Annotated in this window: 100 protein-coding genes (1 of these 100 cut by a window edge); 54 read left to right on the top strand and 46 right to left on the bottom strand. The window is 54.7% G+C overall.

Annotation, left to right across the window (positions count from 1 at the left end; genetic code table 11):
* The first annotated feature begins 198 nt into the window (after positions 1-198).
* Positions 199-1,269: a DUF1559 family PulG-like putative transporter gene (locus HOV93_RS15440; protein ID WP_207397408.1), complete on the top strand. Its 1,071-nt coding sequence runs from the start codon at positions 199-201 to the stop codon at positions 1,267-1,269.
* A 78-nt stretch (positions 1,270-1,347) separates the two neighbouring features.
* A complete protein-coding gene (locus HOV93_RS15435; RefSeq protein WP_207397407.1) occupies positions 1,348-1,761 on the top strand; it encodes a hypothetical protein in 414 nt (137 codons plus the stop codon).
* Here the strand turns inward: HOV93_RS15435 and sigJ are convergent.
* Positions 1,758-2,627 carry an RNA polymerase sigma factor SigJ gene (gene sigJ / locus HOV93_RS15430; RefSeq protein ID WP_207397406.1) on the bottom strand — a complete coding sequence of 290 codons (870 nt, stop codon included), beginning with the start codon at positions 2,625-2,627 and terminating at the stop codon, positions 1,758-1,760. The two genes, HOV93_RS15435 and sigJ, sit on opposite strands and share 4 nt — an antisense overlap.
* A 58-nt stretch (positions 2,628-2,685) precedes the next feature.
* Positions 2,686-3,198: a hypothetical protein gene (locus HOV93_RS15425; protein WP_207397405.1), complete on the bottom strand. Its 513-nt coding sequence runs from the start codon at positions 3,196-3,198 to the stop codon at positions 2,686-2,688.
* 155 nt (positions 3,199-3,353) lie between these two features.
* On the opposite strand from HOV93_RS15425, the gene HOV93_RS15420 reads away from it, so the two are divergent.
* Positions 3,354-3,521 carry a hypothetical protein gene (locus HOV93_RS15420; RefSeq protein WP_207397404.1) on the top strand — a complete coding sequence of 56 codons (168 nt, stop codon included), beginning with the start codon at positions 3,354-3,356 and terminating at the stop codon, positions 3,519-3,521.
* 35 nt (positions 3,522-3,556) lie between these two features.
* On the opposite strand, the gene HOV93_RS15415 is transcribed toward HOV93_RS15420, so the two are convergent.
* Both HOV93_RS15415 and HOV93_RS15410 read right to left on the bottom strand, forming a co-directional pair.
* Positions 3,557-3,865, bottom strand: a complete 309-nt coding sequence (locus HOV93_RS15415) for a hypothetical protein (RefSeq protein ID WP_207397403.1) — start codon at positions 3,863-3,865, stop codon at positions 3,557-3,559.
* A 116-nt stretch (positions 3,866-3,981) separates the two neighbouring features.
* Positions 3,982-5,019 carry a DUF1559 domain-containing protein gene (locus HOV93_RS15410; RefSeq protein ID WP_207397402.1) on the bottom strand — a complete coding sequence of 346 codons (1,038 nt, stop codon included), beginning with the start codon at positions 5,017-5,019 and terminating at the stop codon, positions 3,982-3,984.
* Between the two features lie 377 nt (positions 5,020-5,396).
* Between HOV93_RS15410 and HOV93_RS15405 the strand changes: the two genes are divergently transcribed.
* The gene (locus HOV93_RS15405; RefSeq protein WP_207397401.1) at positions 5,397-8,771 is read left to right on the top strand and encodes a protein kinase domain-containing protein; all 3,375 of its coding nucleotides are present in this window, start codon (positions 5,397-5,399) and stop codon (positions 8,769-8,771) included.
* A gap of 6 nt (positions 8,772-8,777) precedes the next feature.
* Here HOV93_RS15405 and HOV93_RS15400 read toward each other — a convergent pair whose 3' ends face one another.
* From HOV93_RS15400 to HOV93_RS26440, 5 genes are all read right to left on the bottom strand, one after another.
* Positions 8,778-9,965, bottom strand: coding sequence for an FG-GAP repeat domain-containing protein (locus tag HOV93_RS15400; RefSeq protein WP_207397400.1), 1,188 nt, complete (start codon positions 9,963-9,965; stop codon positions 8,778-8,780).
* A gap of 115 nt (positions 9,966-10,080) precedes the next feature.
* Positions 10,081-10,503, bottom strand: coding sequence for a hypothetical protein (locus HOV93_RS15395; RefSeq protein WP_207397399.1), 423 nt, complete (start codon positions 10,501-10,503; stop codon positions 10,081-10,083).
* A gap of 34 nt (positions 10,504-10,537) precedes the next feature.
* Positions 10,538-11,587 carry a M28 family peptidase gene (locus HOV93_RS15390; RefSeq protein ID WP_315853420.1) on the bottom strand — a complete coding sequence of 350 codons (1,050 nt, stop codon included), beginning with the start codon at positions 11,585-11,587 and terminating at the stop codon, positions 10,538-10,540.
* Positions 11,588-11,601: 14 nt separating this feature from the next.
* A complete protein-coding gene (locus HOV93_RS15385; RefSeq protein WP_207397398.1) occupies positions 11,602-12,645 on the bottom strand; it encodes a glycosyltransferase family 9 protein in 1,044 nt (347 codons plus the stop codon).
* A 108-nt stretch (positions 12,646-12,753) separates the two neighbouring features.
* Positions 12,754-13,965, bottom strand: coding sequence for a PDZ domain-containing protein (locus HOV93_RS26440; RefSeq protein ID WP_207397397.1), 1,212 nt, complete (start codon positions 13,963-13,965; stop codon positions 12,754-12,756).
* On the opposite strand from HOV93_RS26440, the gene HOV93_RS15375 reads away from it, so the two are divergent.
* Together HOV93_RS15375 and HOV93_RS15370 are read left to right on the top strand one after the other, a co-directional pair.
* The gene (locus HOV93_RS15375) at positions 13,959-14,957 is read left to right on the top strand and encodes a class I SAM-dependent methyltransferase (protein ID WP_207397396.1); all 999 of its coding nucleotides are present in this window, start codon (positions 13,959-13,961) and stop codon (positions 14,955-14,957) included. The two genes, HOV93_RS26440 and HOV93_RS15375, sit on opposite strands and share 7 nt — an antisense overlap.
* A gap of 50 nt (positions 14,958-15,007) precedes the next feature.
* Positions 15,008-15,805, top strand: coding sequence for a TrmH family RNA methyltransferase (locus tag HOV93_RS15370; protein WP_207397395.1), 798 nt, complete (start codon positions 15,008-15,010; stop codon positions 15,803-15,805).
* 202 nt (positions 15,806-16,007) lie between these two features.
* On the opposite strand, the gene folD is transcribed toward HOV93_RS15370, so the two are convergent.
* Positions 16,008-16,895 carry a bifunctional methylenetetrahydrofolate dehydrogenase/methenyltetrahydrofolate cyclohydrolase FolD gene (folD, locus tag HOV93_RS15365; RefSeq protein WP_207397394.1) on the bottom strand — a complete coding sequence of 296 codons (888 nt, stop codon included), beginning with the start codon at positions 16,893-16,895 and terminating at the stop codon, positions 16,008-16,010.
* A 399-nt stretch (positions 16,896-17,294) separates the two neighbouring features.
* Between folD and HOV93_RS15360 the strand changes: the two genes are divergently transcribed.
* Positions 17,295-19,004: an NADPH-dependent assimilatory sulfite reductase hemoprotein subunit gene (locus HOV93_RS15360; RefSeq protein WP_207397393.1), complete on the top strand. Its 1,710-nt coding sequence runs from the start codon at positions 17,295-17,297 to the stop codon at positions 19,002-19,004.
* Between the two features lie 115 nt (positions 19,005-19,119).
* Here the strand turns inward: HOV93_RS15360 and HOV93_RS15355 are convergent, their stop codons facing one another.
* The gene (locus HOV93_RS15355; RefSeq protein WP_207397392.1) at positions 19,120-20,775 is read right to left on the bottom strand and encodes a formylmethanofuran dehydrogenase subunit A; all 1,656 of its coding nucleotides are present in this window, start codon (positions 20,773-20,775) and stop codon (positions 19,120-19,122) included.
* A gap of 39 nt (positions 20,776-20,814) precedes the next feature.
* Complete coding sequence (gene tatC, locus HOV93_RS15350; RefSeq protein ID WP_207397391.1) at positions 20,815-21,978, bottom strand: twin-arginine translocase subunit TatC; 1,164 nt, start codon at positions 21,976-21,978, stop codon at positions 20,815-20,817.
* 482 nt (positions 21,979-22,460) lie between these two features.
* Between tatC and HOV93_RS15345 the strand changes: the two genes are divergently transcribed.
* The 4 genes from HOV93_RS15345 to HOV93_RS15330 all read left to right on the top strand — a co-directional run bounded on the left by HOV93_RS15345 (position 22,461) and on the right by HOV93_RS15330 (position 25,750).
* Positions 22,461-23,432, top strand: a complete 972-nt coding sequence (locus tag HOV93_RS15345; RefSeq protein WP_207397390.1) for a type I phosphomannose isomerase catalytic subunit — start codon at positions 22,461-22,463, stop codon at positions 23,430-23,432.
* Positions 23,433-23,545: 113 nt separating this feature from the next.
* Positions 23,546-23,806: a hypothetical protein gene (locus tag HOV93_RS15340; RefSeq protein ID WP_207397389.1), complete on the top strand. Its 261-nt coding sequence runs from the start codon at positions 23,546-23,548 to the stop codon at positions 23,804-23,806.
* A 95-nt stretch (positions 23,807-23,901) separates the two neighbouring features.
* A complete protein-coding gene (locus HOV93_RS15335; protein ID WP_207397388.1) occupies positions 23,902-24,873 on the top strand; it encodes a pseudouridine synthase in 972 nt (323 codons plus the stop codon).
* Positions 24,874-24,898: 25 nt separating this feature from the next.
* Entirely contained in the window at positions 24,899-25,750 is an 852-nt protein-coding gene (locus tag HOV93_RS15330; protein ID WP_207397387.1) for a dihydroorotate dehydrogenase electron transfer subunit, read from the top strand.
* A 54-nt stretch (positions 25,751-25,804) separates the two neighbouring features.
* Here the strand turns inward: HOV93_RS15330 and rpsT are convergent, their stop codons facing one another.
* A complete protein-coding gene (rpsT, locus tag HOV93_RS15325; protein WP_207397386.1) occupies positions 25,805-26,083 on the bottom strand; it encodes a 30S ribosomal protein S20 in 279 nt (92 codons plus the stop codon).
* A 72-nt stretch (positions 26,084-26,155) separates the two neighbouring features.
* Positions 26,156-27,739, bottom strand: a complete 1,584-nt coding sequence (locus tag HOV93_RS15320; protein WP_207397385.1) for a tetratricopeptide repeat protein — start codon at positions 27,737-27,739, stop codon at positions 26,156-26,158.
* A gap of 28 nt (positions 27,740-27,767) precedes the next feature.
* Between HOV93_RS15320 and cobA the strand changes: the two genes are divergently transcribed.
* Positions 27,768-29,312 (top strand): uroporphyrinogen-III C-methyltransferase, encoded by a 1,545-nt coding sequence (cobA, locus tag HOV93_RS15315; RefSeq protein ID WP_207397384.1) that lies wholly within the window; start codon positions 27,768-27,770, stop codon positions 29,310-29,312.
* 245 nt (positions 29,313-29,557) lie between these two features.
* Here the strand turns inward: cobA and HOV93_RS15310 are convergent, their stop codons facing one another.
* Both HOV93_RS15310 and HOV93_RS15305 read right to left on the bottom strand, forming a co-directional pair.
* Positions 29,558-30,592 carry a prenyltransferase/squalene oxidase repeat-containing protein gene (locus HOV93_RS15310; RefSeq protein ID WP_390814344.1) on the bottom strand — a complete coding sequence of 345 codons (1,035 nt, stop codon included), beginning with the start codon at positions 30,590-30,592 and terminating at the stop codon, positions 29,558-29,560.
* 176 nt (positions 30,593-30,768) lie between these two features.
* Positions 30,769-30,951, bottom strand: a complete 183-nt coding sequence (locus HOV93_RS15305) for a hypothetical protein (protein WP_207397383.1) — start codon at positions 30,949-30,951, stop codon at positions 30,769-30,771.
* 287 nt (positions 30,952-31,238) lie between these two features.
* Between HOV93_RS15305 and HOV93_RS15300 the strand changes: the two genes are divergently transcribed.
* From HOV93_RS15300 to coaD, 3 genes are all read left to right on the top strand, one after another.
* The gene (locus tag HOV93_RS15300) at positions 31,239-32,399 is read left to right on the top strand and encodes an aminotransferase class V-fold PLP-dependent enzyme (RefSeq protein WP_207397382.1); all 1,161 of its coding nucleotides are present in this window, start codon (positions 31,239-31,241) and stop codon (positions 32,397-32,399) included.
* An 86-nt stretch (positions 32,400-32,485) separates the two neighbouring features.
* Positions 32,486-33,130, top strand: coding sequence for a hypothetical protein (locus tag HOV93_RS15295; protein ID WP_207397381.1), 645 nt, complete (start codon positions 32,486-32,488; stop codon positions 33,128-33,130).
* Positions 33,131-33,171: 41 nt separating this feature from the next.
* Positions 33,172-33,675: a pantetheine-phosphate adenylyltransferase gene (coaD, locus tag HOV93_RS15290; protein ID WP_207397380.1), complete on the top strand. Its 504-nt coding sequence runs from the start codon at positions 33,172-33,174 to the stop codon at positions 33,673-33,675.
* 205 nt (positions 33,676-33,880) lie between these two features.
* Here the strand turns inward: coaD and HOV93_RS15285 are convergent, their stop codons facing one another.
* From HOV93_RS15285 to HOV93_RS15275, 3 genes are all read right to left on the bottom strand, one after another.
* The gene (locus HOV93_RS15285) at positions 33,881-36,289 is read right to left on the bottom strand and encodes a TIM44-like domain-containing protein (protein ID WP_207397379.1); all 2,409 of its coding nucleotides are present in this window, start codon (positions 36,287-36,289) and stop codon (positions 33,881-33,883) included.
* A 71-nt stretch (positions 36,290-36,360) separates the two neighbouring features.
* Positions 36,361-37,401, bottom strand: a complete 1,041-nt coding sequence (locus HOV93_RS15280; protein WP_207397486.1) for a protein arginine kinase — start codon at positions 37,399-37,401, stop codon at positions 36,361-36,363.
* A gap of 104 nt (positions 37,402-37,505) precedes the next feature.
* Positions 37,506-38,015 carry a UvrB/UvrC motif-containing protein gene (locus HOV93_RS15275; protein WP_207397378.1) on the bottom strand — a complete coding sequence of 170 codons (510 nt, stop codon included), beginning with the start codon at positions 38,013-38,015 and terminating at the stop codon, positions 37,506-37,508.
* Between the two features lie 292 nt (positions 38,016-38,307).
* Here HOV93_RS15275 and trpE point away from each other — a divergent pair, with 292 nt between their 5' ends.
* The gene (gene trpE / locus HOV93_RS15270; protein ID WP_207397377.1) at positions 38,308-39,822 is read left to right on the top strand and encodes an anthranilate synthase component I; all 1,515 of its coding nucleotides are present in this window, start codon (positions 38,308-38,310) and stop codon (positions 39,820-39,822) included.
* A gap of 32 nt (positions 39,823-39,854) precedes the next feature.
* Entirely contained in the window at positions 39,855-40,175 is a 321-nt protein-coding gene (locus HOV93_RS15265) for a putative quinol monooxygenase (RefSeq protein WP_235990414.1), read from the top strand.
* Between the two features lie 198 nt (positions 40,176-40,373).
* Here HOV93_RS15265 and HOV93_RS15260 read toward each other — a convergent pair whose 3' ends face one another.
* The gene (locus HOV93_RS15260; RefSeq protein WP_207397376.1) at positions 40,374-41,078 is read right to left on the bottom strand and encodes a class I SAM-dependent methyltransferase; all 705 of its coding nucleotides are present in this window, start codon (positions 41,076-41,078) and stop codon (positions 40,374-40,376) included.
* Positions 41,079-41,518: 440 nt separating this feature from the next.
* On the opposite strand from HOV93_RS15260, the gene HOV93_RS15255 reads away from it, so the two are divergent.
* On the top strand, positions 41,519-42,490 hold the full coding sequence (locus HOV93_RS15255; RefSeq protein ID WP_207397375.1) for an HD-GYP domain-containing protein: 972 nt from the start codon (positions 41,519-41,521) through the stop codon (positions 42,488-42,490).
* Positions 42,463-42,927 (top strand): hypothetical protein, encoded by a 465-nt coding sequence (locus HOV93_RS15250; protein ID WP_207397374.1) that lies wholly within the window; start codon positions 42,463-42,465, stop codon positions 42,925-42,927. The genes HOV93_RS15255 and HOV93_RS15250 overlap by 28 nt, the downstream gene beginning before the upstream one ends.
* Positions 42,928-43,279: 352 nt before the next feature.
* On the opposite strand, the gene HOV93_RS15245 is transcribed toward HOV93_RS15250, so the two are convergent.
* Positions 43,280-44,131, bottom strand: coding sequence for a hypothetical protein (locus HOV93_RS15245; protein ID WP_207397373.1), 852 nt, complete (start codon positions 44,129-44,131; stop codon positions 43,280-43,282).
* A 532-nt stretch (positions 44,132-44,663) separates the two neighbouring features.
* Between HOV93_RS15245 and HOV93_RS15240 the strand changes: the two genes are divergently transcribed.
* Both HOV93_RS15240 and HOV93_RS15235 read left to right on the top strand, forming a co-directional pair.
* Positions 44,664-47,318 carry a hypothetical protein gene (locus tag HOV93_RS15240; protein ID WP_207397372.1) on the top strand — a complete coding sequence of 885 codons (2,655 nt, stop codon included), beginning with the start codon at positions 44,664-44,666 and terminating at the stop codon, positions 47,316-47,318.
* 31 nt (positions 47,319-47,349) lie between these two features.
* The gene (locus tag HOV93_RS15235) at positions 47,350-48,276 is read left to right on the top strand and encodes an ABC transporter ATP-binding protein (protein WP_207397371.1); all 927 of its coding nucleotides are present in this window, start codon (positions 47,350-47,352) and stop codon (positions 48,274-48,276) included.
* A 250-nt stretch (positions 48,277-48,526) separates the two neighbouring features.
* Here the strand turns inward: HOV93_RS15235 and HOV93_RS15230 are convergent, their stop codons facing one another.
* The 3 genes from HOV93_RS15230 to trpB all read right to left on the bottom strand — a co-directional run bounded on the left by HOV93_RS15230 (position 48,527) and on the right by trpB (position 51,766).
* Positions 48,527-49,066 carry a hypothetical protein gene (locus HOV93_RS15230; protein WP_207397370.1) on the bottom strand — a complete coding sequence of 180 codons (540 nt, stop codon included), beginning with the start codon at positions 49,064-49,066 and terminating at the stop codon, positions 48,527-48,529.
* A gap of 540 nt (positions 49,067-49,606) precedes the next feature.
* On the bottom strand, positions 49,607-50,410 hold the full coding sequence (gene trpA / locus HOV93_RS15225; RefSeq protein ID WP_207397369.1) for a tryptophan synthase subunit alpha: 804 nt from the start codon (positions 50,408-50,410) through the stop codon (positions 49,607-49,609).
* Between the two features lie 141 nt (positions 50,411-50,551).
* The gene (trpB, locus tag HOV93_RS15220) at positions 50,552-51,766 is read right to left on the bottom strand and encodes a tryptophan synthase subunit beta (protein ID WP_235990412.1); all 1,215 of its coding nucleotides are present in this window, start codon (positions 51,764-51,766) and stop codon (positions 50,552-50,554) included.
* A 169-nt stretch (positions 51,767-51,935) separates the two neighbouring features.
* Between trpB and mutM the strand changes: the two genes are divergently transcribed.
* The 3 genes from mutM (at position 51,936) to HOV93_RS26435 (ending at position 55,310) form a co-directional block, all read left to right on the top strand.
* Positions 51,936-52,775 carry a DNA-formamidopyrimidine glycosylase gene (gene mutM / locus HOV93_RS15215; RefSeq protein ID WP_207397367.1) on the top strand — a complete coding sequence of 280 codons (840 nt, stop codon included), beginning with the start codon at positions 51,936-51,938 and terminating at the stop codon, positions 52,773-52,775.
* Between the two features lie 98 nt (positions 52,776-52,873).
* Entirely contained in the window at positions 52,874-53,896 is a 1,023-nt protein-coding gene (locus HOV93_RS15210; protein ID WP_207397366.1) for a DUF3500 domain-containing protein, read from the top strand.
* Positions 53,897-53,909: 13 nt separating this feature from the next.
* Positions 53,910-55,310, top strand: coding sequence for a DUF1570 domain-containing protein (locus HOV93_RS26435; protein ID WP_207397365.1), 1,401 nt, complete (start codon positions 53,910-53,912; stop codon positions 55,308-55,310).
* Positions 55,311-55,316: 6 nt separating this feature from the next.
* Here the strand turns inward: HOV93_RS26435 and glnD are convergent, their stop codons facing one another.
* From glnD to HOV93_RS15190, 3 genes are all read right to left on the bottom strand, one after another.
* Positions 55,317-57,953: a [protein-PII] uridylyltransferase gene (gene glnD, locus HOV93_RS15200; protein ID WP_207397364.1), complete on the bottom strand. Its 2,637-nt coding sequence runs from the start codon at positions 57,951-57,953 to the stop codon at positions 55,317-55,319.
* Between the two features lie 98 nt (positions 57,954-58,051).
* Entirely contained in the window at positions 58,052-58,390 is a 339-nt protein-coding gene (locus HOV93_RS15195) for a P-II family nitrogen regulator (protein ID WP_207397363.1), read from the bottom strand.
* A 102-nt stretch (positions 58,391-58,492) separates the two neighbouring features.
* A complete protein-coding gene (locus HOV93_RS15190; protein WP_207397362.1) occupies positions 58,493-59,968 on the bottom strand; it encodes an ammonium transporter in 1,476 nt (491 codons plus the stop codon).
* Positions 59,969-60,300: 332 nt separating this feature from the next.
* On the opposite strand from HOV93_RS15190, the gene HOV93_RS15185 reads away from it, so the two are divergent.
* The gene (locus HOV93_RS15185; protein WP_207397361.1) at positions 60,301-61,392 is read left to right on the top strand and encodes a TolB family protein; all 1,092 of its coding nucleotides are present in this window, start codon (positions 60,301-60,303) and stop codon (positions 61,390-61,392) included.
* 23 nt (positions 61,393-61,415) lie between these two features.
* Positions 61,416-61,844 (top strand): bis(5'-nucleosyl)-tetraphosphatase, encoded by a 429-nt coding sequence (locus HOV93_RS15180; protein ID WP_235990410.1) that lies wholly within the window; start codon positions 61,416-61,418, stop codon positions 61,842-61,844.
* A 39-nt stretch (positions 61,845-61,883) separates the two neighbouring features.
* On the opposite strand, the gene HOV93_RS15175 is transcribed toward HOV93_RS15180, so the two are convergent.
* On the bottom strand, positions 61,884-63,404 hold the full coding sequence (locus HOV93_RS15175; RefSeq protein ID WP_207397359.1) for a transglutaminase-like domain-containing protein: 1,521 nt from the start codon (positions 63,402-63,404) through the stop codon (positions 61,884-61,886).
* Between the two features lie 560 nt (positions 63,405-63,964).
* Here HOV93_RS15175 and HOV93_RS15170 point away from each other — a divergent pair.
* Both HOV93_RS15170 and HOV93_RS15165 read left to right on the top strand, forming a co-directional pair.
* A complete protein-coding gene (locus tag HOV93_RS15170; RefSeq protein ID WP_235990409.1) occupies positions 63,965-64,609 on the top strand; it encodes a hypothetical protein in 645 nt (214 codons plus the stop codon).
* Between the two features lie 164 nt (positions 64,610-64,773).
* The gene (locus HOV93_RS15165) at positions 64,774-65,418 is read left to right on the top strand and encodes a hypothetical protein (protein ID WP_207397357.1); all 645 of its coding nucleotides are present in this window, start codon (positions 64,774-64,776) and stop codon (positions 65,416-65,418) included.
* 69 nt (positions 65,419-65,487) lie between these two features.
* On the opposite strand, the gene HOV93_RS15160 is transcribed toward HOV93_RS15165, so the two are convergent.
* The 5 genes from HOV93_RS15160 to HOV93_RS15140 all read right to left on the bottom strand — a co-directional run bounded on the left by HOV93_RS15160 (position 65,488) and on the right by HOV93_RS15140 (position 72,706).
* Positions 65,488-66,603 carry a pyridoxal phosphate-dependent aminotransferase gene (locus HOV93_RS15160; protein ID WP_207397356.1) on the bottom strand — a complete coding sequence of 372 codons (1,116 nt, stop codon included), beginning with the start codon at positions 66,601-66,603 and terminating at the stop codon, positions 65,488-65,490.
* 95 nt (positions 66,604-66,698) lie between these two features.
* The gene (rnr, locus tag HOV93_RS15155; RefSeq protein WP_207397355.1) at positions 66,699-69,047 is read right to left on the bottom strand and encodes a ribonuclease R; all 2,349 of its coding nucleotides are present in this window, start codon (positions 69,045-69,047) and stop codon (positions 66,699-66,701) included.
* Between the two features lie 74 nt (positions 69,048-69,121).
* Positions 69,122-70,210 carry a glycosyltransferase family protein gene (locus HOV93_RS15150; RefSeq protein ID WP_207397354.1) on the bottom strand — a complete coding sequence of 363 codons (1,089 nt, stop codon included), beginning with the start codon at positions 70,208-70,210 and terminating at the stop codon, positions 69,122-69,124.
* A 179-nt stretch (positions 70,211-70,389) separates the two neighbouring features.
* Positions 70,390-71,286 carry a UDP-2,3-diacylglucosamine diphosphatase gene (locus HOV93_RS15145; RefSeq protein ID WP_207397353.1) on the bottom strand — a complete coding sequence of 299 codons (897 nt, stop codon included), beginning with the start codon at positions 71,284-71,286 and terminating at the stop codon, positions 70,390-70,392.
* Positions 71,287-71,734: 448 nt separating this feature from the next.
* On the bottom strand, positions 71,735-72,706 hold the full coding sequence (locus HOV93_RS15140; RefSeq protein ID WP_207397352.1) for a 3'-5' exoribonuclease YhaM family protein: 972 nt from the start codon (positions 72,704-72,706) through the stop codon (positions 71,735-71,737).
* A 242-nt stretch (positions 72,707-72,948) separates the two neighbouring features.
* Between HOV93_RS15140 and proS the strand changes: the two genes are divergently transcribed.
* The 3 genes from proS to HOV93_RS15125 all read left to right on the top strand — a co-directional run bounded on the left by proS (position 72,949) and on the right by HOV93_RS15125 (position 75,486).
* Positions 72,949-74,469: a proline--tRNA ligase gene (proS, locus tag HOV93_RS15135; protein ID WP_207397351.1), complete on the top strand. Its 1,521-nt coding sequence runs from the start codon at positions 72,949-72,951 to the stop codon at positions 74,467-74,469.
* Between the two features lie 70 nt (positions 74,470-74,539).
* A complete protein-coding gene (locus HOV93_RS15130; RefSeq protein ID WP_207397350.1) occupies positions 74,540-74,887 on the top strand; it encodes an IS630 transposase-related protein in 348 nt (115 codons plus the stop codon).
* Positions 74,848-75,486 (top strand): IS630 family transposase, encoded by a 639-nt coding sequence (locus tag HOV93_RS15125; protein ID WP_207397349.1) that lies wholly within the window; start codon positions 74,848-74,850, stop codon positions 75,484-75,486. The genes HOV93_RS15130 and HOV93_RS15125 overlap by 40 nt, the downstream gene beginning before the upstream one ends.
* Before the next feature lie 85 nt (positions 75,487-75,571).
* On the opposite strand, the gene HOV93_RS15120 is transcribed toward HOV93_RS15125, so the two are convergent.
* Entirely contained in the window at positions 75,572-76,609 is a 1,038-nt protein-coding gene (locus HOV93_RS15120; RefSeq protein WP_207397348.1) for a DUF1559 family PulG-like putative transporter, read from the bottom strand.
* A 569-nt stretch (positions 76,610-77,178) separates the two neighbouring features.
* Here HOV93_RS15120 and HOV93_RS15115 point away from each other — a divergent pair.
* The 6 genes from HOV93_RS15115 to HOV93_RS15090 all read left to right on the top strand — a co-directional run bounded on the left by HOV93_RS15115 (position 77,179) and on the right by HOV93_RS15090 (position 85,730).
* Entirely contained in the window at positions 77,179-78,525 is a 1,347-nt protein-coding gene (locus tag HOV93_RS15115; protein ID WP_207397347.1) for an outer membrane beta-barrel protein, read from the top strand.
* Positions 78,526-78,654: 129 nt separating this feature from the next.
* Positions 78,655-79,191 carry a DUF4416 family protein gene (locus HOV93_RS15110; protein ID WP_207397346.1) on the top strand — a complete coding sequence of 179 codons (537 nt, stop codon included), beginning with the start codon at positions 78,655-78,657 and terminating at the stop codon, positions 79,189-79,191.
* A gap of 85 nt (positions 79,192-79,276) precedes the next feature.
* Positions 79,277-80,443 (top strand): MraY family glycosyltransferase, encoded by a 1,167-nt coding sequence (locus HOV93_RS15105; protein ID WP_315853419.1) that lies wholly within the window; start codon positions 79,277-79,279, stop codon positions 80,441-80,443.
* On the top strand, positions 80,444-82,708 hold the full coding sequence (locus tag HOV93_RS15100) for an O-antigen ligase family protein (RefSeq protein WP_207397345.1): 2,265 nt from the start codon (positions 80,444-80,446) through the stop codon (positions 82,706-82,708).
* A 42-nt stretch (positions 82,709-82,750) separates the two neighbouring features.
* Positions 82,751-83,929, top strand: a complete 1,179-nt coding sequence (locus HOV93_RS15095) for a DUF1573 domain-containing protein (RefSeq protein WP_207397344.1) — start codon at positions 82,751-82,753, stop codon at positions 83,927-83,929.
* Between the two features lie 91 nt (positions 83,930-84,020).
* On the top strand, positions 84,021-85,730 hold the full coding sequence (locus HOV93_RS15090; RefSeq protein ID WP_207397343.1) for a multiheme c-type cytochrome: 1,710 nt from the start codon (positions 84,021-84,023) through the stop codon (positions 85,728-85,730).
* Positions 85,731-85,745: 15 nt separating this feature from the next.
* Here the strand turns inward: HOV93_RS15090 and HOV93_RS15085 are convergent, their stop codons facing one another.
* A complete protein-coding gene (locus HOV93_RS15085; RefSeq protein WP_207397342.1) occupies positions 85,746-86,186 on the bottom strand; it encodes a hypothetical protein in 441 nt (146 codons plus the stop codon).
* Positions 86,187-86,243: 57 nt separating this feature from the next.
* A complete protein-coding gene (locus tag HOV93_RS15080; protein WP_261358610.1) occupies positions 86,244-87,221 on the bottom strand; it encodes a DUF1559 domain-containing protein in 978 nt (325 codons plus the stop codon).
* A gap of 479 nt (positions 87,222-87,700) precedes the next feature.
* Between HOV93_RS15080 and nirB the strand changes: the two genes are divergently transcribed.
* Entirely contained in the window at positions 87,701-90,715 is a 3,015-nt protein-coding gene (gene nirB, locus HOV93_RS15075; RefSeq protein ID WP_207397341.1) for a nitrite reductase large subunit NirB, read from the top strand.
* A gap of 87 nt (positions 90,716-90,802) precedes the next feature.
* On the opposite strand, the gene HOV93_RS15070 is transcribed toward nirB, so the two are convergent.
* From HOV93_RS15070 to HOV93_RS15060, 3 genes are all read right to left on the bottom strand, one after another.
* A complete protein-coding gene (locus tag HOV93_RS15070; RefSeq protein ID WP_207397340.1) occupies positions 90,803-91,528 on the bottom strand; it encodes a hypothetical protein in 726 nt (241 codons plus the stop codon).
* 116 nt (positions 91,529-91,644) lie between these two features.
* Entirely contained in the window at positions 91,645-92,634 is a 990-nt protein-coding gene (locus HOV93_RS15065) for a DHH family phosphoesterase (protein ID WP_207397339.1), read from the bottom strand.
* A gap of 27 nt (positions 92,635-92,661) precedes the next feature.
* Positions 92,662-93,612, bottom strand: a complete 951-nt coding sequence (locus tag HOV93_RS15060) for a bifunctional riboflavin kinase/FAD synthetase (RefSeq protein ID WP_207397338.1) — start codon at positions 93,610-93,612, stop codon at positions 92,662-92,664.
* A gap of 403 nt (positions 93,613-94,015) precedes the next feature.
* Here HOV93_RS15060 and HOV93_RS15055 point away from each other — a divergent pair, with 403 nt between their 5' ends.
* Positions 94,016-95,128: a hypothetical protein gene (locus HOV93_RS15055; protein ID WP_207397337.1), complete on the top strand. Its 1,113-nt coding sequence runs from the start codon at positions 94,016-94,018 to the stop codon at positions 95,126-95,128.
* A gap of 137 nt (positions 95,129-95,265) precedes the next feature.
* On the opposite strand, the gene HOV93_RS15050 is transcribed toward HOV93_RS15055, so the two are convergent.
* Positions 95,266-96,576, bottom strand: a complete 1,311-nt coding sequence (locus tag HOV93_RS15050; protein WP_207397336.1) for a Gfo/Idh/MocA family protein — start codon at positions 96,574-96,576, stop codon at positions 95,266-95,268.
* Positions 96,577-96,763: 187 nt separating this feature from the next.
* Between HOV93_RS15050 and larB the strand changes: the two genes are divergently transcribed.
* From larB to HOV93_RS15020, 6 genes are all read left to right on the top strand, one after another.
* Entirely contained in the window at positions 96,764-97,534 is a 771-nt protein-coding gene (larB, locus tag HOV93_RS15045; RefSeq protein WP_207397335.1) for a nickel pincer cofactor biosynthesis protein LarB, read from the top strand.
* Positions 97,535-97,550: 16 nt separating this feature from the next.
* Positions 97,551-98,438, top strand: a complete 888-nt coding sequence (locus HOV93_RS15040; RefSeq protein WP_207397334.1) for an NAD(P)H-hydrate dehydratase — start codon at positions 97,551-97,553, stop codon at positions 98,436-98,438.
* Between the two features lie 293 nt (positions 98,439-98,731).
* The gene (locus HOV93_RS15035) at positions 98,732-98,965 is read left to right on the top strand and encodes a hypothetical protein (RefSeq protein WP_207397333.1); all 234 of its coding nucleotides are present in this window, start codon (positions 98,732-98,734) and stop codon (positions 98,963-98,965) included.
* Positions 98,966-99,117: 152 nt separating this feature from the next.
* Complete coding sequence (locus HOV93_RS15030; RefSeq protein ID WP_207397332.1) at positions 99,118-99,900, top strand: MBL fold metallo-hydrolase; 783 nt, start codon at positions 99,118-99,120, stop codon at positions 99,898-99,900.
* Positions 99,901-100,420: 520 nt separating this feature from the next.
* Positions 100,421-101,923 (top strand): ammonium transporter, encoded by a 1,503-nt coding sequence (locus HOV93_RS15025; RefSeq protein WP_235990403.1) that lies wholly within the window; start codon positions 100,421-100,423, stop codon positions 101,921-101,923.
* A 451-nt stretch (positions 101,924-102,374) separates the two neighbouring features.
* The gene (locus HOV93_RS15020; RefSeq protein WP_207397331.1) at positions 102,375-102,722 is read left to right on the top strand and encodes a P-II family nitrogen regulator; all 348 of its coding nucleotides are present in this window, start codon (positions 102,375-102,377) and stop codon (positions 102,720-102,722) included.
* Between the two features lie 14 nt (positions 102,723-102,736).
* Here the strand turns inward: HOV93_RS15020 and HOV93_RS15015 are convergent, their stop codons facing one another.
* Positions 102,737-103,405 carry a TlpA family protein disulfide reductase gene (locus HOV93_RS15015; protein ID WP_207397330.1) on the bottom strand — a complete coding sequence of 223 codons (669 nt, stop codon included), beginning with the start codon at positions 103,403-103,405 and terminating at the stop codon, positions 102,737-102,739.
* A 270-nt stretch (positions 103,406-103,675) separates the two neighbouring features.
* Between HOV93_RS15015 and cyaB the strand changes: the two genes are divergently transcribed.
* Positions 103,676-104,227: a class IV adenylate cyclase gene (gene cyaB, locus HOV93_RS15010; protein WP_207397329.1), complete on the top strand. Its 552-nt coding sequence runs from the start codon at positions 103,676-103,678 to the stop codon at positions 104,225-104,227.
* Positions 104,228-104,477: 250 nt separating this feature from the next.
* Complete coding sequence (locus HOV93_RS15005; protein WP_207397328.1) at positions 104,478-105,860, top strand: MFS transporter; 1,383 nt, start codon at positions 104,478-104,480, stop codon at positions 105,858-105,860.
* Here HOV93_RS15005 and HOV93_RS15000 read toward each other — a convergent pair.
* Genes HOV93_RS15000 through HOV93_RS14990 form a run of 3 tightly spaced genes read right to left on the bottom strand, consistent with a single transcriptional unit; the run spans position 105,857 to position 108,612 of the window.
* A complete protein-coding gene (locus tag HOV93_RS15000; RefSeq protein WP_207397327.1) occupies positions 105,857-106,714 on the bottom strand; it encodes an ABC transporter permease in 858 nt (285 codons plus the stop codon). The genes HOV93_RS15005 and HOV93_RS15000 overlap by 4 nt on opposite strands.
* Positions 106,715-106,719: 5 nt before the next feature.
* On the bottom strand, positions 106,720-107,568 hold the full coding sequence (locus tag HOV93_RS14995; RefSeq protein WP_207397326.1) for an ABC transporter permease: 849 nt from the start codon (positions 107,566-107,568) through the stop codon (positions 106,720-106,722).
* Between the two features lie 15 nt (positions 107,569-107,583).
* On the bottom strand, positions 107,584-108,612 hold the full coding sequence (locus tag HOV93_RS14990) for an ABC transporter ATP-binding protein (RefSeq protein WP_207397325.1): 1,029 nt from the start codon (positions 108,610-108,612) through the stop codon (positions 107,584-107,586).
* Positions 108,613-108,780: 168 nt separating this feature from the next.
* On the opposite strand from HOV93_RS14990, the gene ispF reads away from it, so the two are divergent.
* The 6 genes from ispF (at position 108,781) to HOV93_RS14960 (ending at position 114,428) form a co-directional block, all read left to right on the top strand.
* On the top strand, positions 108,781-109,257 hold the full coding sequence (gene ispF, locus HOV93_RS14985; protein WP_207397324.1) for a 2-C-methyl-D-erythritol 2,4-cyclodiphosphate synthase: 477 nt from the start codon (positions 108,781-108,783) through the stop codon (positions 109,255-109,257).
* Positions 109,258-109,314: 57 nt separating this feature from the next.
* A complete protein-coding gene (cysS, locus tag HOV93_RS14980; protein WP_207397323.1) occupies positions 109,315-110,850 on the top strand; it encodes a cysteine--tRNA ligase in 1,536 nt (511 codons plus the stop codon).
* A 139-nt stretch (positions 110,851-110,989) separates the two neighbouring features.
* The gene (gene ruvC / locus HOV93_RS14975; RefSeq protein ID WP_207397322.1) at positions 110,990-111,484 is read left to right on the top strand and encodes a crossover junction endodeoxyribonuclease RuvC; all 495 of its coding nucleotides are present in this window, start codon (positions 110,990-110,992) and stop codon (positions 111,482-111,484) included.
* A 27-nt stretch (positions 111,485-111,511) separates the two neighbouring features.
* Positions 111,512-112,141, top strand: a complete 630-nt coding sequence (gene ruvA / locus HOV93_RS14970) for a Holliday junction branch migration protein RuvA (RefSeq protein ID WP_207397321.1) — start codon at positions 111,512-111,514, stop codon at positions 112,139-112,141.
* A gap of 123 nt (positions 112,142-112,264) precedes the next feature.
* Entirely contained in the window at positions 112,265-113,410 is a 1,146-nt protein-coding gene (locus HOV93_RS14965; protein WP_235990401.1) for a zinc ribbon domain-containing protein, read from the top strand.
* Positions 113,411-113,435: 25 nt separating this feature from the next.
* Entirely contained in the window at positions 113,436-114,428 is a 993-nt protein-coding gene (locus HOV93_RS14960) for a zinc ribbon domain-containing protein (protein WP_207397320.1), read from the top strand.
* Between the two features lie 9 nt (positions 114,429-114,437).
* On the opposite strand, the gene HOV93_RS26170 is transcribed toward HOV93_RS14960, so the two are convergent.
* Both HOV93_RS26170 and HOV93_RS14955 read right to left on the bottom strand, forming a co-directional pair.
* Entirely contained in the window at positions 114,438-114,560 is a 123-nt protein-coding gene (locus HOV93_RS26170) for a hypothetical protein (RefSeq protein WP_261358609.1), read from the bottom strand.
* 154 nt (positions 114,561-114,714) lie between these two features.
* Entirely contained in the window at positions 114,715-115,221 is a 507-nt protein-coding gene (locus HOV93_RS14955; protein ID WP_207397319.1) for a TspO/MBR family protein, read from the bottom strand.
* An 89-nt stretch (positions 115,222-115,310) separates the two neighbouring features.
* Between HOV93_RS14955 and ruvB the strand changes: the two genes are divergently transcribed.
* Positions 115,311-115,343, top strand: the 5' portion of a protein-coding gene (gene ruvB / locus HOV93_RS14950) for a Holliday junction branch migration DNA helicase RuvB (protein WP_449243567.1). Its footprint extends 1,014 nt past the window's final position; 33 of the gene's 1,047 nt are visible here — the first part of the coding sequence; the start codon lies at positions 115,311-115,313; its stop codon lies off the right edge, out of view.

Genomic DNA, 115,343 nt, shown 5'->3' with positions numbered 1-115,343 from the left:
TTGGGCGAAGTTATGCGGAGCAATTCTGGTCCATGTGGGTGGCATGCACTCGTCTAGTTGCTGGCTGCATACGCCCGGATTTCCATGAACGCCATAGAAATCTTCATTGACCCCGCTATTGCGGGGCGATAAAACCATTCTATGGCAGTCGTTGATTGGCATCCTTTTCTTTTAATATCTATTCTATTGAGGCGAGTCATGAGTAAACGCAATCGCAATCCAGGGGGCAATCTGGGATTCACTCTGGTGGAACTCCTAGTTGTTATAGCAATCATAGGGGTATTAATTGCCTTGTTGCTGCCTGCGGTTCAGCAAGCACGTGAAGCCGCTCGACGGATGCAGTGCAGCAACAACATGAAGCAATTGGGCCTGGGGATTCACAACTTCCATGATACCTATGGGTATGTCCCGGCTGGCGGGTCGGCGGACCAACAGCCCTTCGGAACGCATGCCACGGGATCTGGGTGGGGGAGTTCCTGGATGGTATTTCTTCTGCCCTTTATCGAGCAGAACTCGCTCTACGACCAAATGGATCTCAGCGGAGGCTCGGGGTGGAGTGGCAGTGTGGCAACCAATACGGCAGCCGCTAAAAATGTAACCTTGGATGCTTACCTTTGCCCTTCTTCTCCTTTGGAGGAATTTGCGGCTAATCCGCAATCCAACGGCCCGATCATGGCGCCAAGCTATGCCGCTATTTCTGGAGCCGTCAACGGCCTGATTCCCGGGTACACCGAGAGCCGGATTAACACACCTTCCTCGGCGACCGGTTGTTGCTCGGGAGGAATTGCCAGCGGAGGCGGAGTGATGATCCCCAGTGGAGAACTCGGGTTCGAAGCGATCACCGATGGAACTTCCAACACAGCCGTGATCGGCGAAATCAGTGACTCTTTAATTACAGCCAATGGGTCCAAGCACGATTATCGCAATGGCTATCGTCATGGTTGGATGATTGGCTGGCGATCAGCCAAATCTCCACCGAATGTCGGTAATGGAGGTGATCTGCGGACCTTCAATCAAGTAACAATTCGTTATCCCATCAACCAAAAGAAACGCCCCGGCACCGGTTGGCCCGATGGTCCAGGCAATTGCGGTTCGGACGGAATTTGTGACAACGCCAGCACCAACATGCCGCTCGTCTCGGCCCACCCAGGCGGCGTGATGACACTGATCGCCGACGGTTCTGTCCGGTTCCTGCCTGAGACCATGTCAATGGATTTACAAGGTCGTCTCGTGACACGAGATGACGGACAGGTCATCGAACTTCCGTAGTCCGCTGGCCGATTTTTCCTCGGGGCAACGCAAGAAGACGGTTGCCCTGGCTCCTTTTCCTATATCCCTTGAAACAACATGCGCAATTCATCCCAACTTATCACGGCCATGATGTTACTACTGGGAATCATTGTACTTGGCTGCAATTCCCAAGCTCCTATACCTAAGTCGTATCCCGTTCAAGGCGAAGTCACGCTCGACGGCATGCCGATGCCTTCGGGCGAAATCATTTTTGTTTCCGTGGCCGATGGAATTCGCGACACGGTAAAAGTTGCGGACGGAAAGTTCTCGGGAGAAGTCCTTCCTGGCGATCGAAAAATAGAAATCCGTTCTTATATTGCGAAGGAAGGGAACACCCAGATGTACGGAGCCGATGCAGAACCTTCGTATGTGAACATCATTCCCAAAAAGTACAACGAAGAGACCACGTTATCGGCTACAGTGACAGAGACCGCGGACAATTCGTTTTCCTTCGAGGTCACGTCCGATTAACTTGCCGAGGCTTGCTCAAAGATCGCCAGTTTGTCGGGGTTGCGATAGACATAAAGCGTCGCGATTTTGTCGTCGATCACCTCAAAGTGATAGGCGGCGATGATCTTTTCGCCCAGGTAACTGACGGCGCCTGGTGCACCATTGAACCAGGCCGGGCGATAGAGAATCGTTTGCTCGCGTTGGGCATAGCGGATAACCCGGACCATAAATGTAGTTACGGCATCGAAGCCAACGATCAAGTCTCGCGCGGCGCTGACTTTGCCTCCACCGTCGGTATGCATCACGACATCTTCCGACAAGACATCACGCAGACGATCTAAGTCCCCGGCGTTGACGGCCTGAAAAAACGCGTCGGAGATTCGCTTGATTCCGGCAGCGTCGGTCACGCTGCGTTGCTTTTCGCCACGCAGATGCCCCCGGGCTCTTTTCGCGAGTTGGCGGCAATTGTCTGCTTCCAGCCCGAGAATCTCGGCGACCTCTTGAAACTCGTAGCCAAATAAATCATGCAGAATAAACGCGGCTCGTTCGGCGGGTTTCAAGCGTTCGATCGTCAGCATAAGAGCGATTGAAATCGTTTCGTCCAACTCTGTGCGATCGGCATGATCGGCCAACATGGGCTCTGGCAGCCAAGGGCCGACGTATTTCTCGCGCTGATAGCGCACCGACTTGATACGGTCTAAACATAGCCGCGCACAAACACGCAGGTACCAACTTCGCGGCGAGTCCAACTGAGGCCGCCCGGCCTGTTCCCAGCGCAGATAAGCCTCTTGAGCAATGTCTTCCGCATCGGGAAGACTTCCCAGCATCCGATAGCAGAAACCAATCAGATTCTGCCGCAGAAGCTCGAACTGATCGCCGGTTACCATGACGTCGATTCCTTAAGATCGAAAAGGGATTGGTCCAATAAAACCAGGCGACGAAACTTTAAAAATCAAGTTTCGTCAGTTCGCAGTGATTGGCCATCCCCATCGCTCGTTTCAAAGTCGGATAGATGCGACAACCGACAATGACCACAGCCAACTCGGCAAAAGCTTCAATACCGTAATGATTGCGAATGCGTTCCATGCGGTCGGCGTCGTCGTTCTCGTTCTGTATCACGGCCATCGCATGGTCGTGAACATCGCGGAGAGGTTGTGGTAGCGACTGCGGAGCCTGGACGATCGCCTTGAGCAACTCGCGATCGACGCCTTGCTCGGCCCCCATTTTAAGGCTCAAGTTCATGCACGGGCCACAGTCTTCCGTTTTCATCACGGCAACTTTCGCCACGTAAAACGCTTCCAGCGGCAACACCTTATGAAAGTTGGGCATTGCCTGAGCGGCCGCGAAGGTTTCAAACGCTTCCGGCGAGTCCTCGAGTAACTGAATGAGGTAACCGTTATCGTAGTCAAAGTGCTGGCCAAACTGCTCCAGGCTCTCTTTCGCCTCTTGAGTATCCATGATCGTCTCCTCAGATGTCCGATTGGTATCCAACCAGGCAACGACTGCCTGCTACAGCTAATCAGACGATCGGCGTTGACTGAATGTGACAAATGCCATCGAAGAACTTTTCATGGTATTAGCGCCGGTGAAGAGGCAGCGTATGGCGTCGACGGGTGATTAGCGACGGATGTGGAACGATCAATCCAACATCAACGCTTCGCGGCAAGACAACGCCGCAGAGGTCAGCCATCGCTCAAGACGACGGCCATGTCATGGCGACCGACGGTGCCGGCGACCGCCGAAAGAACAACGGCCTGGCGGTCACCAATACACTGCGTTGACTGGCAGTTGCAATAAATCTTTTCTGACCAATGATTTACAGTTTTTCCATCATCTTTTTTGCTATCGAACGGGCTTGGTTGCCGCGAGCTTTCTCAAGTTGATTGAAATCTTCTTGCAACTCGACACCCTTGGTGGGGTCTTCTTCGTTGATCTTCTCGATGTTGGCCCGGATCGTGTCCATTTCACTCCCAACTTGGCCGGTCTCGACGATATAGCTAAGGTCCGTCTTAATCAGTTCGGCAGGCGGAGTAGGGTTCGGGGGAACGGGCGTGCTTCCCGGTCCGCAACCGAGGCACCCGACGCCAAGTGCAGACAAAATGATTACACGAAAGATTATCTGCATATATAAGTTCCTGGATGTCTTTACGATCGAAATGCCAAAGGCGGCTGAACGAACAAGCCAGCCGCCCTACAAGGAAACCTCAGGGGCAAGAAGAGGAAATATCTCAATCGTTAGAGTTACGGCAACTGAACGACCTTGCCGTCGTCGCGACCACCAAAATTTTGCCACGTCTCGAGGTCGATCGTTTCCGAAATAAACCGTGCGGACGCATCGCCCACGGTCACCAGAACGCCGCCAGGGTGACGGCTCCGCGGTGCGTAAACGCCGTCGCGATCGGAAGCGAAGCCGCTGCCGCTGTTTTGACAGTTGGGGTATTTCCAGTTGGGGGGGGCAAGCGTGTTAATTCCGGTCTGACTTGGCAACCCACAAATCCAATGTTGGCCATTGGTGCTATTGTGAGTTGTCAACCCTTCACAAGCTTGACCAAACGTATCAAGGGCAGACTGGGATGGATATGTCGTGAAAGACGCTGCGCTTCCACCTTTTCGAGGTTCTGACGAATTTCCATTCATCAAACTTGTATCGTTACGGTCACCCACCAATTGCTCGGAAGCCATCAACGTGTTACTCAGACCATCAGTGATATCCCTCATCGCGGTTTCGACTCCTGTGGTGGATCCGTTAGGTGCCGGCCCTCGAAACATGCCATTTTGCTGAGTTGGAGTGGAATATTTCGTGCTCGATCCAATGCTCACTGCGTAGTTGCAACCTGGACCATTGTCTCGATTGGTGGCAGCGGCAGGAAAGTCGCCATCTGACGGACACTTAAACGCTGCCAAGGGGGTAGCTCGGAGACTTTCCATTGGCCCATCGTACCAACGCAGCCAGAACTGCTGAGAAGTTGATGCGACTTGATCGCTCAAAGCTGACTGCTCGATGTACGGCAAAATCTGGGTAAATGCACTGTAACCGGGGTAGGGATATCCAGGATCCACGCCAGGCATATAGTTAAACGCCGGAAATGCATTGTGCGTGTCGTGATAGTTGTGCATCGCCAAGCCAAGTTGCTTGAAGTTATTCGAGCAACTCATTCGTCGTGCGGCTTCACGGGCTTGCTGAACAGCCGGCAATAGCAATGCGATGAGAACCCCAATGATGGCAATGACAACCAAGAGCTCCACGAGTGTGAATGCCGTCCGGTTCAACGTTTTCATGTTCCATTAATCCTGCATGAACAGAATAGAAAAAAAGAATGATACTAGAGACACGGGACTGGGGAAGTCTATAAGCCCAGAAACCCTACTCTATTGCTATTAATTATCCCTTGGCATTTCTACTTGTCAATGTAGCTAGGATCCCAGCAGGGTCCCCATGGCCTGATTTTTTACTTCAAAAACGCAAAATATGGCATGTAATTAGGCATTGCCAGTCCGATACGTTCCTCCCCGGTGCTTCGCAAAACCAACTTATTGAAAAGCTACCCTTATTTGGGGTAAGGTAAGAATCACTCAATTAGCAACAGTCATACTTCACGATATTAGGCGTAAGAGATCTTCCGCCGAGCGATCCCTCTTCCGGAGAATCAATCGCGATGAGTTCGGCCACGACGTTTCGATGTCCGAATTCCCAATGCCGTAAGGCTTTTCAGCAGCCGAAGGACGGCATTGGCAAGCGTGCTCGCTGTCGTCACTGCGGCACCATGATGGAATTGACGGAGAACGGTGCCGTCGAGGTTATGGTGTTGAACACGCCTCGTAATCGTCGTAAGGCCACCCTCACGCTGGGTGATAATACGCTGAGTACTCCTGGCGATGGCGTTGTGGCCCAGTACCGACGAACTTCGTCCGGGCAAATTGGACGCTTTGAACTGCAAGAGGTGCTCGGCACTGGTGGTTTTGGCACCGTATACCGGGCCTTCGACAGCATGCTGGATCGCGCCGTCGCGCTCAAGATTCCTCACGCTGAGAGAGTTCAAACTCCGGAAGCCGCAACACGATTCCTTCGCGAGGCGAAAGCGGCCGCTCGACTGACGCATCCCAATATCGTCCCGGTGTTTGACGCTGGGAAAGAAGAAGACACGTACTTCATCGCCTCAGGGTTCGTCGAAGGCAAATCGCTCGAAAAGTTTGTCGAGCCAGACAGCCCTCTGCGACCACGTCAGGCAGCACGCATTGTCGTTCTGCTGGCCCGTGCGGTTCACTATGCCCACAGCCAAGGAATCATCCATCGCGACATCAAGCCGCACAATGTGATGATCGACGAGGCGAATACGCCGTTCTTAATGGACTTTGGCCTGGCCCGCTTGGAAGACAATCAAGAGAAGTTGACCAAAGATGGTGCCGTCATGGGGACGCCTGCTTACATGGCACCCGAGCAGGCCAATCCCGAGCGAACGTCGGAAGTGGGACCACGTTCCGATCAATACAGCCTGGGGGCATTGTTCTACGAATTATTGACCGGTGACGCCCCGTTTCGTGGTCCCGTTCATCAAGTGCTTCTCCAGGTCATCTCCGAAGAGCCAGTGCCCCCGCGTCAACGACAGGCCGCCATTTCCGCCGACCTGGAAACGATTTGCCTGAAGGCGATGTCGAAAGATCCCAACCACCGCTTCGCCGATTGTGGGGTATTGGCCGACGACCTAGAGCGTTGGCTGGAAGATCGCCCGATCACTGCTCGCAAAGTATCGACCTTCGAGCGTGGCGTGCGTTGGGTTCGTCGTAATCCATTGATCGGTGGACTGGTCACGGCGATCGTGCTGGTCTCTTTGATTGGGTTCGCCGTCTCAAGCACAGCGTTGAGCTACTCCCTGGCCTCGCAAGAGAAAGCTGTAAGCGAGGCCGAGCGTGCCCAACGCAACGAAAAAGAGGCAAAACACCACGCCCAATTGGCACGCGATAACGAGTCCCTCGCGATCTCGCATCAGCAGTCGGCCGAAGTTGCACGACAAACTGCCGAAGAGGAACGAAAGAAGGCCGAGCAAGAACGCCAGAACGTAGTCGAGGCGCTAGACCGATTAAAATACCGAAACTATCTCACGCAGATGACGCTGGCCCATCATAGCTTTCAAGAGGCATCACCGGGAAACGTCGACCGCTTGCTCGACAACTCGGAACCGGAGTTTCGCGATTGGGAATGGCATTACCTCGACAAACTGCGCAAGACGCATCTCAGCGAACAGGCGATCGATTGGCTCAAAGGTTACGACCACCATCGCGGTTGTGCGATCTCGCCAAGCCTCGACGATATTATCTTGGAGCAAGACGGCATACTTCGCTCCATTTCATTGCATGATGGTTCCGTAAACTGGTCGCACCCCAGCGGTGGCCTGGGGGTCGAGGCGGCCGCTTTTAGTCCCGACGAGCGTCATGTCGCCATCAAATTGATCAAACAATCCATCTTCAGGATCTGCAGCGCGAAAACGGGGGAACCACTCTTCGACCTACCGAGCGAAACCAATACAGGCCGAGGCACAACGGCTTTTGCTGTTCAAGAGAACCGTCTGTTCACTGCCACCTTCGATCGGGTTGATCTCTGGGATCTCAAAACCCGAAAATCGATCCTGCAAACTCGTCCAAATCAAAAAGCGGTGATTAAGTCCCTCGCGGTCAGTCCCACCGGCGAACATTTTGCCGTTGCCTATGGTGGCTCGGTTTGTTGCGTGTGTAGCGTCGAAAGTGGCAAAACAATTTACCGGATCGAGACCAACGGCGGGACCCCCAAGCGAATCGCATTTAGCCCCGATGGAACGCTTCTGGTGACCTCTGGCGACGTACGCGACATTCAAGTCTGGGATATCAAAAAGAAAGCACTCTTAAACGTACTGCATGGCCATCGCGGGGGAATTGTTGACGTAAGCTTCAGCCCCGACGGCGAACGAATTGCGTCCGCAAGCGATGATCGTACGATCCGAATTTGGAATCTGAAAAAGCGACGTCCTCCCCAAATTTTGACAGGACATGCCGATGGAGTTCGGCGGCTACGCTATTCTAAAGATGGCGAGTCGCTTGTGTCCGCCAGCGCCGACGGTACCATCCGTTTTTGGGATACGTCTCTACGTCAGGACTTCACGCGATTGATGAACCTCGATGGCATCGCTGGCTCGGTTGCGATCAGCCCCGACGAGACTCAAGTAGCCGTAGGAACCGACCAAGGAAAGATCGAAATAGTCGAACTGCAGACGGGGAAGCACGTTGCGAGTTTCCCTGTGTTCAAGGGAATTGTCGCCACGCTCGACTACTCGAATGACGGGAAACAAATCGTTGCTACCGCATTTAACGACAAAACCATTCGGCTCATTGATTCTCAATCCGGAGAAGAAATCTGGGCAGTCGACGACCACCAACAACGCGTCTTCCAGGTTGCCTTTCACCCTAACGGCAAGTGGGTCGCGTCACGCGGATGCTATGACGGGTTTTTAGCCATCCGAAGCGTGGAAGATGGAAGCATCGTTAAGAAGATTCAGGCGTTCGGGAACTGGACCGCACCATTCCGCTTTACTGCGGACGGAACGAAGGTAGTCACTGCCGGTTGGAATATAGTGGAACTGTGGGACCTCGAGACCGGCAAGAAACTTCGCCGATACGTGGATCGTCCCGGGAAAGCTAACACCGACTTGCAAATCTCTTCCAATGGACTCGTCGCGGTTTCCAACAGCAACGGAACGATCAAGATATTGAATCTAGACACGCTTGAAGAGATCGCCACGCTCACGGGGCATGCCCAGAATATCTACTCCATCGCTTTCGGCCCGGAAGGACGCCGTTTGTTTTCCGCAGGTCTCGATACGACCGTTCGCGTTTGGGACGTGCCCACCGCGACCGAAATCCTCAACTTGCAAGGGCCAGCGTTCACGCTGGCAGATGGACGTTTTTCACCCGATATCGCTGCTACGTCCGACGGACGATTGATTACGGGGACCTACGGCAGCATCCTCTTGCTTTGGAACGGAAAAAAGTCGCACGAATAGAAAGTGCTACTTCGCCAGGAACAATAAAGTCCCCTTCTTGTTCCCCGCCACGATGTCAACTCGACCGTCGCTGTTCACATCTTCCAGCGTAATTTGCCGGCCGGTGCCGCTGTTGTCGTCGACGACGATCGGTTGGAAGCTCACTACGCCGTCGTCGGTACGACTGGTCAGGAAAACGACCAGCACCGCAGGATCTTTCGCACCGGGGTCTTTTCCATTGTGGGCCCAGTAGCATTTGCCGGTGACGATGTCGTTCAAGCCGTCGCCGTTCATGTCGGCCATTTCCACGGCGTGAAGTTGACTGAAGACCAACTCGCTGACCGACTTCTCAGGCGTACCCATGATCTCGTGTTGGGTAAACTTTATCTCGCCGTTTTCCCCTTTCGTCTGCTCGTGCCAAACCAGACCGTAACGATGGCCGTGCAGGCTGGTGACCACGTCGTTATCGTCGTCGCCATCCAAATCATACGCATGGATGCCTGCTCCGCCGGGGGCGAATCGATAGGCGTGTTTCTTCCAGGGAGTGGAACCGTCCCAATTTTCGGGCTGTTCCCACCACCCCTCAGGCATCAGAAAGTCTTGTCGGCCGTCTCCGTTGATGTCGCCTACACCGAGCCCATGCTGATAGCGGCCCCAACCTTGCTTTTCGGAAATGGGCGTCCACACCCAACGCTGCGTCGGATCCTTTTCATTGGGATAGGCATATCCGAGTTGCCCTTCAAAGTGACAAACAAGTTCCGGCTTGCCATCTCCGGAGATATCCAAGAAAGCCGGAGCTTCGTTATCGACGGCTGGAAAAGCGAAGTGTTTCTTCCAAGGCTTGTCGGACTGGCTGTTTTCGTACCAATGGGCAGGCGTGCCTGGCAAGCCAACCACAAGCACATCGTCGAAGCCATCGCCGTTGAAATCATCGACAAACGAGAAGAAGTTATCCGAGTACCCGCGATCGTTGGGAAACACCTTACCGTCGTAAAACGTGTGCTTGGTTTGAAAGTCGGGGCCGGCAAACCAATGCGGTCCGCAGACGATATCGGTCTGGTCATCCTTGTTGAAATCGCCCACACAGGCCCCTTCGGCGAAGTACTCTTGGGTGAGACGTGTCTTGCTGAAGTTCGGCTGATTGGCATCCTCAGCTGAAAGCGAACCAACACAAAGCAAGAGGGCAGGGGAGAGCAAGAGCAGGCGAGATAGCATGAGCGGGGAACTCCAGGCAGGGACAAGAAATCTGCATGTCTGAGACGCTCATTGTCCCATTGATATATTCACGTGTCACGTAAATATTTACCACAGCCTAAAGCGCACTCTCGGCTTATTCTTCGCTGTGCGTGCCCGCCTGGGCTTTCTCTTCGCGCATCCGGCGTACTTCTTCTTCTAAGGCCCGACGACTGGCGATGCGTTCATCGCGTAGCGAGAGAATATAGTTCTTGGTCGCAAAGCCATCGAGACCAGCCAGCAACACAATCCGCAGCAGAAGCAGGGAAACGCAGGCCCAGTAAAGGACGTAGAAGATATTTACCGGAACGATATTGCTGACCAAAAAGGCCGCGGCAATCAGCACGATCGTGTGGGTGACCTTGGTTCGCCGGCGCACCTGCGATAGCAGAAACTCGCGTTTGCGGTTGTCCCAATCGTTATGCTTTTCGACCATCTTGATCGTGTGCTGATGTTGAACATGCATCATCCAGGCAATGACGATCAACACGAAAGCAATCAGTGATGTGGCGAAGAGCATTAGCGATAGTCCGCCCTGTTCGTGTACGGCGTAGTTATTCGAGTTCCTGCAGCCAGGTTAACACCACTTTACCAACTTTGGCCAACGATGCTGCCGAGCAGTTCTCAGGCACGTCCTGCTGCGTGTGCCAATATTTTGGCCCATATCCCGGACTTGGGAAGTCGAAATCGATAATATCGATGATCGGAATCCCGCCAATATCGTGCAAGGGGACATGGTCGTCATTGATCGTATGTCGTGGCCGGCGAACGAATTCCGGAATATTCAGCCGGTTCGCCACACGCCAGATATCGATTACCAATGGCCGCGTGTCTTGCCAGGACAGACTGTTGCGCTCTTGGTAAATCTGCAGATCTTTGTCTCCCACCATATCGAGCAAGATGCCCCACTTATAGCGGAAATTGATGTCGGCACTGCGGTATCTTTGGGCCAGATAGGTCGAACCGAGAAAGAAGGGATCGCGCTCTTTGTCGAAGATAAACTCTTCCGCGTCCAAAAACACGACATCAATGCCATACTTGGTATCGAGCTCGCCCAAGTGCCGCGTCAGTTCCATCAGCGCCGCGGCGCCACTTGCTCCGTCGTTAGCACCCAGAAATGGTGCCTTCGGATTGTCGGGGTCTTCGTCGGCGTAAGGTCGGGTATCGTAATGGCAGCAAAGCAAGATTCGCTCGGTGCGTTCAGGATGAAAGCGGCCAAACAGGTTGGTCAGCGTGACCGGCTGACCTGTTTCCGGGTGACGAACCTCCCACGCCTGCCGAACCACCGTGGCCCCGTGCTGGGTCAGATGATCCTCGATCATTTGCTGCTGTTTTTGCATTGCCGGGGTGCCGCTAACGCGTGGCCCCAGGTCGCACATATCTTTCAGATGCTGGTAGGCCTTCTCGCCGTCGAAGGGAAGATATCGCGAAAGGTCCTCTGGGCCGTTCACATTGGCGGCCGGAGGTGCCGGGTCGCTACCACCGTTGAGGGCCAGCATCACGACAATCGCGACCACGCCAATCATTCCGGCAATGAGCGTACTCCAAAGCGGGATTCGTTGTTCTGGCTGATCGGACGGCAAAGTGAAGCTCGGTGAAGACACAGAAAAAGTCCAGGTTATGCAGCTTTAGGATGCCGCATATTGAGCAGGATGTCTACCTGACTCAAGACGTCCACCGTCGGAATTGCCTGCATGGCGTCGTTTCCGGCCCGGCGTCGTTGGCGGCTGGAAAGTGGCTGGTGCACATTTTGGATGGTCCGGTGGATGCCGCGACACGGACTATAATACTCTGCTTTGGTCACGCCGAACAAGGAAATGGTCGGCGTATCGAGGGCCACACCGAAGTGCAACGGCCCCGTATCACCGCTAATGAGCAGCGAAGCATGGCGGATGGTTTCTTTCATCTCCGCGATCGACATTTTGGGCAATATATTAACGCAGTGCGGGGCGATCGAACGAGCCGCTTCCGCCGCTTGCTCGGCGTACTGGTACTCGGTCTCGCTTCCCCACAGAAGCAAACTTGGCATCTCGTAACGCATAAACAGGTCGGCCGCGACCTCGCCAAAGCGGGCCGGAACCCATGTTTTCGAGAACCACCCGGCACCGACGTTCAGCACCGCATAGCGACCGCCGGCGATGACCGACGAGCGGCTGGCCATCGTCTGGTGGGCGACGTGGTCGTACGGCATCTGAAACTCAAGCGTGGGATTCTCAATACCCAGCGGCTCGAGCAATTCCAGGTATCGCTGCGCAATGTATTTCGAAGACGGAGCAACACGCACTCCGGCCAAGTTGGGGGCCAGTTCGCGCGATTGTCCGCGTGTGAAAGTGATTTGATGTTTTCGACCGGAAAGCCAACCTGCGACGGCGCTCTTGGTCAGGCCTTGCACGTCGAGCACGATCTCGAACTTATGTCGCGAGAGGGCTCGGCGAAGTCGGTTGATTTCGGTCGGATTGGTCAGCCAACCTTTTTCGACCGTAAACAAAAAGTTGAGATCGGTCCGATCGGCCAAGACCTTTGATGCGGCCGGCTCGGCCACCCAGCCAATTTGAGACGCGGGAAACGCCTTGCGCAGCGCACACAGCACCGGCAGCGTAAGGACCGTATCTCCCAGAGCACTGAGGCGAGTGATTAGAATGCGGGGGGCAGGTGATAGCATGGATTCGACAACTCCTTTTGTCGCGTGCCAGTTCCATCGGCACGGATGCGGAGCGTATCGTAGGGACTATCGACCTGCGATGGCAATAGAGATTCGCGACGGGGCCGCCTATTGATAGCCTTCGCGAAGTTGCCACTTTCCGAGGATCACGTCCAATTCTTTGGTCTCCGACCCACGAACGGCAATCATTTTGACCTTGTCGCCTGCTTTCTTGTCTTGCAGCAACGCAATCAAGTGGGTGAACCCTTCGACCTTTGTTCCGTTGACTTCGGTTACCGTATCACCGCCACGCAAGCCGGCCTTGTAGGCACCGGTGTCTTGGTCGACGCTTTGAACGACACAGGGGGGCCGGTTACCATCCGCGGAACCACGCACGCCCAGGAAGCCACCGCTGCGGAACTTCAAGCTATCCGGCAACACGCCTGGCAACGCCGAGCGAACCCGCTGCTGTTCTTGCGGGTCCTGGAAAACCTCTTTGCCATCGACCACCATTCCGAACAGTTCTGCCTGACGCAGAGATGTCATCTTGGTAAGTAGCGGAGCAGGGGACGTTTTCAAATTTAGATAGTAAAGCCGCACAAATTGAATCTTGTCTAGAATGGGCTCCAGTTCTCGCAGCATTTCGATATCGACCGGTCCATCTTTGATTGTCATATGATCGACGTTCGGCATTTTAGCGATTTCGGCAAACCAGTCCGCCGTGATCTTGTCGTTCTCGATCTGAACATCTTCGATAAACCCCAGGTGCTGCAAGTAATGCAGATGCTGGGCCGAGCCGGTGTAGTCATTAGTGATCCAAATCGCTGGCCCTTCGTCTAGCCCCTGAAACCCTTGCACGGGGGCGTAGCTTGTGAACTTCACACCTAAACCACTAAGAATACGAATAGCCCGCTCGCGTTGAATCGGTTCAATTTTCTTCAGTACATCTCCGGCGTACGCACCCACCCGGTCGTTCTCGGTGGCCGCAATCAACGCAAGCTTGGCGCTGGCTTCGATCTCGGTCTCGATATCGTCCCCAATCGCGAACGCGCGCAGCACATGAATGCAGCGAAAGGCCTTCTCTAAACTACCGGTGCGAACGGCATCGGCCAGAGGCCCAATCGCCGACTGCTGGGCACTAATCAGTTTCTGCGTGGCATTTTCGCGCAAGAGGAACTTGTCGCTGTCGAGTTGATCGATCCACGAAGTAATCTGGGCCGAGGTCGGCGGCTGCTCTGCTGGGGCACCCTCGGGTGGCTCGGCCGCCGAGGCGATCGGCGATAGCATGATGCCGCCCCAAATCAGGCAACCTAACAGACTTAAAGTTCGACAACGTGTCACGAGCGATCTCGGTTGAGGGGACGACGACAGGCGAGGCGTGTTCTGCTATTGTGGGAAGATATGGCCAATTATTCCAGGGCAAAACCAATTTCCCGCCCCTTGCATACTCGCCGCTGACCAACATGACCGCTGCCGATCTGGCCTCATTTCAATATAACTTGCTCGACTTTGGCTCTGGGCGAAAGTTAGAACAATTCGGATCGGTGGTTCTCGATCGGTATTCTCCGTCCGCGGAAGGATTTAAGGCCACCAAGCCCAAGCTCTGGTCCCAGGCGATTGCCAAATACGTGCGTCGAAACGAAACCCAGGGAGACTGGATCGATGCCGATCAATTGCCGACGGCCTGGCAGGTCGCCGCTGGCCCTTTGAAATTTCGTTTGAAAACAACCAAGTTTGGCCACTTGGGACTCTTCCCCGAGCAGTTCGCCAACTGGAACTGGCTAATCCAAACGTGCCGCGATAGCCCCCGTCCGCTAAAAGTCCTCAACTTGTTCGCCTACACCGGCGGATCTTCGCTGGCCTGTGCCCTAGGCGGGGCCGAAGTCACCCACGTTGATGCGGCCGCCAACGTCGTGAAATGGGCACGCAGCAACGCCGAGCTTTCCGACATGACCGAGGCCCCAATTCGTTGGATCGCGGAAGATGCCCGCAAGTTCGTCAAGCGCGAAATCAAACGCGGCAACACCTACGACGGCGTGATCCTCGACCCGCCCAGCTACGGCCATGGCTCGAAGGGGGAAGTCTGGCGAATCGATAAGCATCTGCCCCTTTTAATGGGAAGCCTGAACAAGCTACTCAGCGAAAATCCCAAGCTGTTATTGCTCACCTGCCACTCGCCGGGCTATGAAGACGATACGCTCCGGCACATGATGGGAGAAGCATTCCCCAGCGTTTCTTCCCGCCAAATCAAAGCCGGTGCGTTGACCATCCAAGATCGCAGCGGACGCCATTTACCCAGCGGGTACTACGCGAGTTTCGCACGCGTAAATTAGAATTTCTTTCTCGCCTTTCAAGGAAGTGACTTCCCTAACGAGAACTCTTTATGGAAATCATCCGCTCGCTTCAAAACACGCAAATCAAGTCGGCCGGGAAGCTTCGCGACCGGCGGGGGCGTGCGCAGCAGGGGCGAACGATTATCGATGGCCTCCGCGAGATCCGTCGGGCCCTGCAAGCTGGCTTTCCGATCGAAACCATGTTTGTGCTTCCGGAAGCCTTTTCTGGTCCTGAGCCTGCTGAATTCGAACAGGTTCTCGCCGATCATGGTGATGTGCAGATTCTGCACGTGACCCGCGATGTCATGGAGAAACTGGCGTTTGGCCAACGTGTCGAAGGGGCGGTCGCCATCGCGAAAATTCCTGAAAAGAAGCTCGGGGATGTGGTGCTTCCGGAATGCCCGCTGGTGGTCGTCATCGAACAGGTCGAGAAGCCGGGCAACGTCGGAGCCATCTTACGAACGATGGACGCCGTAGGGGCCGATATCCTGATCTCGGCCGATGGTCGCACCGATCTATTCAACCCCAACGTCATTCGCGCCAGTTTGGGTACGATCTTTTCCGCCACCGTCGTCGATGCGACCTCGGAAGAGACAATCGCGTTCCTGAAGAACGACCAGTTCCAAATCTATGCGGCCCGGGTCGATGGGTCGGTACCCTATTCAACCGTCGACATGAAGCAGGCCACGGCCCTCGTTCTCGGCAGCGAAGCCCATGGTTTAAGTGACCAATGGCATCGCCCCGGCATCGTCAACATTCACCTGCCCATGCAGGGAATCGCCGACAGCCTGAACGTCTCGACCACCGCCGCGGTCTTGCTGTACGAATCGCTGCGCCAGCGGTCGTAGCGGATCGTCTGGCCGAAGAGAATTAGGGGTTGGCCCAGAGATTTATCTCTGGGTCGGCAACGCCGACAAGCGGCTAATGCAAGAACGTGAACAAATAGCTAAGTCTCTATCGGGTTCAAACCCAACTCACGAGCCACTTGTGGCCGGTGGCCACCCAGAGATAAATCCCTGGGCCAACCGTTGGTTCAGTACGAACCGATGACTAGCTTTCGCTGGTCTGAATCATGGCAGCCTTCAACGTATTCTCCAGCAGCATCGTGACCGTCAGCCGTCCCACGCCACCAGGCACCGGTGTGACAGCTCCGGCGACTTCCAGCAACGCGTCGTAGTCGACGTCGCCGCACAAACCGTCATCGGTGCGATTGATCCCTACGTCAACCACCACGGCCCCTGGTTTGACCATGTCGGCGGTCACAAACTTGGCGACACCGATCGCGGCCACCAAAATGTCGGCCTGCTGGGTCAATTCCTTAAGATTAGGCGTACGACTATGGGCCACCGTAACGGTGGCATTGGCGTAGTCCGCTCCGCATGTCTCGCTCGTTCGCTGCATGAGCATCAACGCCAATGGCTTGCCGACGATGTCGCTGCGGCCAAGAATAACAACGTTCTTCCCGGCGGTCGGCAGATTGAAATGCTTCAAAATCTGCACGACACCATGCGGTGTGCAGGGTAAAAAGTTCGGTCGCCCCTGCGAGAGCAGTCCGACATTGCTGGGATGAAAGCAATCGACATCCTTACGCGGGTCTATCGCATCCAACACCTGCGAGGCATCCAAATGCTTCGGAAGGGGTAGCTGAACCAGAATGCCGCTCACGTTGTCATCGTGGTTAAGCTGCTCAACGAGTTGCAGAAGGTCGGCCTGCGAGATGTCGTCAGGCCTGCGAAACAGCTGACTGGTCATGCCCACCTTTTGACAAGCCCGCTCCTTGTTGCGTACGTAAACCTGGCTGGCAGGGTCCTCGCCAACCAAAACAGCGGCCAGACAAGGAGTTACGCCCGATTTTGCTGTGAACGCGTCGACCCGTTTGGCGATATCGTCTTGCAAAGCGGCGGAGACCGTTTTTCCGTCCAAAATAGTCGCAGTCACAGGAACCTCGTTAGTCAGAAAGCGGGCATGGAGGGGAACCGGGTTCATTTTACAAGCCGACACCCACACGCAAACTACCACCTACCAACGAATCTGGTTGTCCAAGCCGCTCATGCGGGGGGGAATCCCTGCCACGAAGAGTCGAACCGCCCCTCAATTCACCACCGCTATGCCCGAGAAAGGAAGCGGGAACCAAACGACAAATGCTAATCTAGGCAAGGCCGATTGGCTGGTTTGCGACAAATTGACGCATTACGAAGAATTGCAGGAATGTGTATATTAGGCGCGTTGTCCCCAATTTTGGCCGGATTGCCAGTGTCTGGGGGCTCTAAGCGTGCCGATAACCGTATTTCGCAGGCCAAGCTGCCTGCCGCCTACTTACCCAAATAACTTAGCTCCATGGCTTCCACTGAAAACAAGCTGAGCCCGGTTGAGGGCATCAAAGACGAAAGCAACTACCTCCGCGGCACCGTCGCTGAAGAAATGTCCGATGGAACGGACCATTTCAGCAAGGAAAGCATCCAGCTGATCAAACATTTCGGTATGTATCAGCAGGACGACCGCGACGCTCGATCCGCGAATCGAGCCAAGGGTGGCGGCAAAGACTACATCATGATGGTCCGGACCCGCTTGCCGGCAGGTCTGCTGAACAGCCAGCAAATGCTGGAAGAGCTGGACCTGTGCGATGAAATCGGCAACGGCACGCTCCGTATCACCAGCCGCCAAGGCACGCAGTTCCACGGCATTCAGAAAGATGACGTGCGTCAGCTGATGCAGCGCATGAAGGGGGTCGGCCTGACCTCGCTGGGCGCTTGCGGCGACGTCAACCGAAACGTCATGTGCTGCCCGGCTCCGTTTAAAAACAACGAGCTGCACGACCACATTCAAAAGTTGTCGTTCCAGATCGCCGATCACTTCGCCCCACGCACCGGTGCCTACCGCGAGATCTTCCTGCAAGATCCCGAGACAGGCGAGAAGACCCGCGTCGACGAAAACGGCCAGGAAGTTGTGGAACCGATCTACGGCAAGCACTACCTGCCGCGTAAGTTTAAGATCGGCATCTGCCTGCCGGAAGACAACTGCATCGACGTCTATACCCAAGACCTGGGCATCATTGCCGTTCACGAAGAGGGCAAGATCGTCGGTTACAACATCCTGGTCGGTGGCGGCATGGGACGTACGCCCAGTGCCGACAAGACCTACCCGGCTTTGGGTTTGAAACTCGCTTATGTTTCCCCGGAAGACTTGATTGGGGCTTGCGAAGCGATCGTCAAAGTTCAGCGTGACTTTGGCAACCGCGAAGACCGCAAGGTGGCCCGTCTCAAGTACACCGTCCGTAACATGGGCTTGCCCGAGTTCAAGAAGAAGGTCGACGAGTACTTCGGCCGCGAGCTGCCAGGGCCGCACGAAGCGGACGTCACCGACTTCGACGACCACAAAGGCTGGTCGCAACAGGGAGACGGCAAGTGGTTTTACGGCCTCAACGTCGAGAACGGCCGCATCGCCGACACCGACGATTGCCAGCTGAAGACGGCCATTCGCGAAGTCTGCCTGAGCCTCAACCCAGGCATCCACTTCACCGGCCATCAGGACATCATCTTCAGCGAAATCGCCGAAGCCGATAAGTCGAAGCTGGAAGAGATCTTAAAGAAATACAACGTCGTGCTGACCGAAGAAATCAGCAACACGCTACGTTGGTCGATGGCCTGTGTGGCTTGGCCGACGTGTGGTCTTTCGATCACCGAGAGCGAACGGGCTTTGCCTGGCATGGTCGATGACCTGGAAAAGGAAGTCGCCAAGCTTGGTCTGCAGGACGAGAAGTTCACCCTGCGAATGACCGGTTGCCCCAACGGCTGTGCTCGCCCCTATAACAGCGACATCGGCCTGGTCGGACGTGCCAAGGAAAAGTACACCATGTTCCTCGGCGGCCGTTTGCTGGGCAACCGCTTGAGCTACATCTACAAAGACATGGTTCTCGCCAATGAAGTCGTTCCGGAACTGGTAAAGGTCTTCACCGTGTTCAAAGAACAACGCACCGAAGGCGAAAGCCTGGGCGACTTCTGCGATCGCTTGGGGCAAGAGAAGCTGCTGGAAGCGACCGGCGGTTAGACCGCTTTCCAATCGCAAACCAAAAGAAAGGGTACGAAACATCGTGCCCTTTTTCCTTTTCTTGTCCCCTCGCCCCGGAGAGGGGAGAGGGGAGAGGGGAGAGGGGACCTACGCTTTAAGAGCTCGCCACCGTCTCGACCGCGCCTAGATGTTCTTTCTCGATCGCAAAGTTGCGGAAGCGGATCGTGTGTTCATCATCAAACCACTTCTGGATGACCGGCAACTGTCCGTCATCCATGCCGGGTGAAACGGTGAATAGCTTGCCGAAGACTTCGCCGCCAATTTCGCCGTCTTCGACAATCACACGGCCAGCTTGCACCACATAGCGTGGTCGCTGAAACATCTCGGTTCGGTTGGTACTTGGCGTATAGATGGTTACATCGGCGTCGGCTCCCTGGCCGAGGTGTCCCTTGTGCTTCAACCCCAACAGCCTGGCTGGGGCGGCCCGGGTGATGATCGCGATGTCGTTGAGCGAGTACTCGCGATCGAGCTCGGCCAGCGTCGTGCGTTCGCCTAGAAGCTTGTGCATCTTGCCAATCGCTTCACGGCGGAAGGCCGCATCCATCAACAGATGAATCACTTCCGGGTAGCGGTACACGGCCCCACCGTTGGGATGATCGCTACTCATCGCGATGCGCCAGGGATCGTCGACCAACAAGTACCACTCGAGCGCAGCCGCCCACTGCACAGCGTGCACGAGCGCCTTCTTAGGTTGGAACTCCATCGGGATCACGCCGCAGCTGGCTTCCAGTTCGCTATCGGCGGCGTACCAGCGATTGCCGGTCAGCTTCGACAGAAAGTAACCAAACGGTGCGTCGCCGGTGATGCCGAGCGTTTTGCCGGGGTTCACATGGCCCACATCGATCGAAATATTCGGGTTGGCGTTCACATATTCGGCCAGACGGGGCGCGTCGGAGCGGAAGCTGGCCGGGTCGTTCTCGTCGCCGGCGTAGCTATGAAACTGTGTATGGGCAAAGTGACCGCGGTGTCCGTCGAGGGCCTGCATCGTGCGCAGTGTGGTCTCGCTATTGCCTGGCACGCCCAGGTTATTGCAGTGTATATGCACGGCATGCGGCAGCTTCAAACGATCGACCGCCGCGGCCAAATTCCGCACGATCGCGCGCGGCGAAACGCCAAAGCCCGGCACTGGCTCGTCCAATTGCTGCACCGTCTTGCGGCTGACCTGCTTCCAGTTTTCGACGCCACCGGGGTTCACGACCTTCACCGCGTAGCCGTGTGTCGAAGCAAGAGCCCAAGCCAAATACGCATCCAGGCAATCGTTCCGTTCTTCGCGAATCCGGTCCATCACGAACTGGTTATTGCCGAAGAGAAGATAAAACCCTTTGTCCAGCAGCGGCGTGTCGAGCAGATCTTCGTGCGCATGTCGGGCATGCAAACCGGGGATCGCCGCGTCCATGGCCGTCGTGTAACCGAGCCCGGCAAACATGTAACCGGTGCCGACGCAACTGGGAAGCAAGCCACCACTGGCACTGCGGCGGCCTTCGCTGCGGGCGATGCCTGCATCGCGGCGGTACTCAGGCGTCATCTGCCGACCGATGTTCACCTTCGGGCCGGCAATGTGGCAATGCATGTCGACCCCGCCCGGCATGACGACGTAACCGCGACAATCGATCCGCCGATCGATCTGTGGGTGGTCTTCTGCCGGAGGACTGACAATCTTGCCGTCCTTGAGCCACAGCGTACGCACCTCGCCGTCGACACCGTTGGCCGGATCGTGAACGGTTCCGTTTTCGAGGACGAGGTATCCCATGAGCGAATCCTTGCGAGTACTGTCACCGCGCGAGACCGTCTAGCCCTTGGCGGCCGGGAATGGCTTGCGAATACCAGGCATCCACTTACACAATCCAATCCCCAAACCATAAAGCAGCGTCAGCGGCAATGCCAGCAGCAACATACTGATCGGGTCGGAAGGGGTAACGATCATCGACAAAACGAAGATCACCATCACGGCGATTCGCCAGTTGCCGGTATAAGCCTGAATGCTGAAGAGCCCAACGCGGTTGAGCAGCAACATCACCAGCGGCAACTGGAAACTGATTCCAAAGCCCAGTGGCAGCATGATCACAAAGCCCAGCCATTCACTAATTCGCGGACGAGGGTCGATACCGGTCATCAGGTTAAACTGGAACAAGAAGTCGAGGACAGGCTCGAAGGCCAGAAAATAAGCGATCGCTGCACCGCCGAAGAAGAGTCCCAAGCTGAACGGCATGAAGATCCACACGTACTTCCGTTCATGCGGATACAAGCCGGCCCCCACAAATTCCCACAAGTGCCAGAAAATACCTGGGCTGGCAATGATAAAGCCAAACACGATGCCCGCTTTGAGCCACACCATAAATGCTTCTTCAGCACGCAAGGATTCGGTCGATGGCTTGATCTGCTGCCAGGTTCGCATGCGCACCGGGTCTTCGGTGGGAAGTACCTTGGCATCTCGCAGCGCGATTAGAATGTCTTCGTCCGAGAGCGACTCGTCGGTCGGCAGTTGATCAGGATCGACTTCCAGCTTAGGTTCGTCGGCAAATTCCGGAGCGATATCTTCCGGGGCAACATCTTCCGGAGCGTCCTGCTCAGGGGCACTATCTTCGTCGGTTGGCGGAGGACTCTTTGCTTCCGATAACCGCTCTAGTTCGGCCGGCTCGATCCAAATATCGACGGCTACCCAATCATTTTCTCTCAGGTGATCGGCAACGGCAGTTTTTTGCTCATCGTTGAGCTTGATGCCGAGATTCTCTTGCAGCTGTGCGATCGACTTGCTTTGGTAATAGCGGACCAAGGCACTTTGAATCGGCTGCTCCAGAAAATTCACCACGTAGGTGCCGAAGTACAGACCAATTGCCACCCCGAAGGCCAGCCAGATGACGGCGCGGAACAAGCACTTACGCAGTTCCTCTAAGTGATCGCCGAAGGACATCGAGGAGCCTTCGAAGAAGTCATCGTTGATCTTGCTGTTCATTCCGAGAACCTCAGTGCAGAAATCGCATCGCTATGGGAATTGCAGGGAGACAGAAAGTCGCAGTAAGCTTATGCCTGAGCGGATCTGGGTGAGCCACGGAAGCCTGAACTCAGGCCGTCCGCTTCACGCCAATCGAAGCGATCAGGTTGTCTTACCATGTCGGTGGATCCTGCCCGGCACCCCGAAAGAGCACTTCGCGCGACAGCAATGGGGCTGAGAAAAAGGCCGGTCCTGCCACCTGACATAGTTTTATCCTATCAACGACTTCGTTTCGTTACAATGTCCCGCAGATAGGCCGCAAAATCTTTTCCCCTCTCCCTTCCCAAGGGAGAGGGCCAGGGTAAGGGTTGGGAAGCGGGTACCTGCTTCGCCCCTCACCCTAACCCTCTCCCCCAAGGGGCAAGGGGACCAGATTTAGTGGCACAGTTTTCCAATTCGTAAAACCGGTATAACCGTTAGACTTGCAGCTAAGAGGATGCGCCGTGTCGTTGAATTATCCGCTGATTTTTAATCCGACCTTTCGAGACTATATCTGGGGTGGCAGGCGTTTGGGGACGGTGCTTAACAAGCCGATTCCCGCCGAGGGGATCTTCGCTGAAAGCTGGGAAGTGGTCGATCATGGCGACGATCAAAGCGTTGTAGCCAATGGCCCGGAAGCCGGTAAAACGCTGGGTCAGTTAGTTCAACAATTTCCGCAAGACCTGTTCGGCGTGAAGACTCCTTCCGAGACCTTTCCGCTGCTGTTCAAGTTTCTCGATGCCAATCGCGATCTCTCGATTCAAGTTCACCCCGACGACGCCCAAGGGGCCACCCTCGATCCGCCAGATCTGGGTAAGACCGAAGCCTGGTACATTCTCGATGCTCAGCCGGGGGCCAAGGTCTATGTTGGCCTGAAAGATGGCGTTTCCCAGCAAGACCTGGCCCAAGCCGTCGCCGACGACAAAGTCATCGACATGATGCATGTCCTAGAGCCCCACACAGGCGATTGCTTGTTCATTCCGGCAAAAACCGTGCATGCGTTGGGCAAGGGATTGCTGGTCGCAGAGATCCAGCAGGCCAGCAATACGACGTTCCGCTTGTACGATTGGGGCCGCGTAGGGGCTGACGGCAAGCCGAGGGCACTTCATGTCGAGCGATCCCTCGAAACGATCGACTACGAAAAAGGCCCGGTCCAGCCGCAAGAGCCGCAGCCAACATCGGACCCGCGGATTGAACGACTCGTCACGTGCGACAAGTTCATCCTCGATCGCTGGGAGTTCGACGATCGGAAGTCGATTGGCGACGAGAAACGATTTCATATCGTGGCCGTTCTCGAGGGGAAAGTCCGCTCGTCGCACGCCCAACTCGATCAGGCACTGGGCAAAGGTTCGACCTTCGTCGTTCCGGCTGCGTGCGGTCCGTTGTCCTTGCGAGCCCTGGAGCCGACCGTCCTGCTGGATATGTACATGCCGTAAAAGCACGGGGCGGCTGGCATTTCGGGGCCTGGCCCGGTTCTCCATTGCGGTAATGCAGAGAAACAGGTATTGTCCGCAAAATTGAACTCGGGTTTCCCTCGGAGACTTTCCCCATGTTGCCTCGCCTTACGATTATCGGCCTGTTTTTGCTGACGTCGTCGGGCTGCGCTAGCCTGGCGAGGCCTAACTGGTTCAACCCTGGAACCGTCCAACAACAACGCCTAAGAGCTGTGCACAGCGATCCTTACCCAGATACCGACGCCGGACCCGAAATGCTGGGTGTGCGTCCTCGCGAATACAGCTCGTCGCTCCCCGAGGCGGTCAAAAATCAGCCGTATAGCTTTCTCGATCCCAACGGAAACCCCGCGTTTTAGCCGGTTTACGCTCGCTACCCATGGGCTAAGCAGGACTCCAGGCGTATCATAGAGCCATTCGCCGAAGTCCTTTTTTCTCGTAGTCTGTTGGCCCCATGCCTGGTTCATCGTCATCGTTGGTTCGTCTCCATAAAGTCCTCGCTGAAGCCGGGATCGGCTCGCGCCGCAGGTGCGAAGAGATCATCCAGGAAGGCCGCGTTGAAGTTGACGGAAGTTTCGTCACCGAGCTAGGCACCTCCGTCGATCCAGCCAAGCAAGAGATTCTGGTCGATGGCCAGCGAATCCGCGTCCGCCGCAAGCAGTATTTCATCCTGAACAAACCAGTCGGCGTGGTCAGTACCAACTTCGATCAGGCAGGCCGCACCCGCGTGATCGACTTGGTGCCGCAAGACGAGCGACTATTCACCATCGGGCGCCTCGATCGGCAGAGCGAAGGCCTGATCATCATCACCAACGATGGTGAACTGGCGAACCACCTGGCCCACCCACGGTACGGCGTCGCCAAGACCTACCATGTGGAAGTCGCCGGTGCTCTCGCGGTCGAAGAGATCAAGATGATCCAGAGCGGCGTCTACATTGCCGATGGCTTCGTCAAAGCCGAAAGTTGCCGCCTGAAAAGAAAGCTGGGCAAAAGTTCGATCCTCGAGATAGTCCTCCGCGAAGGCAAAAACCGCGAGATTCGCCGCTTACTTGCCAAGGTCGGGCATAAAGTGCTTCGCCTGAAACGGATTTCGATTGGCCCCCTCAAGCTGGGCGATGTTCCGGCCGGATCGTTTCGAGAGCTCAAGCCATCGGAAGTCAAAGCCCTGCGTGAAAGCTCGGACGCCAGTGCCGCCAAAGGTGCACCGAAGCGAAAGCTCATGCCTCGCCGTGCCACCAGTACCAGCCCGGACAGCCGTCGCACCAAAAAGACGACCTCCAAAGGTGCAGCGTATCGGGGTGGCAAAAAGAAGAAATCCAAGAGAAAGTCCGACCAGCAGCCTGCACCTATCGAATCGCGCCGAGGCGAGGGGCGAGCCGTGAAACAAAAGCAGGCTTCCAAGAAGAAGCAAATGCGCCGCAAATAGTGCCCGACCAAGGATTGCCAGGCCCATGTCTCAGTTCCAATTCCAGGCAACTTCCATCGTAGAGAACGTTGCCCTTGCTGCCCGAGTCTATCGAGTACGCTTCGAGGCCCCCGAGATCGCCGCGAAGATTCGACCGGGTCAGTTTGTCATGGTCCGCATTGCCGACTGTTTCGATCCACTGCTAGGGCGTGCCTTCGCACTATACGATGTCGTCGCCGGCGAAGATGGCAAACCGAAGTACGTCGATGTTGTCTACCAGGTCCACGGCAAGCTCACCTCGCGGCTCCAAAAGCTCGAGCCAGGACAGAAGCTCGAAGTCTGGGGCCCCTTAGGCAACGGCTTTACGATTCCCGAGACCGACCACCTCATTCTGGTTGCCGGTGGCATCGGGCAGACACCGTTTCTAGCGGTCGCCAAGCAGGTTCTCGGCCAGCAGTCGTATGGAACCGAGACCTTCAACGTCAGCAAGCCCAAGAAGGTTACGCTGTGCTACGGAGCCCGATCGGTCTCGGACCTGGCCGGACTCGACGACTTCAAAGCGACGGGAATGGAATTGAAGATCTGCACCGAAGACGGCAGTGCAGGGCACCACGGGCTCGTGACGGTACTACTCGAGCAAGCACTTGCGGAAGAAGCAGGTCCGGCCCACGTGTTGTGCTGTGGCCCCGAGAAGATGATGGAAGCGGTCAGCGCGTTAACAACCGGGCGAAAGATACCGTGCCAGGTTTCGCTAGAAACGCCGATGGCGTGCGGTATCGGAATCTGCTTTACCTGCGTGGCCCCGGTATGCCAGGAAGATGGCAGCTGGGATTACAAACGCACGTGCGTCGAAGGACCAATCTTCGAAGCATCGGATATCGCCTGGGAGCATGCCTGAAATTAGGCATGCCGTTAAGAACCACAGCGTCCGAGAAAACCAATCAGCGGCGAACTAGGCGGTAGCCTTGTCCTTGGCGGACTTGATGTGCTGATTCAGACGCGACTTCAAACGCGACGTGGTCTTTTGGTGGAACACGTGCTTGGCGCCAGCTTTGTCCAGCTTTTTGACCGCGACGCGGAACAGTTCGTCTGCCTTTTCGAATTCCTTAGCGGAAACGGCTTCTCGAACCTTGCGGATCGTGGAACGAATCGAAGACTTGACCGCACGATTGTGCGTACGGCGAACAGCATTCTGGCGAAGACGTTTTTGGGCGCTCTTGGTATTGGGCATGATTGAACCAGGTATTCGGAAACGAACAGTCCTTTGTCAGACTCTTAATAGAAGCTAATCATCATCCCCCATTTACTTGAGTTTGTCTAGCCGTCGCTTCACATCTTTATAGGCTGGATCCATTTTCTCGAGCCTTTTGAGCAAAGTCATGGCCGAAGACCACTCTTTGAGCCCCTGAGCGAGCACGCCGGCCCGATACAGAAGCAGCTTTAATCGTTCGGAACTCAAGTTGTCAGAATAGTTTAGGGCTTCTTCGTACATCTCCATGGCCGTCACGAATTTTTTGCGAGCCTGAAGACACTCTCCTTTGCCCAAGTAGCAAATTGCTAAAAGTTTTTCATCCGCGAGTGCGATTTCGTCAAAGAGTTTTTCGGCTTGTTCGTAATTGCCCAGGCGTTTGAGCCGTAAACTGAGTTCGTATTTGATCAACAAGTCTTCCGGATGGCGCTCGTTGCGTTTGGTATAGATTTCCAATTCCAACCGATTCAGGTCGTTCTTAGCCGTTTCAACCAGCTCTAGAAGCTGCGTGCTGGATTGAGACGAGGCCTGGTTTTCCGCCATTTTGTAGCGATGTCGGGCCTTGAGGATCAGCAGATCTTCGCGTTTTTCGGTGAGTACCATCGAGTCGCCAAAGTGGGCCTGGGCCTCTTTCCAGACCGCCTCGGCCTCGAAGAACTTTTCTTCCTGGACCCACATATCGATCAACTTCAGATAGTTCTCTTGCTGATCCGGATCGGCTTCGATCTTGGCTTTTAGCTTTTGCTTCTCGTTCAGTTCGATCTTTGTGGCAGGTCGTTCCTGTACTTCGGACTTCTTTTCACCCTCTTCTTGGGACGCTTGTCGGCGGCGGACTTTGGCTGCGTCGGCCGGATCAATCCGGTTGGTGACGGTGGCTAGGCCTCGGGCTCGGCGTTGGCGGTCGATCGTCAGCTGCGAAATCATCTGATTCGCTTCCTTGTCGCCGCGATTCTTCTCTTCGACGAAGTGCCAGAGGGCGATTGCCTGATCGAACTGGCCAACCCGTCCCAAATAACGAGCACAGTGACGCATGACCTCCATGTCGCCTGGCGAGCCGTCCATTGCGTTTTTCATGTAACGCAGGCCCACCTCGTTGTAGCGCATCGCTTCGCACGCATCGACCATTGCCCGCAGGGTAACGCTGTCGTAGGGATTGCTTTTGAGCAGATCGACCCCTTCCTTAATGACATCCTGCCATTTTTTGGCCGAAAGCGCTTTCTTCAGGCCACCCTTGCCGCCGAAACCAGAAAACAGCGAGCCTTTTTTCTTTCCCTTGAACTTCAAGTCGAGGTTTTCGAACATCTTCTCGACGTACGCCAGGTTCGCGGGGTCCTTCTTGCAGCAATCTGCGAGCAGACTATGCGCATAATCATAGTCGTATTTCGGTTTGCTCATCATTTGCGAGGCGTGATCAAACAGCCGCTGCAGCTGTTTCCGCAGCGCAGGCGAAACTTCGTAATCGGCATCTTCGGAAACTGAGAAACTTCCACCGTCAGACATAAGCTGGGCCAGATCAATCAGAAATGCATGAAGAATTTTTGGTGCTTGCCAAGCACAATAATCCGTTACTCCTATTGTATCAACCGCTTCCGCCAGAGGGTGGATTCGTTTTAAATTCAGGGAAGCGTAATTTTTCATGCCCAAACCTCTCTTTTGAGGGACCGCTGTGACACCCAATGTTCAAGATTCGTCCGCCGCTGAACCAGGAATTGTCTATCTGGTGGGTAGCGGGCCCGGCGATGCGGGGCTTATCACACAGCGAGGCATTCACTGTCTGCAGCAGGCCGATGTGGTTCTGTACGACTATCTTTCTAATCCAGAATTGCTGCAGTACGCCGTGGCGGCCGAGCAGATGCACTGCTTGGGCAGCCACGCCCAGCGAAAACTTTGGTCGCAAGACCGAATCAACGACGAGATGGTTTCCCAAGCCAAGCAGGGCAAGACGGTCGTGCGGCTCAAAAGTGGCGATCCAACCGTCTTCGCCAGGGCGACCGAAGAGATCGAAGCGTTGCGGACGGCGGGCGTTCCCTTCCAGATTGTGCCTGGAATCACTACGGCATTGGCGGCCAGTGCCTATGCCGGCATTCCGCTAACGCACTCCGACCATGCCTCGGCGGTCGCGTTTGTCACCGGTCATGAAAAGCCCGGCAAAGAGGATTCCGCGATTAACTATCAAGGGCTGGCCTGCTTTCCCGGCACGTTGGTTTTCTATATGGGCGTCACCACGGCCCCACAGTGGTCGGCCCAGTTGATTGCACATGGCAAGTCGCCGGATACCCCTTGTGCGATCATCCGCCGCTGTAGTTGGCCAGATCAAGAAACATTTCGCTGCACGTTGGGCGAGATCCCCAATTTGCTGCACTCGGGATCGAGAATCCGCCCGCCGGTGATCACCGTAGTGGGAGAGGTCGCCCAAGATCGCAGCATCCCCAATTGGTTTGAACAACGCCCACTGTTCGGGCAATCGCTGCTGATAACGCGTCCGGAACATCAAGCCGAACAACTGCGATCGCCGTTGGCCGAACTGGGAGGAGAAGTCCTCGTGCAGCCAGCGATCGAGATTCATGCTGCGGACGATCCCGGCCCGTTGGACGAAGCAATTACCAATTTGAAGTCGTTCGATTGGATTGCATTTTCCAGCCGCAACGGCGTCGTGTTCTTCATGCAGCGGCTTCGACAATTAGGTTTCGATTTCCGCATTCTAGGGCACCTCAAGATCGGCGTGATCGGCCCGGGTACTGCGGAACAGTTAGCCGAATACGGCTTCCAGGCCGATGTTATCCCCGCCGAGTATCGGGCCGAATCGCTGGTCGAGGCGATGGCCAATCAGGTTGCCGGAAAGCGTGTCTTGCTGCCGCGCGCCTCGCGCGGTCGCGACGTCCTTCCGGTGGGACTTGCCCAGCATGGTGCCAACGTGACGGAAGTGGTCGCCTACGAAAGCAACGATGTCACGCAGGTTATGCCTGAGGTGCAGCGGCGCAGCGAGACCACCGGGTTCGACTGGCTGATCGTCACCAGCAGCGCGATCGCCAGGGCGACGGCTCAACTGGTTCCTGAGGTGATGAAGAGCAGCAATATCGTCAGCATCAGCCCAATCACAACCGACACGATCCGCGAGCTAGGCTACGACGTGACCGTAGAAGCCACCGTTTATACGATGGATGGTATCGTCGAAGCGATTCTTGCATACGCGGAAGAGAACTCGGCGTAGCGCTGATATTCCTTCCGCCCCGCCAAATTGAAGGCCGACCGAATGTAGCCAGGTGGCGTCAGCCCCTGGGATCGGATCTACAAAAAGCGAAAGCCCTGCAAGGGCGACCGAAATAACGATCGTTAAGATTCGGTCGCCCTTGCAGGGCTCAAATAAAAATCGCAAGCTACCACCAGGGGCTCGCGCCACCTGGCTACATTCAGCAAATCTGATCGCCGGAAAATGCGAGTCAAAGAGAACTCGCTTTAACGCTGATAGATCGGCAGGTAGCCCAAGTCGAGCTGCATCATGATCAGGTTACAGGCCGTGACGTAAATGGGGCCGATGCTTGTCTCGTCCCAATAACCTTCGCCGTTCTGCTCGCTATTGATGCGATCGTACAGACGATTACGGAATGCTTCCCAAAACGATTTGTCGTCGGTTCCTTCGCGATAAACGACCTGCGAGTAATACAGGTACGAGTAATGCCAGTGGCTGAAACTCTGGGCTTGGGTTTGGATCTGGTAGAGGTTCTTTTTGCAATAGTCGAGCATCTTCTGAACGACATCCGACTTCGTTTCGCCTGCGTTTTGCAGGCAGCAGATCGAAGCGGCCGTAATCGCCGGGCGTGACGTGCCACGATTCTTCGAGCTATACGAAATGCCTCCATCGGGATTCTGGCAGTCGTAGATATACTTCTTGGCATTCTCGACGGCTTCCGACGGAACCGGGATGCCTGCATTTCGGCAGCCGCGTAGCCCCTGGACCTGGGTGATGGTGGTCGAGCCTTCGTCGAAATCGTTGCCGTCCTTCGCGCTGACATAGCCCCAGCCGCCCGATTTGGTCTGGGCGAAGACACTAAACTTCACGGCATTGGTCAAGATCTTGATCAGTTCTTCACGACGCAGCGAGTCTTCTTCCTCTCCCAAGACCTGCGATAAGAACAGCATCGAGAAACCGTGACCGTACGTATAGCGATTGTCGGTCAGTGGATCGCCGATCAAGCCGTTAGGACGCGCCTTGGAAACGAGAAACTCGACAGCACGGCGTAAGTTTTCAGAGTAAGGTCCCTGCATCGTGGTCGAGCCAGACGCACACAGGGCCGTGCCGGCCAACGCGGTCATGGCGGTGGGATAGTTGGCAGCCGTCCAGTGCCCCAGTCTCGATTGAGTACGTTGAACCCAACCCAGGCCTTTCTCGACACAGGCCTGCCAGGTACGTCTCTGCGAATCGGACGGAGGCGCTGCCAACAGAGGTGGAGCAACAGCAGCGGCGGATAGACCACCTAGCATTCCCAACATTCGTCGACGATTCAAATTCAGCACTCGCTATCTCCCTTGATTTGCTTTGGCTTTCCTCTATTTTTCCAGCCAAGGCGAACCGCGTAAAGCAAACTTTCTCGTTACCAGTGGGAGAGACGCGGGAAGACGCACGATTTTTCGGACGAAATCCCGCAATATGGGCTAGGAGCGTCGAACTATTTTTGTTCAACGAAGGTGGTGTACGACAGAAATCCGAGGATCCCCGCACAAATCACAAAGGCAATATCCATCGTCATGCTGACGCCACCAAACGGAACGCCAGCTAACAGGTCGAGCGCGAATACCAGAAGTAGGAGAACGGAGACCCCCATTCCCACAATCGTCAGCGCTTTCGGCATTAGCAACTCCTGGAGCAAATCAGCGATACGCTACGGGTATGAAAAGACAAATTTTGACCAGTTTATCTAGCCCATCCAGTATACCTCAAGCTTAGGCAATGTCACCTAGAGTGCACAATCTGCCTGATCAAGGGCCACCCGAAGAGCGTTATCCGCTGCTTCGATGGTGTTAGCGGGATGGAAAAGTCTTTAAATTGGTACGGAACCGGCCCGGTGAAAACCGTCCTAATTTACGACGTAACTATATTTCCAACAAGTCTTTCAGTCGATCTTAAAAGAAGCTTTTCATGACGTTTTCTGATGATTCTCGCTGGCAAAGCTTTCGCGAGGCGATGCCAGTCGCCCAAAAATGGGCTTATTTCGATCATGCGGCCGTCGCCCCGTTGCCGGAAGCAACTTCTCAGGCAATTAAAAATTGGTGCGACCAAGCAGCCCATGAGGGGGATGTGGTCTGGTTGGATTGGGAACGAGCGATCGAAAACACCCGGGAATCTGGTGCCAAGCTGATCGGAGCCCAGAAAAAAGAGATCGCCCTGGTCAGTAACACGACCCACGGCATCAACCTCGTCGCGGAAGGGCTTGCCTGGAAGCCTGGCGACAATTTGGTGGTGCTGGGGAATGAATTTCCTTCGAATCTTTACCCCTGGCTGCATCAGCAAACCAAGGGAGTTGAGGTCCGCGTGATCCCGGTCGACGGCGTTCAGCCAGATCTCAATAAGATTGCCGAGGCCTGCGACCAACGGACGCGACTCTTGTCTATCAGCTGGGTCAGCTACAAAACCGGCTGGCGGATCGACCCGAAAGCACTCGCCAAAATCGCTCACGATGCCGGGGCGTTGTTCTTTCTTGACGCGATCCAAGCAATGGGCGTCTTTCCGCTGGACGTTCGCGATGCCGATATCGATTTTCTAGCCGCCGATGGACACAAGTGGATGCTGGGGCCTGAAGGGGCAGGGCTCTTCTATGTGAAGCAGGAACTGCTCAGCGAACTGCATCCCATTGGGATTGGTTGGAACAGCGTGGCCGGGCGAAAGAATTTCGATAACATCGACCTCACCTTCCGCGACAGTGCGGCTCGGTATGAAGGGGGATCGCAAAACATGCCGGGGCTCATTGGTCTGGGAGCCAGTCTCGATCTTCTTTTGCAGTATGGTGCCGGTCCGAAAACGTCGGCGATTGGTGACCGCGTATTGGAAGTGACCGATTTTGCCTGTCAGCAATTGGAAAGTGTCGGCGCCAAGATCTTGGCCAGTCGCCAAGGGGACGAGCGTTCCGGTATCGTCTCGTTTCAAGTTCCCGGCAAGTCCCCGCAAGACCTCCGCGCGGCGGGGCAGAAAATCGGGGCAAACTTTAGCGTTCGCGGTGACTTTGCCAGGATCAGTCCTCATGCCTACAACAATCGGTCCGATATCGAGCGATTGCTAGAAACCCTGGCCGCTGTGGATTAAGCTTTCAGCTGACTAACTTTCATCGTGCCCAGAAAACCGAACGGTTCGCTGGGCACGATACGACCTGCCTGACCCAGGATAGCCTGATGGTTGACTTCACCGATCGAGAGGAAGAACTTGTGGAAGTTCTTCCTGGCCAAACGGCGCGACCGAAGAAGATCACGATTGTCGTCGTGATCGCGATCATTCTGGCTATCCTGTATTTGATGGGATTTCTGGGCACCATTCCAGCCCTCATTATGCACACGGTCTCGCCAGGCGGATTTAACTTCGCCCCGCCGTCGGACGACCCACAGTTTCAAATGCAAGCCGAGATGCAGGCGAAAATGGCCGCGGTCACTCAGACCTATTTTATTCCCATGATCCTGATGGCATTGGGCATGCTCGCGGTCGGCAGCATGATGCTCTACTCCAGCATTCAAGTTCTCCGTCGCGGTCAGCTCTCGGATTATCGCTTGCTCAACAATACGATCGTGATTGCGATTATGCTCGTCATAGCCAACGCCATTTCGACCGTCCTCATTCAAATGGCCAATTGGCAAGCCATGGAGAGTGCGCTCTCGGCGGAAACTGCAGGAGGCCCTCAGGCTGCGATGCTTAAGAACATTATGATGTTCTCCATGGTTATCGGCATCGTTCTGGCTGTCGGATTCGAGCTCGCTAAATTGGTTTACTTCATCCTTGCTCGTTGGATACTCGGACATTACATCACCACGCTCGACGAGTCGTAATACCTCTCCACGCTTAATAGAAAACCTTCTGGACTGAATCGATGGCCGATGGCAACCGAACCGCCGTGTTTGTGGGATCGTTCGATCCCATCACGCTAGGGCACCTGAACTTGATCGAGCGAAGCAGTAAGCTAGTCGACCGCTTGATCGTGGGTATTGGCATCAATGCAGAAAAGACCGGGCTATTCAGCCCCGAAGAGCGGATCGACCAGGTGCTGCGCGTGACCGCCGAGATGCCTAATGTCGAAGCCCAAACGTTTGATGGCCTGGCCGTCGAGTTCGTGCGCAGCGTCGGCGCATGTGTGATGATTCGTGGTATTCGCCCCCTGACCGACATCGCCGGCGAGTTCACCATGATGATGGCCAATCGTAAGCTCGACAGCGAGATTGAAACCATCTTCCTTATGGCCGACGAGCAGTACGGGCACGTCTCCAGTTCCCTGCTGAAACAGATCACACCACTGGCCAACGACGAACAGCTAGAGAAATTCGTCCCCAGCTCGATCATCCCTGACCTAAGAGCAAAGCTAGTCCGAAAAGGCTAGTGCCTCGTCAGACTTGAAAAAAGAGAGACCGGTTGGCCCAGAGATTTATCTCTGGGTCGGCAACGCTGACAAGCGGCTAATGCAAGTACGTGAACAAATAGCACAGTCTCTATCGGGTTCAATCCCAACTCACTAGCCGCTTGTGGCCGATGGCCACCCAGAGATAAATTTCTGGGCCAACCGTCGATTCGGGATGGAAGAGCGGCTAATCGCTCCAATCGGTTTTCAGATGTAGCTCGTCGTCGTCGACGGGTGGCTTCTCGCGTAAGACCTCTTGCGCTTTCTTATAGAGGACGGCTCGACGGCGGCGAATGAGTTGCTGTAGATCGTAGTCGGTTAGCCCAATCTTTTTGGCGACCTTGGCCAGAACTTTTTTCTCCTTCGAGCAGACGTTTCCGTCGGCAAAGGCCATGTCGATCATCTTCACCAACCACAACTGGCCGATGTTCGGATCTTCCGGAATGCTCACCTCAAGCTTATTTTCTTTCGCGGCGAGACACATCTCTTTGAGCCGTTTGTTCGAGATGCCGTAGTGGGTAGCCAGTTCTTTGAGTTGCTCGATTTCTTTGGGATCGAAACGCCCGTCGGCGGCGGCCATGTAAACGACCCACGAGAACATGTCGATGCTTCGCATCCCTTCGGTCCACTCTTCTAACTGAAGCGTTCGCGTGCGAATGGCTGCTTCAACGTCGTAGCGGCTCAGCCCTAGTTCCTTGGCGGCCGCGATAATGTAGACCTTCTCCCAGGCCTGCATGCGGCTGTCGATCAAACTGACGTTGATCATGGCCATCAGCCAACGCTTGATGACCTGAGAATTGAGGTCCTTCAGCCGACGTGTGTCCAGCTTCTGACGCTGACGCATGGCCTGGACGAGTGTCGCATTGTCGATCCCACACTTTTTGGCCACCTCGCGAATGAAATCCTTCGCGTCGGCTTTAGAAATACGTAGCCCTCCGGCCACTTCCCCGAGCAACTGACATAGCGTGATGTCGTCTTCCCGCACCGTAACATTGGGTGCCAGACCATCGATCTGGACCCCTTCCATTTCACTTTTAGTGAACTCGGGCAGCTTCTGCTCCATCATCACGACACGCGTGAGGGGAGCATCCTCGGCGTGATCGACTGTCATGACGGCGACGTTGGTTTCGATCCCTTCGTAGGCCTTCTTCCGCAGGGCCATTGCCGGGGTCGAGGTGAACGGCAGCACATCGGCCAGCGTCCATTCCAAAACGCCATCGTTCAACACGGTATGACAGAACTCGCACGCATGCGAAGCGTTGTTCGATTCCGGGGCACCGCACTTGGGACAGTGCGAACTGGTGATCGTGCGTTCGATCCGTGTTTTGGTGCCATGCTTACGCACCAGAACCATCATCGTACTGATCTGCACCGGGTCTTTATCGAGTTCTAACTCACCACGGCGATCGATCGTGCCGCGACGGGCCGACCAGCGAATGTGCATTAGCGCTTTGTCGAAAGGATCTTCGGTAATCACACCAGAGACGTCCGCCGCCAAAATCCGCGGGTGCAAATAGACCACACGTTTGCCGAAGTCATCGGGCGTGAGCTTCTTTTCGTAGCCGGCACAAAACCGATCGGTGGCGACCTTGCCCAGTGGGTCGATCACGCCCAGGCGATCGGCCAGAAACTTGCGAAAGAAAATCACACTCGCCCGGTCTTCCAGGTAATGCGAACTGAAACCTTGATCTTGCTTGATCCAGTAACGCGTAGCGCTGCTCATCTTGAACGGCTTGGTGACCTTCCAAGAGGATTGATCCGAGATTTCTGACAGCACCCAGTCGTGCTCGCCGGAACGGACGGTGCTCTCGCACGAAGGGCATTTTTCCCACTGATTCACCGAGAGATCGGTACCGCAGTTGGGACAGTTGCCGTGCACCGAACCAAAATCGTTCGACGTGGTTTGAGCGCCGCGGCGACGCAGAAAGGTCCACACTTCGGCGATGGGTTCCGGTTCTTCGATAATAACATCGGTGCCATCTTGCTTGAGCCGGTATTGCCGCACCGCCAAGCCAGTGATGCGCATCGAGATCACCTCGAACGCGTTCAGGTTGTTTTTGGACGAAGTGACTTCAACAGGCGTGAGATTGCGAACCTGCAGCTTGATCGTCTTGCGCGAGCGTCCCAGGCTCTTTTCTTCCTCTAAGCGAAATGCCATCCGCTGGTAGATACCATCGGATACAAACGAACGGATGTCACTCAGGTTGCCGGAATCGAAGGCCTTTTCCACCTCTAAAAAGGCGTTGGTGGCCGCGACGCAAAAGTTCTTCAGATCAAACTTGGGGTCGGCCTCTTGGATCGACTGAAGTGCCTGATCCATGCGGCCGAGTTCCTTCTTCTTGTTGCCCAAGCGAATCGTCGACGCGCCACGCAGGCCTCCTGGAAAATGCTCTGCGCAGATACCGCCCAGGATAATGATCGCGATGACCACCACGCCAAACCCATCGATGGCGGCGACCAATGGAACCGAGCTTTCAAGCAGTAGCGTGAACATACAAGATTGGGTGATGAGGAATAGGACGATCGCAATCAGCGATGCGTGCCTTGTCTCCGGTCCGGTCTCTACCGTCAGCGCGGGAGAGGGAGCCAGATGCATTTGCGCATCACGATTTCGACTAGGTATTCGCCGAGTCTATAGAAATATTGTAGGAAAATCGACCATTTGAGCTAATTTCGCTCGTCGCGGTGCTCTTTTCCTCGGTCTTGCAGATAGCGCCGCAAGTAGAGAGCTCGTTCGATATTTCGCCCGGCCGTGTCGAGTTCGTTGCCCCGCAGCTTCTGCAGGTGAGCCGGCTGGGTTTCGACGAACAGCTTGTTGATGTCCGAAATGGCTAGGTCGTCGATCAGTCCCAGGTTCACGCCCATGCGAACGCTCGAGAGCAAGTGCATCGTCTCTTCGCTGCTAATCGTTTGGGCCGTGCACAAGATGCCATAAGCGCGGCTGATCTTGTCGTGCAGGTCTTCGCGATTCTGCGTGATCAGGAAGTCGCGGGCTTTGCGTTCGTACTCGATGATCATCGGCACCACACCACTGACCTGGTCGATCAATTCTTCTTCGGACTTGCCCAGGGTGATTTGATTGCTGATCTGATAGAAATCGCCCATGGCCTGCGAGCCTTCGCCGTACAAACCACGCACGGCCAGATTGATCTTCTGCAAGCTACGGAAGACCTTTTCAATCTGGTTGGTAATCACCAGGGCAGGGAGGTGCAGCATCACGCTGACACGCATGCCGGTACCGACATTGGTCGGGCAAGCGGTCAAATAGCCCAGTCGTTCGTGGAAAGCGTAGCTAAGCTTGCTTTCAATTTGGTCGTCGACTTCGTTGATTTGTTGCCACGCGCTATGAAGATCGAGACCGCTCTTCATGACTTGAATGCGGAGGTGATCTTCTTCGTTGATCATCACGCTCAGGCGTTCATCGTTGTCGATCGCGACGCTGCGAGCCCCTTCGGCCTCGGCATGTTCGCGGCTGATCAGCTGCCGTTCGGTCAAGAATTGCCGATCGACGTGCGCTAGTTCATCGACGCGTAAGTAGTAAAGCGTTTTGAAGCCTGGGATCGCCTGCAAACGACCGTGCACCATCTTTTCAATCGATTGACGATCTTCCGGCGTGCAGCGACGAATGAAGGGGAACTCGGCCAGATTGCGGGCCAGGCGAATGCGACTGCTGATGACGATATCGGACTCAGGCCCGCTACCGCGCATCCATTCGCCAGATCGACATGCCAATTCATTGAGTTCCACTAAAGTTGACCCTTCACTCTCCAGTTGGGTAGTTTCGACGTTAGACCTTGTCCCACAGTGTAAGCTTAGGACTGACCTTCCTCAATCTTACGGATTTCATCCCGGATTTGGGAAGCACGCTCGTAGTCTTCTTTTTCCACAGCCGTTTTCATGTCGTTGTGAAGCTGAATCAAGCGTGTCTGGTCTTGGGAGGACTGCTGATGATGCTTGGGGTTCTTACCGGCATGCTGCGTGTCGCCATGGATATTGACGATCAGCGGATCCAGTTCGCTACCGAAGCAGGTGTAATCGTGAGGACAGCCGAGTCGTCCCTGGTTGCGGAACTCGAAAAAGCTGATGCCGCAGATCGGACAAACCTGCTCGTCGAGCTTGGCCAGTTCTTTGGCCGTGTCGGCCACTTTCAATTGATGATGCAGCATTCCGGCCAGCGATGGCTGAATCGGCATGCCCCCAGAGGGGTTCTGCGTGAGGTACGACTGCGCGCACTGCTCGCACAGGTGCAGCTCATGCGGCTTCTCGCCGGTGAGTTCCGTAATATGAAACGTGGCGGGCTTTTCGCACTGTTGACACTTCATGACGAAAAATCGCCTCCTTCCACGTGAGTTTAAAACCTGTCGTCTGCTTCGTACTAGCTGGGCGACCCTACCAGGTGATTGGCCGATCAACGTAAATCCAATTCGCAGTTGAAGATACCGCGAGAGGATTATTCTGGATTCTATCGACGCCAAGGGGGGTGTCAAGATTAGACGCCATGGCGTTCAATGTTACCAGAGACCGATTTTTCGTAGCCGTGAACATTTACGCTGCCTGCTGGGTCTCTTCCAACGGATTGGCAAGCACCACGACCCTTTGGCAGACACCTGACTTATGCCGTACCTTCCTGAATTCTCCGAGTTTGAGCAGCTCGCGGAAAAGTTCGAGATTATTCCCGTTTATCGGCGTTTGATCAGCGATTCGATGACTCCGGTCTCGGCATTTCATAAGTTGGACGATGGTCAGCCAGCTTGTCTGTTCGAAAGTGTCGTCGGCGGAGAAAAGGTCGGCCGTTACAGCTTTATCGGAATCCATCCCGAGTACCACCTCAGCGCGACACGTGATCAAGTGACCGTGTCCAGCAAAGAGGGAACCAAGACTTTTACCTGTGCCAATCCGCTGGAAGAGCTTCGCCAGCGACTCGATACCGGCAACGTCGCCCACATCGAAGGACTCCCCCCGTTTAACGGTGGCGCGATCGGTTACGCTGGGTACGACGTCGTCCGCTATGTCGAAAACCTCCCCAACGCCCCGCAAGATGACCGCCATTTGCCGGACCTCTCGTTTGGCTTCTATAACAACTTGGTGGTCTTCGATAACGTGACCAAAACGGCCTACGTGATCGTGATGGCCAAGTGCCCCCAGGGAAAACAAAACAACCATCAAGCCATTTACGACGCCGCGTGCCAGCAGGCCGAAGAGATTGTCGCTCAGCTGACCAAGCACGATCCGACCCTCACGCCAACCGATATCGACCTGGCAGGCGCTCCCACCATTGGGTACCGCTCGAACTTCACACAGGAAGATTTTGAAGCGGCCGTTCGCAAATGTGTCGAGTACATCGTGGCCGGCGATATCTTTCAGGTGGTCTTCAGTCAGCGACTGGAAGTCGACATCCAAAGCGACCCCTTCGAGATCTACCGTACACTGCGGATTGTGAATCCGAGCCCATTCATGTTTTTCCTTCGCACGCCAGAAACCACGCTCGTAGGCAGTTCGCCCGAGATCATGGTGCGCGTGATGGATGGCACCGTGACTGTTCGTCCTCTGGCCGGCACCCGGCCGCGCGGCTTGACCGAAGCCGAAGACGCACGTCTTGCCGAAGAACTGCTGGCCGACCCCAAAGAGCGGGCCGAACACGTGATGCTGGTCGATCTGGGCCGCAACGACGTCGGCCGTGTGGCCAAGTACCGCAGCGTCGAACTGTCTGACGTGATGGCCATTGAACGCTACAGCCATGTGATGCACATTACCTCGAACGTCACCGGCCAACTTCCCGAGGGGAAAGACGCGTTTGATGCGATGGCGGCCTGTTTACCGGCAGGCACCGTATCGGGCGCGCCCAAGGTCCGGGCGATGGAAATCATCGACGAGATCGAACCGCATCGCCGCGGCCCGTACGCAGGTGCGGTTGGCTATATCGACTACGGCGGTAACATGGATACATGTATCGCCCTGCGAACGATCGTCATCCAAGACGGCACCGCTTACGTACAAGCCGGAGCAGGCATCGTCGCCGATAGCGATCCGAAAATGGAATACCAGGAAACGCTCAACAAGGCCCGCGGCATTCTAAAAGCGATCGAAATCACCGAACGGCGTTCGGCGGCCCAAAAGAGCAGCAGCTAAGCCCATCGCAACCTCTACTTTGAGAAAACCCTATGCACACCATGGTTCACGTCATTGCCACCATCAACTTGAAGCCTGACACCCGCGATGCGTTCCTGGCGATTTTTCATGAACTGGTTCCTAAGGTCGTGAAGGAAGATGGCTGCATCAGCTACCAACCCACGATCGACGTCGATGCCAACCTGGGCGATGTTCAAGAAGGCGGCCGCGATCACACCGTCACCGTCGTCGAAGCCTGGGAATCGGTCGAACACCTTCAAGCCCACCTCGTCGCCCCGCACATGAACGAGTACCGCGACCAAGTACAAGACATGGTCACCGACTTGAAGGTCCAGGTTCTGGCCCCGGCTTAAGACGAACGCATCCGATCCGTTCGTGGCACGAACGTGAGTAATGCGCTTAAGGCCTGAAAGGCCAGCCGAATCTAGCCAGGGGGTGACAACCCCTGGTCAAGATCGAAATAAAATAGTACAAGCCCTGCAAGGGGCTCGCGTTCCCTGGCTATATTCGGCCGGGCCTCCGGCCCTCGGTAAAGCATTGCCCTCGTCTCTTTACTTCCGCTCGAACTGCAGGAAGTAATTCTCCTTAAACGATGGCACTTCGACTTCGCCCACCAGGCGGAAACCAGCCTTTTCGATTTCAGCTCGGAAGACTTCTTTGCCGGCCCGAACGTGATTGAGGGTCCACTCGCGAGACTCGCCCGGCACGCGATTAAAGTCGATCACCACCAGCTTGCCGCCGGGGGCCAGGGCTTTGTGAATCGAGGCCAGGGACTGCTGCGGGTACTCGAAGTGATGGTAAACGTCGCAGATGAACGCCGCATTGATACTGCCGGGGGCGAGGCGAATATCATCTTTGCTACACAGCACCGGCGTCACGTTGTTCAAACTGCGAATCTCGGCCAGCTTTTCAACTCGCTCGACAAACTTCGGCGCGATATCGAGCGCATAGACCCAGCCTTGCTCGCCGACGGCCTGAGAAAACGGCTCGACGAAGAGTCCCGTCCCCGTGCCGATGTCTGCGATTCGATCGCCTGGCGAAAGCTTCAGCCGTTGGACGATCTCTGCCTTGGCATGAAAGACCTCGCGGCTCTCGACCTCAAAGCGATTCACCCAAGCCTCGACATCCAATTCAAGATCGAGGAAGGCCTCGTTGATGCCTGGCTTGATGCTCTCAGGAACGGCGGCGTCTTGAGCCCAGGCAGGAGAACTGAAGAACAAAACGATAAACAATGTCGCGCATGCCCAGTGACGCATGTCGATATCCTTCCATCGAAGGTAAAAGAGGTAAACAACATGGAATTTAAAAACAGCAATCCGCTGGGTCAATCACGTCATGAAGGTCAGACGACAGGTTAGCTACTCATGGGCGTTTCGCAGAAGCTTGCGTTTTACTAAACGACCAGCATTCTAATGGACGATCCACGACTTCACGATTTATTTCGATGCCAACCGCAACCGATAGGCCTGAGACTTACGCGTCAACCAGTAGTTCGATCCTCTCTAAAAGTCTCTCTTGTTAGCTTCCAAACGAACATACAACTGGTGGCAAATACGGCATCCCGTAATCGCGTATTCTTTATTCGATAAACGCAGATTTTTGGCTTATCTATTAATTGACCGCTTCATTTTATTTCGATGGGAATGAATGAAAGCCACATATCACTTTGTTAGTGACCAGCTTCGGAGTGCCCGCCATGCCGAACTCAGTTGATACAGCAACACGTCAAAACTTTTTACCGGTGCCGCTTGCGCTGTTGTGCCTGACGAAAGAACTGCCGGTCGACGTCTACTGGTCTCTCTATCAAGGTGCCGAACCCGTCCTTATGCGTGGGCACAACATTGAAATTGCCGACGACGAGTTTCCAAAACTGTTGGAAAGTGGTGTCGAGACGGTCTTCATCCCTCGCGATCAGGCAGATGTCTTCCAAAAACATCTCCGGGAAAACGTTCAAAGCATCCTCGGTAACGATGAAATTCCAATCTCTCAGAGGATGGCGTTTCTCAACAGCACCGGTCGGACGATGCTGCAGGAAGTTTTTCGATCCGACAATCTCGACAAGACGTTGGCAAGTGTTCACGTGATCAGCGATCACATGACGACTCTCATTACGCAGAATGACGTTGTGGCCGGCGAACTGTTCCATGTTTTGCAGCATGACTATCACACGTATACCCATTCGTATAACGTTGCCAGCTATGCCATGCTGCTGGCCCAGGGACTGGGGATTCAAGACGAAGACGAGTTGCACAGTATTTCTATCGGAGGGCTACTGCATGACCTGGGCAAATTGCGCATCCCCAACAATATCCTTACGAAAAAAGAACGACTCACCGAAGCCGAATGGCAAACGATTAAGCGTCATCCAACCGATGGCTTTACTGCCCTTGCGAATCGAGCCGACCTCTCTTTCGATCAACTCATGATGGTCTACCAACACCACGAAAAGCTGGACGGTTCAGGCTACCCCGTTGGCATTGACGGTGATGAGATCAATCATTTTGCGCGTATCTGTAGTGTCGTCGATATTTTCGAGGCGCTCACCAGTAACCGCCCTTACCGCAATCCGAATTCCACGAAAGAGGCGTTAGAGATTCTCGATCAGATGGCATCAAGCAAACTCGATGGGGACATGGTCAAATGTTGGAAAACGTTGATGCAGAAGTAGTTTCAAGTCCGACTGTTCAAGAGGATGGTTTTTTCCTTCGCACGGTGCGCGACTTAACGTTTGAGGTTCAAATCCCCCGAGCAAAACTGGAAGAGCTTGGAAAATCTGGTCATATCGAGACGACAGCGACCGACCAAAGACGTCACGTTCGCTTTCGTCAACTGAAGCGTTGCATCCTGCGGTGTGAACCCACATTTCCCACAATCGAACGCCCTCAGCAACTATCCCTGGCCCTGGTCACCAACATCTCTAGAAAAGGGGTCGGCCTGCTATATCATTCGCAGTTGTATCCCAAGGAAAGTTTCGTGTTACGAATCGAGGGAGCCGGGCTCTTACGTTTGACCGTTGCCCGCTGCCGTAAACTTGGCCCACAGTGCTACGAAATTGGCGCAACGGCGATTCGGCCAATCGACATAAAAAAGTTCGCTCCCAGTTAGTCATTCGTCTGCCAACCACGCGGTGCCCCATCTTACGCACAGAGGGGGTGAGGGTTAAAGGGAATCCCGCTTGTTGATAGCGCATGCGCGAACGACGTTCCTAATCGACTCGGAACGTGTTCTTGTGATCTTCGTCAACTGTTGTTCAAGAAACCCTCACCCTAGCCCTCTCCCTGCGAGGGAGAGGGGACAAGAGAAGAGAGGCCTCTTCTGCCGTAGGATGCTGAGTAGCGCAGCGAATCGCACCATGCACAACGTTTTCGCGTTGCCATGGGATGGAGACCGTATTCGATGCGATACGTTCCGCTTCGCGTCACTGCTCACACCCTACACGAGATGAAGGGTCGCGTTGTTAGGGTGGACCGCGTTCTTTGGTTTGGGAAGCTCTTTCTAACGCCTGACGTGCCCGGTCACGTCTTCTGTTCTGGACGATCTTTTTCGCGTGCCCACGAAGACGTGGGCATGGCACCCGGTGTTTTGTTGGTAGGGTGGTTGAGGGTTGTTCGTTGCAAGGTGTATCGTGCGGGCGGTTGAGTTCACGCTCTAACGCGTCGATCTCTTCTTGCTTGGCGCATATTTCTCCCTGCAGTTGCAGGTTGAGCGCCTTCATGCGGTAGTAGGTCCAGGCGAAGAACCGCTTCTCTTGGTAGGACAACGGTTCTTGGATTGGTTGTTTGCTGCGACGGATTTCCCGCTCGCGGTAACGATGGTGAAGCTGGCGCTCGCGTTTCGGTCTAGGCTCCAGTGGTGGAAGCTTAGGAAGTTGGCACTTCTTTGGTTTTGCGATCGTGGGCGGATCTTCCTTGGGGAATTCGTACGCTTCGATCTCGGGATCGATGGGTACTACCAAGGGATCTGCCCGGTAGCTGGGACCTGCTTCGTCCATTATTCGCGTGAAGTGTTCTTCTTCGGTTACTTGCGGGGGTTCTTCAGGCTCACGCGTGATCGCTTCCTGGGCTTCTTGCCTTCGAATGATCGCGCTCAAGGTTGCCCCTTGCGGGCGGCCCAGCGGATCGTTGCCGTGCTCGGCCCGGTGCATGGGGTTCTCGAAGGGTGGCTCTTTCGGAGGCTCGTCGGCCAGTAGTGCCAGGACTTCGCCGCAGCAGGGGCAGAGGAGTCGGTTGCCATCGATCACGGCAACCTGCGAACCGTGCGCGGAGGCGCCCGGTTCGTGTTTTTCAGGTTTTTCGTGGTGATGGGACATAATGGTGCTCGTAAATATTTGTGTGCAAAGTGATGGGTTAGTTTAAGTAGGGCCCGCGTGTCGCGGGTCGCGAAGCGGGTACCCGGTATCCGACCCGCGTTCGCGCGGGGCCCTACGTTTTGCTGCTTATCTAGCAGCGGACTGGGTATGGATTTCGTATGCCTAAAAAGAAAATAGGCACGGTGCCGGGGAAGCGTCCCCTGGGCATGATTTAGATATACCAGCCTGGTGTAGCATATGTATAGTGCTCAAATGAAAATTTTTTTGGATTCGCGGACGCGGGTTGGATACCGGGTACCAGCTTCGTGACTCGCGGCACGCGCGGTGGCCCTACCGATCGCAACTTTCTTTTGGGTTCGGGCCGGTGGTCGTTATCCTCCGCTGGCCGTTAATCTCTACCCCTGAACTTATCCTTCTGCTTGCTTCGGTGGCGTAACTTTCCTACGCTACGGGAATGAAATAACGCCTGACGCGAGCAGAATTTAGCTCGGCGTAGTGATTACCTGATTCGGCGGCTAAAGACTTCTCTCGTATGGCATCAACATTCGACTCGGCGCGAAACGACTTCACTCCGTTGTGGGCGACTCCTGTGCGCCGCAGCTGGATGGCCGCATTCCTCCTTTTCAGCATGCTAGGCACGACCGGATGCTCGGGCTGCTTCGATCCTGCCGAGACGCTGGAAGAACGCCAAGCGCGGTTGGCCAGGGAGGAAACCAAGGACGACTTCGAGCCACCTAAGCTGAATGTCTTGCCATCGGACGATCGCCGCACGCAGCTCAACCGCGTCAAACCGGGGCACTGGACCAATGTCAGCACCCTGATGAAGGCCAACAATTTCGACTTCCGCGGAGAGCTTTACGCGTCGACGGTCGATTCTAACAATAACCCTGTGCCGATTACCGACACCGATTATTTCTTTTCGGCCACGCGCCCGTTGGCACTACCCAAAGGGCAAGAGCGTTGGTCCGATCTGCTTTTCTACCCGCCTCTTTTCGAGCGGAACATCTCGCAATCGCGGCTGTTTGCTTGCGACCTTCGCCCGGTCGGGGGAGGGCGGCCGGTGCTGGTCGATCGCCTGGCCACTGCGCGCATGTACCCGCAAGAGTATTACATGGTGGTCCTGGCCAGCGCGTCGGACGAATACCAGTTTCTGGAAGTGACCGATGTTGTTCGTCCTCTTTATCCGTCGCTCACCCCAGAGGAACAGGCACCGCATTATCGGTTGGTGTTACCCAAGACAGTCGATCGCGTTTCGGTCCCCGAAAATTCGATGGCCTGGACGTCGATCGCCTATGTGCTGTGGGATGGAATCGATCCCGCGTTATTGTCGCTCGATCAACAACAAGCCATGGTCGATTGGCTGCACTTCGGCGGGCAACTGATTATCAGCGGGCCTGACTCGCTCGATCGTTTGAAGCTAAGCTTTCTAGGAGACTACTTACCGGCCGATGACGGCGGCAGCGTCGAACTGGGGCAAGACCGTTTCCAAGCGTGGAACGACGAGTTTGTTAAGACGGAAAAAATCTACGAGAGCAACAAATGGCAGGAACTTCGTTACGAGGTCGACTTGCGTGCCGGGGCCCTGCGTGGCTCGGACTTGAAGCTCCGCCCCGAAGCACAGTTCATTCCCAAGACTGGCGACCTGGTCGCCGAGCGGCGTGTCGGACGAGGGCGGATTGCTGTGACGGCGTTTCAAATTCGCTCGCCTGATATCTCTCGCAACTGGAAGAACTTCGACTCGTTTCTTAATGGCGTGCTACTGCGAAGAGTTCCCCGTAAGTTTATCCAGACCGACGACGAGCAGCCGGTTAACGCCTGGGCCGATACGTACGGCACCAACGATCCGCGTCTGGTCACCTCGCTACGCTATATGAGCCGCGACCTGGCGAATCTGATGCCTGCCTATCAGCGGCGTGATGCCAATCTCATTCAGGAACTGCCCCCCGGCGAGCCCACACCGGATATGACCGACGCCATGGAAGCGGGATCGCTACCGGATGAAAACCAGATTGCCGAGCTAGAAGCACAAATCAAACAGACTGAAAAAGACCTGAACATCGATGCGTTCTCGGGATTCACCTACGACAACCAGGCCGGCGTCGCCGGGTGGAACGATGCCAGTGGGATCTCGACGGCGGCTCGGGCCTGTTTGCGAGACGCGGCAGGTATTAGCATTCCCAACGGCAACTTCGTGCTGCGAGTCACCGCTGGTTATCTGTTGGTTTTGGTACCGCTGAACTGGCTGGTCTTCTGGATGATGGGACGGGTCGAGTGGGCCTGGATCGCCGCTCCCGTGATTGCCATCATTGGTGCCGTCTGCGTGATTAAGCTGGCCGAGCTCGATATCGGCTTTGCCCGCAGCCGCACAGAAATTGCTTTCCTAGAGGCCCATGCGGATTATCATCGGGCTCACCTGACGCGGTTCACCTCGCTGTATACCTCGCTGAGTACGACCTACGACATGACCTTCTCGGAATCGACGGCCGTCGCGCTACCGTTTGGCCGCGGAGCAGAAGCGTTCAGCAATCAGTCGCGTCGCTTTGGCGAAGGCACCAGCGAAGTTCGCTATCATCAGGAAGGGGGCGATATCCAGTTGAGCGGCGTTCAGGTTGCCTCGAACTCGTCGACCATGATCCACAGCGAGTACTTCCTTTCCACATCGATCGAGCCGATGTTCCAGTGGGACACCGACACTGCCGGGTCAGGTACCCTGACGTACGCCTCGACGCAGACACTGCACGACGTAGGGGTTATTCGCCGCAATGCTCAGTCGAATCAAATTGAAGTGGCCTGGCTGGGGGACCTTCAGCCAGAAACGAAACGCGAACTTCGCTTTGGCAAAGCGGACGACGAGTGGACACTTTTCGATGCGTGGACCGATTCGCCGGTGCTTTCTCTAACCCCGACCGATGGCCAAGTCAACTTGCGGCATCTGCTCAACACGGTGAAGGACGTTCGGCAGCTTAAGCAGGGCGAAACGCGATTGATTGGATGGACCGAAGAAGACATGCCGGGGATGACCATCTCGCCGGAGTCCAACCAGCGCACGATCCGTACGATGGTGGTCGCCCATTTGCAGCATGCCGATTTGCCGGAACCCCAGGCGGATGCAAACACACGCCGTTTTCTGGGCCAGGAACCGGCTCAGATGCAGTTGATGGAACTCGACGCCATCGATTCGTTGTAACTCTTCCTATGCACCTTCAGGACGTACCTCGATGATTGAATTAGTCGACTTCGGCAAAGACTATGGCGATTTCACCGCAGTCAAATGCTTGAACCTGAAGATCGGCGCCGGCGAAATGTTCGGTTTCATCGGCCCCAACGGTGCCGGCAAAAGCACAAGCATTCGCTTTCTGGCCACCTTGCTGCGACCTTCTCGCGGGCAAGGCTTTGTGAATGGTTTTAACGTGGCCGAACAGCCGATGGATGTGCGGCATAGCGTGGGTTACATGCCTGATAACTTCGGCGTGTACGACGGGATGAAGGTCTGGGAGTTTCTCGACTTCTTTGCTGTGGCCTACAAAATCCCTCGCAGTCGCCGTAAAGCGGTCATCACCGACGTGCTAGAACTGCTGGACCTGACGCACAAACGCAACGACTTCGTCAACGGCCTGTCTCGCGGGATGAAGCAGCGACTGTGCCTGGCCAAGACACTGGTGCACGATCCGCCGGTGCTGATCTTAGACGAGCCGGCCAGCGGATTGGACCCTCGGGCACGTTTGGAGGTGAAGGCGCTGCTGAAAGAACTTCGCAAGATGGGCAAGACGATCCTCATTTCCAGCCACATCCTGACCGAACTGGCCGACTGCTGCACGTCGATCGGGATCATCGAGCGAGGTGAACTGCTGATGAGCGGCACCATCGAAGAGGTCTACCGCCGCATCCGCAAGAACCGGATCATCAGCATCAAATTCGTCGACGGCATGGACGCTGGCCTCTCGATCATCCGCAGCATGCCAGAATGCGTGGACATCGATATCGACCGTGGTCAGGTGACCTGCGAACTGCAGACCGACGACCAAGGGGTTGCTTCGCTGTTGAAGAAATTGGTCGACAATCAGATCAACGTCCGCACGTTCGCCGAGAAAGACCCGACGCTGGAAGATGTGTTTATGATGGTGACCAAGGGGTTGGTCACTTAGACAGTCATGACGCCCCCAATGACTCGCCCGATGGGGCCGATCTATCTGATACTTGTCGTCGGTATCGCAGTGATCATCGCGTTACCTTTTGGAAGGCGGGATGACTGGATGGGGACAGCCGCATTCATTGTTACGATTGTGGCCAACCTTATCTTCGGAACAATGATGATCATGGGAGTTGTGCGATCCATTCTTGAGAAGTGGTCAAAAGGCGATTCGGACACTCAGGACTGAATAGCCAGACAACCATCTACATCAAGATGATCGGTTGCGAGTCACCCTCTTGGTCGCGGCGTTCCCACTCGCGGCGGACTTCGCCTAGGCCGTAGGCGCACAGTTCGAACTCGTGGCTCAGTTTGCTGAGCAGTTCGGCTTCGTTGTCGGAATGTTCTTCGGCGGACAGTTCGCTCGCTTTCGAGTACGCCTGTTTGCCAACGACCCAATAGTTCAGCAGGTGATCTTTGCGATCGGCCTTCTGCATTTGGGTCAGGCTTTCCGGGTAGACACCGCTCCAGAAGAGCAGGAAATCGCCCACGTGCTGGTGGACAGACTGCTTGGCCTGGCCGATTCGAGCTTCGGCTTCGATCAGCATGTCGGCCACTTCGGTCAGCGGCTTGCCGGTCAAGCTGCGGACCTTGAAGATCATGTCGCTGCGAATAAATCGCGTGAGAAGGCCGGTCAGATAGTCGGTCAGATCGGTATCCGGAACGCCCAGTTTGGCCTGGAACGTCTGTTCGGTGATGCCTGCAAAGAAGCGGTGCATCTTGGTGCTGTCATCGTCGGCATGCATGGTTGGTTCCCCTCCCGTACTTGGATGTCGGTCAGCAAAACCCGTCAGGCCTTTGGCTTAAGTGCCAAACGATGCCGCGATCGTGGTATCGTCAATGCCCGAAGGGTGAAGTAATGTCCACACGCATGATGGGGCAAGGTTGCGAACGGCGTACCAATTGGCTGCCTTTCGCAAACGCTCTAAAGCTACATTAATTTCGACTAATAGTCTGAGTCAAGTTCAGTAATTTTCCTAATATCATTATAGCTCGATAACTGCCAGAGGGTAGCTTTTGATTCGTGGGTCCTAGCAGGACATACCGCTGGAGAGAGAGGAGAGGACTAATCAAGAAGTGCACGGAAGGTCGGTGTAGCCGACAAACGGCTAGTGATGAGACGTTGATAAGGATAGGGTCTGGCTACTCTGCACATGCCGGGAACACGAGCCGCTTGTGGCCTACGGCCACTCAGAAATGAATTTCTGAGCCACCCTCAATCTTAGATCCTGCTATGCACCACCACGCTCTTTAGCAGTGGTCCAAAACTCTTCCGGGAAGGGCCGTTAGCCGTTCAATGCATCCAGCAGCGAGTCGGCGTATTCGCCTACTTCCTGGATGACCTGTTCCTGCGGCTTGCTTTCTGCTTCGCACAGACGGCGGACGATAGCCGAACCGACGATCACGCCGTCGCACGCTTCTTTCAGCATGTGGATGTGCTCGGGCTTGTTGATGCCGAAGCCGATACAAATGGGCAAGTCAGTTTGGCTTTTGAGCCACTTCACGTTGTCGACAATGTTCGGCGGAAGCTCGGTGCGTTCGCCGGTGATGCCGGCGACCGAAACGTAGTAGATGAAGCCGGTCGACGTTTCGACGATCTTCTTGGCGCGTTCTTTCGAGGTGGTCGGCGTGACTAATTGAATCAAGCTGAAGTCACGCTCTTGGCATAGCTTGGCGAATGCTTCCGATTCTTCGACCAACAGGTCTGGCACAATCGCGCCGCTTACGCCGGCGGCCTGGGCCATGTCCAGGTACTTCTCTGGTCCGTGCCGGTGAATGATCGCATAACTGATCATCGTCACGACAGGGCAGGGGAGGGTCGGCGTAACGCTGCCGATGGTCTCGAGGATCGACTTGAGCTTGATCTTCTTGTCGAGTGCCCGCGTGTACGAGGCCTGAATGACCGGACCATCAGCGATTGGGTCGCTGTAGGGGATCCCCACTTCGCACACCGTGGCCCCACGCTTGCCCAGTTCCGTCAGCGCCGCTGCGGTGATCTCCAACGAAGGATCGCCTGCAGTGACAAACGGAACCAAGGCTTTTTTGTTTTGCGAACGCAGGGCTTCAAAAGCTCGATCGACGGCAGACATCGGGGCGTAACCTTCGTTGGTGTTTGCTGAGAGTAGACTGTTGTGTGCCACTGGCCTCGGGCCAGTGCCAAGCGAGGACTCGGTTTCTCAGTCACACTGACTGGAAGCCAGTAGCACACGAATCGAGCCCATTCAATTCCGTTAGTACTTGACGCCTTTGAGGCGTGCAATTTCGGCAGCGTCTTTGTCACCTCGGCCGGAAAGGCAGACCAACACGACCTGATCTTTGGGCATCTTGGCGGCCAATTCCATGGCTTTCGAGACCGCGTGCGAGGATTCGAGTGCCGGCAGAATCCCTTCGTTGGCAGCTAACGCGTCGAAACCTTTCATCGCGTCGTTGTCGTCGCAGCATGTGTACTGAACGCGACCGGTGGCCTTCCAGTAGCTGTGCTCGGGGCCGACGCCGGGGTAGTCCAAACCGGCCGACATCGAATGGACATCGCATGTCTGACCGTCTTCGTCCTGCATGACAAAGCTGTAACTGCCATGCAGCACGCCAGGTTCGCCGTAGGTGAGCGGCGAGGCGTGATCGCCGGCGCTGGGGCCACGTCCGCCAGCTTCGACGCCGATCAACTCGACATTTTGGTCTTCGACAAAGGGATAGAACATGCCGGCCGCATTGCTGCCGCCGCCGACGCATGCGACCACCTTATTGGGCAACTTGCCTAGGCGATCGAGACTTTGCTGCCGAGCTTCATCGCCGATGACCGCCTGGAAGTCACGCACAATCCGTGGGAAGGGATGCGGACCGACGACGCTACCCAAGATGTAATGGGTGTCTTCGACCGAAGACATCCAGTCACGCATGGCTTCGTTGATCGCGTCGCGAAGGGTTCGTGAACCGGTCGTGACGGGGCGAACTTCTGCGCCGAGCAATTTCATGCTGAACACGTTCGGAGCCTGGCGGCGAATGTCTTCTTCGCCCATGTACACCACACAAGGGATGCCGAAGTGAGCACAAGCCGTGGCCGTCGCCACACCGTGCTGGCCAGCGCCCGTTTCCGCGATGACTCGCTTCTTGCCCATCCGCAAGGTCAGCAAGGCTTGGCCGAGCGTGTTATTGATTTTGTGAGCGCCGGTGTGGTTGGTATCTTCGCGTTTCAGCCATATTTGGGCACCCCCGACTTGTTCGCTCAGCCGCTTGGCATGATAGAAAGGGGACGGACGTCCGACGAAGTCCCGCAACAGGCCCTTCAGCTCTTCAAAGAACGAGGGGTCCTGCACGGCCTTTTCGTATTCGGCCGTTAGCTCGTCGAGGGCCTTGGTCAACGTTTCAGGGACGTATCGCCCCCCGAACGGACCAAAGCGGCCAGAAGGATCAGGAACGTTACGACTGGCGGTACCTAGACTTTCCATCAGCGGATCCATGTGTCACGATTTGGGGAATGACGTCGCAGCAGGATCTTTCCCGTTGTGCGACGCAGGTGCCTGCGTGATAAACCTTTGAGTATCCGGGCAACCTGTAAGGGGGTCAAGTGGACGCGATAACCGCGATCGGAATCGAAACACAACGGAGATCAACCCATTGCCGGAACTTCCTGAAGTCGAAACGATGCGTCGCGGCGTTTTGGGTCTGATCGGCGGTCGAATTGAAACGTTCGAAAAACTGGCCTGCCAACGACGTCCCATCGGCATTACCCCCACCGCGGGTGTCCTCAAAAAAACGCTGGTTGGACGAACGGTCGAGCGAATCGATCGGCTGGGCAAACGGGTCCTCCTTGTTCTGGACGACCAATCTCAGTTGATGTTCGAGCCACGCATGACGGGGCTCGTGCTCGTTTCCGATCCCCCGACACTCGATCATCTTCGGGTACGGCTCACACTCTCGGGCGCGGCACATCCGCAGCTTTTATACTGGGACCGTCGCGGGCTGGGATCGGTTCGGTGGTTTTCGGCCGAACAGTTTGAAAACGAATTCCACGAAGGCCGACTCGGGCCCGATGCGCTTGCTGTCGATGCATTGACTTTCCGCGAGCGGTTTGCGGCCACGCGTCAGCCGGTAAAGGTCGCTTTGCTCGATCAACGCCGGATCGCAGGCATCGGCAACCTTTACGCATCAGAGATTTTACATCAGGCAAAGGTCCACCCAGATCGGCCATGCAGCGAGCTTTCTCCTCAAGCTTGGAAGCGGATTCATGCCTGCATGGTTGAAGTTCTGGAGTTGGCCATCCGATACGAAGGGTCGACCTTAAGCGATGGGACCTATCGCAACGCGCTCAACCAAAATGGCAGCTATCAGAACGAGCATCGGGTGTATGCTAAAGAGGGGGACGTGTGTCGCTCGTGCGGCAAAGCTGTCATTGTCCGGACGGTTCAGGCACAACGTGCGACGTTCTATTGTCCCCGCTGCCAGAAGACGAAGTAGACGGATTCGATATTTCGATTGTTTTCTGAGGGTACGGTCTGTTAAAAATAGAAGAAGTGCGCTCCTCATTCCCCATCTCCCTTCCCGGAGGCCTTTCAATGCCTAGCCGTCTTCCCCTGGTTCCCCCCAATCGACGCGATTTCCTCCAGACGGCTGCCGCCACAACGGCAGGCCTCGCACTGGGCGGTACTTCGCTTTTTGCCGCTGATGAAACCGCTAAGAAAGATACGCCTGAATCACTCGTCAAGGTTTTGTACGACACCCTGAACGAGAAACAGAAGAAGGACGTCACCTTCGACTGGGACCACGAAACAACCTTTGAAGGAAAACTGCGAACCCACGTCGAGAACAACTGGCATATCGTCGATCAAACGATTGACGGAGATTATTACACCAAAGACCAGCAGCACCTGATTCGGCAGATCTTTGTCGGCATGATCAACCCTGAATGGGTCGAGAAGTTCGATCGCCAATTGAAAGACGACGCTGGCGGATTTGGCAAGCAGCAGAATATCGCCATTTTCGGCAAACCGGGCGAAGGCAAGTTCGAGTTGGTGATCACCGGCCGTCACATGACCATGCGATGCGACGGTGACTCGGCCGAGCACGTCGCGTTCGGCGGACCGATCTTCTACGGTCACGCGGCCAAAGCTTTCAACGAAAAGTCTGGCCATCCTGGTAACGTCTTTTGGCATCAAGCCCAAGCGGCCAATAACGTGTATAAGATTCTCGACGGCAAGCAGCAGAAGGTTGCTTTAGTGAAAAAGAGCCCCGTCGAACAGGAATCAGGCTTCCAAGGCCCTGATGCCAAGTTCAGCGGTATCAAAGTCGGCGATCTTTCCGACGATCAAAAGGAAGCCGTGCAGGACGTGCTGAAAACGCTGATCGAGCCTTACCGGCAGAGCGATCGAGACGAAGTCGTGTCCTGCTTGGGCAAGTACGGAGGTCTCGATGCGTGTCACCTGTCGTTCTACGAGGACTCGGACATGGGCAATGACAAAGTATGGGACAACTGGCGTCTGGAAGGGCCCAGTTTCGTCTGGTACTTCCGTGGCAAGCCGCATGTTCACTGCTGGGTGAACGTAGCCGACTCGCATAAAGTCCCATGGAACGCTGCCTAGCCGAGGCCCGTTTGTGAATCGATCTGTAATCGTTGCCTGGTTAACCGCGGCGGCAATGTCCTTGATGACGTTGCCGCTTCTTGCTCAACCTCAAGATCCGCTTCGCGATCAGTCAACCGATATTCTTGAGTTGAAAGATGGCACGGAACTACGGGGGATGTTGCTCGAGGAATCTCCCCGCGGCCTCGAGTTTCTCGAGATCAACCGCCCGCCTGGCAAACCGATGTTCGCCGTTATCCATACCATCAGCACGAGCAAGCAAAAACGCTTAGAGAAAGTCACCGGCGACGATCGCCAGCGGCTCGAGAAGCTGGTCGAACGACTGAGCAATCACACGCAGATCCGTGCGGCGGCGAAAGACTCGTTACAGCTGAAACGTGTGAAGTCGTCTCTACTTGAGACCGATCAGGCATGGGAATATCAGGGCGATCGCTTTGTGTTACTCAGCCCCTTGAACGAGGACATGACGCGTACGTTCGCGGTTCGTGTCGATCAAATCTTTCAGGCCTTTGAACATTGGCTGCCCCCCAAGCAGAAACCCAGCAGCCCGATTCAGATCGTCCTATTCTATTCCATCGACAGTTATTCGGCCTATTTGAAGAAAATCGGTCTGCAGATCGACAACCCGGCTGTTTACGTGCCGCATACCAACCAGGTTTTGATTGGCTCAAACCTCGGTTCTTTTCTCGCACGATTGGATGTTGCACGCGTTCGACATGACGCAATACTTGCCCAGTGGTCTGAGCGAGAAAAAAAACTGCCCGACGACCTGAACCAGTTGGCCAAGCGCCTGAAGGATGCCGGCTGGTCACCCGACGCGGTCATTACCGAAGTTCAAACGCGGCGCGAAGCTTGGCAACGAGACTTCAAAAAAACGCAGGGACAAATTCGGGTGGTCGATCGCCGCAACCAGGCCATGCTGGACGCGCTGATGAACCAGGCCACGCAGCACTTGTGCCACGAATCGTTTCATGCCTACGTCGAGAACTACCTCTATCCGCAAGACCAGTACGAGGTGCCCATTTGGCTGAACGAAGGCCTGGCTCAACTGTTCGAGCATGCGCAATTTGAAAACGGCACGTTCCGTATCGACCTTCCTCCGAAAGAGATCCTTGCCAGTTTGAAGGCCCGCCTGGATCAGGATAACGGAATGAGCCTACAACGGATTCTGCAAACCGAAGCCGGCAGCTTTATCCTGTTCGAGAATCTGCACGAAGGTCGACTCGACTACGACGTTGCCTGGGGATTGGCCTGGTACTTGGTGTTTCAAAAGCAGTTATTCGCCCCTGGCAGTCTGGATCGTTACGTCCACCAACGCAATCTACCGGCACCTTCGGTAGAAGAAACCTTCGGCGAGAGTGTCTCTCGGGTTCAAGCCGAGTGGGTAACCTTTATCCGCCAGTTGGAATCGTAGCGTCGTTTACGATGCCTGCTCGACAAGTGCTTCGTTCAGTGTCTGCTTGATCGACTTGAGGCGTTCTTCATCGAAGATTTTATTGCCCTCCGCGTCGGTGACATAAAACACGTCGACGACTTGATCCAAGTGAGTCGTGATGCGGGCCACGTGAACACTCAAGCCGATATCGTAGAGCATGCGTGAAATCTGATAGAGCAATCCTTGGCGGTCCTGGGTAAAGACTTCGACGATTGTGAATAGATCGGCAGTCTCGTTATCGATTTTGATTTCCGTAGGAATCGGAATCGCTTCTTCGGCCAGGCGCTGATTGCGAGAAGTCCAGGTTGCGGTGAAAGTAGGAGCCTGATCGTCCGCGGCGGTCAAGTATTTGCGGATCCGTTGGCAGATATCTTCCATGCGTTGCGGCGGCGACTGGCCATCGTGATCTTGATCTTGCACGAAGTAACGATCGAGGACCAGTCCATCGGCCAAGGTGTTAATCTCGGCGGCAAGAATTGTCATACGCTGGCTAGTAACGGCCGCAGTTAACTTGTGGAAGACACCCTGCATGAGCGCTTCGCGCGTTCCGATGGTGATTTCCAACACGCCGCGGTCTTCGCGATACTGACACGCGACCATCGGCGAATCGTCCGTCATCGCATGAAGTTGTTCCAGATCGCTAATGATCTGCGTGGCAGGCGTTTCCTGAAGGAATCCTTCCGGTAGCGAATCGATCACATGACGGAACCACTCTTCGTGTTCGTGTCCGCGAACGAGAGACGCCAGACGATCGTGTTTTTTACGCCGCAGCGCGATCGTATCGACCGTGTCGTCTCCGCCCAGGTTTTGCATCGAGCGGCGGTAGAGATCGGTGAGGACTCGGACTTTCCAATCGTTTAATGTCCCAGGACCTACGCCGGCGAAATCGGCACAAGTCAGCACGAACAACATTCTCATTCGCTCGGCCGGACCATTTTCCATGGCGAAGCTCAGAACCAACTGTTCGTCCGACGTATCGCGGCGAAACGCCAGGTGCGACATCGTCAGGTGATGCAGCACCAGATGCACCAGGGTTTCCTTGTCCTGCGGAGACAGCCAAAACCGATCAGCGATTTCTTCGGCCATGCGTGCCCCGACGATGCTGTGATCTTCGGAAAACCCTTTGCCAAGGTCATGAATGAGCAGGGCCAGATGCAGGAGCCACTTCTTCTTGATTTTCATGTAGACCGCACTCAGCGTGTCGTCGCGTTCCAGGAACTGGGTGGCACACTCAACCGTCTTGATGCAGTGCGCGTCGACGGTGTACTTGTGATATTGATTGAATTGCAGCAGACATCGCGCGTGCGACATTTGCGGCACGATCTTCTCTAAGAGTCGCAATTCATGCAGACGCCGTAGCAACTCGCCCAGTCGGCCTGGCTCAGACAATAGAGTCAGAAATGCCCGGCGCGTTGCCTCGGTCATTTCGACTTCCCCTTGTCCCTGCATCTTGCTGCGGATGATTTCCCAGGTCGGGTGATCGATCTGTCGACCAAACCGGCTGGCCGCAATCATCAATTCCAGGATCTGATCTATCTGACCGGCGCGGTGCTGTTTCCATTTTTTGGACGTGCTGATTCGATAAGGGCCCACGTGAAAATCACGATCAACACGACGTGTCATGATCGGGCCAAAGATTGTCGCAATGGGCGATTGGGGCCGAATAGATGCAATGAAATGCCGGCCTGCATCGCGTACACCACTGGTCTGCTCGAAATAAGTCTGCATGAACTGTTCGACCGGCAACAGTCCTTCGGTGCCTTGGTATCCATACAATTCGGCGATGCGAATTTGCTCGGCACGGTCGAGCAAATCAGTCGACTTGCCGGCATGGAAGTGAAGTTCGTTTCTCAGTCGCAGGAGGTACTCTCGTGCGTCTCGCAAAATCTTCCGATCCCGGTCCGAGACCGCGCCCAGGCGATTGAGCGCGTCCATTTCGTTCTCGCCAAACTTCGCAAAGCCAAGCCAGCGCACCATCTGGATGCCGCGTAGCGTACCGCTAGAGCGTTTAATATTGGGCTCGAGCAAATGGACGAGTTCGCCATACTGCGTGCGTTCTTCGTCCCGTGCAGTCATGATCGCGTGAAAAAGACTGCGGAAACAGCGTTTGGACTGACGACGAAATGGTTCCGCAAAATCGCGAAACAGCCCGACGCTACCGGCCAGGAACCGGTTCTCGGCCAATGAAGTGAAGATCGTGGCGTCGGACATCGCAGCTGAGATAGCTTGCCGGGGCGTCCTAAGACTATGTCCTAGTATCAACCCCACGTCGAACACATCTTGCTGCAGTCGCTTAGTGAACTGAATCGCCGGCTCACGAAAGGTCGGCGCGTGCATGATCATCAAATCGATGTCGGAATAAGGAGCCGCATCACGCCGCCCATAGCCGCCGTGCGGAACGATGGTCACATTGCTCAGTACCCGCTCGGCGGTGAAGCCTGGGACATCATCCGCCGCAGCGTTGACCAATTCTAAGAGAATTGAATCGAAGCAATCGGTGATTTGAGCGCACAATTGAACCCCAGGCGTGCCGGCCTGATGCTGCTGCTTGAGTTTCTCTCGACCTGCGGCCAATTTCTGTTTTGCCGCGATGACCGATTCACGAAGGCGCAGTGCTGCCATGAAATGCTTCGCCTGTCTCTTCAGGTAAGAAAACGGCGCCGAATCAACCGGGTGGCGCCGCTGCTAGTTTAATCTAATTAGGCATCTGTCGACGGGATTCAAATAGCGTCTTCGCCCGTTTCTCCGGTCCGGATGCGAATACTATCTTCCAAATTGGTGACAAAAATCTTTCCGTCCCCAATTTGGCCGGTTTGAGCCGTCCGCAAAATGGTGTCAATCACCTTCTGCAGATTTCCATCACTGCACACGATCTCGATCTTCTTCTTGGGGACAAAGTCGACCGCGTATTCTGTGCCGCGATACGTCTCGGTGTGTCCCTTCTGACGACCGTAACCCGATACTTCGATGACGGTCATGCCGAACACACCTTGCTCGCTCAGCGCGTTCTTCACATCATCCAATTTGAAATGGCGGATAACCGCTTCGACTTTTTTCATCGGTCTATCTCCTAATGCGCTTTAATGCGGTTCAAAAGACCGAGCCGCTGGGTATGGGCTCGGTCGTGAACTATGATAATGCATCGCCCAGGCAGGGCGACGTTAGCTGAAGATGTAGCCTTCTTCTCCATGTTCGGAGATATCCAGACCACGGATTTCGCTTTCCTGGGTCACTCGCAGGCCGATGACAACATCAATCAGCTTCAGCAAGATCACGGTGGCCACCACCGAAAAGGCAATCGTCACCAAAACGGCAACAATCTGCCCAATCACCAGCGACACTCCGCCCCCTTCGTACAAGCCGATTGGTTCACCGCCGGTCAAGTCACCACAGACATGACGCGAAGCAAAGACACCGGTGAGCACCGCACCTAAGGTTCCGCCGACACCATGAACACCAAACGCGTCCAACGAGTCGTCGTAACCCATGCTTTGCTTCATCACGGCACATGCATAATAGCAAACGATCCCTGCCGAGGCTCCCATGACCAAAGCAGGCATCGGCAACACAAAGCCGGCAGCCGGGGTGATACACACCAAGCCAGCAACCGCCCCCGAAGCACAACCGAGCACGCTTGGCTTACCCCGCAAAATCCATTCCATCATGGCCCAAGCCACGGCCCCAGCGGCCGCTGAGAAGTGCGTCACCGCGAAGGCATTCGAGGCCAATCCGTTGGCGGCCCCGGCACTTCCGGCATTGAAACCAAACCATCCCACCCACAGCATCGCCGCGCCGAGGGTTGTATACGTCAAGCTATGCGGACGCATGTCGTCGTGACCAAAGCCCAAACGTTTTCCGACAAAGATGGCACAAACCAAGGCCGAGATCCCCGAGCTGATATGCACGACGGTTCCGCCCGCAAAGTCGAGTGCGCCACCGGCCAGTGCATCGGCTTCCCCATAAGCGAGAATCCCACCGTCCCAAACCCAGTGACACAGCGGGCAGTAGACCAGCGTCCCCCACAGAACCGAGAAGACGGCCATTGCCGAGAACTTCATTCGTTCGGCAAACGCACCACAGATCAGCGCCGGAGTGATAATGAAGAACATTCCCTGGAATATCATAAACGTGTATTCCGGAATCGTTCCGTGCATCGGGGTGACTGGCTCGCCCAGCTCTGCATCCCACGCCGGTTGGACGTTATTCATAAACAGAAACTCAAGGTCCCCGACATAGGGATTCGAGCCGCCAAAGCACAGCGTATAGCCCCACAAGCTCCAGACGATCGTCATCAGGCCCATCAGAAACAAGCACTGCATCATCACGCCCAGGACGTTCTTTTTACGAACCAGGCCGCTATAGAACATCGCCAAACCAGGGGCCGTCATGAATAGCACCAACGCACTGGAAGTCAGCATCCAGGCGTTGTCCCCCGAGTCGAGCCCTGGGGCCTCTTCTTCGGGAATCTCTACTTCGCCTGCGTTGCCAGCTTCTACCGGGACGTTACGCTCGGCAGCAACCGGTTCATCGTCCGCTTCAGGGATGAGTTGAGCCGCGAGCGGCTGACATAGTAAGAGTCCAACTAGCGTAGCGATCAGCGCGCAGGCCAATCGTCCACGAAGGAAATACGTGCGCATGAATCTCCACCTCATAAAAGGTCTTATCAGATTGTGAGTACTCTGCGCGCCGCCTATGATTTGCCTGAATCATCGCGCTTTCTAATGACTTGCCTTCCCGCCGCTGGTACCGGAGAGACGTCCCAGCGTTTTGCCTGATGCGGAAAATGGACAAAGTCAGTACAAAAAATAGGGGGAGGCGAGCTCCACGTAAAGTAGATAAGTCCAGTTCTCGTAACTTTTTTCACTAGCTTCGGACGCAACAAGGCCGGACGGAGGGTGGTATCCTGCCTATAATGAACGAAAACCCTTCCATGATGATCGTTTGCCCACCACACCAGGGAGCCGCCCCGATGCCGATGCGTTTGCAACCCATTTTGTCGCTCGCCACCCTCGTTTTGGTCTGCACGGCGACCTCACTTGTCCTTGCCCAAGAGCAGGCCAGCACCCCATCGATCGAATCGAATACCCTATCGAACGTCCGCCAAGTTACCTCCGGAATGGTCAAAGCTGGGGAAGGGTATTTTTCGCCCGACGGCAAGCGGATCGTCTACCAAGCCGTTCCCCCCCAGTACCCGTTCTATCAGATCTATACCCAGCCGTTGGCTGGCGGCGAGCCGGAACTGGTCAGTACCGGTCGTGGTCGCACAACGTGCGCCTACTTCACGGTCGATGGCAAGAACATCTTGTTCAGCAGCAGCCATAGCGACCCGAATATGAAGCAGACCGAAGACGAAGAGATCGCCAAACAGGAAGAAGAACGTCGCACCGGACAGCGCCGGCGGTATTCGTGGGACTTCGATCCTTACACCGACATCTACCTTAAGGACATGAAGTCAGGCGAGCTGACTCGTTTGACGACCGCCCAAGGCTACGATGCCGAAGGAGCGTTTTCGTACGATGGCAAGAAGATCGCGTTCTGCAGCGATCGCGACGGCGACCCTGATCTGTACATCATGGACGCCGACGGATCAAACCTGAAGCAGTTGACCGACGCCAAAGGATACGACGGAGGGCCATTCATTTCGCCTAATGGCAAATGGATTGTCTTTCGCAGCGATCGCAAAGAAGAAGGGTTTCTGCAGATTTATGTGATCTCGGTCGATGGTGAAAAAGAGTTTGCACTGACTGACAACGTGGGCGTCAACTGGGCACCGTATTGGCATCCGACCAAGCCGTATATCATTTGGGCTGGGGCCGATCACTCGAAGCCGGGTCGACCGAACTACGATCTGTGGCTCATGAAATACGAAGAAACGGAAGATGCGATCAAGCCTGGTCCCATCTGGCGGATCACCGATAGTGCGGCAGCCGATGTGCTGCCGGTCTTTTCGCCCGACGGCAAGAAGCTAATGTGGACCAGCACTCGCACCGACGATCATAGCAGCCAACTCTTTATCGCCGATTTTTTGTTCCCCGAAGACGAACCCCAGGAAGAAAAGTAACGAGCAACATGACGGAGACATCGATGCCGCAGACTAAGGCCTGCGGCTTTTTGATCGTGAAGGGAAACCCCATCGAGTCCTTTCTGTTGATGAAGCACCCCAAACGCTGGGATTTGCCCAAAGGACACGTCGACGAGGGGGAGACCGATATGCAGTGCGCACTGCGAGAACTGGAAGAGGAGACCGGCATCAGCGCCGAAGACATCACCGTCGACCCGAACTTTCGGTATCAGCTGCAGTATGTGGTCAACTACAAAAAGAAGTTCGGTGGTGCAGATACCTTGAAGACGGTCGTCTACTTCCTAGCCCGATTGGATAAAGAAGTTGAGCTCAATCTGACCGAGCACGGCGACGCGCAGTGGTTTGCCTGGGATCCGCCGCACGAGATTCAAGAGCAAACCATCAACCCGCTGCTGGCCGCAGTCGCCCAGCACGTGGGCAGAACGGCCTAGCGCGGCTACCGATGCAAGAATCGGCACACACGCGCCAAACTAGTCGACCACTTCGATCTCTAGCTGGCCGATGACCTGCGAAACCGGCAGAAATGCTGCGAACGCGCCGGAACCACTTAAATCGGTTTGCGTCACTTTGATGTAATCGACGCCAATGCCTTCTTTGCCCCGGGTAGCGTCTAGGGGCAACCAACGGTCGCCGACCCAGGCCTCGGTCCACATGTGGTAGGCGAAGCCTTGCTGATCGCCGTAATCGACATACACCAGGCCCAGGGCGCCCCGGGCAGGAATTCCCTGAGCACGCAGCAGGGCCATCAACAACACCGCATGTTCGGTGCAATCGCCGGTCTTACCTTGCGCAACTTCGGCAGCGGAAAGAAACCCTTGCGAGAAGTTTTTTTCCTCAATCGTCGCGTGAACGAATTTTTCCAGGGCGATGGCTTGCTGGGCAGGGTCCTTTGCTTCGATGGATGCCTTGCGGATTAGCGTCTGCACAGCGGGATCTTGGACCTGAACCAGGGGACTGGCAGCCAGTTCGGCAGCGGTGGGTTGCGGGCTTTCCGGCAAATCCGCCGGAGATTTTCCCTCGGGACGTATTCGCCAAACGCGTACTTGGGCCGTATTCGCGCCGATTGAGGTGACCTGTTGATTGGTGGTACTGGCGAAGATCTTGGCAGGATCACCCGAGTTCAGCTTCACTTGGTAGGTCAATTCCGGCAGATCCTCGCGGTTGCCTTCTGGCATGTCATCGACCGGGACAATCGTATCGAGTGCCAGGTCAAACGAAACGATCTTGTTGGCACTCAACGCGAACGGTTTCGGGCATCGGTAGATCTCGAAGTTTTGTACCGGGGAGGTCATCTTCACGATTTCGCCTGCACCGTCGACCCAGGCCGTCGATTCCAGTGGCGGCTGTCCTTTGATTTCGGTCAGATATCTGGTTCTTAGCAAGTTTACCGTCGACCCATCTAACATCGTGACGGCTTCCTTTGCCTGCCCCTCAATCGAGTGCTTGGCCACACGATTCAACGTGGGAACCAGGGCCATTGCGGAACGCTTCTGCCCCGCTTCGATAGGTGGGTTCTGAAATAAACGGTAGACCGCATGCAATCCGCCGTAGTCTGGCTGCCAGGTAATTGAGTCGTGCGTGGCCGCCTGATTTTGCCCTCCTTGAGTCGATATCCGCAGCGTTTTACCGTCCTCGGAAGTTTGGCCGGTGAATCGGGTCACGGAGCCAGCCTGATCGATTTTGGTAGTGAACTGCTTCAAAGAACCATTGGCAAGCGACAGGAAAACGTTCTCGACCCTCATCTTCAATGGTTGACCTGCCCGTTGGATCTGCAACTGTTCGACGGTTGTGGTCCGGACATACTCGGTTTGATCGTGCGTGAGCCGCTCGATCTTTTCCATCGTGTGACCGATTTTCTCGCCCTGAAGAACAATCGCCCCCCAGCTTTCCTGCGAGGACTCAATTTTTTCTGCATTCTGTCTCGGCGGCTCAGGCGACTTCGGGTCAGTACAACCGGCAAATCCAAACCAGATCAGCCCAAACGAAATCATCCATGCATTGCGTTGATTGGGGAGAGGCATCATCCACGCAGGGGAGAAAAGCTTCAAAAAGGGGACATCGCGACTACGTGGAAGTATACCAAACACCACATGCGTTTCGCCAAGGAATCATCGGGAAAGCAATTCGCACGCGTCCTGCCGTTGCCGCAGTCTAGTTGGACCGATCGTAACGGTTGGGTCACGCAGCGGCGGCGGTCATAGGTTGCGATTTCGTGCCGCGCGCGCCAAGTAAATTGTCTCATTAGATTTCAAAGATTGTCACTTAAGCCTGGAAAGTGGCCCGTTTTACGGTGCTATGTTCTCGGTAGATTCGCGTGAAACGCTCTTCGCCGGGCCTGATACCTTAGGCCCACCAAGCGGAGACCGATTGCGGAAAACAAGTCCGCAAGAAAACGCATCACGCAGCCGGAATCCAACCTAGGATTTGAAAAGAACCAGAGAACAACTTGGACGGGACACCGAGGCTTCCCAACCGAGCAAGAACACCGGAGCAGAGGTCACTCATGGGCTTCTTGAAGCGATTTTTCAAGAGCGTTTTTCACGAGAACGAAATGGGCCACATCGCCAACAGTTTCGAGCATCTCTCGGAAGAGCAATTGGAAGCACACCTGGACGTTGGAAGCTACAACGGCTTTGAATTAACCGAAGCTGTTCGCCCTTCTTTTGATTTGAAGGTGGTTCCTACACAAGGCTTTCGCCGAGAAACGTACCGCGACGAGCAAACCGGCAGCACGGTTCCTGTCCTGATGGGCAGCGCCACGCGGTCGAACTTGTTTGATACGTTCATGGATCTTTTGGATCCGTTGGGTACCGAAGTGGACGTCGTTCTCGAGTCGAGCCATCACCACGATGCCTCGCAGAATGGCGACTTGTACCGCGAACACATCGACCTTCCTGTTCTTAAGAGCATTCTTTGGGACTACGAAGATCTCTTGCTCAACGACGGTTGTACCGGCATTGCCGTACTGAATCCTCACCATCCACTGGAAGTCCAGTTCGACGAACACAAATTGCTGATCGTCTATGGCAACGCGCTCAAGCCGTTTGAAGAGGCCTTCATCGACCGAGACGTTTACCCCAGCCCTGGGATGAAATTCATCACCGAAGCAGAGCACGTCCATTCCTCGTCGCAGCAGTACCAGCAGCAATTCGACGAACTTCGGATGCGATTGGGCATGGACGAGAACTACAGCTAAGCGTCCCAGACCGATACACCAGAATAAGCCCGTCAGGCCGTGATGCATGTCACGGCCTGACGTGTTTCTTGCCAGCATGCTAGCTGGCCGATGATTTGACCTTGCTGTCAGCAGGCTGTTTCGTCAAACTCTCGCTCCCTCTAACGACCGACAGGAGCGCTATTTTGGCGAGGTGGCACCTTCTAATTTGCTGGCTGCTATTGGGCAGCTTGGGATGCAGCAGTTTCGTACCGCTATTGCATCACGCTGGAAGTGCGCCTGCAGCCCCCGTCGATAACCCCCACTTTGTCGCCATACGCGATCATGAACTGATGTGGGAGCAGATTGTCGATGCGGTCGATACGCACTTTAAAATTCGCACTGAACAGCGAGTGCGTGTTGTCGCCGGACAACTCACCGAAGGTCGCCTGGAAACCTATCCACGGATCGGCAGCACCATGCTCGAGCCGTGGCACACTGATTCAACCCGCGGTTATGAAAAGCTAGAGAGCACCCTGCAAACGATCCGTCGACGCTGCATTGTCCGCGTGACGCCAGAGCAGGGGGGTTACTTCATTGGCGTCGAAGTCCACAAGGAAATGGAAGACGTCACGGGGCCTTCCAACGCGCAAATGGCCTTGGAAGGGGTTCGCTTCGATGGCACACTCCGCAGCGGCGAGTCGACCCCTGAACTCGGCCCGCACACCGACGGATGGATTCCTCTTTGCCGCGACGTTCTGCTCGAACAGCGCATCCTGCAAGACATTCTCGCACGGCTTAACGGCATCGAAACTGAACGCCCACAAACGCCGTTCACGATTCATCAGTAGAACGACTCTAATTTCTCGGTCATCTCTAAAGGCCTGGAAGACCGACCCTTAAGCTGAACAGACCTAAGCCTAGCCCCCTTCTTGGGCCAGCTTTCGCAGCACTTCGATTCCGCGATCGATCGTTTCGTCGGGAGCCGCATACGAGATACGAAAGTGCGTATTCTCGCTGCTGAAAATGTTACCCGGGATGATCAGCAGATTGTTCTCGATCGCTTTGGTTACGAACTCGGTCCCTGTGCCCCAGGGAGCCTTAGGGAAGACATAGAACGCGCCACCTGGCTTCGAGATCTCGTAAAGATCCGATATCCCGTCGATCAGCCTATCGCGTTTTTTGCCATAGGCTTCGACGTGCGATGACATATCGACTTCCATCGCCGCAGCCCCGGCCCATTGGACCGGCTGAGGAGCACATACAAACGTGTACTGCTGCAGCTTGATCATCGTTTCGATTACTGCGGATGGCCCATGCACAAAGCCCAAACGCCAACCGGTCATGCCGTAGCTTTTGGAGAACCCATCGATCACGATCGTGTTTTCGTTGTATGTCGCTGGCGAGCAGAAGCTGTCGTCGTAAGTGAAGACGCGGTAAATCTCGTCCGACACGATCGCGATGTTCTTTTCCTGAGCCAGCTTAGCGACGGCTTCAACGACTTCCCGCTTCGCGACCACGCCGGTCGGGTTGGCAGGGCTATTAAGCAAGATCAGCTTTGTCTTGTCGGTGATCGCATCGGCGACCTTATGCACATCGATCTGAAAGTCGGGGTAGGTGCTCAGCACGACCGGCACGCCCCCGACCAGCTTGACCAGCGAGGCATACATGACGAAGTAGGGATCAAAGATGATCACCTCGTCGCCTGGGTTGACCATGGCCAACATCGACAGAACGAGCCCGCCGCTAGTTCCCGACGAAACGAAGACCTTGCGATCGGCATGGCCATATTCGTCATTGATCTGCGTCTGGAGCTTCTCGCGTAGGATGGGCATGCCCTGGGTCAGTGCATAACCATTCTTCCCCCCCTGGATCGCATCGATCGCCGCATCTTTGACCTCTTGTGGGACGTCGAAATCAGGCTGACCGATCGATAGATTGATCGGATCGGTCATATTCGCGGCAAGATCAAAAACTTTGCGGATTCCGCTCGAATCGAAAGCCGCAGTGCGTTCGGCAATCCAAGGATGGGTCATGGAAGGGGTCGATCATCTATTGGGGGAAATCAAACAAATACCGACCCGCAAGTATTACCGACCAGGCGAAAACTCACAAGAACCGCCCGAAATCGCTAGCGTCCCCGTCGTTTCGAGCGTTTATCTTTCTTCGGACCCGATGGCGACGTCCCCTGTTTGGACTTCTTAGCACCCTGGCCACCTTTTTTGGGCCGGCTCGACTGGCTCGAGAACTTCATGCTCGAGCTTTGGACCTTGGGCTTAAAGCCGCCGCCTGACTTTCCGCCAAGCGATTTTGCCGGCTGCTTGGTACTTTGCTCACCCGTTTTTTCTACGAACTGGTAGTCGAGCTCTCGCCGATCCAGATCCACCCGGGCAATTCGTACCGTCAGCACATCGCCTAAGCGGAACGAATTTCCGTCGTGATTGCCCACCAAGCTATGGGTGGTCGCGTCGTAGCGGTAGAAATCGTCGTTGAGCGAATCGATCCGGACCAAGCCGTCGGCAGGGACGTCTAAGGACTGCACGAAGAGCCCGAACGATTCGACCCCGGTGACCACGGCGTCGACCTCTTCCCCGATGCGGGTGCTCATGTAGGTGAGCAGTTTAATCTTGACCAGTTCCCGTTCGGCATCGGCCGCACGCTGTTCGCGTTCGCTGCAATGCTCTCCTTCGGCCAGCATCTGGCCAAAGTCTTGTGGCGGGCGAACGCCATGCTCGATCAGGTCGAACATGCGATGGACCGTCAGGTCGGGGTAGCGGCGGATAGGCGAAGTGAAGTGGCAATAATGCTCGCTCGCCAACGCATAGTGGCCGATCTCGTCGGGACTGTACACGGCCTTCTGCATGCTTCGCAGCACCGCGTAGTTCACTGCGGCTTGCTCAGGCTTTCCTTTGACCTCACTCAAGACCCGGATAATCTCGAACCGGCTATCCAGGCTGTCGCAATCAATTCCCAGATCGCGGACAAACTCGGTCAGGTCAGCCAGCTTCTTAGGGTCAGGCGAAGCATGGGCACGACGCAGAAAGAACAGCTCACGGTCGAACAGGGCTTCGGCCACAGCTTCATTCGCGGCGAGCATGAACTCTTCGATGATCTGATGGCTTTCAGTATTCTCGACCGTATGCGCCCCGGTCACCTCGCCATCTTTGTTAATGTCGAGTTTCAGTTCCGGCATGCTCAGTTCCATGCTTCCCCGAGCGAATCGACGCTTGCGGAGCATCATCGCCAACTCGTGCATTCGACCAACCAGGTCGAAGACATCCGGAGTGAGTTTTTCGGCCCACGGCTCACGATCGGCCAAATACTCGTCGACTTCTTCGTAGGCGAACCGCCGTTTGCTGCGAATCGCTCCTTTGCAGACTTCGGTATTTACTCGGGCACCTTCGGGCGTGAACTCAATGATTGCCGTTCTCGTGAAGCGGAGCTTGTCCGGCTGCAGACTGGCGAGGTTGTTGCTAATGGTCTCCGGCAACATCGGAATGACTTTGTCCGGCAGATAGACGCTCGTTGCACGGTTTCGGGCTTCCGCATCCAGAGCGCTTCCTTCCGGGACGAAGTGCGAGACGTCGGCGATGTGCACGCCTAGAACCCAGTGCCCGTTATCAAGCCGCTCCAAGCTAATCGCATCGTCAAAGTCGCGGGCGTCGATCGGGTCGATCGTAATAACGGTGTCACCGGTAAAATCTCGACGACCTTCGGGAATGGATTCATCAAACAAGTCGGCTTGTTCGCGGGCCACTTCCAGGGCTTCTTCAGGAAACTCGCGAGGCAAATCGTATTCAACGATGATCGACAGCAGGTCAACGCCCGGTTCACCCCGCTTACCGAGAACTTCCACAAGCACCGCTTCGCCATCGTGGGCATGCGAAGGGAAGCGGACCATTTCGATGACGACCTTGTCTTCAGGCTGTGCGTTTTTCGCTCCGGGATCTCCGACCGGAATAGGCTCGGCGAAGATACGTCCATCGATTTGAACCAGAGCCACGCCGTGGGTCTCGTAATAGGTGCCGACGAAACGATGCGTTTCGCGCTCGAGCACCTCGACCACTTCACCGCACAGACGCTGGTCCCCACGAGGACCTCGCCCCAGATAGGTGCGGATCAGAACCTGATCGCCGGTGGCGGCATCCATCCCACGACGCGGAGGGACAAAGATGTCGGCCTCGCGTCCCTTAGAGGCCGCGACACCTAGCGGGCGTACAAATCCGAACCCTTTGACGTTGCGTTGAAAGCGGCCTGTGATCCGCTTCTCGCCATCTTCCACCGAGGGCTTCTTCACCAAGTGATTGGATCCGTAACGAACCAGCCCCTTCCGAATCAGCCGCTTCAGGGCTCGCTTGAAGGGCTTACGATCATCCTCGGTAAGGCCCAACTTCTTGGCGATAATTTTTGGTTTGACCGGCTGGTAGTTCGGTCCATTAACGTGACTGAGTAGCTTTGCTTCTATTTCTTCTATTTCCATAATTCAAGTTTACGGCTCGCCTAACTTGCGAGCAATCATAAGAATCGCCCTATTGGCGATTTAGGAAGAATTGCTTAGACCAACGTCGTCGACGGCAGATACTTGCGAATTGCAGCCAAAGCCGGAGGATTACCGTTGGTTTGCCCCTGATATGGGGCCAGGTTCTCGCGAAACTTCGAGAGTCCGTCGAGGAACGAAACGAGATTGGACTTAGCGAACGACTCGATCGCCGTCCAACTTCCCACATTCATTTCCTTCAGGAAGTGGGAATTGATCATTTGCTCGTGATGCGAGGACTCGGGCAAGGCCAGGACCGGCTTGCCCAGGTAAATCGCCTCGCCAAGCGATTGGTTGCCTGCAGCGCCGATCAATGCGTCGCAGTGAATAAAGTCGTCGGTAAACCGTTGCTCGTCAATTTCGTGATAGGTCAGCGGACCGTCTGCGGGACGTTTGCCCAGGCCATAGACCTTTACAGGACGATCGCACGACTTGAGAAGGTGCAATGTGTCGTCTGTCGTTGCTTTTCGAACATACGAGAGGATGAAACCTTCTTCCGATGGGCGTGCCTCGCACACGTCCGGGCGGAGCAGGGGGCCCACTTGCACGACATCCTTGTACCCAGGGCGAAGTTTGGGCGTAAAGAACGACGAAACGACCGTAGCTTGCTTCTCGACATGGTGTGCCTTGACGACAAACCCCATAGCCCACGCATACCACTGCAAACTGGATGGCAACGTCGACAAATCGTATGACAGGAGAAAATCCTGATGATTCAAGCTGACCACCGGGATGTCGCACTTGCGACCTGCCTTGGGCAGGATGGGCTCGAAGTCGGAAACGATCAAATCCGGCTTCTCGCTCTCAATGACTTCCGTCGTTTCGCGAACGTTTTTGTTCAATTGTCCCAGGAACTTGAGCCCCTGGTAAATCGATTTCGAGAGATCAAGCCGCCGCTGGGTATAGTAAAACTTCAGGCCCGGCAATTTGCGAACTTCCACGCCAGGAAACTCTGGCGTGTTGTAGATTGGGGCAAGGAAGTCGTACGCTTCGTTGGGTGCGAATAGGACGAGTTCATGATCGTGACGGAGATGTTCCGTCATCGTCCGAACTCGGGCCGCGTGTCCACGCCCTTCGCCCGACATGCTGTAAAAGATTTTCGCCATAAGTACTTGGGGAAGAATCTCTCGGCGGAACTCAGCAAGGCTGATCCTCAACCCTGTCAAACATTCCGCATAAATGTCGCTGCATTTGCAGTGATTGTAATGTATATGTCGTGACCTTGCTGCGAGACAAGACAATTCCCATGAATTCGAGGTTCATCCTCGAAACAAGGAAGATGCCGTTAAATACTCTCATCAGCGTGGAATGGAACCGCCATTACTGGGGCTTCATCCGATCCGCGTAAGTCGACACCCAGCGCCGCTGCCATCAACTCTTGCCGGCGTCGTTCGACCTCCGCCGGATCTAATGGGATTACCTGGGCAGCATCTGGATTGGTTTCATAGGGTACGTCAATTATTTCGTAACGGCCGTCGGCGTATTCCAACAAAGCCGAGCTGTTTTCGATCCAGTCACCGGTGTTGTAATACGTGACCCCATGTTTTTCGACAACGATCGGGGTGTGAATATGGCCGCAAATCACTCCCTGACACTGCAGCGACTTGGCGTGCAGCATCAAGGTATCTTCAAAGTCGCTGACAAACTGGACCGCCGATTTTACGTTCTTCTTGATCGAAGCAGCCAAAGGCCAGCGGCTCAGGTTATGGTGCCGACGCCAACGATTAACGCGTTCGTCTGCCCAGCAAATCGAATCGTATAGGAACGATCCCATCACCGACATCCACTTGGCCTTCTTCTCGATCTGGTCGAACTTGTCACCATGGGTGACCAAGATTCGACGGCCATTGGGGCAGTGGTGAATGAACTGGTCGGCGATTTCGACGAAATCAAATTTGAAACGGAAACTGCGTAGGAAATCGTCGTGATTACCTGGCGTGTAGAAGATCTTAGTTCCGGTCTGAGACATCTCGAACAAGCGGCTCAGGATGGCATTATAGACCGGCTCCCAGTGCCAACGTTTGCGTAGACGCCATCCATCGATGAAGTCCCCCACAATGTAGATGTACTGCGGTTCGTGTTGATTCAGCAGATCCAAGAAAGGCTCGACTCGGGCATAAGGACAACCCAAGTGGAGATCGCTGAAAAATAACGTTCTGACCCGTTCTCGATTGCTCGACATGGCACCCATAATCTGACAGGCTCCATCCTGATCGAAGTTCTAAGGGACTCAAAAGCCTTAGCCGGGGGCCATCGAAACTTCAAACGATCCTGCGAAGTTGCGATGGTAGCTTAAGGAAACCTTTCGGAACATTAGCTGTTATGACACGCAATCGTTGAGATGGAGTGAATGGGCCGTAAAGGTATCATAAATCTGGCACGTGGTGACGCTTGTCGATTTGTCTGAAAGAATTGCCTTTCAGCCATCACCAGATATACCGTAAGGCGATTGAGTAACGTGACTTACGGCGAGTACACGACGCAAATCCAAGCCGCTTACTGCTTGGATTTAATCTCTTACATGCGCATGAGAACCACGGGGGGCACAAAAGATTATCGACATTGCATCGACAATCGTCCCTCGTGGAAAAGATGTCGTTGAAACGACTTCAACGTAGAGTAGGGCTCTTTTAAGAGTCCCCACCACCTTTGTAGATCTTTCGACCGAACTGCGGACTGTAAGTTGTCCAGCGGCTATCGGTGTTCACATCGTCGGCGAGAAGTTTATCGAAACCGTGCATGTGGGCATCCAGGCTATCGATATAGTGCAAAGCAAGCGCTTCCGCTGTCATCGGTACCTTCGGGCTGCCAAACTCAAGCTTCCCGTGATGGCTGACAACCATGTGTTTAAGCCGCAGTGCCAGCTCTTCTGGGAAGGGCTCGCCGGCTAACTTCTCGGCTTCGACGGTCAGTCGGTCGACGATACTCACTCCGCTCACCAGATGGCCAATCAATTGACCTTCGTCACTGTAAGCGAGGCCTTTGTCAGAGCTAAGTTCGTCGACTTTGCCCATGTCGTGAAACAAAACTCCCATCACCAACAGGTCTTCGTTGACCTGCGGATAGAACGGAACGATTGCTTTGCCGACCTTGATCAGATTGACCACATGCTCAAGCAAACCACCTTCATAGGCATGGTGATTCTTTACGGCAGCCGGTGACTTACGGAAACGGGCAATCAGTGCCTCATCGATCAAGAAGCACTCGGCCAGATTCCTGAGGTGAATGTTGCGGATAGCCCGCAAATGCTCGGCCAATTCCTTCAGCATGTCGTCCATCCGCTGCGGACTGACTTGCATGAAGTCCGATTCATCGACCTCGCGTGGGTCGACCTTATCGATCTGCGAGACAATGACCTGCATGGCCCCATTGTAAAACTGGGATGTTCCCTGAATTCTAATATAGTCGCCGTCTTCAAATCGTTTGTAGATGCCTTCATTGGCATTCCACATCATGGCGTTTACGGCACCTGATTTGTCGGATAGCTGCAACTGCAGGTAAAGGTTCCCCTGGCGGTTGGGACGAAGTTGCTTACTAGAAGCGACGTAAACTTCGTTAATGCTCTCATTTTCACCCAACTGCGTGATGCTTCTTCTGGCCATTCTGGGTCCTGTATTCTCTGATTCCCATTTGCTGCTGTTCCGCAAATCGCGTTCCCCCCATGAGATAAGGTTGGAGGCGATTCTAAAGACACCCCACTTTTCCAACAAGGACCCACAATTCAGGTTGCATGTATCCACAAACGTACCTCGGCTGTCCTCAGTTGAAAGATTTTTTTAGAATGCCGATCCACCCCATGGTGCAAACTTGCCCTTAGTAAAGACATAGGAACATAGGGATACCGATGGCCAAGGCGCCCAAGAACGCAATTAGCCCGACTCGTGAAGCGGACTATCCCGAGTGGTACCAACAAGTGATCAAGGCCGCAGACTTGGCCGAGATATCCCCCGTACGCGGGTGCATGGTGATCAAACCATGGGGCTGGGGTATTTGGGAAAACATGCAAAAAGTTCTCGATGGTATGTTCAAAGATACCGGCCACGAGAATGCTTACTTCCCGCTCTTTATTCCCATGAGTTTTCTGGAAAAAGAGGCCGAGCACGTCGAAGGCTTTGCCAAGGAATGTGCCGTCGTCACGCACCACCGCCTGGAACCAGGACCAGATGGGGGCCTAGTGCCAGCTGGCAAGCTAGACGAACCCCTGATCGTGCGGCCGACCAGTGAAACGATCATTGGCTCGATGTACGCCAAATGGGTGCAGTCGTATCGCGATCTGCCGATTCTGATCAATCAGTGGGCCAATGTCGTTCGCTGGGAACTTCGTACACGGATGTTTCTGCGAACGGCCGAATTCTTATGGCAGGAAGGGCATACGGCGCATGCCACTAAGGAAGAGGCCCTGTTCGAAACGCGTCAGATGCTCGATGTCTATGCGGATTTCGCAGAGAACTACATGGCCATGCCGGTCATCAAAGGCGAAAAGCCGTCGTGGGAACGCTTCCCAGGGGCCGACATGACGGTCAGCATCGAAGCGATGATGCAGGACCGCAAAGCGCTTCAAGCAGGCACTTCTCACTTCCTGGGTCAGAACTTCTCGAAAGCCCAGGAGATCAAGTTTCAGTCGGCGGAAGGGACTGAAGAGTTTGCCTGGACGACATCGTGGGGTGTTTCGACTCGCTTGGTCGGCGGACTAATTATGACCCACAGCGACGATGACGGCCTTGTTGTCCCACCACGATTGGCCCCGAAACACATCGTGATCCTTCCCATCTATCGTAGCGACGAAGAGAAAGCTACGGTCCTCGCGTTTTGTGCTGATTTGGAAGCCAAGCTCAAGGCACAAATGTACGACGGGGCTCCGATTCGCGTGATCATGGATGACCGTGACTTACGGGGCGGTGAAAAGACCTGGTACCACATCAAGCGTGGCGTGCCGGTTCGCGTTGAGGTGGGACCACGCGATGTGGCCTCGGGAAGCGTATTCGTGGGCCGACGCGATCAAACTCCGAAAGAGAAGCAGGCCGTTGCGGTCGATCAATTCGTCGCGGAACTTCCTTCCACGCTCACCGAGATTCAAGATGGCCTATTCGAGAAGGCCAAGAAGCTACGTGAGGACCACTCGCGCAAGGTCGACTCCCTAGATGAACTCAAAAAATGGTTCACCCCCAAGAGCGACAACAAGCCAGAGATTCATGGCGGCTTTGCTTACGTCCACTGTGCGGACGCGAAGGAGGTCGAAGATGAGCTTAAGAAGCTCAAACTAACGGCTCGCTGTGTACCTGTCGATGGCGAGCAGGAACCGGGAAAATGCCTTTTCACCGGGCAGGAAGTTGCTCAGCGGATGTTGATCGCCAAGGCTTACTAGAGCGGTTCAGCGATAACCCTAGCGCCATCTAGGCAAGTCGAGTAAGCTAGGCATCATCTAGGAGGTACTGATGAAGGCTTACTCAAGAGAGTTTCGGCGAGATGTGCTCGCAGCGTGTGATTCTGGTGGAAAGACGCGCGAAGTAGCGACTCGGTTTGGTGTGTCTGAATCTTGGATCAGACGGATCAAACAGGAGCGGCGTGAGTCAGGCAAAGTTGCTGCCAAGACGACGCGTAATCGTAAGCGTTCTTGGGATGACTGGGGCGTCTGGCTGACGCAGAAAATCGACACGCGATCCGATATTTACCTGCGTGAGATCCAGGCCGATTTAAAATCGGAATTGGGCGTCGAAGTCTCGCTCTGGACCATTTGCCAGGCGTGCCGTGCTCTCAAGCGGACGCGAAAAAAAAGACGCTGATCGCCGCGGAACAGAAACGCCAAGACGTAGTCGAAAAGCGTGCCCAGTGGAAACGTGATCAATCACGCATCGATCCCAAGCGAGCCGTCTTCATTGATGAGACTTGGGCCAAGACCAATATGACCCGCACGTACGGCCGATCAGAGCAAGGGACGCGGTTGATCGAGCATGTTCCCGCAGGCCGTTGGGAAACGACTACCTTTCTCGGAGCCCTGCGACATGAAGGCTTCACGGCGCCATTAACGGTGGATGGCCCGATCAACGGGGCCATCGTTCTGGCTTGGGTCGAGCAGCACTTGGCACCCACATTGTCCGCCGGGGATGTCGTCATCTTGGACAATCTGTCGAGCCACAAAGTCAGCGGTGTACGCGAGGCGATTGAAAAAACAGGGGCCGAATTGCGTTTTCTGCCGCCGTACTCGCCTGACCTGAATCCTATCGAACTTGCGTTCGCCAAACTTAAGAAACTCCTACGCGATAGTGCCGAGCGAACCGTCGACAAACTATGGGACCTCTGCGGCCGAGTCCTCGACGAGTTCTCCTCAGCAGAATGCCTCAACTACATGCGGCACTGCGGCTACGCTACAGTTAACGCTTAACCGCACTAGGACTAGCGATTAGCGGTCAAGAAACAAAAACGGGTGCGATTTTCATCGCACCCGTTTTTTTGGATGATGCTTAAGCTTAGTAAGATTCGATCACAGTGCCATCAGCCATGGCCGTGAGCTGCATCCAAACGTCGTTGTCGATCGTCAACGCAATCGCGTGAACCGAACCGTCGCCGAAGACGCACTGCTCAACGTTATGAGGCGTACATGCCGATTGCGACAGCGAGTTGATTGCCTGCGACGAAATGAAGACCGGTGCAAACAGCGATGTTGCTGGTGCGTTTGTTCCATCAGGAAGGTAACCAGCATCATCTTCAATTGCCGAATACGCTCCCGGCAATTGAGAGGCTGTCGGATAGCGTCCCACAAGTGCCGCTCGTGCTCGGCCGGCGGTAATGAACGCCGACTCACCAGAATCGGTCTGATCAGCAACGCCACCAGTAAAACCTGCCGCAGTAACTTCAGCGACCATGACGGTATTCGATAGGCCGTCGGTTACCTTAGCCAAGTTGGTGGGGAAAGCAGGACGGAACATGCCGCCTAAATCCACCTTCTTGGCGCGGTAATTGGGAGTGCCACTGGTGCCATCGGTGTCGAAGAATGCCGGACGCGAATAGGAGCCTCCAACGGATGTCGATACAGTTCGATTGAACTGTTGCTCCGATAGGGCAGAGATCCAGCCTTCCGCACCGGCATAGTTGGTGATGCCGATACCATCGACGGGGGTCAGGTTGTCATTCTCTGGGTCGGAAGGACATTGCAACATCTCTATTTGCGTTTCGAGAAATGCCTGCCCATCAGCAGAGATGTTCATGTTGAGACTTTCAGCCAGATTGTTTTGTTCTAGCTGAGGCAAAATCTTGGCGATCCAGGTAAAGCCATTGACGTCTACGGCCTCTGGTAGGGTTTCATCCGTCGTCGAATAGTTGGTCAGGGCCAAACCAATCTGCTTCAAGTTGTTCTGGCACTCGGCACGCCGACCGGCCTCACGGGCCATTTGAACCGCAGGCAGGGTCAAACCCACCAAAATCCCAATGATCGCGATAACGACCAGGAGCTCCACGAGCGTGAAACCGCGACGTACGTTCGTCGCGCGAGAGACATAATTGTTCATACGAGTAGACCTTCCGAGCGATTCGATGAGCCGGCACAGAGAAGTTTTGTGGCTGAGAAAGCTGGCTGCATTTCTTAGTACTCCTAATTGTTACCGAACTGTGCCCATAACTCAAGGGATTTGTCGACTTAGCACCTATCAAATCGCCCTGGATTTACCTGGCCAGCACAACAATCCCCACCATTGGCCCACAAATAGTGTCCATTTCGGTGAATTGCCGCCCCAAATCTCAAAATAGGCAAGAATGCTAGACCTTGCGGATATGGCAAAGCGATCTAGCTAACGACAGTGGACTGAATTTCCACGGCGGCTATCTCGATAAACCAACTAAACCTGGACTAGCTGCGAGACGCTACGCACCACCTATCAAGCCCCTTGGCGGCGATAGATCTCCTGGTTTCGCCCTGATCGGCGAGTCGACCAAGAGATCAATAAAGAGGTTCGATGGGGAAGCGTAAGTTTATTACCCGCCCCGATGGACACACGGGCGTTAAGGCATCCGAGCGGCGGGTTGGGTAATTCGCGTTATGGACGCTCACGAATTCCTGGGAATTGGAGGGATTTTTACGATGAAAATGGATTGGAAGGCCGCCATGTTGGCAGCCGCAATGATGGTCGGCGGTTCGACCGTCGCTTCGGCTCAGGAAGCTGGCATTTATGACGCCAGCCAGGTCAACTACAACGCAATCGCTTCGGATTGTGGTTGTGCGTCGGATGTAGCATGTGGCTGCGATACCGACCTGACCTGCGGATCAGAATGTGGCTGTTACAGCGACTCTTGCTGTGGCGGCATGGATTGGTTCGGTTGTTGCGAGCATGGCGACGCCTGGACCCTGTTTGGCGAAAACTGCTGCGGAGTTGAAATCGGTGGTTGGGTTTCGGCTGGTTACTATGGCAACTTCCGTGGTGTTAACACCAACAACGGAAATGGCCCGGTTCCCTTCCGAGGTATCTCCAACGCTGCCACGTTGAATCAGGCTTGGATTTACGCCGAAAAGGCTGCCGACGCCGAAACATACTGCTTCGACCTCGGTTACCGAGTTGACGCAGTCTTTGGTGCTGACGGTCCGGACACCCAAGCTTTCGGTTACGGCAATCGTAATCGTTGGGACAACGACTGGGACAGTGCTGTAACGGCAGATGGCGAAGAACTGTACGGTTCGGCCATTCCTCAGGCTTACATGACTGCTGCTTGGGGCGATTGGGAAGTTAAAGTCGGTCACTTCTACACCATCATTGGTTACGAAGTCGTTCAGGCTCCTGACAACTTCTTCTCCAGCTACGCCTACACGATGAACTACGGCGAACCGTTCACCCACGGTGGTGTGCTCGCTACCTACAGCGGTGTTGAAGACACCACGCTTTGGGGCGGTTACGTTCAAGGTTGGGACACGGCTTTTGACAACTGGGAAGGTCAAGCGACTTTCCTCGGTGGTGTTAGCCGCGACCTATCCGACAGCACCACGATCACTTGGGCCGTCAACGCCGGTGACTGGGGCAAGACCAATGGCGGTAACATCTACATGAACAGCTTCGTGCTGACTCATGACATCGGATGTGGCTACAGCTATGTCTTCCAGCACGACTTGGGCGTTCAGACGAACATCCCTGGTGAAGCTGCTTACTGGTACGGTGTTAACCAGTACTTCTTCAAGGAAATCAACGACTGCTGGTCGGCTGGTATCCGTGCAGAATGGTTCTGCGACGAAGACGGTGCTCGTGTTGGCTTCGGGCCAGGTAGCTACTACGCTACGACTGTCGGCTTGAACTGGAAGCCAACTGCCAATGTCACCGTTCGTCCTGAAGCTCGCTTCGAAAAGTTCGACGGCATCTACGGCAACGGCGGCACGCCATACGCCGAAGGCACGCATGATGACTGTGTGTTCTACGGTGTCGACGCTATCTTCACCTTCTAAGAAGGTGTGAGAGTCGAAAGACGCTTACAAAAGTGCCGCGGGTGGAAACATCCGCGGCACTTTTTATTTCTTGTAAGATGTTTCTAGCATTCCTCACATCCATTCCTACACTGATCGAAAGAGAACCCCTTGGGAGAAATCCAAGAGCCACGAAATATCTTGCCGATTGTCGCCGCGTTTAGCCGCTATCCGGCGGCACTCGCGTGGGGAAAAGCACAAGCCGAAGCCGCTTGGGGAGAGATCGCCCTGGTCAGCGAGCCTTTTTTGCTAACCGAGACAACCTATTACGATCAGGAAATGGGCCCCGAACAATACAAACAGTTTTGGGCATTTTCTCAACTTCGCTCTTCCGCCGATCTTCCCGATTGGAAACGAACTTCCAATGCCTGGGAACAAGACTACGCCGCGCAGGGACTTTGGCCCGAACAGCGTCCCTTAAACTTGGACCCCGGCTATATCTCGGAAGCCAAGCTGGTCCTTGGCACCACCAAGGATCGTGATCACCGGATTTATTTGCGAGATGGTATCTACGCTGAAGTCACACTTCACTTTCGCCGAAAAGCATGGACCTCGTGGCCTTGGACCTATCCAGACTACCAACGGCCAGAGTATCACGAGTTTTTCGATCGCTGCCGAACCTACCTACGCCAGCAGCTGACGTCGTAGAAAGAGCGGTCTACGAATGGCCGCTTTTTTAAATAGAATGGAATCTTTCCTCTTCGACCTCAAATACTTCTACTCAGGATAAACTGTGACCTGGAGCCCTAGCATTGCCTTTGCATTTATCGTCGCAGCAATGCTGCCGGGGTTGATTCTATCGCTCGTCACCACGTCGCTGGTGCGCCGCTGGGCTCCGAAGTTGGGTCTGGTCGACCTACCGGGTGAACGTAAAGTGCACGTCGTCCCCACACCACTTGGGGGCGGCATCGGGATTTGGGTCGGTTTAGTCGTTCCGTTTGCCATCGCCCAGGCCCTCGTCTGGTACGCGGCGAACCATCCTGACATGACCTTCAGTTCCAACCTTTTACAGCGTGGCTGGGATTTCGCGCAGCCCCACCTGGCCGGCTATCAAGAGAAAGTCATCCCGCTTTGGACGCTCCTGACTCTGGCCACCGTCCTGTTTACGGTTGGTTTGCTCGACGATTTGACCGGTTTGGGCTGGAAGATTCGTCTTGCCGTTCAGTTTGCGGTCGCTGCAACGGTTGTTTGGCTTCTGGGCTGGAAGCTCAGTTTTTTCGTCGATATTCCGTTGCTACCCGAGTTCGTCACGTTGTTCTGGATTGTGGCGTTGATCAATTCGTTCAATATGCTCGATAACATGGATGGACTTTCGGCCGGGATTGCCGGAATCGGTTCATTCATGTTGGCTTCCGTATTACTAATAGCCCCTGACCCGACCACCGCCGGCCCTCAACTCTTCGTTGGTGGGTTCCTGCTGGTACTCACCGGATCAATTCTCGGCTTTCTTTATCACAACCGACCGCCAGCCAAGATCTTCATGGGGGACGCCGGCAGTTATTTAATCGGGTTTTGCATGGCGGTGATGACCATCCTCGCGACTTTCGGAAGCTACGAAAACAATCGCCAGCATGCGATCCTTGCTCCGCTTTGCATTCTGGCCGTTCCGCTTTACGACTTATTTACCGTTCTCTACATCCGTATTCGTGAAGGGCGGAGTCCTTTTCAAGCGGATAAATGCCACTTCTCCCACCGCTTGGTGGAGATGGGCTTTAGCAAGACGAGCGCCGTATTGGTGATTTACTTGCTGACGGTAACATGCGGCTTGGGTGCGTTGCTGCTGCATATGGTCGATTTCGTCGGAGCTATCTTTGTTTTACTTTTAGTTTTTTGTGTTCTCTGTCTGATCGCCTTGATCGAAAAGGCGGCCCGTCGCAAAGAACGGAATCGAAGCGAGTAGATGGCAGCCAAGCATAAGAAAGACCGGCGTCCAACGAACGAGCCTTCCGGTTCGTCCTTGTTACCTAACTTCGTGGGAACAGGCATCGCATTTCTCGCCGTTGCAACTCCTCTTGTTTCCAGCGAAGGATCTCCTGAACGAGGCGCCGAGCTATGGCTAGCTGTCGCCTGGTGCCTGCTTCTGGTGTTGTGGGGCGCTACCGCGCTCATGAAACCCAAACTCGAAATTCGCTGGAGTTGGACCGAAACGTGTCTGGCCGGATTTCTCGTCTGGCTCACCATTTCCACTTGGCATGTCGCCGGGGAAGGCAACCTGCGAGCCGCATTCAACAGCTATTGGGACTACGCCCACGTTCTGATTGCATACTTCCTGATCCGGCAATGGATTGTGAATGATTCGCAGCGTCATGCGGTGCTTTCCGCGATGATCTGCCTGGCCGTCTTCGTTTCGTCATTTGCGGTGTACCAATACGTTGTCGAGATGCCAGCGCAACGTGCTTCCTACGAGGCAAATGCCGAGCAAATTTTGATTGACAACGGCATCGACCCAACCCCAGGCAATCCCGTTCGATCGCTGTTCGAGAGTCGCCTTAACAGTACCGAGCCAACCGCCACGTTTACGCTGACCAATTCCTTGGCCGGGTTTCTGGTGCCGTGGATTTTGATCTCTCTCGGCTGGCTGAAGAACTCTTTTTCGCCGGACACCAACTGGAAACGCGTTGGCGGATTCGCTCTGGCAATTGCGCTGATGGGGATTTGCCTACTGCTAACCAAGAGCCGTACCGCCTGGCTCGCGACCCTTTTCGGGCTGACCTTGTTGGGGCTCTACGGAACCTCGATTGGTCGACGCGTCTCGTGGGTGATTCCGGCGACCGGACTGACCGCCGCACTTGGCCTATTCATGCTTGGGTTTGTGACCGGAGTGCTGGATGTCGAGGTTTTAAGTGAAGCTCCCAAATCGGTGCTGTACCGACTTCAGTATTGGCAAGGAGCTGCGGCAATCATCGCCAATCATCCATTGTTTGGCTGCGGGCTCGGCAATTTCCAGGGCTACTATCCTGAATTCATGTTGCCAATGGCCAGCGAAACGGTCGCTGATCCGCACAACTTTATCTTCGAGGTATGGGCCTCGGCAGGAACACCAGCGCTGCTTCTGCTCGTTGCGGCAATGGTGTTTTGGACATTGCAAATCGCCCGTGCTCCGAACCCCACCGACACCACCGTTGAGGCAGCCAAACCTGCGAATCAAGACGACCCGAGATCCGCTTATCCACTATGGCTTGGTGCCGGGCTAGCCCTTTTGTTTGCCCCGCTGCTTCAGATGATCATGCAGGAAGTTTCACCTGACTACATGCCAGTAATCATTGGAATCATCCCCACGGGGTTTGTCGCGTGGACACTCTGGGGCCAGCCGATCTCGCAAAACCTTCGGTTGTGGATGAGTATTGCGATTGCCGCTCTGGTTATCAATTTGCTGGCCGCCGGCGGTATCAGCTTTCCGAGTGTCGCAGGCTCCCTTTTCTTGCTCGCGGCGATCGCTTCACCGGCGCATTGCAGCATCCTCTTGGAAGACGGGCCCAAAAAAATGATCCCGCTGGGTGTGGGAGCGATCGGACTCATGGTTGTGACTTTGTGGGGCATTCAGCCATCGCAAGCTCGACGCACGCAGATGAGTTTGTCGACACTGGCCGGAAGGCAGGGTGATTGGCGAGCCATGGAACAACACGTGAAGCTGGCGACCGCAGCCGATACATGGAGCAAGGAAGGCCCGGCCGCGCTGGCCAACGTTTACTTTCAAGGCTGGGTGAACAACTCGGATGCCAGCCTTAAGGATCGAGAACCCTTGCTGGTGGGACTAGAGGACGCGTTAGCCGAAACGTTCCGCCGTGCCGGTCACTCGTTTCCGCTGCATTCTACGGCGGGCGAGTGGTTCCTCGACGTGTATCGCCAGTCGGACGATCCTGACCACTTGCTCGTCGCGATCAATCATTTCCGCGAAGCAACTCACCTTTTCCCTAACCGAGCGATCCATCAGGCCCAGTTGGCCTGGGCCCTTCATTTGGCGGATTTGAAAGAAGAGAGCATCGCCCATGCTGACGAGGCGCTGCGGCTGGACAAACTTAATCCGCATGCCGAACGCTACCTAAATCGGCTAAAAATCCATGATCCTGGCCCTTGGAAAACAGTCGAGAATCAGAAGCCGGCGCCAGATCCTGAACTTTCTGCCAAACAAGTCATTGAGAATTTGCGTACAATGGGAGGATAGTATTCCCATTCGATCCTACCGACTCTTTTCCTTCTAAATGCCATGAAACCAATTGCCCTCTTGCTTGTCTGCCTGTTGCTTGGTTCTGCGGCCGGTTATGGCATCGCCTACCGCGACGCGACTCTCCCCAATCATTTCGGCCCGATCACCGATCCGGATCAAGCCTGGAAATCGATTCCGATTTCGGATGATGCCCCCAAGGTGGTTGTCGAAGGTAGTGATATCTTTGTGTTCGGTCGTATGGAGCTGAACTCGGTGGGCAAGCATACGTTTGTCGTGAAGAACGAAGGAAAAGGCGTCCTCGAGTTAACCATGGAAGGCACCACCTGTAAGTGCACCATGGCCGATTTGAAAGAAGGAGACACGCTGGAAGTCTCTCCCGGCGAGTCGACCGACATCGAATTGGAATGGCGTCCCAAGAGCTATGCCGAGGAGTTTGCCCAAACAGCCCGCATCGCGACGAATGATCCACGTAAATCGATGCTGGAACTGCGGATCACCGGTAGCGTCGTGCAGGCTATCGTGCTCGACCCCTCTGAAGTCCGCTTCACCAACCTGGCCGCAGGAGAGACTCGCAAAGCAGCGACGAAGGCCCTGAGCTTCAAGGAGGACTCGTTTGAAATCAAGGATCTCACCGTTACCGGCGATCAGTCGGAATTGCTGTCAGCGACCTATCGTCCACTCACCGAAGAAGAACTCGAACAGTCCAACGGCGCTCTAGCCGGTTATTCCCTGGAAGTCGAAGTGAAGCCAGGCTTGCCGCTAGGTACCAATCGCCACACGATCGTGGCCCACACGACCAGCGAGTTCGGGCCGGAACTGGAGATTCCTGTCACCAGCTTTATCGTCGGGGACATCTCGATTATCGCGGTTAAGAAGTACGATCGCGATAAATCAGTGCTCTATCTGAACAAGTTGAAGAAGGCCGAAGGGGCTTCCACCAAGCTATTTCTCATCGTGAAGGGACCTCATCGAAACGAAGTCACCGTGAAAGCCCAGGAAACATTCCCTGACTATATGAAGGTTGAAGTCGGTGAGCCTGAGTCGATCAACAACGGTAGTGTCCGTAAGATCCCTCTTTCGGTTGAAATCCCGTCTGGTGTCCCGGAAGGGAATTATCTGGGGCCAGAGCGAAAGGATTTAGGGAAAATCGCTCTATCTGTGGAAGGACATCCAGAGATCAAGGAGGTCAATATTGGTGTTTATTTCTCAGTCGAGTAGATTCAACCATGTAAATCATGTCTTTTAGGCCGGTCACCTGTAAAAAGGAGATCGGTTAACACCTTGTCGAACCCATAACCCCCTCAATGGTATGCGTCACGAAACGGGTCACTTCGCCACCTTCCTCTCAGTCTCGACCATCCTACTAGCGGGCACATTCGGCTGCAGCCGTTCCGCAGAAGTGGGCGATGCCGATCGGTCTGCCCAGCAAGTTCCGGCGAAAAACCCTGTTCACATGGCCGATGCCTCGGCGATGCCAGCCAGCAAAGCATTGCCTGCGGCATCGTCAGACATTGCTCTAACTGCCGCCGAGATGCCACTTGGTCAACAAGGATCAGGCAAGTCGAGCGTGCAGCCGGTGGCAATGCCATCGGAGATCGCGATGAGGGATGCTTCCGAAGAGGAAGAAGAGAAGCCCAAGTTTTCTCGTCGCGAACTATTCGAGGGATGGGGCAAGCCGGAGATCGCATTGTTTCTAACCGGACAACAGCACGGCTATATCGAACCGTGCGGCTGCACCGGCCTCGACAATCAAAAAGGGGGGCTGATGCGACGTCAGACCTTTTTGAATCAACTTCGCAACGATCGCGGCTGGGAGGTTGTCTCCTTGGATGTCGGTAACCAGGTTCGCCGCTTCGGTCGTCAGGCAGAGATCAAGTTCCAGACCTCCGCCGAAGGTTTGAAGAAGATGGACTACGATGCGATCAGTTTCGGCCCCGATGACCTACGCCTCTCGGTCGACGAAGTCTTCGCTGCGGTTGCCTCGGAAGATCCCGACAACATTAAATACATTTCCAGCAATGCCAGCCTCTTAGGCTTCACGCCCAAACATCGGATCGTGGAATCAGCAGGCAAGAAAATCGGTATCACCGGCGTTCTGGGGACCAAGGAACAACAAAAAATATCGAATGCCGAAGTCGAACTAGGCGATCCGATGCAGCAACTCGAAGCGACCTGGAATGAATTGAAAGCTGAAAACTGCGATCTTTATGTTCTCCTTTCGCATGCTTCGCTTGAGGAAAGTCGCCAATTCGCCAAGGCTTTCCCCGGGTTCCAGATTGTGGTTACCGCCGGTGGGGCAGGGGAGCCCACGCTTCAACCGGAAGTCGTCGAAGGTACCAACACCCAGATGATTCAGGTGGGCACCAAGGGGATGTATGTCGGTGTGGTCGGATTGTTTAACGATCCCCAAAAGCCCATTCGCTACGAACGGGTTGCCCTCGATGCCCGTTTCGAGGACTCCGAAGAAATGCTGCGTCTTTTGGCGAGCTACCAGAAACAATTGGAAACGCTTGGTCTCGATGGCCTCGGTATTCGCCCTCAACCGCATTCCAGCGGACACTCGTTCGTCGGTTCCGCAGCTTGCGCCGAATGCCACTCGGAAGCCTACGAAGTTTGGGAGAACTCCAAACATAGCCATGCCACCGACACGCTGGTTCATCCTCCGGAACGCTACGAAGTACCTCGGCACTTCGATCCTGAGTGCCTGGCATGCCACGTGACCGGCTGGAATCCGGAACTCTACCTGCCGTACCGCTCCGGCTATCTCGGTCTGGAGACGACCCCCAATCTGAAAAGCGTCGGCTGCGAAAATTGCCACGGCCCTGGCTCGCATCACGTTGCTTCCCAGAACGGGGAAGGGGGCTTTTCAAGCGAGCAAACCTCGATGTTCGTCGACCAGATGCGTCTGCCGCTGGAATCGGCCCGCGATACGTGCCTCAAGTGCCACGACTTGGACAACAGCCCCGACTTCCACGCAAACGGGGCATTCGAGAAGTATTGGGAAGAGATCAAGCACTAAAGAACTTAGTGCGAGTTATTTTCGACGACGATCCCCACTGGGATGTTCAAAGTCGCTTTTCAACTCAAAGTCGATTGTCTGGTACCCCGAATCGACCACGGTCGTGATCGCGTTTCGGCGTTCATAACCCTTGGGGAATGTGGCAATTCCGCGTTCATCGGCGCCGATTGGGCGTTCAAACACGACGTCGTGTTCGCCAATCAGCACTCCTTCTTGGCGAAAAGTAAACCGAGCCGTATAGTTGCCGTCGACGTCGGTTTCCGCGTAGGACGTCGTCCCCTCGTTACCCTTGGGGACAAACCGCAACGTAAGGCCTTCTATCGGCTGACCATCCAGCGTGACGGTTCCTTCGACGTAGCCCAGGGGTGGCCCCGTTTGGTAGCACCCCATGCCGCTCAGCAAAACCACGAAGAAGGAAGCGAACACCAAACGTTGCGATACCGCGTGCAACAACATAAAAAGCCTACTAGCAAATCATTAAATAACGTGATTAGGAAATTGCGTACGCAAAGCTTAGTAGCCCGAAATCACCTGGCCGTCATTGATCGTTCCTAAGCGTTGATAAACGCCCCAATCTGCGGCCGGTTCGGAATTACTAGAGCCGGTGTGCTGGATCGTTTCCGCGATGAAATGCACCGATCCGTCGGCGAAGGCAAACTGGACTCCACCGGGGTGCATACTATGAAATGCGGTATGCGCCGAAGACGGGGTCGCTCCATTGGGCTTCTGGCGATGCGACCGTAAATGGCGATAAGGTGGATGCTGAACATTGTTTCCACCACAATTGGCCGTTCCACCCCTTCCAATCGAACCATAGAGCACTTGATTCTCGGATTGCATCCAGGTCATTTCGCCGACCATTGTGGTATTGGAAAGGCCATCCGTAATGTCACGAATCTTGCGTTTCGTGTTTGCACCTAACAATCCGTTGTGGGCTGAGTGAGGGTTCAGAAAGGAATCGCACGCGTTATTGGTGAACGCCCCAATCACACCAGCATAGCTTGCGGTGGCAATCGTTTCGACATACCCGGTATCGGAAGACTCGAATACCGATGTATGAGAAGGCTTGGGATCGGAAGGACAGCTAAACATCGACAATTCAGTCGCAACCCCAGCCACGTTCTCGAATGTGCTGTAAGGATCGCTGGCAGGTCCGTAGGGATGCGATTCGAAATCGAACTGGTCAAACAAGCCCTTCTGTTCTAGTTGCGGCAATATCTGAGCTTGCCAAGACCATCCACCATCTTGCGAAGTAGCACTATTTGGTGCGGTATCGATGTAGCCAGGGGGGAACTGACCGAACACGTCGTGATAGTTCAGTAAGGCAAGTCCCATTTGTTTCAGATTATTCTGACACTGCATTCGCCGTGCGGCCTCACGTGCCTGCTGAACTGCAGGAAGTAAAAGCGCAATCAACACCCCAATGATCGCAATAACAACCAACAGTTCGACCAACGTAAACCCGGACCGTCCACGCAATTTGGCACACATCGTTTGCCTCTTTCCTCTTACTCTTCGTTCTTCAATTACAGATACAAGCTGGTCACCCTATTACCCTAAAATTAACGACAGACTAAGACTCTATTAACTCCACGTGAAGATCTGCGGGGGGCCTGGCTTCGTTTGGATGCGATACTTTTTCGGCCCGAAGCACCAACCTAGGATAGCTGTGGGTCGTGGTCGCCTGGTCGGTCACGATAAGATCTCCACCACGCTCTTCGCTGCGAGAGACGACTGCATTTCCCTGCACAGGCGCGCAGCAGGCAAGATTTCATTTCCCGACCATTTCTTTGCCATCTATGGACTATTCGAAGCCACTTTTGTTTCGTGTCACCGTAAGCCATTCAAATATAAGTAGTTATGAAACGGTTCAGTTCGGCAAAAGATTCCTCATCTCGGCTGGGCACACCGCTTGCGTTTGATCAGTAGGCAAACTGCGCAAGTGCATCCTAAACGAGGAAATCCAGCTCATGGTGACAGACGATCAGCAAACCATCGTGGTGATCGGCAACGGAATGGTCGGACACCGGTTCGTCGAAAAACTCGTCGACTTCGATCAAGCTCGACAGTACAAAATCGTCACCTTCTGCGAAGAACCGCGAGCAGCCTACGACCGTGTCGGGCTCACCTCGTTCTTCGCCCATCGCGACGCCGAGAAGCTGATGATTGCCCGGCTGGAATGGTACCAGGAACAGGGCGTAGAGCTTCACCTCGGAGACCGGGCTCACAAAATCGACCGCGACAAGCAGGTTGTCTACTCCGAGCAAGGTGCTGAAATCCCTTACGACCACGTGGTACTCGCCACCGGATCGTACCCCTTCGTGCCGCCGGTCGATGGTATCAATAAGCTCGGCGTCTACGTCTATCGCACAATCGAGGATCTCGAGAAAATCATCGAACATGGCAAGACGGCCAAGACGTGCGCCGTTATTGGTGGTGGCCTGCTCGGCCTGGAAGCTGCTAAAGCGGCGTTCGACTTGGGCCTGAAAACACACGTGATCGAATTCGCCCCCCGCTTGATGCCTCGCCAAGTGGACGACCGCGGCTCGAAGGTATTGGTTCAAAAGATCGAAGAGATGGGCGTTGACGTTCATCTGAATAAAGGGACCAAACAAGTCCAAGGGGATGGCAAAGTCGAGAAGATGATCTTCACCGACGATACTGACCTCGACGTCGATATGATCATCGTCTCGGCTGGTATTCGCCCACGTGACGATGTGGCCAAAGAAGCAGGTCTTGATATCGGACCCCGTGGGGGCGTTTCGGTTGACGATCTCTTGCGAACGTCCGACCCCAAAATCTTTGCCATCGGCGAAGTCGCGCTGCACTCAGGCATGATCTACGGGCTTGTCGCGCCGGGGTACGAGATGGCTGAGATCGTCGCCGGCAATCTTTGCGGACAAAGCCTAACCTTTGGCGGGACCGATCTTTCGACGAAGCTGAAACTGATGGGCGTCGATGTGGCCAGCTTCGGCAATTACGATTCCAGCGAGGACGTGAGTACATCGCTGGTCGTCGAAGATCCTTTCCAAGGAACCTACAAGAAACTGCTCTTCAGCAAGGATGGCAAAACCTTGCTGGGTGGAATTTTGGTGGGGGATGCCTCGGAATATGGCACGCTGTCGGTCTTCGCGAAAAGTGGTGATCCGTTACCTTGTTCTCCTAGTGAGTTGATGGGTACCAGTGGAGACGGCGGCGGTGCTTCGGCACTGGGAGGTGCCGAAAGCATGCCTGACGGTGCTCAGATATGCTCTTGCAACAACGTAACCAAGGGCCAGATCTGCGCCGCAATTCGCGACAACGATTTGATGACGCCAGCGGAAGTGAAGAAGTGCACCTCGGCCGGTGGTGGTTGTGGTGGCTGCATGCCGCTGGTGACCGATATCCTGACGGCCGAGCTTGCCGCCGCCGGAAAGACGTTGAGCAAAGACCTGTGCGAACACTTCGCTTACTCACGGCAAGAGCTATTCGAGATCGTCAAAATCAAAGAGATCAAATCGTTCGACGCGCTCCTGACTTCGCACGGCAAAGGAGATGGCTGCGAGATCTGCAAGCCAGCTGCCGCGTCGATCTTTGCCTCGCTCTGGAATGACCACATTCTGGAAACGTCACACAAAACGCTGCAAGATACCAACGACCGATTCCTGGCCAATATTCAGCGCGATGCGACCTACAGCGTTGTCCCCCGTGTTCCCGGAGGAGAAATCACGCCTGACAAATTAATCGTCTTGGGCGAGGTGGCCAAGAAATACAACCTTTACACCAAAATAACCGGCGGACAACGTGTCGACCTATTCGGTGCCAAGGTGCAAGATCTGCCGGACATCTGGTCGGAGTTGATCGACGCCGGTTTCGAGAGTGGTCACGCATACGGTAAATCGGTTCGAACGGTGAAGAGTTGCGTCGGCAGCACCTGGTGCCGCTATGGGGTCGGCGATTCGGTCGGCTTTGCGATTCAAATTGAAAACCGCTACCGAGGTATCCGTTCGCCGCACAAACTGAAGTTCGCCGTTAGCGGATGTGTTCGCGAATGTGCTGAAGCCCAAAGTAAAGATGTCGGCCTGATTGCCACCGAGAACGGCTATAACCTTTACGTCTGTGGCAACGGCGGAGCGAACCCTCGGCACGCCGACTTGCTGGTCGCTGATATCGACGAAGTAACGGCCGTGAAGTACATGGACCGCTTCCTGATGTATTACATCATGACCGCCGACAAGTTGACCCGCACCAGCGTTTGGCAGGAAAAGATGGAAGGGGGTCTCGACCATATTCGTGAAGTGGTCATCAACGATTCCCTCAACATCTGTGACGAACTCGAAGCTCGGATGCAAATGCTGGTCGACACCTACCAATGCGAATGGAAGTCGGTGGTCGACGATCCTGAAAAGCGAGCCTTCTTCAAGCAGTTCGTTAACACGGACGAAAGTGAACTGGGCATCGAGATCATCACCGAGCGCGACCAACAGCGTCCCGCCGACTGGCCCGACAATAATGTCAACCTGGTAGAACTCAAAGGGCTCAACGGCGAAGCCTTCTCGCGCGATTTGCCTGGGGAAGAAGAGCTTACCTGGGTCGGCATGGGCAGTGAAGTCGACTTCCCCGTCAACGGTGGTTCAGCGGTGAAATATGGCGACGTCCAAATCGCGATCTTCCGAGCAACGACCCACAGCGACTGGTATGCCTGCCAAAACATGTGCCCTCACAAGAATGCGTTTGTGCTTTCCCGCGGCATCATCGGCGATGCTGGGGGCGTGCCGAAGGTGGCCTGTCCGCTGCATAAGAAGACCTTCTCGCTCGAGTCAGGCGAATGCCTAACCGGCGAAGACTTCAAGCTGCAAACATTTAAGGTCAAAGTGGAAGAAGGGACCGTCTTCGTGCAACTTCCACCGCAGGAGACATTGAACGCCAGCCTGGCAACTAAGCTCCATTGCATTTCAGCATGCGATGCCGAAAAGAGTCAACAGATGGCATATGTCGCGAGTTAAACGAACCCCCTTGGCAATCACACTTGGCACGCAAGGTTTCGCCAGAAGGCATTTCCGCTGACTCGAATTCTGAAGCGGAAATGCTTGTTAGCGGCTGCGAGATTCGTTCAGCCGACGTCGCAACGCTTTCAGTCGCTCTTCCGATTCGGCCAAACGGTCGTTGGTAGACGATGCCGCCGACTCAGGCAACTCCGGAATCGACCCTAGCGAGTACCGACTGTTGCTTGCGATGTCGCGGATTCCGCCCAGTTGATTTTGCACATCGGCAATCCACTTTTGCGTTTCGGCCTGCTTGCCGGATGCATCTTGAAAGAACAGACACGCCGCGAGCGCCATACACGCCAACGAAATAACGGCAATGGGAAAGCCGATGTTGAACAGTTCCGGACGCTTGGCCATCACGCTCCAGACCACGAGGAAGCAGCCACAGACCAATAGCATGACGCCGCCAGCTAAGCAAAGCGAGGCGAGCAATGGAAAGCGATCTTCAGATTCAGGCAAAACCGTCGGATCGGGAAGTGCTTGTGGCTGTGAAGCACGCTTAGCGGGAATTGGCTGAGCAACCTCTTGGAACTCTGCCGGTTCTCCGAAACGCTGTACCAGTTGATCGACCCGGCTGAGCGTTGCTTGCATACGATGAGCATCGAGCCGCAAACCAGGCAACGGCACCTGGCTCTCTGATCTGCGTGGCGAGTCGGAGGCCGTCTTAGTGCCCGCAGTAAGCCGTGTTTGGCATTTGGCGCAGACCAGGGCCGATTGCTCTCGTGGTGAGGCGATTCCGGCAACCTGGGTCTGACACTGGGGGCACCACATGTGCTAGCGACTCTCTGGTGATTGGTGAGTGGGGTCTCACTCGTTATCGGCACCAGTGTCCGTACGGATTGAATCGATTTGGCGAGCTGGGAAAAAGATCCGGTCGCGCTAGCAGCCTACCTCATCGCTCGTTCCGTCGCTTCCAGTAGCATCGAGACGACTTCGCCGAGCGGCTTTTTCACCAACGCACCAGCGGCCGCGACGTGCCCGCCCCCACCAAACTGCTGGGCCAACCTGGCAACATCGAGCGACGATCGACTGCGAAAACTGGCTTTGACGCCATCGCCATTGGGAAGTTCGACAAACAAGATCGCTGCCTCGACGCCGGTTACCGCCATGGTTCTATTGATGGCATCTTCGGTATCGCTAGGTGTGGCGCCCGTTTCGGCAAAGTCCTGTTGCGTGGCCATGCTATAGGCCAGCTTGCCATCGTGAATGATCTTGGCACTTGAGAGTATTCGTCCACGCAAATTGACCCGTTCGAGACGTTCGTTCTCGAAGAGATTTCCATAGACTTCACTGGGCACAGCCCCGGCGTCAACAAGATCTCCAATCGCCTGATAGGTCGATCCGCTAACCGAAGGAAAACGAAACCAACCGGTGTCGGTAGCGATGGCCGTAAACAACACCGTCGCCACTTCCTTGGTGATCGTCATCCCCCAGGCTTTAGCGGCATCGTAAACCAAACGTCCCGTCGCTTCACATTTCGGGTCCTTGAACATCTCGCCACCCAGATCGTCCTGACTGACGTGATGGTCGAGAACTAGCTTGACGCCGCGAAACTCTTGCATCGCTTCGGCCATTTCACCCAGCTGAATCCAGGCACTCGTATCGACCACCATGAACGCATCGAAGCCGTTCTGAATTTCTTCCCGCGAAATGTCTTTGCCCAGCTGCTTGATCTCACCCTCGGGGTCGATGAATTCAAGATGCTGTGGGGTCTCGGAATCGTTGACGATGGTGACATCTTTCCCCATTTGGCGAAGCAGGGCCGCCATTGCTAATTCGCTGCCAAGCGCATCGCAGTCGGGTCGAACGTGGCTGGTCAAAACGAATCGCTGCGGAACTTCGATAGCCGCTTTCAGTGCGGCCCAGTCAATACTCATGGGCGTTTCCATCGTGCTATGGGCAGTCTAACGAGATGTTTTCGACTGATATGATTGAAAAATCTGGTTCGTGGTTTGAATGTCTTTATCGAGCTGCTGCTTGAGCGCTTCGACATCGGGGAACGTGGTCACTTCGCGCAAGCGAGCGAGAAACGAAACCTCCAGGGGCTCGCCGTAGAGCGAACCTTGAAAATCGATCAAGTGGACTTCGATCTTGCGCGCCTTTTCGCCGAAGGTGGGGTTCGGACCAATGTTGATTGCTGCCGCAAAGACATTCTCGCCGCGATAGCTCATCCCGGCATAAACGCCGATCTCAGGCACCAGCGTGTCGATGGCTTCCAGGTTGGCGGTCGCAAACCCAAGCTGTGCCCCGCGGCCTGCTCCGTGCGTGACCATCCCTCGAATACGATATGGCTGCGTCAGCATTTCGCTGGCCAGTTGCACGTTGCCTTGTGCGATCAATTTGCGAATGCGGCTACTCGAGACGTATTCGGTTTCGCCTGGTCGGGTCAATGGCTCGACGATGTCCAGCAGCATGCCATTTTTTTGGCACAATGTTTCGAGTGTTTTTACATTACCGGCGCGGTCTTTTCCGAAATTAAAATTAGGACCTTCGACCATCGCCTTGGCAGCCATCTTCTGCACAATGATTTGCTGAAAAAATTCGTCAGGCGTTAATTGCAGCAACTCTGGCGTGGTCGGGTAGGCAATGACGGCGTCGATTCCGAGTTGGCCAAGAAGTTCAACCTTGCGACGCGTCCAGGTCAGAGGTGGAGGAGCCAATTCCGGGCGAAGAAGCCGGACCGGGTGAGGGTCGAAGGTAAATACAACCGCCGGGCCATGGACTTCGTCGGCTCGCTTTCGCACTTGCTGCGCAATCTTAGCGTGTCCCAAGTGAACGCCATCGAAGTTGCCGATCGTTAGCGCTCCGCTTCGGATTTCTGTCGAAAGCGAATCCAGGTCCCGATAAAGTTGCACAGTTCGCCTTTGCCCAAGGGCGACGTGGCTTGCATAATTTGCCCGGCCACTTGATAGGAAAACCCGTATTTTGCTTGGTTCGTTACTAAATGACAACCAAACCTTCATCCGAATTCTAGTTAACTTGCTTCACTGGTTGACGTTAAATCGAGACAATCGGTACAAATGCATCTAGATCCCTCTTCCTAGTCCGGGTGGGCAGGAACAATAAACACAAGATTGGTATCTGTTTTCCGAATCGAAACTGAAAGCGGAAGACAAAAGGCATTTCTGGTTTTCTGCGTTAAAATAGAAGTTGCATTGCCCAACGTTGCCCATCTGCTAGAAAGTCCGATTCGTGACTGAGCACTCATCTTCCCAATTCAAGACGCATGTGGTGACTTGTCCAGTCTGCTCGACTCGCATGTCCGTACGCACCACCGATGTAGGGCGCAAGACCCAGTGCCCAGACTGCCATCATCGCTTCACGATCGAAAAGGCGGAGATCAAAATAGACATCCCAGACCCGATTGTGCCTGAGGATGAATACGGTTTGAAAGACGTGGCCCGCGACCATGATGATGCCCGAAAGAAAATGGGGCAGGAAATCATGTCTCAGGCCCAAAAGGACCTGAAGGAACAAAGTGAGCGAAAGGATCTGAACAAGCGGACCCAAGGCGCGTTTGAAGAACGTAAACCACGCAACGACCAAGACGATGATGTAGGTGAGAAAAAACGGCGTGAACAATTAACGCCCATCACCTACGATCCACGGGAAGGGCTGGTCGAATACCCGCTCACCTTTTCACCGAAAGAGATCCAACGAGACATTCAGTTGCTCTCTGATGTAGGATTGTTGATGCGATGGGTTTTTCTCTCGTTATTCGCTGCCGTGACGATCTACTTCGCAGCCAATGCGATCTATCATAGCATGCAGCCTAACCAGACCTTCCTGACCCTTATGTACAGTTTGGCAGGCACGGCGTTTTCAGTGTTCATCGGTGCCGGCACCACTCTCTTCCTAGGAAGTCAATTTCTCTTTCTAGTCACGTCGATCTCTAGCGGCCTAGAAGATTGGGACTGGCCAGAACTAGGTATCTTCGACCGCATGATGGAAGCCCTCTTCCTGGTTTTCGCCGTCATGCTGAGCCTGGTCCCGTTTGGGATCATGGCCACCATCGACCAGTGGTGGGCCCTTCCACTACTGGCTTTTACGTTCCTAGCCTTTCCGGTTATTTACCTATCGTTGCTCGACCAAGGCTCGGTAGTCACGCCGTGGAGTTCCACGATCGTCGCTTCGCTTTATAAGCTCCCCGGGAAGTGGCTATTGTTTTACCTGGCAACATTCCTCCTGATGTCGGCGATCCTCGCTGCTGGGGCCGCTATTTTCATCTTCGCTGGAATTGATCGCCTGGCCTACATCGCACTGCCAGGCGGAGTCATGTTTGTTGGCGGTGCGATTGTCTATGCTCTCTGGCTCGGCCGTCTAAGCTGGGAGATCGTCGTGCTAAGCTCTCAAGAGCAAGAGGAAGAGTAAGCCCGTTTCGCTCGCAATGTGGACTGATGCGGACCGGAACAGTTGTCGTACTTTCATTTGCGCGAGCGTAGCAATAAGAAGGGAGCATCTCTTCCAAGACGAAGAGATGCTCCCACGGTTTCAATGGATTCGAGATTCTACACGTTCCAAATGCGATCTGGCCGAGCGATCAGGCCATTGGCATCCGCATCGTTTAGAAAGACTTCCTTCTGTGGATCAATGGTTAATTTACGATCAAAGATCCAAGCCACAGCAGCTGCGTGACAGGCAATGTGCGACTTGCGCATCACGTTTTGATTGGCAGCCGTCAATTTACGAGTGCGAATACAATCGAGGAAGTTTCGCGAGTGGCTGGCGACATCTAAGCCGCGAACCCGCGAGGTATCTTCGGTGATCTCTTTCTGCAGTGCTGGAGAGGAGCAAACGATCTCGCCATTGTCTCCGGTTTCAACCCAGCCGTCGGTACCGATGAATCGAACCGGGCACGTTCCCAGTCGCGTAATATAATGCGGCGAGCGATCTCCAAAGGGATCGGCGAGAAAATCGATTTCCAATTTCACGCCGTTCTCGTACCGGCACGAAATGCCATCTTTGTGTGGCTGGTACTCGACCGGCATAGTCGCATCGGCTTGGTTCGCCCACTGGCAGAGGTCCAGCGTATGGGCTCCCCAATCCAACAGCCGCGCACCGGAATCGAAATCCCACTGACCTCGCCACTTTCCTTGGACATACGCCAGATTGAACGGACGCCACGCCGCAGGGCCCAGCCAAAGGTTCCAGTCTAATTCCTGTGGAGAAGGCTGCGTTTGGGCAGGTAACCAACTGTTATCGAGAACTGGTCGATATACCGACGCGTGAAGCGTTTGAAGTTCACCCAGCTTGCCCGAGTGTGCCAGTTCGACCGCTTTAATAAAATTAGGCACGCTACGCCGCTGCGTGCCAGCCTGAAAGACCTTTTGCTCGGCCGTGATCGTATCGGCCAATTGCTGGCAATCTTCGATCGTGATTCCGCATGGCTTTTCACTGTAGACATCTTTGCCGGCCTTGGCCGCCAGGATCGATGCGGCCGCATGCCAGCGATCTCCGGTTGCAATCAAGACGGCATCAATATCTTTTCGCTGCAATAGCTCGCGAAAGTCAACCAGGGTTTCGCAGTCGGTGTTGCGATAGTGCTTGTCGACCATCGCTTTGCCATCTTCGCGATGCTTCGACCAGACATCAGCAACGGCAATACAGCGGACGTCGGCATGGGGCAGGGTGCCTCCCATGACATATTTGCAGCGGTTACCGTAACCGATTACGCCCAGGTTTATCTTTTCGTTGGCACTTGGAGTCCCTTCGGCCCCCAGGACATGTCGGGGCACGTAGGTGGCAACTCCAGCAACAGCAGCGGCTGTTCCAGCTGCTTTTAGGAAGTGACGACGCGATGTGTTTTGCGGGTGTTTCATAGATGGAGGCTCGAAAGTGGGCAGATGACATGGGGTGGGATTGATGGCGTAAGTACGCTTGTATTAAACCATGATCAACCAGGGTATGTCCAAAAAGAATCCCTGCCCGGCCCCAAGCAGTGACTATTTCGTATAATTAACCGTTTTGTTCTGCCCCATTATCGATTAACTATAGATTTCGATTTCCATGAAACGCCACGAACTGGAACGCATCGCCAAGCAGTACCGCGCCGGAAAAGTAACCCTCTCTGACTTTTGCGCGCAAGTCATGCAGCCGAAATCCGAACAGCTTTCCGATACGACTCTCGATGTCGATCGAGCTCGCCGCTGCGGTTTTCCAGAAGTCGTTTACGGCGAAGGGAAGTCGGCCGAAACAATCATCGAGATTTTCCGCAAACAACAAGAGCACGGTGATACTTCACTGGCCACACGTATCGATGCCGAAAAAGGCGCCGCGTTGAAAGCGTCGCTGCCGGACGGGATCTATCACGAAAAGGGCCGCACGTTTCGAATGCCCACCGATCAACCCACGTGGGGCAATGTCGGCTTGGTAACGGCCGGCACAAGCGATTTGCCAGTTGCGGAAGAAGCACGCGAGACACTGCGTTGGATGGGAATCGAACCGGTGTTTATCCAAGACGTTGGTGTCGCAGGTCCTCATCGTTTTGGAGAACAAGCTCATAAACTAAGCGACGCAGATGCCGTGATCGTGGTGGCTGGCATGGAAGGTGCACTCCCTAGTGTGGCAGGCGGACATCTGGCTTGCCCGGTCATCGCCGTACCGACGAGCGTAGGATACGGGGCGAGCTTCCAAGGTGTTGCCGCACTGCTAGGCATGCTCAATAGTTGTGCCTCGAATGTCACCGTCGTGAATATTGATGCCGGCTTCAAAGGTGCGTACCTGGCCGGACTCATTTCGCTGCGTGTCCTACAAGCCAAGTCACAACCCGAAAGTTAGATCGACGGAACTCCCTATGCCTATCCAACCCTTGCCAACAGGTTTGCCGATCATCGCCCCCCGCGCCGCCGATTCGCACAAAGGAACTTATGGCAGGGCGTTGCTGGTTGGTGGTTCGGTGGGAATGCCTGGTTCAATTAGTCTTTCGGGGCAGGCATGTCTTAAAGGAGGTGCAGGCCTAGTGACGCTGGCCGTCCCCGATGCGATCATCAACACGGTGGCCAATTTTGAACCATCGTACATGACCTGGGCTCTGCCGACCGATCGCAGTGGACACATTCCCTTGCATGCGAAATCTCGTTTGCGTGAAAAGCTCGAGGCGTCAAGTTGCCTGGCTGTTGGTCCAGGCTTAGGACAATCGCAAGGCTTGTTCCACCTTGTTGGTCACCTATACGAAACATTTACCGGCCCGATGATCATCGACGCGGATGGTTTGAACCTTTTATCGCTGCGAAGTGCTCCTCTTGCCGGTCGTGCTGGCCCACGTGTCATTACACCCCATCTCGGCGAATTCCGACGTCTTGTCGGAAAACCGCACCTCTCGATGGAAGATGCGCGCGACATGGCCAGCGAGTTAGCTGGTCGGCAGAAAATCACCGTTGTGTTGAAAGGCCCCAAGACGCTTGTTACCGATGGACAACGTCATTGGCACAATCCAACCGGCAACCCTGGCTTGGCCACCGGAGGAACGGGCGATGTGCTCACCGGTTTGATCACGGCACTTCTGGCTCAATCGCTTGATGCTTACGAAGCCGCCGTTCTAGCCGTGTTTCTGCATGGATTAGCCGCCGACCTGGCGATCGAAACGACAACTCAAGCAGGCTTAACGGCAACTGATTTGCTTTCTTTCGTAGAGGCAGCGTGGCGAGATTATGAGTCGCGACGCGATCATCTTTCGACGTAAAACCAAACCTCCATGCAACAGTGATTGTTCTGACGACTGTTGTTTTCATGACGGTAATATCGTCACGGTGCAATAGTCTTCCGCTAGTTGCGGGTTAGCGTGTACGGACATCCACAACGATTTTGCAATTGGTTCGCGTCGAAGAAGCGAGTATTCTTTGAAAAGGTTTAACGGAACTCTGACACAAACCCTGTCGTCGGAAATGTTCACCGAGGTTTCGTTCAACAATCACTTAACATCGCGGCTTGCTGGAACAGAGGCAACAAGAGGCAGGACGCGAAGGAGGGCGACCTATGGTAACGATGAACGCAGTCGTTTATGAGAAGGATGGTCAGACATTCGTTTGGGCATTTCGTGAAGGGGAAGAACAGCGTGCCCTGGAAGCGATCTGTCAAACTGCCAACGGCAGTGAAACAATTCTTGACTGGAACGATGCCAACATTATTTGGCAACGCATGGGGGATGCCCCCGATCAAGTCGATGTACGCGAGATTGGGGCCTATCTGAGACGCAGTTCGCATCGCTAAAAAGAATCTTGAGGAAAGCATCCACGCGTTCAACTAGCTTGGGTGCTTGATCTTATCCGGTCAGACAACCTCTGGTTGTGACTGAACTGGGGGGGCGGTTAAGATGGAGACATTCTCCAAATCCCATTCACGCTCAAGGTAATCTGCCTGTCATGCTGGCTCGCAAAGAAATCTTCCCCAACGTCATCGAACTGAACTACCAAGCAGGCGAGCTTCTAGGCTGCAATGTCTACCTGATTTTCGAGGGAAACGAGTGGCTTCTCATCGACATCGGTTTCGATGAAACGGTCCAAGATTACATCGATGTCATCCGAAACATCGATTTCCCTCTGGCAAATTGTAAAACTCTGATTGCCACCCACGCCGATGTCGATCACATCCAGGGACTGGCCAAAGCCAAGCAGATTCTCGGTACGACCGTGACATCCCACCCGCTGGCAGTAAAGGCCTTAGAGTCTGGCGATAAGCTTCAAACATTCGCCGAGATTGCCCTGCAAGACATTCACCTGGACATGCCCCCAGTTAAGATCGAACATCAGATTAAAGATGGCGATATCCTGACTGTCGGTAAGCTAGAGCTAGAAGTGTGGCACACGCCTGGCCATACCAACAGCCAGTTAAGCTTCCGGATGGGAGACCTGCTTTTTTCCGGTGACAATATCTATCGCGATGGATGTGTTGGGGCGATCGATGCTCATCACGGCAGCGATATCCCAGACTTCATCAAGTCGCTCGAACGCATTCGTCACAGCGACGTGAAATGGCTCCTTCCCAGCCACGGTCCCATCTTCCGCAAAGACGATGCCCAACTCGATAAGACCATTGCCCGTTTAAATGGCTATCTTCACATGGCCGATTTTGGGACGTGTGCGGTGGACTGGCCCTTGATGGACGAGTGGGAAGACGAAATCGTCAAAGGCGTTCTACCCAAGTAGCGCCGCAATCTCAATGTCCTCACGAACTTAATCTGCAAGAGAGACCTACATTAGGTCTCTCTTTTTTTGCGCATTTTTTTACAGCCGCAATAGGTTTGAGGCTCTACAAACGATTCTCGTTGCGCCGCTCCGCAAGCCATTATTACTCCGATTGCGTATGCCAAGGGCGTTCCGAGCCAAGGGAGGCGCGCCAAGTAAAAGTGCTGAGAATCGTAGCAAGCTTCATGCGCGCATTCTTTGCATGCTTGGCAATTGCCAAAAACGTTCCTTGAAAAGCCTAAATTACCGCCTTCTCATAAGTCGTTTTGGGAACACGACATAGAGCGTTACAAAATTTCGGACGAGGCTTTTCATCCTCATAGTCGGAACTAATGGCACAACGCTTGCGAACAGGGGGTTTTCGTGCACACGACCCTACGTGGGAAGGCGCACTCACAGATGTCCCACGTTGGATCGATTCCTGGCCCTGGCATATAGCTGGCTGATGTTTGTTTCATCTTATGAAAAAGGTACGACTCAAATGGTAAGTTCCCTCTCCCTCCCCAACCGAGTGTGGTTTGCGATGCTCGCAATCGCTCTCGGCCTCATGATCTCTTACCCGATTTCGGCACAAGACGCCGGAACGCCGGCATCGGAAGAAGCTCCGATGGCCGAAGCTGGTGAACCCAGAGCAGAAGAAGCTGCGGCAGAAGAAGGTCCCGCTGAAGAAGAAGAAGCCGAAGAACCTCTCACGGCTGAAACGTTGATGGGCGATGTTGATGCGTTGTGGACCTGCTTGGCAGCGTTCCTCGTTTTCTTCATGCAGGCAGGTTTCGCCTTGGTCGAAGCTGGTTTCACGCGTGCGAAGAATGCCTGTAACATCGTGATGAAGAATCTGGTGGACTTTTCCATCGGGTCTTTGTCTTTCTGGCTGGTTGGTTTTGGCCTGATGTTTGGTACCACCAATGGCTTCCTTGGAACCGATCAGTTTTTCTTCGACGGTGGCAGTGAAGCAGCAATTGCTGTTAACTCGAACGTTGGTTTCAACTGGGCATTTTTGATCTTCCAAACGGTGTTCTGTGCAACTGCCGCAACCATTGTTTCCGGTGCGATGGCAGAACGTACTAAGTTCACCTCTTACCTCGTTTACTCGGTCCTGATCACCGTGATCGTTTATCCGATCTTCGGTAGCTGGGCTTGGGGTAGTCTCTACGCTGGTGACGGCTGGCTCGAAAACTTCGGACCAGGCTTCTACGACTTTGCTGGTTCGACCGTGGTTCACTCGGTCGGTGGTTGGGCTGCTTTGGCAGGTGCGATCACGATCGGCCCTCGTATCGGTAAGTACACCGCAGACGGCAAGGTTAAGCCTATTCCTGGTCACAGCATTCCGCTGGGTGCCTTGGGTGTGTTCATCCTATGGTTGGGATGGTTTGGTTTTAATCCTGGTTCGACCACCGCTGTCGGTGGCGGTTCGTTCGCCTACATTGCTGTTACTACCAACTTGGCTGCTGCAGCTGGTGTCGTCGGTGCGATGATCACTTCGTGGATCATGTTCAGCAAGCCTGACACCTCGTTCAGCTTGAACGGTGCACTTGCTGGTCTGGTCTCGATCACCGCTGGCTGTGACGCATTGAGCCCTGCGATGGCCGCCCTGGCCGGTTTGATCGGTGGCGTGATCGTGGTTCTCTCGTGTGTGATGTTCGACAAGCTGAAGATCGACGATCCTGTCGGTGCTGTCTCGGTCCACGGTGTTTGTGGTGCTTGGGGTACGCTGGCTGTGGGCCTCTTCATGACTGAAGGTGGTCTGGTCAACGGTGGCGGCATGGACCAACTCATCGCTCAGATCGTTGGCGTTGCCATGGGCTTCGTGTGGGCCTTCGGTGTCAGCTTTGTGATCTTCAATGTCATCAAGTTCACCATCGGCTTGCGAGTCAGTGCTGAAGAAGAAATGGCTGGTCTCGATATCACCGAGCACGGCATGTACGCCTACCCGCCACACTTGGTCACCGAAGGCACTAGCCAAGCTGGCCACGTTGCCTCCTAAGACGGATTGTTTTGAAAGCCAACCTCGCGGGCTTTGCACTTGGCATTGCCCACGATGTCCATGAAGACACTTCGGCCTTTGCCTGGGCCAGAAGTTCTACCCCAATGACTTGGAAGGGTGTTCCGCCTCGCTCTTCCAAGTCGGGGTTTTTTTTATGCGCTACGCTTAGTTTGAAGTTTTCAGCGTTCAGTTTTCAGCAGGAAAGTCGTGGGGCTACGATCTCTGTGATTCCCTTGCTCCTTACGAGTGAATGCCCGGGGCGGTGGCGAATTAGGGACACGCTTAGCCACGTTAATATTGCTGAAATCTGAACACTGAACACTTGCCTGCCCCATCTGACAGGCTTGCTCCTTCTTGTTACGGTCTGCTGGCTGGCACTTGCCCCCAAAACGTTCGCTGTTTACATTCGATGGTTTGAACTCCCATCGTACGTTCCGTTTTGGACGCCCCCATGAAACTTGTGATCGCCATCATTCAGCCGAGCCGCTTGGAATCCGTGAAGGAAGCCTTGACTGAGGTCGAGGTTTTTCGTCTGACGGTGATGGATTGCCAAGGTTTTGGCCGCCAAAAGGGGCAGACCGAGGTTTACCGAGGGCACGAGTTCACCGTGAATTTGCTTCGCAAAGTCCAGTTGCAAATCGCCGTCAACGAAGATTTCGTGGAACCGACCATCGACGCGATTGTGAAGGGTGCCCGGTCGAGTGATAAGGGAGAAATCGGCGACGGCAAGATCTTTGTCGTACCGATGGACGACTGTATCCGAATCCGCACCGGCGAACGCGGCCCTGAAGCAATCTAGAAACTGCTTGTCGGTTACTCTTGGCCCGATTTCAATTCTACCCCAATGGCCTTGGAAATCGGTGCCAGATCGCCACCATAGCCCACCCAGACGGCACTGACCTTACCATCGCGGCCCACTAGGAAATTAGTCGGGTAGCCGAACTGCCGGGCCGTTTTAGCCAGTTCTTGTCGCAGATTCGCGTTCATATCGACATAGACCGGCAAGTCGGAATTGTATTGAGCCAGTATTAACTGCGAGTCGTGCTTGAGTTGCTCGGTCCCTTCTTCAAACAACCCGGCCTGGCCTGGCATCCATCTTCCATCGCACGAAATAGGAATCAATTGAAAGTCCGGTTCGTCCGCGTAACGCTCGCGAATCTCTAGCAGCTCCGGAAACTCCATCAGACAAGGGCCACACCACGGGCCCCAAAAGTTGACTAGCGTAACCTTTCCCGCGAAACTATCCGTATCGATCGCCGTGTCCACGTTGAGCAGTGGCTGCAATTGAGCCGGCGGGACCTGCTGACCAACCCATGGATGCGAGGTGGCAGCTCCTCCGCCGCCAGGCCCTAACAGTGAAACGAGCAGCATGACCGCCAATCCTGCCAACACGCACAGCAAGACAAAAATCATGGTCTTGCCGCTCCGCGAATTCGTTTTTCGGTGCGTTGCCGCCGTGATTCGAGAAAAAAGTCGTGGCATTTCAGGTTCGCATTAAGGTCGTGTGAAGTGACAGGCAGGGCCAGGGCCACCCTATTCTATCGGGCAATTAGAAAGCCGTGGGGCCCCGCACAGCGACAAAACAAGGGACTTTCGGCTTGTCTCTCGCTTCTCTCGGCGATATCGCTCTGGCAACAATGGCCCCGTAAGGAAATAATAGGTTATTGTGTTCCCCTCAGCCTGTTGTAAAACATCGGCTGACAGCTTCCCTATTTTGGAAGCATTACGCTGCTTGAAGGATTCACTTGTGCGATGAAATTTGAGGTTGAATTAAAATTTCCGGTCGACGACCTTACGCCCCTCGAATCGCAACTAGAGGAACTGGGCGGGATCATCGAGGTTCCCAAGCGTCAGGTCGACAGGTATTACAGCCACCCCTCTCGGAATTTCGCCGAAACGGATGAAGCGCTGCGAATTCGCCGAGTCGGAGATCAGAACTTCATTACCTACAAAGGGCCAAAAGTCGATGATTCGACAAAAACCCGGCGTGAAATTGAAGTTCCACTCATTTCCGGAGCAACCGGGGCTGCCAACATCGTCGATTTGTTTGAATCGCTTGGATTCTCGCCAGTTGCCGAAGTAACCAAAGATCGCCGAAAGTCAGACATTCAATACGAAGGGTTTGACGTCATGATCGCCATGGACGAAGTACGCAATCTGGGTAAGTTCGTCGAACTCGAAATCACTTCCGGCGAAGAAGAAATGGAAGCCGCGAAAGAAGCGTTGACCAAGCTGGCCGACCAGTTAGGGCTCTCCAATAGCGAGCGTCGGAGTTACCTGGAACTGATCTTAGGCGCGAAGTAAGGCCGAGAATCTCCCTTAGAACTTTCCTGGAAATTCTCGGATTCGGCCAAAACCTTATCCAACTACCGGGGTTTACCTTTCAACAAGACAATTTTCTACATGAAGGACCTCTTTTCATGTAGCGATTGTTTTGAGGAAGCCCTGGGTCGTTAAGTTACCGCGCACTCGATCTGGGGCTTCCTCTTTTCTTGCTTCTAGCCCATTTTGGCCCCCGTCGTCGGTCTCGAGGGCCAGTTCTATAATGAGTTAGATGAGCGAGAACCCTCTTTCCTCAACCGCCGCTGAGCCAGACAAAGACCAACCGGCCTCCCATCCCAAGCTAGACGCGGCGGATGGTATCCAATTCGACAACGGTGTTTCGCGAAACTTTGCCGTTCTTTCGCTTTATCAGATCGTGCTTCGGTGCGGCTGGATCTTCAAAACCGAAAGCATCATCATTCCAGCCGTCCTCGATATCATCGCCGGATCTGGCTGGGTTCGCGGATTCCTACCCATTCTCGGACGGATTGGCCAAAGTTGCCCGCCACTGTTGTATGCCGATCGGCTGCGAAGCCTGCCGCTGAAAAAATGGTCGCTATTTGGTACGTCGCTGGCCATGTCAGTAGCATTTGCCGGTCTGGCCGCGATGTTTATCCCTGGGGTCGATACGGCGATTGGCAAAACTGCCATGGTCGTTGGGTTTCTCGGCTTTTACTTTCTATTTTTCTGTGCAACGGGTCTCAATCAGCTCGGTTTCGGAACCGCTCAAGGCAAGCTCGTCCCGCCTCATCTGCGAGGGCGGCTCATGCTGGCCTCGAATGTAGTCGGGGCGGTAATTGCCATTGCGCTTGCCGCGTGGCTGCTGCCCAAATGGCTCGCGGGGAACACGATTCAGGTTAATTGGATCTTCGGATTCGCGGCATTTGCGTTCGTGCTTAGTGCGCTGAGCGTCATAGGCCTAAAGGAAAGTCGCGATCAACTCGAAAAGAAAATTTTCTCGCCGAAGCATCTGCTGCTCGAGTCGTTCCTAGTGGTTCGCAACGACCTTCGTTTTCGTTGGGTGTGCCTGATCGCGGCGGCATTCGGTTTTTCGCTGATGCTTTTCCCGCATTATCAAGCACTGGCCCGAGAGCGTCTGGACGTCGATCTTTCACGAATGATCTTCTGGGTCATTATCCAAAATGCCGGCACGGCCATCTTCAGTTTGCTCGGTGGTCCCTTGGCCGACTGGAAAGGGAACCGCCTGGTACTGCGAATGATGCTCTTCGGCGTGATGATCTTACCACTGGGCTCGATTGCCCTGGTTCACTCAGGCGACTTGGGCATTTACCTTTTCGATTGGCTCTTTCTGTTCGTCGGCGTCACGCCCATCACATTTAGGGCGTTTACCAACTACACGCTGGAACTCGTTCCCGCAGAGTTGCATCCACGTTACTTGGCCACACAAAGCCTGTGCATCGCCATCCCAATGGTGCTATCTCCGTTTGTCGGCCTAATGATTGACCTGACGAGCTTTGAAGCCGTCTTTAGCGGAATCGCCGTCATTCTCTTTATCGGCTGGACGATGACGTGGTTCCTGGCCGAACCACGACACGAGCCGGGGCATCATGTGCAATACGGCGAAATGGATGTCGACCCAGACGACGAGGTCTAACTGCTGGCGCTGCGGTAACTCTTCAGCGACATTTTGAAGACCCAACGAGAAAAGAGCAGGCTTAGCGCGGTCGCGACAAGCATGAAGGCCGTTAGCAACCATTTGTCCGTCGAATCAACGCCCATCGGCTGAGCCAAAATCCGTGCTGGCACATTCACGACAATCAGAATCGGAATGACAAATGTAAAGATCATCTTCAACGTCAGCCCCAGGGTACCCGCGTTGTAGATTTCCATGGGGTAACGCGAGAAACTGGTGATGTAGAACCAGAAGTCGTACAGCGACGTATTTCTGCCTAACCAGATGCTGGACGCGGCCAAGACAATCATCAGGCTATACAGGATCGCGACGCCACATACCAAAAATAGGGCAAACATCGCCACCATACCCACCGTCAATGCGATCGGTTCACTTGGCCGATGCGTCAACTGGTAAAGACTGATCGACATCAACAAAATGCCGAACAAAAAGTTGGCAGTGGAAGGCCAATTCACTTTCGCGAAGCTGATCAAAAATTGGGTATCGATTGGCTTGAGAAGGGCGAAGTCGAGCTTTCCCGTGCGGATAAGCTCGGAAAACTCCTGGATGTTCGGCATGAAGAACATCTGCACCAAACTGTTGACCAGCAACGTCGTTGACAGGAAGACGAAGAACTCCCACTTGCCCCAACCGGTATTATTTCCGATCGAGTCGGTGTAGCTGAAAATGAGCATATAAAAGCCCAGGTTCATGATCACCCAAGAAAGACTCGATACACATTCGATCCAGAAATTCGAGCGAAAGCTCAGGTCACGGACCAGGCTGTTTCGCAGAAACATCAAAAACACGCGACTGTAGGAAGGTCGGTCATTCATCGAGATCACCCTCCGTAAGCGCTATATTGCTTCACGCCGTAATGAAACGCGAGGCGCGAGGCGACGATGAAAAAGACAACCCAGGCGACCTGTACGATCAGCCCCCACATCAGTTCCGCGCCGGTAATCTTCTCGAGAAATACAGCCGCCGGGAAATAGGCCAGATACATTAGCGGCAGTGACTTCACGATGGTCGCCCAAGGGCCCCCCAGTTCATTTAGCATGTCCAAAGGAAACATGTGCCCGGACAGGAAGAACGTGAACAGCATGTAGACAAACAACAGCGACCGAACTTCCAAAAACCAGAACCCGATCATGCCAATGGTAGCTTCCATGAAGAAGCCCAACATAAACGAAAGAACCAGCGAGAAGAAATACGCACACAAAACCTGTGTTGGCGGCCACCCGTCGAAATAACCACGACAGAGAAAGAACACGATCGCAAACGGCACGGCTGCCACTATGTAGTACGTCAGCTTGTGGGCCAAGCGATTTAAGAAGAAGAAGGAAATCAAATCCAACGGCTGGACTAGATACTTCTTGATCTCTCCTTCGCGAATCTGCAGTGCAATGCCTGAAGCCAACCCCGGCATGCTGGAAAACGCCCTGGATATGGTCGACAGCAAGTAATAGGCGACAATGTTGTAGTAGGTGTAGCCCACGATTTCTTCGCCGGCACTATTCCCATTGCCGCGAGCAGAAAAGATAGCCGACCACAGAAAAATTTGCGTGACAATCGGCAAGAAACGCATGAGCGTTCCCAGCATAAAGTCACCTCGATAGACGAGCTTCTCGTAGAAATTGATCTGAAAGATGGCCCACCAGGTGGAGGCCCGTGCGGCGAGTTCCGCCATGTTCCTCTCCTGTGTTTAAGTCGACGCTTCGGCCATCTTCTTTTCGTTAGCTGACGTGTCACCAGCGTGTGCCAGCGAAAAGACATCCGCGATGACTTCTTCCAGCGGCGGATCCTCGACACCGACATCGGCCAGGTCGTACTGACTGAGGATCGAGGCGAGCACTTCGCCTACCTTTGAACGATCGACCCGCAGTTTGACCTTGGGAAAGTCCTCTGAGATAACATCGCCGAAGCGTGAAAGATTGCCTGACGCGGCATCTTCGCTAAAGGTCAACGTGAGGATTTTGTAACCTCCGAAACGATCGATAATGCCGCTGAGCGAGCCATCGTAGATAATCACCCCGTGGGCGATGACCACCACCCGCTGGCAAAGCGCGGCAATGTCCTTCATGTAATGGCTGGTCAGAAGGACGGTGATCTTACGTTCCTGCTGATAATGCTTGAGGAATTGTTGAATGTTGTGCTGGGCGACCACGTCCAGACCGATCGTGGGTTCGTCCAGAAACAGCACATCCGGAGAGTGGAGCAGGGCGGCAATCAACTCCATTTTCATGCGCTCGCCCAGGGAAAGTGCCCGGACCGGCTGCGAAAGGAGTTCTCTTACCCCCAACAAGTCGACCAACTCGTCCTGCGTTCGTTGAAATTGATCGGCATCAATCCGATAAATTTTTTGATGCAGCCGAAAGCTATCCTGGGCAGGTAGATCCCACCAAAGCTGGTTTTTCTGCCCCATCACCAAGGCAAAACGGCGACGATAGGCATTATCGCGATGCCAGGGGACATGCCCCATGACAGTGGCCGAGCCAGATGTCGGATTGATTACGCCGGAAAGAAGCTTGAGGGTCGTCGTTTTCCCCGCCCCATTGGGGCCAAGAAAGGCGACAAATTCCCCCTGATCGACGGTCAGATCGATACCTTTGACCGCCTCGACAGTCTTGTATTGTCGATGAAACAGCCCGCGTATCGACGAAAGCAGGCCCTCTTGCTTCTGATAGACCTCGTAGGTCTTGGTCAGCTTTTCTAGTTGGATGATCGGTGCCATGTGCAGATTATAGACCAGGGGGGTATTTTCGGACAGTTGGTCGAGTCCCCTCGCGTTGTGGCAATATGGGGTATTCGCTATAATCGCCGCGCTTTCGGGCGTGTTTTCCGGTCAGGGAGATCGGAACGTGACCCAGCGTGGATTGATTCGCTTCGGGATATATTACGGATGATACGTATCGGGCTCGGACACGACACCCATCGTCTAGCGGACGGTGGTCCGCTCATTCTTGGTGGCCTCGAGATTCCACACGACAAACACTTGGTCGGACACAGCGACGCCGATGCTTTGATGCACGCCATCACCGACGCGTTACTGGGTGCCGTCAATCTTCCTGATATTGGGCAGCTTTTTCCCAATTCGGACGAAGAAAACCGGGATCGCGCGTCCAGCGAATTTCTGCAACTAGCCTATCAAAAAGTGCTCGACGAAGGCTGGACCCTCATCAATCTCGATTGCGTCATTCATACGCAACGCCCGAAACTGTCTGATCTGAAATCGCTGATGCAGATCCGCATTGCCGAGATCTTACATGTTTCGCCCGAGGAAATCGGTATCAAAGCGAAGACCGGCGAGAGCGTTGGCAGCATCGGTCGCGAGGAAGCGATTGAAGTTCAATGCGTTTGCCTGTTGCGAAGAGCCTAACCCCCAATCCATTCCTATCCGAACTTGCCGCACAAGCTTGCGGTCTAAAGGAAGATCATGAGTAATCTCCGGGTCTACAATACGCTGAGCCGTACCAAGGAAGAATTCAAGACCGTCGAACCTGGCAAGGTCGGCATCTATTTGTGTGGACCAACCGTCTATGCCGAAGCCCATATTGGTCATATGGTCGGCCCGGTTATCTTTGACACGGTCAAACGCTACCTCGCGCACAGTGGCTATGACGTTCGCTTGGTGGTAAACATCACCGATGTCGACGACAAACTGATCAACAAGGCCAACGAGCGCAAGATGACCATGCTCGAAGTCGCCGAAGAGAACATTAAAGATTACCTCGACAACCTTGCGGCGCTCAATGTCACCACCATCGATGACATGCCCCGGGCCACTTCTTCGATGGATGACATCATTCAGTTCATCCAGGACTTAGTCGAAAAGGGCTTCGCGTACGACGTCAACGGCGACGTCTTTTTCGAGGTCAGCAAAGACACCGAGTACGGTAAGCTCACCAACCGCAGCGTCGATGCGATGCAAGGGGAGGGGGGCGGTGCGGCCGCCAGCAAACGATCCCCAGGCGACTTCGCATTGTGGAAAAAAGCTAAGTCGGGCGAACCTTCCTGGGATAGCCCGTGGGGTAAAGGTCGCCCTGGCTGGCATATCGAATGCTCGGCGATGAGCAAGAGCCTGTTTGGCGAAACGTTCGATATCCACGGGGGTGGCTTGGACCTGACGTTCCCCCATCACGAAAACGAAATCGCCCAAAGCGAATGCTGCCACGGCAAGCCGATGGTCAACTACTGGATGCACAACGGGCTGCTGCGAAGCGACCCCAGCGCCGGCAAAATCGGTGGCAAGTCCGAACGTGAAAAAGACGCAGGCGAAAGTGAAGCCGGTGGCAAGATGAGCCGCAGCGGCGGGGCCGGCGGCCTACACTCGCTGATCGAACGCCAAGGGGGCGAACGTATTCGCTTCTTCCTACTGCGGACGCACTACCGCAGCACGATCTTGTTCAGCGAACCGGCCATCGAAGAAGCGGGCATCGGGCTCGATACGTTCTACCGATTATTCGAACGCTACGAGCGTATCACCGGCAAGAGTTTCTACGACATCGACCCAGCCACGACCCGCAAGCAAGGCGAGATCGAAGCGGGCAGTGACGAACTGTTGACGCTGCTCAAAAAGCATCGCGACGCCTACCTCGAAAAAATGGATGACGACTTCAACACCGGTGGCGGTGTGAGCGAGTTGTTCGAGATCGTCCGCAGCGTGAACAAGTTTGTCGACAAGCACAAGCTAGAAGAAACCCAGGGCGCCGATACCAGTTCGCTTGATCAAGCAATGGCGACCATTCGCGAATTGTCAGCCATCCTGGGCCTATTCACGGATAAGCCGGAAGCGGATTCCAGCGAAGACGCCGGTCTTGTCGATCACCTGATGAGCCTGGTCATCGAGATCCGCGCCAACTCGCGAAAGAAGAAAGACTTTGAGACAAGCGACCTCATTCGCGATCGCCTGACCGAGTGCGGCATCACACTGGAAGACCGTAAAGACGGCACGCTCTGGCGCAAAGGTTAATCCACTCCGGTCCCCTCTCCCTTCCCAAGGAAGAGGGGCAGGGTGAGGGTTGGAAAGCGTGTACCAAGATCGCCCTTCACCCTAACTCTCTCCCCCAAGGGGGCGAGGGAACTTGCTTTCCTGACCCCTTAGGACTTCCATGCGGCGACGTATCCTCGGTATCGATCCTGGTCTCAACATCACCGGCTATGGTGTCATCGATGTTGCTCCGTCGGGTATTTCGATTGTGGAAGCTGGCGTCGTACGAGGAAAAACGCGAGGGGAAGTGCCCGCGAGGGTTCGTGAGATTCATGAAGGAATTACCGACGTTATCACCTCGCTCAAACCAACCGTGATGGCAATGGAAGATTTATACTCTCACTACGAACGCCCCAAAACGGCGATCATCATGGGGCATGCCCGCGGCGTTTTATGCTTGGCGGCAGCCCAAAACGAGTTGACCTTCCACAGTTACGCAGCGACCCAAATCAAAAAGATTTTGACCGGAAATGGCCGAGCCCCCAAGAGCCAAATGCAGGAATCGATTCGCCGCGAGCTCGGGCTTACGGCCGCGCCGGAACCTGCCGACGTGGCCGATGCGTTGGCCGTGGCTCTGTGCCATTACTACCTCAGCAAAATCGCAACGACCCTCTAATACCTATTCTTGAAATGGAATTCACCCTTGATCACGAAAATCTCCGGCAAGCTGGTCTCGGTCGACATCACCAGCGTCACGATCGCTGCCGATCCCTTCGAATATGAAGTGCTGGTGCCGGAATTCGTTCGCCGCCAGGTTCAGTCCCAGATGGGGCAGAAGGTTTCTTTTCATACGATCCACTATTTCGACGGCGACCCTTCCCGAGGAAAAATGAGCCCTCGTCTGGTCGGTTTTTCTAATCATATCGAACGCGAGTTTTTCGAGCTATTTTGCTCGGTCGACGGCGTCGGCGTGAAAAAAGCTTTGCGGGCCATGGTCCGTCCGGTCCAAGAAGTCGCCAATCAGATCGAACAACAGGACGCCAAAGGCTTGTCCGCCTTGCCTGGTATCGGTCCTGCCACCGCCGACCGAATTGTGGCGAAGCTGCGCCGCAAGGTCCCAAAATTCGCCTTGTTGATCTCTGGAGCCGATGGCGAGAGTCCCGAAGTTTCACGCGATGTCGTGACAGAAACCTTCGAGGTCCTCTTGCAACTGGGGCACTCGGAAACCCAAGCAAGAAAACTACTCGACGCAGCCGTCGCCGAGAAAAAGAGCTACAAGGACGTGGATTCCCTGGTCCAGGCAGTGTACAAAATTGCTCATCAGGAAGACTGAACGTAGTGCAACTCTTGGATTGCTTGAGCATCAGCCAACAATCCCTAGCCCTACTCCTGAATTACAAACACGCGAAACGAAACTGGAAACGCATCGTCAACTATTCTTCATCTGTGTTAATTCGTGAAATCCGTGGTTAGTCCTCCTCCCCCCAGCGAAGAACAGCTCGTCGTAAGCGAATCGGTTGCGGACGATGAATTAGTACCTTCCGAGGTGGCCCATACACAGGGCGAGCCTTGTCCGGCTTGTGGATGCCCCGTAGAACCGAACGACAAGTTTTGTCCTGCTTGTGGTACACCTCACGAGGTGCCAGAGGCGGCTAAGAAGAACGCGGATGCCCAGCAGACGATTAAGAAATATTTTCACTGCGAAACATGTGGCGCGAACGTTTCGATTGATCCGCAAGAGTTGAGTTATGTCTGTCCGTTTTGTGATTCGACTTACGTGGTCGAGTACTCCCCTGAAGTCTCTGGCCGGCAACTGCCGGAGTTCGTAATTCCTTTTCGCGTGACTCCTGAGATGGCGATGGAAAAGTTTCGCGCGTGGATTAAGGGAAACGACTGGTATCGGCCTGGCGACTTGCACATGGCCCAGATCGAAGACAAACTGCGCGGCGTGTATCTTCCGTTCTGGAGTTTTTCGATGCTCGCCGAAAGTCGCTGGAGCGCTTCGATCGGCGAGGATTGGTACAAGACCGAGTCTTACACCACCATGGAAAACGGCAAGATGGTCACCAAGACTCGCCGCGTCCAGAAGACGGAATGGTGGCCACTCTCTGGCAGACATCACAAGTACTACAGCGGCTATATGATCTCGGCCAGCAAAGGGCTGACTCAGGCCGATGCCGATCGCATCAAGCCATTCTCGCTTTTAGCCGCCAAACGATACGAACCCTATTTCCTTGCTGGCTGGGCTGCTGAAGAGTACCAGATGGAAATCACCGCGGCACAAAAGATCTGCTATGAAGAGTTCTATCGTCGCGAGCAATCGCACATTCGACAGTTTCTGCCGGGCGATACAAGTCGCAGCAATGTCGTCAAAACAGAGTTCTCTTACGAAAACTCGGACCTGTATCTGCTACCGATCTATCTGTTGACCTATCGCTACAACGACAAGGTTTTCCGATTTCTGGTCAACGGTCAAACAGGCCTGATCAATGGTGACAAGCCGGTCTCATGGCAGCGAATCTGGGGAGCCGCCGGAGGTGGCGTGGCCCTGCTGATTCTTTTCGTTCTCATTGTCCTGCTCATCTCAGCATTGATGAAATAGTGACGCGCAGAGAAAGCATAGCCCCATGAGTGATCTTCTAGAGAAATGCAAGGTTTGCGGCGGACTGATCGACGACGAAGATCTGTTCTGCGGCAACTGCGGGACTGAATCCCCGCACCGACAAGACACCCAAACTCCCGATTCAACCCTTGCCACGCACAGCTTTCAATGCAGTGGATGCGGTGCGGCGATGAGCTATTCGGCCGAGGCCGAGGCCCTACGATGCCCCTTCTGCGGATCGACCAATTTAGAAAAAGGGAAAGACCATAAAGTCATCGCGCCGAATCAAGTACTGCCCTTTAGGGTGACGGAGGAAGAAGCGCGGAAAGAAATGCGCGAAGCCATCGGTCAAGGCTTCTGGCGACCGCCAGATATTTCTGAAAAGGCGGTGATCAAAAACATGGTGCCGGTCTATGTACCGTACTGGGTGTTTTCGGCCGACGTCGCTACCTTTTGGACGGCCGATACCAGCCAGACACCGATGGGAGCAAGTGGCGACTGGTTTCCTATGTCAGGTGAGCATCGTGCTCGCTACGAAGGTGTTCTGGTAGGAGCCAGTGGGGCATTAACCCCAAACGAAACATCTCAGTTGTGTCCCTTCGATATGGGCCAGGCCGTTTCGCCCAACGAGGTTGAACTCGATCAATATACCGTCGAGCAGTTCAATGTTGCTCGCAAGTATGCCCGACCGATGGCTAAATCGGGGCTTGAATCGCTCGAACGGAAAGCGGTCGACGCCAAATTTGTCCCCCCGAGAAGCCGCAACGTGCAGGTCAATCTTCGTATCCAAAATATGGCCAGCGATCCCATGCTGTTGCCGGTGTGGATTATGGCCTATCAATATAAGGACGAAGTTTACCGCTTTCTCATTAATGGACAGAATGGACGTTCGACTGGGCATGGTCCCGTTTCTTATCACCGTTTGTACATGGTGCTAGGAACGGTTCTCGCCGTGGGGCTGGGAATTGCAACTATCGCTATTCTGTGCGGGGGCTTGGGAAGTTTATTCAGTCGCTGACGAGGCAAATTATTCCTCATCCTCGACGTATTCGTAAACCATGCCTTCGAGCACTTGTTCTGCTTCGCACTTGTCCATATGAAGTTGATCAGAAATGTCGTTAACCATGTCATGCACTACGATTTCAGTCATTGTCAGGGTTCCTTTGCATTGGGAATGTTAGAAGTGTGAGACTTCTATTTGCAAAGGCAGTGCCAATGGTTCAATTTTCACTAAATTCAATCTTTGGCGACATGCACTTGGTCTAGAAACAAACAGGGCGTCTTCCCAGAAGCCAATGCTATCGTCAGTTAAGTGCGGCAATCGAGAAGTTAAGCACCGCTGCGTACGACACCCAAAGCAGGTAGGGCACCATAAGCAAAGCCGCCACGCGATCGTGTCGCCAAAACGCGCCAATCGTGATAAGAATCGCCCCCCAGAGAACAACGATCTCTAAAGCTGCCAGCTCGGGGTTTTCGAGGCCAAAGAAGATTACCGACCAGGTGGTATTTAACAAGAGCTGAAAGCACCATACCCCCAGCGAATGTGGGGCGGTGGTCCAGCCTGCATTCTTCCACACAAGCCAGACGGCAATGGCCATCATCAGATAGAGGGTCGACCAGACTGGACCAAAGACCCAGTTGGGTGGATTAAATGACGGTTTTTCGAGCCCTGCGTACCAGGTATCAATTTGGGGCGTCGTAAACGCAGAACCAACGCCAGCAGCCGCAAAACAAAGAACGATCCAGCCCAACAGCCCCAACACGCTTAGCCAGAATGGCGTTGTCTCTTGGTTTTTCGATGCTGATTGCATGGGAACTGCCTCGTAAGCGGAAGATACCGAACTTTTCGACCTCATCCTCTATTTGTTATAGTGGACGGCCATAGTCAACACCTGTTCAGTTGCTATCAGGAATTAGACTCGCAAATTTATCA

Origin of the sequence: Bremerella alba, assembly GCF_013618625.1 — a bacterium.
Lineage (GTDB): Bacteria > Planctomycetota > Planctomycetia > Pirellulales > Pirellulaceae > Bremerella > Bremerella alba.
This window is presented reverse-complemented; position numbering and strand designations above follow the sequence as displayed.

Coding starts and splice junctions, on each gene's coding strand:
- ispF (WP_207397324.1), top strand. CDS start 108,781: ATGATACGTATCGGGCTCGGACACGACACCCATCGTCTAGCGGACGGT.
- HOV93_RS15040 (WP_207397334.1), top strand. CDS start 97,551: ATGCCTATCCAACCCTTGCCAACAGGTTTGCCGATCATCGCCCCCCGC.
- cyaB (WP_207397329.1), top strand. CDS start 103,676: ATGAAATTTGAGGTTGAATTAAAATTTCCGGTCGACGACCTTACGCCC.
- HOV93_RS15440 (WP_207397408.1), top strand. CDS start 199: ATGAGTAAACGCAATCGCAATCCAGGGGGCAATCTGGGATTCACTCTG.
- nirB (WP_207397341.1), top strand. CDS start 87,701: ATGGTGACAGACGATCAGCAAACCATCGTGGTGATCGGCAACGGAATG.
- trpA (WP_207397369.1), bottom strand. CDS start 50,410: ATGTCTGCCGTCGATCGAGCTTTTGAAGCCCTGCGTTCGCAAAACAAA.
- HOV93_RS15250 (WP_207397374.1), top strand. CDS start 42,463: ATGTTGGAAAACGTTGATGCAGAAGTAGTTTCAAGTCCGACTGTTCAA.
- HOV93_RS15115 (WP_207397347.1), top strand. CDS start 77,179: ATGAAAATGGATTGGAAGGCCGCCATGTTGGCAGCCGCAATGATGGTC.
- HOV93_RS15320 (WP_207397385.1), bottom strand. CDS start 27,739: ATGAAAAATTACGCTTCCCTGAATTTAAAACGAATCCACCCTCTGGCG.
- HOV93_RS15160 (WP_207397356.1), bottom strand. CDS start 66,603: ATGACCCATCCTTGGATTGCCGAACGCACTGCGGCTTTCGATTCGAGC.
- HOV93_RS15210 (WP_207397366.1), top strand. CDS start 52,874: ATGCCTAGCCGTCTTCCCCTGGTTCCCCCCAATCGACGCGATTTCCTC.
- rnr (WP_207397355.1), bottom strand. CDS start 69,047: ATGGAAATAGAAGAAATAGAAGCAAAGCTACTCAGTCACGTTAATGGA.
- tatC (WP_207397391.1), bottom strand. CDS start 21,978: ATGAACAGCAAGATCAACGATGACTTCTTCGAAGGCTCCTCGATGTCC.
- trpB (WP_235990412.1), bottom strand. CDS start 51,766: ATGGAAAGTCTAGGTACCGCCAGTCGTAACGTTCCTGATCCTTCTGGC.
- HOV93_RS15070 (WP_207397340.1), bottom strand. CDS start 91,528: ATGTGGTGCCCCCAGTGTCAGACCCAGGTTGCCGGAATCGCCTCACCA.
- HOV93_RS15415 (WP_207397403.1), bottom strand. CDS start 3,865: ATGCAGATAATCTTTCGTGTAATCATTTTGTCTGCACTTGGCGTCGGG.
- HOV93_RS15340 (WP_207397389.1), top strand. CDS start 23,546: ATGTTGCCTCGCCTTACGATTATCGGCCTGTTTTTGCTGACGTCGTCG.
- HOV93_RS15395 (WP_207397399.1), bottom strand. CDS start 10,503: ATGCTCTTCGCCACATCACTGATTGCTTTCGTGTTGATCGTCATTGCC.
- HOV93_RS15260 (WP_207397376.1), bottom strand. CDS start 41,078: ATGCGTCACTGGGCATGCGCGACATTGTTTATCGTTTTGTTCTTCAGT.
- cysS (WP_207397323.1), top strand. CDS start 109,315: ATGAGTAATCTCCGGGTCTACAATACGCTGAGCCGTACCAAGGAAGAA.
- HOV93_RS15385 (WP_207397398.1), bottom strand. CDS start 12,645: ATGCTATCACCTGCCCCCCGCATTCTAATCACTCGCCTCAGTGCTCTG.
- HOV93_RS15265 (WP_235990414.1), top strand. CDS start 39,855: ATGCACACCATGGTTCACGTCATTGCCACCATCAACTTGAAGCCTGAC.
- HOV93_RS14955 (WP_207397319.1), bottom strand. CDS start 115,221: ATGCAATCAGCATCGAAAAACCAAGAGACAACGCCATTCTGGCTAAGC.
- HOV93_RS15050 (WP_207397336.1), bottom strand. CDS start 96,576: ATGAAACACCCGCAAAACACATCGCGTCGTCACTTCCTAAAAGCAGCT.
- HOV93_RS15005 (WP_207397328.1), top strand. CDS start 104,478: ATGAGCGAGAACCCTCTTTCCTCAACCGCCGCTGAGCCAGACAAAGAC.
- HOV93_RS15335 (WP_207397388.1), top strand. CDS start 23,902: ATGCCTGGTTCATCGTCATCGTTGGTTCGTCTCCATAAAGTCCTCGCT.
- HOV93_RS15410 (WP_207397402.1), bottom strand. CDS start 5,019: ATGAAAACGTTGAACCGGACGGCATTCACACTCGTGGAGCTCTTGGTT.
- HOV93_RS15055 (WP_207397337.1), top strand. CDS start 94,016: ATGTCCGTACGCACCACCGATGTAGGGCGCAAGACCCAGTGCCCAGAC.
- HOV93_RS15310 (WP_390814344.1), bottom strand. CDS start 30,592: ATGTTGGGAATGCTAGGTGGTCTATCCGCCGCTGCTGTTGCTCCACCT.
- HOV93_RS15145 (WP_207397353.1), bottom strand. CDS start 71,286: ATGTCGAGCAATCGAGAACGGGTCAGAACGTTATTTTTCAGCGATCTC.
- HOV93_RS15020 (WP_207397331.1), top strand. CDS start 102,375: ATGAAACTTGTGATCGCCATCATTCAGCCGAGCCGCTTGGAATCCGTG.
- HOV93_RS15090 (WP_207397343.1), top strand. CDS start 84,021: ATGCGTCACGAAACGGGTCACTTCGCCACCTTCCTCTCAGTCTCGACC.
- HOV93_RS15120 (WP_207397348.1), bottom strand. CDS start 76,609: ATGAACAATTATGTCTCTCGCGCGACGAACGTACGTCGCGGTTTCACG.
- sigJ (WP_207397406.1), bottom strand. CDS start 2,627: ATGGTAACCGGCGATCAGTTCGAGCTTCTGCGGCAGAATCTGATTGGT.
- HOV93_RS14960 (WP_207397320.1), top strand. CDS start 113,436: ATGAGTGATCTTCTAGAGAAATGCAAGGTTTGCGGCGGACTGATCGAC.
- HOV93_RS26170 (WP_261358609.1), bottom strand. CDS start 114,560: ATGACTGAAATCGTAGTGCATGACATGGTTAACGACATTTCTGATCAA.
- HOV93_RS15080 (WP_261358610.1), bottom strand. CDS start 87,221: ATGTGTGCCAAATTGCGTGGACGGTCCGGGTTTACGTTGGTCGAACTG.
- HOV93_RS15255 (WP_207397375.1), top strand. CDS start 41,519: ATGCCGAACTCAGTTGATACAGCAACACGTCAAAACTTTTTACCGGTG.
- HOV93_RS15360 (WP_207397393.1), top strand. CDS start 17,295: ATGGCTTCCACTGAAAACAAGCTGAGCCCGGTTGAGGGCATCAAAGAC.
- HOV93_RS15195 (WP_207397363.1), bottom strand. CDS start 58,390: ATGAAAAAAGTCGAAGCGGTTATCCGCCATTTCAAATTGGATGATGTG.
- HOV93_RS15275 (WP_207397378.1), bottom strand. CDS start 38,015: ATGAAGTGTCAACAGTGCGAAAAGCCCGCCACGTTTCATATTACGGAA.
- HOV93_RS15015 (WP_207397330.1), bottom strand. CDS start 103,405: ATGCCACGACTTTTTTCTCGAATCACGGCGGCAACGCACCGAAAAACG.
- HOV93_RS15185 (WP_207397361.1), top strand. CDS start 60,301: ATGCCGATGCGTTTGCAACCCATTTTGTCGCTCGCCACCCTCGTTTTG.
- HOV93_RS15100 (WP_207397345.1), top strand. CDS start 80,444: ATGGCAGCCAAGCATAAGAAAGACCGGCGTCCAACGAACGAGCCTTCC.
- HOV93_RS15095 (WP_207397344.1), top strand. CDS start 82,751: ATGAAACCAATTGCCCTCTTGCTTGTCTGCCTGTTGCTTGGTTCTGCG.
- HOV93_RS15150 (WP_207397354.1), bottom strand. CDS start 70,210: ATGGCGAAAATCTTTTACAGCATGTCGGGCGAAGGGCGTGGACACGCG.
- HOV93_RS15170 (WP_235990409.1), top strand. CDS start 63,965: ATGGGCCACATCGCCAACAGTTTCGAGCATCTCTCGGAAGAGCAATTG.
- HOV93_RS15285 (WP_207397379.1), bottom strand. CDS start 36,289: ATGCATCTGGCTCCCTCTCCCGCGCTGACGGTAGAGACCGGACCGGAG.
- larB (WP_207397335.1), top strand. CDS start 96,764: ATGAAACGCCACGAACTGGAACGCATCGCCAAGCAGTACCGCGCCGGA.
- ruvC (WP_207397322.1), top strand. CDS start 110,990: ATGCGGCGACGTATCCTCGGTATCGATCCTGGTCTCAACATCACCGGC.
- HOV93_RS15280 (WP_207397486.1), bottom strand. CDS start 37,401: ATGCGCGGTAGCGGGCCTGAGTCCGATATCGTCATCAGCAGTCGCATT.
- HOV93_RS15355 (WP_207397392.1), bottom strand. CDS start 20,775: ATGGGATACCTCGTCCTCGAAAACGGAACCGTTCACGATCCGGCCAAC.
- HOV93_RS15295 (WP_207397381.1), top strand. CDS start 32,486: ATGGTTGACTTCACCGATCGAGAGGAAGAACTTGTGGAAGTTCTTCCT.
- glnD (WP_207397364.1), bottom strand. CDS start 57,953: ATGGCAGCACTGCGCCTTCGTGAATCGGTCATCGCGGCAAAACAGAAA.
- HOV93_RS15230 (WP_207397370.1), bottom strand. CDS start 49,066: ATGCATGCCGACGATGACAGCACCAAGATGCACCGCTTCTTTGCAGGC.
- HOV93_RS15330 (WP_207397387.1), top strand. CDS start 24,899: ATGTCTCAGTTCCAATTCCAGGCAACTTCCATCGTAGAGAACGTTGCC.
- HOV93_RS15065 (WP_207397339.1), bottom strand. CDS start 92,634: ATGAGTATTGACTGGGCCGCACTGAAAGCGGCTATCGAAGTTCCGCAG.
- HOV93_RS15140 (WP_207397352.1), bottom strand. CDS start 72,706: ATGGCCAGAAGAAGCATCACGCAGTTGGGTGAAAATGAGAGCATTAAC.
- trpE (WP_207397377.1), top strand. CDS start 38,308: ATGCCGTACCTTCCTGAATTCTCCGAGTTTGAGCAGCTCGCGGAAAAG.
- HOV93_RS15240 (WP_207397372.1), top strand. CDS start 44,664: ATGGCATCAACATTCGACTCGGCGCGAAACGACTTCACTCCGTTGTGG.
- HOV93_RS15175 (WP_207397359.1), bottom strand. CDS start 63,404: ATGATTTCGTTTGGGCTGATCTGGTTTGGATTTGCCGGTTGTACTGAC.
- HOV93_RS14995 (WP_207397326.1), bottom strand. CDS start 107,568: ATGGCGGAACTCGCCGCACGGGCCTCCACCTGGTGGGCCATCTTTCAG.
- HOV93_RS15435 (WP_207397407.1), top strand. CDS start 1,348: ATGCGCAATTCATCCCAACTTATCACGGCCATGATGTTACTACTGGGA.
- HOV93_RS15085 (WP_207397342.1), bottom strand. CDS start 86,186: ATGTTGTTGCACGCGGTATCGCAACGTTTGGTGTTCGCTTCCTTCTTC.
- HOV93_RS15300 (WP_207397382.1), top strand. CDS start 31,239: ATGACGTTTTCTGATGATTCTCGCTGGCAAAGCTTTCGCGAGGCGATG.
- HOV93_RS14990 (WP_207397325.1), bottom strand. CDS start 108,612: ATGGCACCGATCATCCAACTAGAAAAGCTGACCAAGACCTACGAGGTC.
- HOV93_RS15130 (WP_207397350.1), top strand. CDS start 74,540: ATGAAGGCTTACTCAAGAGAGTTTCGGCGAGATGTGCTCGCAGCGTGT.
- HOV93_RS15305 (WP_207397383.1), bottom strand. CDS start 30,951: ATGCCGAAAGCGCTGACGATTGTGGGAATGGGGGTCTCCGTTCTCCTA.
- proS (WP_207397351.1), top strand. CDS start 72,949: ATGGCCAAGGCGCCCAAGAACGCAATTAGCCCGACTCGTGAAGCGGAC.
- HOV93_RS15035 (WP_207397333.1), top strand. CDS start 98,732: ATGGTAACGATGAACGCAGTCGTTTATGAGAAGGATGGTCAGACATTC.
- HOV93_RS15405 (WP_207397401.1), top strand. CDS start 5,397: ATGAGTTCGGCCACGACGTTTCGATGTCCGAATTCCCAATGCCGTAAG.
- HOV93_RS15025 (WP_235990403.1), top strand. CDS start 100,421: ATGGTAAGTTCCCTCTCCCTCCCCAACCGAGTGTGGTTTGCGATGCTC.
- coaD (WP_207397380.1), top strand. CDS start 33,172: ATGGCCGATGGCAACCGAACCGCCGTGTTTGTGGGATCGTTCGATCCC.
- HOV93_RS15190 (WP_207397362.1), bottom strand. CDS start 59,968: ATGCGCACGTATTTCCTTCGTGGACGATTGGCCTGCGCGCTGATCGCT.
- HOV93_RS15245 (WP_207397373.1), bottom strand. CDS start 44,131: ATGTCCCATCACCACGAAAAACCTGAAAAACACGAACCGGGCGCCTCC.
- rpsT (WP_207397386.1), bottom strand. CDS start 26,083: ATGCCCAATACCAAGAGCGCCCAAAAACGTCTTCGCCAGAATGCTGTT.
- HOV93_RS15235 (WP_207397371.1), top strand. CDS start 47,350: ATGATTGAATTAGTCGACTTCGGCAAAGACTATGGCGATTTCACCGCA.
- HOV93_RS15180 (WP_235990410.1), top strand. CDS start 61,416: ATGCCGCAGACTAAGGCCTGCGGCTTTTTGATCGTGAAGGGAAACCCC.
- HOV93_RS15370 (WP_207397395.1), top strand. CDS start 15,008: ATGGAAATCATCCGCTCGCTTCAAAACACGCAAATCAAGTCGGCCGGG.
- HOV93_RS15400 (WP_207397400.1), bottom strand. CDS start 9,965: ATGCTATCTCGCCTGCTCTTGCTCTCCCCTGCCCTCTTGCTTTGTGTT.
- HOV93_RS15030 (WP_207397332.1), top strand. CDS start 99,118: ATGCTGGCTCGCAAAGAAATCTTCCCCAACGTCATCGAACTGAACTAC.
- HOV93_RS15000 (WP_207397327.1), bottom strand. CDS start 106,714: ATGAATGACCGACCTTCCTACAGTCGCGTGTTTTTGATGTTTCTGCGA.
- HOV93_RS15425 (WP_207397405.1), bottom strand. CDS start 3,198: ATGGATACTCAAGAGGCGAAAGAGAGCCTGGAGCAGTTTGGCCAGCAC.